The following is a 100,774-nucleotide window of genomic DNA, read 5'->3' as shown; positions in this document are numbered from 1 at the left end:
GTGTGTCCGGTTGCAGTGGCGCCGATCATGACGCGGTATCCGGTCTCCCGAGCGGGTGCCGCCGCTGTTCTCGCCTGCCACTCGGCCCGCGCCTCCTTCACCCACGCTGTCTCATGCGGCATCGACCGGCAGAAGTATCCCAACCCCGCCAGAGCCTTCCGGTGCGAGCAGGGGTCCTTCTCCAGCAGGATCGGTCTGATCCGTGCTGCGGCTGACTCGACCAGTTCCTCGGGCGGCAGTTCCTGCCGGAACCGGGCCTCGCCGTTTGCCAGAACGGTCACCGAGAACTTTGCGCCGGCCAGGGCGACCAGGACATCCCAGTCGGAAGCCATCGAGTGCGCCTCCACCCGGCGGGCGCGTACTACGAATGCCTCCAGGTGGGCGCGGTGCCGCGCCGCTCCTCCTGTCGCGTCGGGCCGTCCGCTTGTCACCGTGGTCCTCCAGCGGCTGTACCGCCGGGCCCCTCGCCGCGCGGTGATAGCCAGCATGACGCGGCAGTCCCGCCGGCAACAATGCCGTTTCCACAGCAGCCGATCACGCGAAGGTACCGCGTCAGCGGGTTCTGGGCGCGCTGCGCGGCCGGGGTGCTGGCTACTTCGGACTTATCGGCATCGCACCCCAGGGCCTACACGCACCTCAGTACGATGCCGGGGTCTGGATACAGCGACATTGCACTGGAGTGCGTGTAGCCCCGGAGATCTTGGGCTGCTCCCCCATGGGCTGCGTGGTGGCCAAGGGGGTCTGTGAGGCGGGCCAGCCGCGCGCAGAGCGCCCGTACGAGGAGGCGCGGTGCTGGGCAGCGGGCGGTGCCCCCAGCGGCGCGTACAGGTCCATCAGTTTCACGAAGGACGACTTCGGCAAGGGCGCCGCTGCCGGCGCCTGGACCAGGCGCCGGCAGCGGAGGACGCTGAAAGCGCACCGTCCACACCGCACCACCAGGAGGCCGCCATGGGCTGGGTGGACCCGCAATACGCGCACCTGCTGCGCGAGGACGGCCGCTACGGCCGCGTGATCAACATGACACTCCAACTTCCGCGAGCGCGAACGGCAGCACGAGGGCCAAGAGGACGCCGTACCCAGGTGCGGCTCGTGCCAGGAAGGGCAGAGAGGACATCGATGAGGCGGGCAAGGACGTGGTCGAAGTGTCGTAACGTCCACGTGCCCGGATTCGCCGTCCGCGGGAGCGGCTTCACGCTCTGATGCCACTTCGGCGGCATGGCGGCTGTCTGCTTCGTCGCCCCTCGCCCGACCCGCGCCGCTGCGGAGCCTCAGGGCCGCAAGGCCGGAACCGCACGGTTCGACGGCTGCGAAGGCGACCACAGCTGACGGACAAAGGTCATTTTGGCGTCGCTGTTGCGGCAGGTTCAGGTCATGTCGTGTTCTGCGGGCCTGTGGGCCGGGCGGAGGCGGCTGAATGAGGGGCAAGCCGATGTCGGCGGCAGGGGGTTGTCATGGCCGTTGGTGCAGCGGGCGGATGTGCGCTCCGGTTCACCGTGCTCGGGCCGGTCGGGGTGTGGCGAGGCGGGGAGCGGCTGGATGCCGGTTCGCCGCAGCAGCGGGCGTTGCTGGCCGTGCTGTTGCTGCGGGGCGGGCGGGTAGCCTCGGTAGCCGAACTGGTCGACGCACTATGGGGCGAAGACCCGCCGGCGACCGCGGTGGCCGCATTGCGGACGTATGCGTTCCGGATACGCAAGGCGCTGGGGCCGGATGCGGACGTCCTGGTGAGCGAATCCGGCGGCTACGCACTCCGCGTGGAAGATGAGAACACCGATCTGGGCACTGCCGAACGGCTCGCACGCGAAGCCGAACAGGCGCAGCGCTGCGGTGGGATCGGCCGCGCCCGGGAGCTGCTGCGTCAGGCTCTGGGACTGTGGTCCGGCGACCCCCTGGCCGGTGTGCCCGGTCCGTACTGCGCGATGCTGCGGACCCGTCTGGAAGAACAGCGCCTCGCTCTCCTTGAGCGCCGACTCGCCCTTGACCTGGAGAGCGGCCTTCATGCGCAGGTGGTCGCGGAATTGACCACGCTGACGGCGACGTACCCGTTGCGCGAACGGCTGCGGGAGCTGCTGATGCTGGCGCTCTACCGTGGTGGGCGCCAGGGCGAGGCGCTGGCCGTCTACGCCGATACCCGTCGGCTGCTGGCGGAGGAACTCGGGGCTGATCCCAGCCGCGATCTGTCCGAGCTGCACCAGCGCATCCTGCGGGCTGACCCGGGCCTGGCCGCGCTGCCGGACGGGCCGCGGGACGTACCGGATGCCGTGGTCAGGCCGGCGCAACTGCCTGCGGACCTGCCTGACGTCACCGGGCACAAGACCGTGGTCGAAGAACTGCGCAAGCGCCTTGTCGCAACAGACGGGCAAGGGGTGGTGGTGTCGGCGGTCTCCGGCGTCGGAGGGGTCGGCAAGACGACACTGGCCGTGCACGTCGCGCACAGCGTCCGGCCGCAGTTTCCCGACGGTCAGCTGTATGTGGATCTGCAGGGAGCCGGGTCCGGCCCAGCCATGCCCGAGGCCGTGCTCGGCGCCTTCCTGCGAGTCCTGGGCACACCCAGCGCAGCTCTGCCCCAAGGCGTGGCGGAACGCGCGGCTCTCTACCGCTCGGTGCTCGCCGGCCGACGCGTCCTGGTTCTGCTGGACAACGCCCGCGACGCCGCCCAGGTCAGGCCCTTGCTGCCGGGGACGCCGGGCTGCGCCGTCCTGATCACCAGCCGCACCCGGATGACCGGCCTGGCCGGCGCGCACCTGGTCGACCTGGACGTCATGCCCCCGCAGGACGCCCTGACCCTGTTCGCCCGCATCACCGGCGCGGAGGACGAGGCAGCCCTCGAAGTGGTGGCGGCTTGCGGGTACCTGCCCCTGGCGATCCGTGTCGCCGCCTCCCGGCTGGCTGCGCGCCGCAGCTGGACCGTCACCGACCTGGCCCGCAAACTCGCCGACGAAGGGCACCGGCTGCGCGAACTGCGGGCAGGCGACATCGCGGTCACCGCCACCTTCGAACTGGGCTACCGCCAGCTCACCGCCGCTCAAGCCCGTGCGTTCCGTCTGCTGGGCCTTCCCGACGGCCCGGACATCTCGCTCAGTGCCGCCGCTGCAGTCCTCGGTTCGAACACCACGGACAGTAGGGAACTGCTGGAAACTTTGGTGGACACCTCGCTGCTGCAGTCGCCCGCCCCGGACCGCTATCGCCTTCACGACCTTGTGCGTCTGTACGCGCGGGCCTGCGCCGAACGCGACGAGACACCCGAGCAGCAGGAAGCGGCACGATCGCGGCTGCTGGACTTCTACCTGGCCACCACCGCACACGTCTACATGCTCGTGCGGCCTGGCGACCCCATACTCGACCACATTGAACCCACCCGATGGCCCGGTCTGCAATTTCACCACTCCGAGCCCGCTCTGCAGTGGCTGTTCACCGAAGCCAAAGCTCTCCTGGCCTGCGCCGCTGCCTCAACCCACGGCCCAGCACTGCGCCGCGCCGCCGACCTCATGCTCGTCGCTAAGGACCTGGCCGAGACCGGCTCGGACGCTCAGCAGTACGCGCAGGTGAACGCCCGACTCCTGACCGCAGCCCAGCAGGTGGGTGATGCCCGGACCGCAGGCCGCCTGCACTGTCTCATGATTAACATCCACCTCTTGGTCGGCCGCTTCCAGGAATCGGAAAACGCAGCCCGGGCCGCCTGGGAACACCAACTCCACTGCTCCGACCTCATGCTTACTGCGCAGACCCTGAACGACAGGGGCATCCTCGCGAGCGTGCAAGGCCGCCACAGCGAAGCGGAAACGTGCCTTCACCAGGCGCTTGACGCCTTCCGCCGTTACGGCAACCAGAACGGCGTCGCGAGCGTGCTCGCCAACCTATCCCGCCTTTACCTGGACACCGGCCGTGTCGCCGACGCGGTGGCTTTGGCAGAGCGGGCCCTGGCCACCTACCGGACCATCGGCGCGACGCTGCGGCTGACCGTCGGCCACTACAGTCTGGCACTGGCTCTGGCACAGGCCGGCCGCACAGACGACGCGCTGGATCATCTGTCCCAGGCGCTGCCCATCTTCCAGCATTACCGGCATCGCTTCTGGGAGACGATGACCTACTGGCGGATGGCCCAAGTCCACCTCGCCGCAGGACGGCCGACCCAGGCGGTGGGCCTCGCCGAACAGGCCCTCGCTGCTTCGCGCGACACCGGCAACAACTGGGTCCGCGCCAACTCCCTCAGCGCTCTGGGACACGCACTGCAGCACATCAAACACCCCGACCGGGCTCGTGCTCGCGCCTGTTGGCAAGAGGCATTGACAATCTACGAACAGCTGGGTGCCCCCGAAGTCGCCGACGTACGGGCATGGCTCACCGGCGATCCCGGCGTTCCAGCCGGCAGTCAGCCGACCAGCTCAGCGCAACATTGACCCGGCGCACCGGACCGGCGCCGTATGCGCCTGGATGCCGTGCTCCTCATCACCCGCATCTCCGTCGGCCTGCGGACTTAACGCCTATCTAATCTAACGTCGACGTCATGCACCGCTTGCCCAGTGGCCCGCCCGGCTGCACAGGCGCCCGCCGACGGCCGTGCCACGTGGCGGGCCACCCCAAACAAGGGCAGGGCGCGCACCCAGCGCTGCACGTCGACGACAACCTGGACAGCGGAACCCATACCGGGCACCGGGGAGGTCATGACAGTTCCCCGGGGCCCGTTGTGTGTCCGTCGCCGGGTCAGCTCTCGTGGTCGTCCGGGTCGGTAAACCGGTTGACGACGTCGGCGTCGGTCATCAGGACCGCCTGCGTCTCGTGGGTGCTGTTGTGTTGGACGACGTGGCAGCGGCCCGGGCGCGGGTCCTGCTTCTTCGGGGCAGGGCCGGCCATCGGGGCCAGGCGCCGCCAGGTGTCGGCCGTGAACCGCGCCAGGATGACCGTGGCGAACAGCTCGTGGGCAGCCGCGACATCCCGCCGAGGGCGGCGGTGTGGGGCCGTCCGTCGAAGATGACGTGGACGCGGGCCGCGCGTCCTGCCCAGAGGAATTCCTCAAGCGCGGTGATGGCCGGGGACGTCTTCGGGTCGTCCTTGTGCCGGAAGGTCTCCCAGTAGCGGGCGAGCTGGCGCAGCGTGGTGTTGGCCTCGTCGATGGCGACGATCAGGCGCGGTACGTCGTCCAGGTCGCCGTTGAGGTCGAGGCGGCGTTCCAGTTCGGTGGCGAGGCGGATTAGGACGTCGTGGAGGCCGGCGATGTTGCCGCGGTGGGTCACCGTCGGCAGGGCCTTCGCATGCAGGTGGGAGATCGCTTGGGGTCGAGGACCAGGGCGTGGGCGCCCTGGTGGAGGAACTGGGCGGTCAGGGAGCGCAGCATCGTGGTGCTGCCGCCGCTGGCGGTGGCCGTTGCTTCAGGGTTTGCCCGGTCAGAGGAGCTTTCCGCCAGCCCTGTTCGATGTGCGCCTCTCCGCCTTCCTGACCGCCAGGTTGGCCAGGACGACAAGCAATGCAGCCAGCAATGCCGGGAGCCATGGGTGCTGTACCCGCAATCCGGGAGTGAAGTATTCGGTGAACAAGACGGCGAGGAATGTCGTCGCCACGGAAAGCGCGGCCTCCGTCGCCTTCTTGGTTCGCGGTGCGAGGCTGGTGAGCCGAAGCCCCAAACGCAGCGGGTAGATGAACAGCGCTGCCAGGGCGTTGCACGGCAGGAACAGCGCCACGCCCCACAACAGGGTCCCGATCCCGTCGGCTTCCACCAGGTGGAGCGACGCGGCGGCGACGGCAAGGAGACCGAGCAGCACAGCCGCGAGAACAGCAGTGACGACCCCAAGGATCAGACCGGTCATACCGAAAGCGGCCAGGGCCCTCTCCCACGGGGAGAGAGACGCCCAGGGGCTTTCATCGTCGGGCTGATGGCTGTCGTCCATCGTCCACGCCTTCCTGCGCCCAGATAGCTGTCGGCGGCATCCCGGTGGAGACGGGGTGCCGCCCACAGACTATTGCTGATCACAACGGTCGGCCCGCACGCGGGAGGCGAGGCCACATACGTCGTATGTGGTCGGTCACAGCGAATCGGCGACCTTGATCAGTTTTTACAGATCGCAACGCAACCCTTGCCGGACAGATAGTCCTGGAGAGACCCCTAGAGGCTGTCCCGTAAATCACCAGGGACGTGCAGGTTGAGCTGCTCGTTTGCTTGTCATCCGGTGAGGGTCAGGTTGTGCAGGCGGGCGATGCCGAGCATGGCGTGGTGGGCGCCGTGGCCTCTGAGGCGGCAGTCGCGCAGGATCTTCCAGCTCTTCATGTGAGCGAAGGCGTGCTCGACGCGGGCACGGACCTTGCGGTGGGAGGCGTTGTGCTCTTCCTTCCAGGCGGGCAGTTCTTCGTCCTTGCGCCGGCGGTAGTGCGGGATGGTCAAGCCGGTACCGCGGTAGCCGCCGTCTGCGATCACCATGGGGGTGGTGCCGACGGCAGCCTTCGCGCCGGAGTCCTCCCAGGCCCGGCAGTCGTTGCGGTTGTCGGGCAGCGGCTTGCCGACGGCGACGACCAGGCAGGAGTCGGCGTCGATGACGACCTGATGGTTAGTGGAGTAACGGTAGTTCTTGCTGGAGGCGGCCACGGCCCGGTCGCGGGTGGGGACCAGCGTGCCGTCCACGATGAGCACGGTGTTCTTGCGGAACCGCCGCCGGGGTTGGAGGGCGAGAGCCGGTCCGAGGTGGCCGACGATCCGGTCGGCCGCGGACTTGGAGATGCCGAAGAGCGGGGCGAGTTGGCGCAGGGTGAGGTTGGTGCGCCAGTACGCGGCCACCAGCAGCACCCGGTCCTCAAGCGGCAACGACCACGGCCGGCCCTTGCGGACCGGATCGGCGCCCTCGCGCCGCAACGCGGTGATCAGCTTGTTGAACTGCCGTGGGCTCAGCCCGGTGAACGGACCTATCCACGAGGGATCCGACGCCTTGATCACACCAGCCACGGCAAGATCGTCTCACCTCTGACCGGCAGTTACGGGACAGCCTCTAGGATCACTTGCCGGAAGTTTGGATACGCGCAATAAGGCCGACTACAAGTCCTACAGCTACGGCCGCACTGACTGCGACCAGGAAGGAGTCACCGTTCTTGTCGAGAACTTGGTCCAAGTTTATGCTGACGACGACCGCTAGCAAGACGGGCATCTTCTGCTTGTCGGTCAAGGCCGACGCGTCCTTCTTGGTCGCGTATACCCCGCCACCTGCAGCGAGAATTGCGCCCACCCCCGTCACCACTCCGGCCTGCATGTCAAGGTCCGTGGCGAGGTGGCAAAGCAGTCGTTCGGAGAGGACGATGCGATCCTCTACCAGGTAACGCCCAAGTACGCGGACGCCACCAGCACGATTCCCGTGAGAGTTACGATGAGCGCCAAAATCGAGCGGGAGGACGGATCGGTGGGTCAGTTGTTCCCCGATGTCTACATCCCCAACACCCAGGGCAACGGGCAGTTCAACCTCGGCAAGATCGTCGAGCTGCCCCACCTCACCCAGCATCATGCCGCCCCGGCGTGAGCATCTTGACCGTCCGGGTGATCGCGACGCCGTCCAGCACCCCGTGCGCCCGGGTGCCACCGGCCTCCAGGCGGCCGACGACAAACAGCTCACGGTGGCGCCGGCGCAGCGGAAGCGGAACCTGATCGCCTGCCGAGGCCGACGGCGCTGCGGCCGCGTGGCCGCTGCGGATCAGCAACGACGATGACGGCTGCGGGCTGAACGACCTCGGCGCGGCCCTCGCCGCCGGGCAGCCACACGGCATCCCTGTGGAGGAAGGGGTTGGGTTCGAGACTGCCGTGATGTTTTTTCCCGATCACCCGGACGAAGGCGTCGGCACGCTGGCCCGGGTCCGGATCCGTACTGTCGAGGCCCGGAAGGTGCGGACGTCATCTTCGGCGCGCGGAACGGCCGATGGGCCTGTGGGCCGAGGCCGGAGAGAACCTCTGCCGGATCGTGGTGCTGCTGGGCCCGGATGCCCCGCCGGCGGATGGGCCGGAGGACTGCCGGCGGTGCCCCGGCTGCTATCGGCCCGTCTACGAAAGCTCCTCCTCTCACACCCTCATCAGCCCGGTTTCCGTGTTCGGTCTGTGCAGGCCGTGCGCTTCAGGTGCCACCCTGCGCTCGCTGCGCCAGGACGACGTGCCCGTCTCCCCGCAGCAGCGCACCGTACTGGAGACCGTGGCCGCCGCCACGGCACAACAGCCGTCCAGACGCCTGCGTGCCGGTGAAGCAGCAGTGTCAGTGGCAGTGTCTAAGGTGACGGCGTGGAAACACATAGCGGGGTGGGTGGGAGGCGTAGCCGGTGTTGCCGCGCTCGTGTACGCCCACCCGGCCAACAGACACGCCGGTAAGGCCAACGACATAGCCACGGAGGCGAACGCGAAGAGCGACGAGTCGAATCGCATCGCCGGAGAGGCGAACCAACTCGCGGAGGAAGCCAACGTCTGCGCCCAGAGAAGCGATGCCCGCAGCACCGAGCGGGATGATGTCCGCTGGGAAGGCGACTGGACCGCTCCTACGCGGTACGAGTGGTCAAGAAGGGTGAGACCGCAGCGCATGACGTGGCCGCCACGGTGACCGTCGATGACGAGGAACGGACCATCCGCACGCCGGTCGTGGCCGCCGACGGCGAGGTCCTGGCCTTCGACTTCCCCGACGCGGCCCTCGTCCTTGCTGAAGAACGGCGCCGCTTCGCACAGGCGCGTCGCGAGGATGAAAGAAGCCGAGGCATAGCGGCCATGCTGCCGCGCGCTGACCCCATCAGGTCGGGGGCTTCCATGCCCACTTCATCAGCGAACGCGTCGACTGGGCGGCTCCGCACGGCACGCACGAAGTGCACGATGCCACCTTCAACATGAGCACGTACGAAGTGCACGATGTCGCCTTCACCATGAGCACACTCGGATCGCACGATTAGCACAAGGGTTCTCTGACCCTCTCGACCGCTGCTGCGGGCAACGTGTCGCTCACGCGGCTCCGGGAGTTGGGCAGGCATGGACGACGCCACCAGCACGACCGGCACCACCGTGCCCGCCCCAGCCATCGAGCAGCTGCCGACTCGCATGAAAGTGACCTGCGTTTTTCAACCCATGTTTCGAGCATCTCGTACTCGCTGCGCCACACGGCCCGACATATACGCATGTCAGGGGCCCCACCGTCAGAACACCGCGATGAGAGACCCACGGACGCTGAGCCGCGAATCGGCACCCGGCCCCGCCGGAGATTGGTCGGTGGTCCTGCCTTTCCGCGGGGTTGGTAGACCGGGCGGTCGAGAACCGCACAGCGATCACGGCGGGAGAAGCCGGAGGGGCGGTGCGGCCGGTTCGGTCCCGCGTCACAGAAGCCGGGCGACAGCCCAGGTCCGAGCGCGGTCCTGCGCGTCGAAGAGGTCGGTGTGGGTGATCATGACTTCGGTGGCCCCGGCGTCGAAGTAGCGGCGCAGACCGGCAGTGACGGTGTCCTCGTCGCCGGCGATCAGCAGGTCCGCCGCGCTCGACAGCCCCTCGGCCGCGATGACCTTCTGGTAGGACGGGATGCTGTCGTAGAAGTCGAGGGCGGCCGAGACGCGGTCGCGGGCAGCTGCGGCGTCGTCGGTGACCACCGCGGGCACCCCGGCCACGATCTGCGGGGCCGGCCGCCCGGCCGCGGCGGCGGCTTCGGTGACGGCCGGCACGATCTGTTCGGCGAGGGTACGAGGCCCGGCGAGGAACGGAATCGTTCCCTCGGCCAGCTCGCCCGCGGCCGCGAGGGCCCGCGGCCCCATCGCAGCCACCAGCACCGGGACCGCCGGGGAAGCCCCGGCCACGGCCGTCGAGCCGACCGGACGCGACGCCAGCGTCTCCCCCACGAAGGCGGCGTCGTCGCCGTCCAGCAGCGGGCGCAGCGCGGTGAGGTACTCGCGCAGGTGCTGGATCTGCGGCGGATACGGCAGGCCGAACTGCGGCTGGAGAACAGTGCGCGCGCCGAGTCCGACGCCGAGCCGGAAGCGCCCTGCGGCAGCCGCCTGCGCCGTCTTCGCCGCAGCCGCGAGCAGCAGCGGATGACGAGGATACATCGGCACGACCGAGGTACCTACGCAGACCCTGGGTTCCGCCCGGCCCACCAGCCCGGCGAGCTGGGGCGCGTCGTAATCCGCCGCCTGCCCGAACCACACGGTGCGCACCCCGGCGTCGGCCACCTCGTGCGCGAACTCCACCGCCCGGTCCACAAGGTTGGTCATGCCGGGTTCCTGCGCGAACGTGCCTCCCAGAAACACTCCGACCCTCATTCCGGCAGTGTCCATCACGAGCTCCTTCGTGTTCCGCTTCCCATGACTCGCGTCCTCTTCACCGCTGCGGCCTCCGTCGACCCGCAGCACCACGGTGATTACAGGTTCTGCAATCACCGTACAGTTTGATTGCAGTTTCTGTAGTCACTACTCTGCGTGTCATGGGACGATGGCCGGGCGGCACGCAGGAACGACTGCAGGAAGCCGCGATCGAGTTGTTCACCGAACGCGGCTACGAACGCACGACCGTCGCCGAGATCGCGACGCGAGCCGGCCTGACCGAGCGCACCTTCTACAACCACTTCGCCGACAAACGCGAGGTGCTCTTCCCCGAGCAGGACTCGTACATCGCCACGGTCCGCGAAGCGGTGGGCGCGGCACCCGCCAAGCAGTCCCCGCTCGACGCGGTCAGCGCGGCATTCATCGCCGAAAGTGACTGGTTCGACCAGCGCCGGGAGGCCGCACAGCGCCGCAGGCACCTTCTCGACGCACATACCGATCTGCGAGAACGCGAATGGGCGAAACTGGCAGCCCTTGGTGAGGCGATCACCGCCGCGCTGCGCACACGGGGCATCCCCGACCCGGCGGCCACGCTGACCGCCGCGGTCTCCGTCACCGCATACCAGCTCGCCGCAGCCCGGTGGCTGGCCGACCCGCAGTACCGCACGCTCGGGCATCACCTGCACACGAGCTTCGAGGATCTGCACCGCACCGCACGCAGCTGGTAACGCCACATCCATACCGGTTGTGACCGTCGGCGACCTCAACCGCCGGACAGCCAGTACCGGACGCTTCATTCCCCGGGGTGTTGTCGCCCAGGGGGTGCGGAGAGGTCGCCGGTGGCCAGGACGCGGTCGGCGACGGCGGTGGGCCCAGACGCCCAGAACCCCTTCGGCTGCGAACCCGCCATACTCATAGCTGCCGGTGAACCACTCACCCGCCGGTTCCTGCAACGCCCCGGCCAGAAACCGGCGAACCCGCCTGCTTCGCCGGGCGGTCACATGGATGGCGGGGAGACGAGTCCGGCCGCCGCCGCCCGCGAACTCCAGGAGGAGACCGGCGTCACGGCCCCGGCCACCGATCTGCCGCAGAGGGGCGCCTACGACGCCATCGGCCGCGATGCCCGCGGCCGATACGCCACGGTCGCCTCCACGGCCACCCTGCCCTCACCTGTTACCGACTCGCATGAAAGTAACCTGCGGTTTCGCAATCCATGTCCGGCCATCTCGCACTCACTGCGCCACACGACCCGTCATATACGCATGTCAGCGCTCGCGCGTCGTGTCGGCATGGGCGGAGGGGGCAGCCAGTCCAGCCAGGGCCAGAACGGCGAGCGAAGCTGCCAGTATGCGCGCGAGCGCGGCGCGCAGAGTTGACATCACGGTTGAGTCCTTCGGCAGGGGTGTGCTGGACAAGCGGCCGTGCCTCCAGCGGCGGCACGCATACGGGTGGTTCAGGTAAGACCTCGGCTCGACAGACGGCCTGTCGGCGGGTCCTTGCCGAGCAGAGATCACTGTGGAGACGAACGAGGACGATGAAGGGGATCGCCCCATAAAGGACCAGTCCCCCAGCGGACATCCCTGAGCCTGCCGTGCCGATCTAACGGACATCTAATGTCGGCACTAACGCCCTCCCGCCTCGGCTTCCCCGGTCGCACGGCCTGCCTCCGGCGCCCTGAAGAGAGACCGGATCCGGCGGAGAAGACCGACAATGAGGAGTGCCAACGCCGCACCCTGGCCGCATTCCTCGGTGGGCTGGGCTCAGCCACCGGACTCACCCTGACGAGATCAGGCCCACGGCCTCAGAGCGGGTCGGAGGACGCTGAAGGAGGACTGGCGGCCGCCGCGTGCCAAGGGTGGCGGCCGCCGTCGGCGCGCCGCACCAGTGAGTTGGGAAAGACGGTCATGGGGCACCTGCTGTCGTGACGATGTAGCCGGACCCATAGCCCCGTTCGGGATGCGGTGGCCGAACGCGGCGAGGATCATGCCCAAAGCGGCGTGCATGACCTGCGAGGCGGCGTTGTAGCGGCGCGCCGCGCCAGCGGCCCCGGGGTTCCGGGGCCAGGGAGAGCCCTGCGCTCTTCAGGTCGAACCGCACTCGCTCGGTGAGTTGTTCCGGGCGGAGATCTGCGTCGGTGCTCATGCCCGTACTCCCAGGCCTCCGCGATGTCGGTGAGGTAGTGGCCCTCGATCTCGCCGTCGAACGCGGCGAACACGTCGTAGCGGACGGTGGCCAGCCGTTCGATCACGATGAGGCCCTCGGGCCGGCGCACCACGGCGTACCGTCCGGGCGGGCGTCTCGCTGTCCGCACCGAACCGGTCGTACGCCGCTCCAAGCACTCTTCGTACTCATGGACGAAGGCCTCCCGCCGGGCGAGGTAGTCGGGCCCGGGCGGGACCAGCTCGCGCTGCACCGGCATCACCCCGGCAGAGAGGCCCGGCTCGTAGACGTCATCTCATTTGGTGGCTTCGGTAGGCTGTCGGCGTGGTGGGGATCGTTGAGCGGCTGGTGCCGGATGAGTTGTGGGAGCTGTTCCAGCGTGTGGTGCCGGAGGCGCCGTCGCGGCCGCAGGGCGGTGGGCGGCGCCGGCACGGTGACCGGGAGGTGCTGGCAGCGATCGTGTTCGTAGCCACGTCGGGCTGTACGTGGCAGCAGTTGCCTTCCGCCTCCTTCGGGCCGTCCGGGGCCACAGCCCACCGGCGTTTTGCGGAGTGGACGAAGGCGCGGGTATGGGCCGGGCTCCATCGCCCGGTCCCCGATGAGCTGGGCTGTCGTGGTGAGCTGGACTGGTCCCGCTGTGCGATCGACTCGGTGAACCTGCGGGCCCTGAAAAGGGGGACCTGACAGGCCCGAATCCTGTGGACCGGGGCAAGTTCGGCTCGAAGATCCATTCGCTCACCGAGCGGACCGGTCTGCCCCTGTCCGTCGGTATTTCCGCGGCCAACCTGCATGACAGCCAAGCCCTGATTCCCCTGGTCAAGGGCATACCGCCGATCCGCTCCCGCCGTGGGCCCCGGCGACGCAGGCCGGGCAAGCTCCACGGTGACAAGGGCTACGACTACGACCACCTGCGGCGATGGTTACGCCGACGAGGTATCACCCACCGCATCGCCCGGAAAGGCATCGAGACCTCAAAGCGACTCGGCCGCCACCGCTGGACCATTGAACGCACCCATGTCCTGGCTCGCCGGCTGCCGCCGCCTCCATCGACGCTATGAACGCAAAGCCGCACACTTCCTCGCCTTCACCAGCATCGCCTGCACCCTCATCTGCTACCGCAGAATCGCCAAATGAGATGACGTCTTAGCCTGGACGATTTCGTCGAGGCCCTGCACGAGGTGCCGCGAAGTCGCCGGTGTACCCGCACGGCGACCTCGCGGTGCGCACCTGAGCCCGTCGCGCGGCCCCCGACCATCCCTTCCCCGACGGCGACCGCGCCTTCACCGCCTACTGGCGGCACCTAGCCAACGAGGACCGCACCCACCCCGCCCCCTGCTCCGTCCGTCATGCCCAAGGACGCAGGAAGACGATCATGCCCACCGCCGCGCCCACCGAACCGGTCCCAGACGGACAGTGCGCCGCCACCGTACGTATCCCGTCGCCCCGAACCTGGGCTGCGCACCGGCTATGTCACAGCGCAGTGCGGTGGTCAGCTATGAACATCCATCTGTTGCGCGTTCCGGAGCAGCCGCCGCCTCTTCATCGTCTACTCCTACGGCGCCCACGTCCGGTTGCCGGTTGCCACCTGGCCTATTCCGAACGCCCGCCAGCGGGGAACCATGTGGCCGGCTGGCGTCACGCCTTGCGCCTCCTGTACTGCGCCTGCCCCAAGGCGTCGGATCAGGCGGGGCTCTGGCAGGCCACGCCCCGAGGACGGGCCGACCTGCGGGCGCCCGGTGAGCACTGTCACACCGGGCGCGTCCGCTCGGCGCACAACCATTCGATGGCCTCGCCGGTCACATACCTGTTCGTCCACGGGGCCGTACCGGGCTTGCCTCACCGTCGGCCGTCAGTCCGGCTCCCCAAGAAAGGTTTCAATGAAGCTCCACCGTGTCCTGGCGACTGCAGTTGTCACGGCCGTCATCAGCCCCCTGACCCTGCTCGCGGCCCCCGCCGCGTCTGCGACGGACCAGGTGCCGACGCCCAGTGCCACGCCCTCCGCGTCGGCCCCGGCCACCTCCTCGTCAACCGGCGCCGACGGCACCCACGGCGGTGACAGCGCTGCCGGCGACATGCGCAGCGGGGAGGCCGCCGCAAAGCGGCCGGCCGCTGAGCCGACGCCCACTGCCTCGGGGGCGGCGAAGCCGAGCACCACGCCGTCCCCCACCGAAACCGGTTCCACCTCCTGCTTTCCGATCTTCGATGCAGACCGCGGCAAGACGGGGCTGGCCGGTCTCCCGAGCAAGATCGTCGCCAATTCCGGCTGGCATGAGTTCACCTACCGCGTCACCAACGTCTCCAGGATTGCGGTGAGGGCGACCGACATCTCCCTCTCCCTGGGCACCGCCGACCCGAAACTCAGCGATATCGCCGAACTGGACGTCACGGTGCAGTGGTTCAACCCGAAGACACACGCCTGGAAGCCCATCGAAGGCGAGGGCGCCAAGTTCCAGGACAGCGACGATTTCGCCACCATCAAGCGGCTGGAGCCGGGCGAATACGCGGACGCCAAGCTGCGCATCAAGGCCGGCGGCAAGGCCAAGGCCGGCACGGGGTACTTCTTCACCATCGGGTACTCCTACGGCGAGGACGACCGGTGCGGCTTCGACAACATCAGCCAGTTCGACTTCACCGTCCTCTCCCCGCACAGCAAGCCCGGCCCGGTCGACGATGCCCAGGGCAAGCCCGTGGACGGCAAGGGCAGGTCGGAAAAGCCGGGCACCGCCGGGAACCAGACGGCGTCGCACGGCGGCCATGACGAGCTCCCGGTCAGCGGCACGCTCGCGGAAACCGGCTCCTCGGACAGGCTGCCCACCCTTGCCGCCATCGGGGGCGCCGCCGTCCTCGCCGGTGCCGGGGCCGTCGTCATCGCACGTCGCCGCAGGACCGGCTCCCAGGCGTAAGGATCCGTGCATCCTGCGTCCGCTTCCACGTGGGCTACTCCCACTGCTACAGCGGTAGCGGGCGGTGTCACTGAGGCACTGGGCTCCGCCAACGAAGGCCCCGGGCGCCGGTGCCCCGGGGCCCCACCGATGCAATGGCCTTTTGCCCTGCACCAGGAGGGTTACGGTGACGCGATGGCCTGGGCCCACCTGCACATCGACCTGGGCGTCGGCGGCCGCGTCGGCTCCTGGACAGCCGGAACCCAGCGGGGCAGCGCCGACGGCGGTCCACGGCGGACGGTGCTGGGACACGGCGCCAGGACCGGGGCGGGCTGGCCGGGGCGGCAAGGCGGGACAGACTGCCGATCCCCAGCGCCGCGATCCCGCAGGCGCTGGGGATCGGCGCCGCGCAAAAGACTGCCAAGCGCGCCGGGCGTCCCGCAGAACGCTTCACCGACAGGGAGCCGGTGGCACCCATACCCCTGCCGCGACGAAAGCCGCCCTACCCCTGTGCTGTGAGGCGCTTGTAGAGCGAGTGGGGGTGAAAGCCCCGGCACGGAAACTCTTCGCAGCCAATGTTCCGCTGGTGCGGTCGATTACCTGGCGTCCGGGTCAGAGACCCATTTCAGGATGTCGTGCCAACGGGAGTGGGGGATGTCCAAGGCTGCCGGGTCGATGACTCGCATCTGCTCGGCCAGACGCTGACCGGCTTCCCCTGCGCTCGCAAGGCTGATGTCTTCGTTCACTTCCTCGTCGTAGTTCGGACGCTCGTCCTCCAGCAGGTAAAGGAAGTGGGCGAAGGAGGCCAGGTCCTTGTTGAGCGGGTAGACCTCGTCTTCGTCCTGGGGGAGGCACAAGACGGTACCGGTGGCGACGTCGAGGGCGATGTCGTCATACGGGACCATGCCAATCAGAACCCAGTCCGCCGCGTTGCCGGGAAGGTTCCCCCAGCGGGCGTTCAGGTCGTCATAGCACGCGCCCACCTTCTTGAGCTTCAGGTCGGACCTGTCGATCAGGTCGAACCACGGGTTGGCGCGGACCGGGAGCCCCACCTCACGCAGGAAACACCGGCTGGGCTCATGCCCTAGGTCACCCAGTTCCTCCTCCGGGAGGGTGACTATCTCGTCTGCATTGAACTGGCTCTCCAGCATTGCCCTGTCGGTGGTCGTCATACGAGGCCGGCTCCTTTTCGCACATCACGGCAGCGGTGGGGCCGACCAGCCTTGCGGCCGCAACCGCGGCAAGGACGACGCCGACTACCTCTTCGCCAAGGCGCCGGCGAGTTTCCCTGCGAGGCTGTAGGCGTAGGAGGCCAGAGTATCGGCGTGCTCCCGGGCGTGGCCGGTGAGGTGGTCGCCGGTCGGGTCAGCGGCGGCGAAGAGCAGGGAGCAGGCCGGTGCTCAGGGCCTGGTGCCGGGTGTGGCGGAAGTCGGCACGCTCCCGGCCAAGGGCCTGTTCGAGCCGGCTGATCGGCGCGGCCGGTGGCGGGCAGGGTGAACAGGGCCGTTTCCAGCCGACTCCCACGCGCGGGCAGTGCGCGGCGGTTTCAGGGGAAGAGCGCCTGATAACTGATGATATGCGCGCCGCCCCGGTTGAAGCGCATGGGCGCCTGTTCGTTACGTTCGTCGCCACCGATCCGCTGTGGTGGCGCCGGGGCTGTGGTGAGGCGGTCATTCACAAGGCACTGTACGAAGGTGCCCGGACCACCGGGCTGGCCTGCGCCACCCTTCACGCGACCGGCGCCAGGCCCCGGGTCTACCTCCTGACCTGCTGCCACGGCGAAGTCGGCTCTCGTCAGGCCAGACTGACGAGAGCCGCTGCCGCCTTGTACGTCCGCCGCCCGGGCCTGACCGGCAGCTGGACCCACGTTCTGGCCCCAGGAGCGCGCAGTCGGCCGTAGACGTCTGACTGAGAGAACCGTTTCTGGGGGTCAAAAGATCGGCGGGCGGCCGACGCGTGTCAATCGTCCGACGATGCGCCAGCTCATGGGCGATCGTGTGCCGGGGTCCGTGCGCAGGCCTTCTCGGAAGCCAAAGGCCGTGCCTCGCCAGGCGTCCCGGCTCCGTACGCGCCATGCCGTCAGTGCGGCCCAGGTCACGAGGTTGGCGGGGATCAGCAGGGTGGGGAGGATGCGGCGGGCGAGCCACACCCGATTACGGGCGGTCAGCCGGTAGAACTCGGTGTGGCGAGCCGGATGGGTTCACCGATGTGGTCCGGTACCGGATCCGCGCCGCCGACGGGGCGGTGGGGGCCGATCTGTCCGGCGGGCTGGACTCTTCGGCGGCCGTTGTGCTCGCGACCGCTGCCGGGCCCGTGCACGCGGTCACGTATACCGATGGCTACACCAGCGTCGAGGACCGGACCTTCGCCGCCCGCGTCGCCGAGCACACGTCGAGCACACCGTCGCCGCCGGGTCCGACGAGCAGTTGCCGTTCTCCTTCCCGGCCGGGCAGCCCACCGGGAGCGAGCCGGTCTGGAGGCGGCGATGTATGCCATGGACGCCGCGTACCTGCGCCCGGTACGCGGTCTGCCGCTGCACCTGACGGGGCACGGCGGCGACATTGTGCTGGACGCCACCAGCGCTTGCTGGGTCCGCCTCCTGCAGGACGGTCGCCGACGCGAGGCCCACCGCCAAGCCGTGGCGTACGCCCGGCTGCGCACCACCGCGCCGGGCCCGTACTGGAAGGTGCTGGAGAACGCCGCAGCCCTCGGCCGGGCCGGCTCCCTCGAACGTGCCGCCAAGGTGCTGGAGCGCGGGCCGTTCACGCTACGGTCCGCCGCCTTTGGCTGGTCCTGGTGTCGCCTGGGTGCCGGGGCGTCCTGGCTGACCGGCTCCGGCCGCCACCAGGTCGCCCTGCAGCTGCGGCAGGACGCCGGTGACCAGCAGCCGCAGTAGGCGGACGAGTTCGACCAGTAGGCCGCCTTGCGGTCCGTCGGCGCCTCGGCCCGCGGCTGGACGCCGTACGGGGATGCGCTGGGCGTGCGAGCGGTGTATCCGTACCTGGACAACCAGGTCGTCCGCGCGGCGTTCGCCACGCCGGGCCCTCGCCCGGCGCGGACTGGTGGCCTACAAACCGCTGCTGCGGGCCGCGCTGCCGCATCTGCCGGCCTGGCTCACCGCCCGCCGCTCGAAAGGGTCGTTCACCGCCCAGCGCATCGCCGCTCTGGCCCGCCACCACGACCGGCTCGACGCCCTCATGGCCTCCAGTGCGCCCGTGACCAGCGGGCTCATCGACCCCGCTGCCGTCCGCGCAGCTCTCTGGCAGGCGGCCCGGGGCAGAGCGCCACGGCGATCGCCGACCTGCACCAGCTGCTGGTGACGTGCTGGTGGCTGACCGGCCACAGCGCCCCGCTGGAGGCGGCATGCTGACCCCGGTCGGCCAGGATGCCGAATCAAGCAGTGACCCAATACGGACGGTTGGCCAGACATTCGAGAGCTGCAACAAGGGCGGCTAACGGCCACAAGGCCAAGACCACTCCCCACAAGAGCGAACATACGAGAGCGAGGTCCGCGGGCGCAGTCGCATCGATGTGCGGGTTGGTCTTTCGCGCCATTCGCAGAAAATCTTTAGCGGAAAAACCCCACAATGCTAAAAAGGCGGCGCCGGCGACTCCGTACGCCATTAGGCCTGCCAAAATGACCATCTGGCTGTGAACCACCGGCCCCCTCGGTCTGCGTCGCTGGACGGGCTCAGTTTGGGGACGACAGCCCTCGTCATCTGCCCGAGGCTTCCTCAACCCTCACCACGTTGCCAGGCCGCCCCCGCCTGCCCTCATCCGGCCGACAGTGTTCGCCGGTCGCCAAGCGCGCCGCGGCTCAGGCCTGGAAACGCCGCTCCACACGACATCGACCATCGCAGATGGACTCGTCGGTGCCCCGTCTCTGACTACGAGGCTTTCGGCCTGTCAGGAAGCCGCTTGGGCGCGCTCTTGTTGCGACGAGTGCTCAGCACGACCTCGAGCGCAGCCCCCGCCATTGACGAAGGCCAGCAGGAAGTCACCGTGCAGGGCATCGGTCTGATGCGCACAGCGCCACCAGCAGGAGGCACCCAGCTCGACGCTCCACACACTGCTGACCAGCCCAGCCGAACACCTCATCCCGAAACAGCCATCCCCTCCCCCACCCACCCCGAACCAACCAGAAACACGGGACACCCAGCCACAACACACCATCTACCGGCCGATCACCCACTCCTCACAGCGAGGCCCTGCGCAGTGATTAGCGATACGAGACAGCTGCCAACCAGTACCACCGACGCTCACCACCACCGACACCCACCAAGAGGCCGTACGTGGGCCAGTCAGCCTTCGCACATAGGCTTGCCGAGGTGGGCTGCCGTTTCAGCGGCGTCCGCATGCGTCATGACAGTGACGACCGCTGTTAGGGCGATCATCAGACCGGCGATGACGACACACACGGTTGAAAGGCTGCTGCGCCACCGCGCGTCCGGTTCGCCTCCGCGGCGCCGCGCACCGCGGAGGAGCACGATGTGCGCGGCCACCGCCAGCACGGCGGCGGCCAGGCCGCCGTAGGCCAAGGCGAAATGGGTCCACGGCACGGCGATGTACCGGCAGGCGGCGGACTGGTGATGGACATGCTGTGTGGATACGACCAGCGTCGCGACGAAACAGGTGACGGCTGCGACGGTGAATATCGGCACGCCCAGGAACGCGGCGCGCCGACGCCTCAGCGGGTCCCGTGGTCGCTCCTGGGCACGGGGGGTGGTTTCGGCCACGGGATCAGTACCAATCTGGATGCGGACGGACGATGCGGACCTTCTGCTGGCCTTCGGCCTTTTCCGTGTTGGGCAGGCGTCCGTCGAGGCTGACGTTGCGATACGGGTCGCTGTGCTGGGTGTACTTGATCTCGCCGTCCGGCATGACGCCGGTGACGATGGCGGCGTGGCGGGTGTTCCCCTTCTCGATGTCGTCGTTGTCGCCGGCCTGCTGTCACCGACCTGCTGCAGCACATGATCGCGCAGTGCGACGATCTGCTCGCGGGCGTGCAGCTTGTCCGGGTCCTCGCCAGGCATGGGCGCGCCCTCGGGCAGGCCGTCCGTGCCGACGCGCAGGTTGTGGCGCTGTGCGAGTTCGTTGATCTCGCGCGCCGAGCTCAGCGCGGTTTCCATGCTGTCGGCCACGGCCTCGCAGAGCATCTTGCCGCCGAGCAGGATGTCGTAGGCGGACTCCAGCTGGTCGGCCAGTTGCTCGAAGTCCTTCGCAGCCTTCTGCCCCACCTCGTCGCTCCAGTGCTCCGCCAGCGGCTTGGTGCCGTTGTCCCGGATGTCCTGGGCGGCGCGCAGAGCATGCTTGGCCAGCGTCACCCATTCTTCGGCGGCCTTGCGCCACTTCTCGGGCCGGGCGTTGATGACGGCCTCTTAGTCCACCACCGGCCACTCACGCCTTTCCCAGATCGTTCAGGCCGTGCCGCAGCCGTGAAGCGGCTTCCTCGTCCCGAGCGTCGTAGCTGCCGGCGCTTTCCTGCAGCCGCTCACCCAGCTCGCCCATCTTTTTCGCCAAACCCACCATGTGCTCTTCCCACATCAGTGCGCAGGAGTTGAGGCGCTGGGCACACTCCCAGCCCCAGACGGAATTCGCCACCCCCGTGGCCTGGCTCTCCTCCAGGGAGTTGTTCAGCTTGCGGGCCACCTCCCGGGACAGCGCGCTCATATCACTGCCCGTCGCTCGCACAGCATGGCTATTGATGTTGATATTGCCCATATACACCCCCCATTTCCGGTGCTGCAGTTTCCGGATCATCGTAAGCTGCCCTTGGGACGGCCAAGTCGGCTGGTCGGGCGACTACGACGGAACGCGTCAGCAGTCGCCGACACCAGGCGGCACAGCCCCTTGCACGGGAGGCGAGTGGTGTGCCCGCCCAGGAAGCGGGAGCCTTTCGAGCTCGTTCGCCGCGGCCGTAGCGGTGACGCAGCCCGGTACCTCCTGGCCGACGCGGGCATCGGCCCGCTCCGGCTGTCGGCTCGCAACTCCTTCGAACCCGCCGTCGGATGCCGACTCGAACCGTCTCGGTGGTCCGGAAAGTCGGTATCGTCCCGATGGCGCGCATGCCCGTGGCTCGCGCGGGCACCGAGTGCCGCTGGCCAGCACACCATCACGGCATGGCCGGTACGTCATGGACTTTCCCGGACTGCCGCAGGACTACGTCAGCTCATGGACCGATACGGAGCGGGCAGTCGGAACGGTAGCTACACTTCCTCACTCCGCAGTTGTCCCGTTCAGCTGTCTTCACGGCGCCACGACCCAGCACCATTTATTGGCATGGGGAGCGCATACACCCGGCGTTACGGCCGTACGGCGCCACCGTGGCACCGGTCGCAACGGGGGCGCCGGCTTCGCGCCCGTACGCGGCGGGCCACCGCCTGACCTTCTGTTTCGTCGATGCCGGGCGCGGCAGGTACATCAGGTGTGTTGCTAGGGTCACCTGAAACTGTTCACCCTCGTCTCACCGGAGGTATCCCTGTCCGTGTCCGCCCTGCCGCCTCTGTCTGCCCCGAACGCTTCGGTGAAGCCCGCCAACCGCACACGCGGCTGCCTGGTGCTGCTGGGGCTGATCTTGGTTATCGTCGGCGTGGTAGCGGCTGCGGTTCTCCTGCCGGACGACGCCTCGGACGAGGCCGGAACATTGCAGGTGGGCGAGTGTTTCCAGAACACGGGGACCACGAAGGATCCGAAGGTCGACAAGCTCGGCTGCACGGACAGCCGCGCCAGCTACAAGGTGCTCAAGACCGTCAAGGGCGGGGTCTCCGGCACCCTTGAGTGTGCGGATGTCAAGGGCGCGACGGGCTCCCTCACACAGATCGGCACCGAGTCGTTCGTGGTCTGCTTCGCCGACAACAAGAGGTAGGCCATCCAGCCGGCTCCGCCCGCGGAAGCCTCATCGATTCGGGTTTCGCACGGTGCCTGATCCTTGGTCAGCAGCCGGTAACAGGCCGGTCGGCTCGAGCAACGGCATCGTACGTGAGCGACCAGGATGCCTTGGTGGCGGAGGACCGGTCTTTGCATCTGGGGATGCCGCCGGTCAGCGGGGCTGCCCGACGGCCCTGACCGAGACGTGCCGGTGCGCGCTCGCAAACCCCCTGAACGGTCCGCGCCGGGCGGGCCGCAAAGATTCGCCTCTCCACCAGCAGCCGGTGTTCTTCGCCCTCACACCTCAGTAAGCCTGCGGGACGGCCACAGTGGCCCGCGTCGACTGCGGGCAGTACAGCTTCCCGACGTTCACGGCTTGACCACAATGTGCTGCACGAGCCGGAGAAGGGGGTGGGCTGCGCCGTCGACAACGGCTTCCGGTACGCCATCGCGCACGGTGTGACGCTGCTGGCCCGCACGGCTGCTGACTGCCTGCCGCATCCCGGCTGGACCCGGTGCCCGCGGTGCCCTACGGCAGGGCGCGGGCCTGGTGTGCGGGCGCATCGACGCGCGCCGGGACGAGCACGGGCCGCTCGGGCGGGCCGCCTTCCGCGCCTGGTCCGCATCGCCGCGCTCTTCGGCCGCATCCGCCCCGCCCACCGGCGCCGTCACGGCTATCTCGCGCCCTACCGAATGCACGCCGGCAACAACATGGCCATCACCAGCGAACTCTACGAAGCTGTCGGCGGAATGCCACGCCGTCCCTCCCCCACCGATCGGCTCTTCTTGAATCGGGTACGCCGCCACACCACCGCCATCGTCCACGCCCGCGGCATGGCGGTGGAGAACTCCACCCGCCGACTGCGCGCCTACGGCCTGATCGGCACCGCCCGCTGGTACCTCGGCCAAGGGCCCGGACGGCACGGGGAGGACCCTCGCTGATGCTCGACGCGCTGATGCACACACTGCGGCGGTCCCCTGATCGTCCGGCCGTCCTGGGTACGACCCGCTCCAGGGCCGTACGGACCAAGGCGGTATGCGGCGACCTGGCCGATCTCGCCGAGCGGTTCGCTCGGCCCTGTACGCGCGCGGCATCGGCCGGGGCAGCACCGTCGGTGTGGCCGTCCGGCCCGGTCCCGCGGCACTGGGCGTGCTGCTGGCCGTGCACCGGCTCGGTGCACGGGGAGCGGTGCTCGACCCCGGCGCCGGGCCCGACGTCCTGCACGCCCGGCTCGCCCTGGCCCGCCCCGACCTGGTGCTCACCGATGCCGCGGCCCAGGCGGTCGCCAGCTGGGCCCGGCCGCTCGCCCGCCGGGCTCGCCTGGCGCTGCCGGACCTCGCGGAGGGCCGGTGGCCACGGTCGGCCGACGGCTGCCCGGCTGTGCCCCCGTACTGGACACCGATGTTCGCACGTCGGGTCTGCCTCCGACGCTGGACGAGGACGGCTACGCGGTCATCGTCTTCACCTCGGGCACCACTTCGCGGCCTCGTGCCGTGGTGCACACGCGGTCCTCGCTCGCCGCGGCATGGCCACCGTGACGGATCTGGTACGGCCGAGGGCGGGCCGAGCCGTTCTCGGCGGCACCTTCTTCGTCCTTGCACCGTCCCTGGCGAGCGGCGCGCCGGTGGCCCTGCCCGCCCGCTCTCCCAGGCTTCCAGCACGGCAGTTGCACCGGCTCACTCCTCAGGCCACGCACCTGACGCCGCCGCAGCTGCGCGGCGTACTGGCGGAGGGGGCCCACTTCACCGGGCGGGTGTGGACCGGTTCGGCCCCGGCCAGCGCCGACCTGCTCACCCGCCTCAAGGCCGCAGGGCCCGACGAGGCGTGGAGCGTGTACGCGCTGACCGGGCTGTTTCCCGCCGCGGCCGTCGAGCAGGCGGCCAAGGCGGCCTTCACCGGGGAGGGTGACCTGGTAGGCGAGCCTCAACCCGGCGTCGAGGCGAAGACCGACGCGGGCGGTGAGCTGCTGCTGTCCGGACCGGCCGCCCCGCACCGCTACGTCGGCCAGGCACCCGCCCCCTGGGTCGCCACCGGGGATCGGGCCCGTCTCGACAGCGGGCGGATCGTGCTGGAGGGCCGGTGCAAGGACATGGTGCTCAAGTGCGCGGAGAACATCTGTCCCGGCCTGTACGAGAATGCCGTGCACGAGCCCGGCGTCGATCTCGCCCTGCTCGTGGGCATACCGGCCGGCGACGGTGACGAGCGCCTGATGGCCGTCGTCCAGCCGGTGCGCGGCGCGGACCGGGCACGGCGTGCCGCCCTCGCGGGCCCGCTCGCGCGGATGGGCACCCCCCGGCCGGACGCGGTGCTGCTGGCCGGTATCCCGCTCTTCGGCCGCTCCCGCAAACCCGACCGTGCCGCCACGGCCCGGCTCGCCGCCACCCGCCTCCAGAAAGAAGCCGGGCGATGACCGCACAACTCACCGGGCCACTGTGGGGTGTGGTGCCGGCCTTCAACGAGGCGGCCGGGATCGGCGCCACCCTCGCCGCGCTCGCGTCGCAGAGCGACACCTGCTTCACCTTGGTCATGGTCGACAACGCGTCCACCGATGCGACGGCCGCCCGCGTCCGCGCCTTCGCCGCCACCGCGCCCTTCGCCGTCCATCTCATCCACGAGGACGAGCCGGGCACCGGGGCCGCCGTCGACACAGGCTTCCGGTACGCCATCGCGCGCGGAGCCCGATGGCTGGTGCGTACGGATACCGACTGCCTGCCCGCCCGGAACTGGATCGCGGCGACCAGGGCGGAGTTCGCCCGCGGCGCGGAGATGGTCTGCGGCCGCAGCGTCCCGCGCCGGGACGAGGTCCCCTCGCTCGCCGAGCGATACCTGCTCCCGGCAGTGGTACGGACGACCGCAGTGTACGGGCGCTACCGCACTGCCCACCGTCACCCCCGCTACCGCGCCCCTTACGTGCTGTGTCACGGTCACAACCTGGCCATGACATCCGACCTCTACCTGCGATGCGGGGGTACACCGCGCATCCCATTGGAGGGTCCGGCCGAGGATGTCGTCCTGCTGAACCGAGCGCGCGAGCGCAGCGCCCGGATCGTCCGCGCCGAGCGGATGGTGGTGCAGGCCAGCCTGCGCCGGCTGCGGGCCTGGGGCGCCCGGCGAACCCTGTTGTGGTGCTGGGACCGCCGCTACTGCCCCGCCAACCTGACAGAGGTGCACGCCAGATGACCACGGTCCACGCCGCTTCCACCGCCCCCGCCCCATCCGCTCTTCGCACAGCATGCCGTCGCGACCTGCGCGTCTACACCCGCTCCCACCGCTGCTGACCACACTGCTCGCCGCCACCCGCCGCCGGCCCGTCGTCCGGCTGGGGGGGGCGGCACCGTGCTGGTGCACGGCACCGAACCGTACCGGCAGGCCCTCACCCGCCTTCCGCTGGACCGCACCGCGCCCAGCACCACCGGGGGCGCCGCCCGCAGACTGCCCGACGGAGCCACCCTGTTCGACCAGGAAGGCGCCGGGCACCGCGCTACCCGTCGGGCGGTCGCCGCCGGGCTCGGCGCGGCCGGCGTGGAACGGTTGCGCCCGATGTGGCAGCAGGTGCTGTCCCGCCACACCGGGCCACTCGCCGCGGGTCGCACCGTCGACCTGGTGCCGCTGGCCCGCGAACTGGCCGGAGCCACCGTCGGTGCACTGCTGGGTATCGCCACGGATCCGCAGGAGCCGGCCGAGGCAGCCGCCCGCACCGCGGCAGCGGCCGTCCGCGACCACCTGCCCGGTCCCCGCCTGCCCGGCACCACACGGGCCGCAGCCGCGGCGGCCGGGCGCCTGGAGACCCTGCTCACCCCGGAGCCACCCGCCATGAGGATGCGGCGCTGCGCGCCATGCTCGCCGTCGCCGCGGTCAACGCCACCGTCACGGCCCTCCCCCGTGCCGTCGCCTGGTGCGCCCATGCCCACCTGTGGCACCAGACGGCCGACGACCGGCTCCGGCCGACCCTGGTCGGCGAACTGCTGCGGGTCACAGCCCCGTCCCCGCTGCTGCCCCGTGCGGCCGCCGCCGACGCGGACCTCGGCGGGTGTCCCGTACGCGCACCCGAAAGGCAGGGTTTGGCGGCCCTCTGCGCTCTGGCCGATTACACCCGAGCGGTCGCTATGCGCTGACGGTAGGAGCCACAGGGCGGCGACCTCACTCGGCCGGTGGTCCGATCCCTAGAAACCGGAGAGCGGTCGCATAAGCGCGCATCAACCACTGCCTTCGAGATGATGCTGGTCCGAGTACTCACTGGTTCAGTCCGGCGGCCGGTGGTTCGCGCCCTGCGGTGGCAATCAGCCCACCCGGCCCACCACACGGCGGGCACGAAGCCTCGTCGCAGCCCCACGCCGAGTACGGCACCGTGCGTACCCGGCCAGGACCATGGGCTGTCGTGCGACGATAGGCCGACCAATTGAGACTCACGAGCGGGAACAAAGCCTGATGGAGTACGTCAATCTCGATGCGCAGGTCGGCGACCTGTCAAATGTCCTCGATCCCACTCGCTACCTGGAACACCTGCCCTCGATTGCCGGCGACCTGCCACCCGGCGCCCGAGCCTTCGCCACTGATACGGGCCACTACAACTTCCGCAGCGAGCGATGCGTGAAGGACCTGGAGCTCCAGCACGTCCGGAGTGGCGGAGGCGCTGATGACGCGGTCGAGATTCGGCTCCGGCACAACTGCTGGAAACATGACGCAGACCTGGTCATCCGCTACACAGGCGTCTCCAGCTTCAAGACCACAACTCCCGAAGCCGACCACTGGACGAATCTGGGAACACTGATCCTCGACGAGATCCTGCCCCACGAGAACGGCTGCAGCCACGAGCTCGCGTTCTGGAATGGCACGCTCACCGTCATCTGCCGCGACCTGGTGGCGGACCGGATCAAGGCCGAATGCTGCACGGAGACTCCTCCCGCTCAGCGCAAAACCCTCCCAGGAGATTAAACGCCAAGCTAACCGCAGGCGTGCGGACGATGCCCAGCCACCGACACGGAACAAAGCCTGGGCTCGCCTCCCTCCCCCCTCTCCGCCCCCTCGTCCATTGCGAACACGAACTCCGCGCCGGAAGCGGGGACACGGATCGCAAGCTGGTCATCAAAAGTCAGCGGCTCATGCTCCTCCCAAACACAACCGGCCTCGCCCAGCGCCCGCACGACGTCGCTGTACGCGGGAAAACCAGAGAACCTCTCCACTCGCCCCTGTTCCCGCGCCGGCCACTCCATCGTGGGCCAGTCCGTCTGCACGATGACCGACCGGATCTCCTGACAGTGTTCCTGGCAGGTACCGAGCTCCAGGCAGCCGTACGCATACAGATACGGCCGTCCGTCAGCCCCGACGGAAGTGCCCCGATCCCATGGTTCCCCCAACTCCCGCGCCACGTCCTCAAGGTGCGCCCCAGGCCGCGCCGCTCCAATACGACCAGACTGAGCAAAGGGCACAATAATTTCCAAAATCCGCATAACCTCAGACTGCCACGCCCGCTCCCATCCGGGCCAACGGCGGTAGGCCGCGGCCAGGGCCCTACCACCGATGCGGGTCGGCGGCCGCCGACGGGGCGACGTGCTCTGTTGCAGCACGGCGTACAGCCGGTCGGCGCGCAGGCTCTTGGCCGTCCCAGGTCCTGGCGGGGGGACATCGAGGAGCACGGCCAGGTGCGCGGGCCTCAGGTGTCCGCCCAGATGTGCGCGGCGTCGGCCAGGGCGGCGCGGACCGCCGCGCGGTAGGCGGGCGGCTGCAGGCGAGTGAGGTGGCCGCCGCCCCGGCGGACCTCGCTGACGGTGGCGAATAGATCGCCGCGCAGGCCCGGCGGGCGCTGCCAGGCGGTGTCGTCGGGCGGCGGCAGGGGCCGGTAGGCGTCTTCGGTGGCGACGGCCCAGCCGGCAGCCGTCAGGTCGCAGCAGCAGCCGACCATGTTTTGATGAGATCCGAAGTGCTGGCGTTTGTCGCCGACGGCCTGCTGCCTGACTGGGACGCGAGCGAAGAAGCGATCGAGAGGCGGGTCCGGCAACTCGAAGCCATCGTGGAACCCGTCACGGACGAAGAGGCCCGGGCCCTCGTCTCCTGCTTCGGCCCGGACGACTGCTTCGGCGTCGCCGGGTCGCTACTGCACCTCATGAGACCGCCCCGAGCCCCGTCCTGACCGCCGATCCCGGTCCCGGTCCCGGTGCCAACGAATGGGTCCAGCGACTCTACGATCGCGCTGTGTGCGGAGGACTCATCCCGGGCGCTTGACCGGGTGGAAGAGGAGCACGGTTGCGGTCACGCACGTCGCCCCGCACCGGCTCGCATCCGTTGCCCGGGGCGGGCCGTTGTACCTCGGGGAGCCCGGAGCCCCGTGGCCTCGGACTTCGTGCTGCCATCGGCCCCAGAGGCCCGCCGTACGGAGCTCGACGGTTTTTGAGCGTCTCCGCGCGTGCACGCGCAAGAAGAGATGACGCGCTCGGCCAGGAGGCCCCTGGGAGTTCGTACCAGAGGCCTCCCCCGCGAGATGGTGATAGTAATCGATGATGGAACCCATGTAATCGAGGTCGGTAAACTCCGCATCGGTTCACGCAAGGTTCACATGCCGGGTTGCCGGGGCTTATGGACGGTCCCGGTGGTGGCGTCGACGACCCTGGTAGTCACACTCTGTCCGTTTTTGATGCCGAGGCGCCAATGAACACGCCACGCACCGTCCCGACGTTCGGCCAGCAGCACTGCCTCGTCATGTTCAATGGTGCTGCCCTGGTGGCCGGTTTGCTTTTCGAGGATCTTCCAGGCCCGTTCTTCGCCGACTTTGACATCGGGAAGGTCAAAGGCGTCGACGTTGCGGGAAATGAGATCACTCAAGCGTCCACTGGGCTGGATCACCACATCCAGCCGCATGGGCAGCAGAATTTCTCCTCGCCATCGACGCCAGCTGACCAGCCATCCAAGGTTCGCTTTTTCATCGATACGCCGCACCGTTATTTCGGATTCTTTGAGCCCCCATGGGGCGAACTGGCGTGCATAGGCTACTGCGACGCGCTCAGCGCCTTGGTTATCGGCGACGGGGCCTGCGGCGCTGGGCACGGGAAAGGAGTTGCCTGGCTCGACCTTTTCGGGTACGAGGTTGACCGCGAGCTGCTCCCTGCTGGGCCAGGTCAGCTCGGCAGCGCCTTGGGGGAAGTTTGCCATCACCGTCCCGACGCCGCCCTCGCCAGGCGTAAACGTCACCGATTTCGGTGTGTACCGGCCACCGAAGGCATCACGAAGTGCGCCGGTGATGGCCTTTTCCTGCTCGGTTCCAGCCGCGACATCGGTCTCTGCCTGCGTGGCCACAACAGGCGTGATGAAGCCAGCAGCCATGCCAGCCAGGACCAGCGCCCCCGCTACGCAGGCCACATAGTGCCTCCCCGTCGTGGCTGCCGGCGGGGTACGGATGAGCCGGTTAACGGCGTAGCCCGCTCCGGTACCGACCAAGGCACCCGCGGTATTGGCTACCAGGTCGCTGGTGTCACAAAGCCGGCTGACGAAGGGCACCACCGCCTGCGCGATCTCGATCAACGCGGGGAACAGAATGCTGAGAGCTGCCATGAGCGGCAGGCGGCGGGTGGCAAGCACACCGAGCAGACCGAAGGGGAGGAGCATGGCCACGTTGAGCAGCCCCTGCACCGTGGTGAAAGGCTCCAGGACATCTTTGTTGACCATGCAGGTGGCCAGGGCCTCGCCTCCATCGATCCAGAACGTCAAGGATCCGATGGACACGACGGACGCGGCCCACAAGGAGACAATTAGCGGACGGCGCGCCCGACGGCGGACGACACTGTAGGTAACGGCAGCCGCGAGGAAGCTGATGATTATCGCGGCAGCGATGAAGCCTTCGTGGCCGCGGAAGACAGCGGTGAGCATCGTGATGTTTTCTGTGGGGGACGGGCAAGGGCCCGCCTTGGCAGGCGGGCCCTCAAGCCGTCAGTGATCAGCGGAAGTCAGCACTGGGGAAGCGGCGGTGTGGAGAAGGTGTCGCCGCCCTTCGTGTTCAGCTTGCCTATGAAGGGCGAGCAGCTCTTGGCCGTGCCCCACTGCTGCGAGTAGTAGAGGGGTGCGGCGTTCATGTTCCTCCATCCTTCCCACGTGTTGCTGCCATTGCGTTCCCATCCAAGACGGGCGGCGAGGGCACCGCCACGCTCCCGGAAATACTCGACCGATACGTCTTTTCCACTTCCGGTGCTGCGAACGATCAGCACGCCGTTGCTGAGCGTTGTGCAGCGCTGACCCCCTCCCGGGTTTCCGTTACGCGGACTATCCGGGCCGCTGACATTTGCCGCAGCTGATGCAGGCGAGATTACAGCAGCAAGCGCACGAGCCACCGCTGTGGCCATGACGGCAGCACGCATCCGAGATCACATCATTACCCCCACCAATTGTTCTGTTTTGAAGTTTATGCCGCCGGGCTATTTTCCTGCGTTACGGCCGACGTGCGGAGTGAAGCTAGCACCCCCGCATGGAGCTGCTCAATCGATCACCTTGTGATCAAGCCCATGGCGACACAGAGCAGCATGTCGCAATCTCTCCTTGTCGTAACTCACTCGTTCCCGGTAAAGGATGGAAAAGGAAGTTGACGAAGACCGGATCAATGATGGCATTGATGCGACGGGCATGGCATCCGCCTGTTATGGCCTGGCCAGTTCACAGGTCAGCCAGCAGAGCGCCGCACAATTCGAGCTACGATGTCACCCCGGATTACGGTGGCCAGGTCGTCTGCGGGAGACTCAGAGGCTGGTGGCCTGGCTGCGGGAGCGTCTGTCGGGCTGGCAGCAGAACCAGGTGAAGGCGGCCGCGAAGGCGAAGTTGGCACGCTTGGAGGGTCTGCTGGAGCGGCCGGAGGCCGCGCCAGCCGGCGGAGACCGGTGGCGAGGCCTCGGTCACCGGCCCGTACGATTGGCTGATCCGACGGGGACTGGTCAGCGGCCGTCCTGCTCGGACCGGCGCCGCGACAACGGGGGCCGGCTGGGCACCGGGGCCGGGTGCGAGAACCGCGCCAACGTGATCCATCCCCGGCGTGCTCGGCGGGCGAGGATCGCGACGGGGGTCGACCGCCAGGACCACCGGGCCCCGCAGCGCACCGCCCGCGCCGACAGCCCATGGCCCGCTGCGACGTCCGGCGTCGGGGTCGGGGCCGGGGTCGGGGTGTGCCAGGTGCCTGTTGACGTGTGTGGCCACGGCCTTGTGCCCGGCCGCCGCGCCCTGGGAAATGCGCTGGTCGGGGCAGGCCGGGCGGGAGCAGGAGAGCCGCACCGCACCGGCGGAAGGACGGCCGTAGGGGGACAGGCGCACCATCCACACCCGCCCCGACACGCTCGTCGTCTGCGACCACCTGGAAGGGTGCAGCGGTGACCGGTCTCCTGAAGGACGAGGTGCGCTGACCGACGCGCCACCCGGTCGCCAGGGCGCTGAGACGAGCGGTGTATGAACGCTAAGCCGCAAGTCGGTAAAACGGTGCCTCGAACGTGTGCCGGCGGTCAGTCAGCGGTCGGTCGGAGCGGCTCCGGCGTGCGTGAGGGCGTCGCGCCGCTCGCGCAGCAGCTTCAGGGTCTGCTGAGCTACCTCAGCCATGAAGGCGGGGCACACCACCCTCTCCAGCGGAGCGCCGCGGCCCGACTCGACGCTTCGCTCGTACAGGCGCCGCCCGCCCCGGCTGCTCAGGAGAATGCCGAACTCGGCGGCATCCGGGGCACTGGCGGGTAGTGTCGCATGCCAGTCGTGGGTGCAGGAGGCTCCGACGACGTGCGGCAGCGTCTTCTCCACCGCCTTGATCAGCTCGTCCAGGACCGCCTTGCTCCGCATCATGTCGGAGACGGCGTACCAGGTCAGCGCCCGGACGACCAGCAGACGCCCGGCACGGTCCTCGCCCTCCGCGTAGGAGAGGCCCCTCGCGTGCGAGGTGATCTCCTCTTCGACGTCGGTCCATGGCTTCGGGTATCCGTGCAGCAGCGCCGCCAGCGTGTCCATGGTGTCCACGGCGTCCACGGGCAGGCGGGGCGGCACATCTTCGACCGATCCCGGGTCGATGATGTCCATGGCGATCCGTGCGAACCCAGCCACGTTGCGCGGGCAGCGCCACTGGTCCCGGGGCTGGTCCATCCGCCACTCGACCGTCTCGTCGGCGAGCTCGGGCAGCAGCTGAGCAAGGTCGGCGTCGTCCCGTTCGGCATGGCCGGAGTACGGGTGGGATTCATGATCGCAGGCCCGGTCGCGCAGTGCCGTGTCGGTGGCCTCCAAAGCGGCCATGACCTGCGGTACAACGCCCTCACCCGGGGCCCAGGCGACGTAGCGGGCCATCAGCACCAGGCCGAGCGTCCACACATACGCCGACGTACCGCCGGGTTCCGCGGCGAGCCGGGCGGCGCAGTCCAGGACCGTCCGGTCGTACCGGCTGTTGCGGAACTCCTCGCACTCCTCCTGTATCTCTTCCCAGGACCGGGAGAGCTCGTCAATGGACATGGCGCCGCTGTCTGTCATGATCTCTACGACGCGCCGCTCCCCTAGCAGGTTCCGTTACCGCCGCGCTTTCGCCACGCTTGCCGCCCACCCGCCCGCCCGGACCATCGAAACCAGAGGGCCGCTCGGGCCGCTAGGGTGCCTCGTGTGGACGCCCCCTCTCGGCTCCCCGCAGCCTTCCGTCTGATCGCGGCGGGGGGGGAGGCACCGGCGGGCATACCTACCCGGCTCTCACCGCGATCCGTACGCTGCGGGAGCGATTGACGGCGCAGGGACGCTCGCTCGATGTGCTGTGGATCGGCAGTGCCGACAGTCTGGAGGCACGCGTTGCCGGCGCGGAAGGGATCGCGTTCACCGCTGTGGCCACCGGCAAGGTGAGGCGTTCATCGAATCCGTTGAAGATGGTGTCGCCCGCGAATGAGCGGGACATGGCGCGCGTGCCGCTCGGTGTTGCTCAGGCGCGCACAGCGGTCGTAAGGTTCCAGCCGCACGTGGTGCTCGCAACGGGCGGCTACGTGGCAGTGCCGACCGGACTTGCCGTCCGGATGTGCAAGGTACCGCTGGTACTGCACGAGCAGACCGTACGGCTCGGGCTCGCCAACCGCAGGCTGGCCGGCAGTACCTCGCGGATCACAGTGTCCTCGGAGTCGAGTGTGCCGCTCCTGCCCGAGAGCGTGCGCCCGCTTGAGGTGGTCACCGGGAACCCCATGCGCCCGGAGGTGCTGGCCGGACATCCGGACAAGGCCGTGGCCGCCCTGGGGGCTCGGCTTCGACCGTGCCTTGCCCACGGTGTACGTCACCGGCGGGGCGCAGGGGTCACAGCAGATTAACGACGTGGTCGGCGGGGCTGTCACGTATGGCACGTCCAACGGCCATGACTGCCGCACGTAGGCTCGTGTGCATGCCGACCGAGGACAAACCCCGAGCTGTCAAGCACTGGCGCGACTGCACGGACGTGTACGACTTCCTTGAGCAAGTCCGCTTGCGGCCCGGCATGTGGCTGCCGGGCGGATCGCTTCACCATTTGCAGGCCATCCTCGTCGGCTACCAGGTTGCCGTCGCCGTACACTCCGTCGACGACCCTTGCGACTTCTGGCATGGCGGGGCATTCAGCCAATGGCTCGGAAAGCACCTCGATGGCAACAGCCCGCTCGGCTGGGCCTCTGACATCGAGCGCAACACTCCCACCGGCTCCACCCCGGTCCAGGAATTCTTCCGGCTCCTCGACGCGTACCGCCAGGACACAGCAGACGCGTACCGCCAGGACACAGCAACGGACGCTGCTGCAGTCGTCTCCCCGTAGAACCCTGACGCTACGGCCACATCGGCCACTCGGCGGCCATGTCGGGCTCGGCGTCGATCTGCTCGCGGCCCGGGTCCGGGGAACAGCACCAAGGGGCACGGCCCCACCTCTTGGTGGACGTGGCCGCCGCCTCATCGTGCAGCTACGTCAGGTCCGCGACGGTGTACGCGATTCTTGCATAGGCGTTCACGATGTCGACGGCGTCCGCGAGCGCCGCCGGTTCCACGCGGCAGACCGGCTTGTCGGCCGCGCCCTTCAGCAGGGCCTCGGCCTGGGCGGCCGGCAACCGACGGCATCGGCCAGGAGGTACCCGTCGGACCCGACGTGCTCCCGGAACAGGGCTCGGGTCACGTCCTCGCCAGGGGCCGCCGCGATGCTCGCCACCGCGACGTGCCGCACGACATACCGACCGTCGAAGCACGGAGCAGGCCGGGTACGGACGCCTCCGCCGTCCTGGTGTCCACGCCCAGGTGGCCACAGCCCGCTCGCCGGACGGCGACCACGTGGGCATGGGCCGGCTCCTGGACGTCGTACACGGCCCTGGCCGAAGTGAAGGCGGTCAGGCGGCCGCTTCCTGCCTGCCATCTGGGGACGGCCGGGAGCGACCGCGCCGACCGGCCGTGCGCGAGATCCGCGACGGCCGCGCCGAAGGAAGCAGACCGCGCAGCTCGGTGCGCTACGAACGGACCTCCCAGTCGATGCAGCTTCGGCCAGAGGAGTGCGCGAAGGTGGTGGGCCAGTAGGACAGGAACGCAGTGCCTGTCTCCAGCGCATCGGTCACCGCCCCGGCGAACTCAGCCAGGCTCGGGCCCCAGAGAGTGCCGTCCAGATCGCCGGAGCCAATGCCCATCTCAACCACATGTCCGTATGTGGGGCCGGGCTGATGGTCGATGAACGCCACGCCTCCGTCGTTGGGCAGCGCGAAGGGCACGCACCGGTGCAGATGGCCGGCGACCTCTTCGGCATCCTCGTCATCCGTGAGGTAGGGGGCGACGTGGTCCTCATGGACCTCCACGAGAACCTCGTGCGCCGAGGGGATCTCCGCGGTGGACAGGAGCCGGTGGCTCAGCGGCAGGATGCCTCCGGCCGGGAAGACTCCCGCCACCGGGCCGCCGTCCTGCTCCGGCTCGGCAACGCCGTTGCGCCGCTCCAGCAGCCTCCTGAGCTGAGGATGGAGGGCGAAGCCCAGCTGTTCCTCCACCGCGGCGATCTCCGTGGCAGCGGCCGGGGGCCGAAGCGCGGCGTGATCCGCAGGTGAGTGGGCAATCAGCCAGGATTCCAAGCGGTCCCACGCCTGATCGAACGAAGCAAGATCCATTGAAGTCATGCGCAGACCATAGGCGGCGGGTCTGACAGCCCGGTGGCCGAGCTGTCCCCCACCGAGCTTCGCTCACAGCCGACCCCGCCTCCTCGACGCACGGACGCAGAAGCGCGCCCTGGCCGGCCGCCCTCGCCGCGCAACGGCCTCCGGTTGTCTCGGGTGCCGAATGAGCGTGCCGGGCGAAGTACCTGCCGGAGCCCCATGCCCAGGTATCCAAGGGGCTGGCATGTTCGGTACATACAGGGAGTCGTCCGGGGGTGGCGGGCACGACTACGCCTGTCGCAGCTCGGCGGCCACCCGGGCGATGTCCGCGGCGAGCTCCGGGTTCTCCTGGCGCCATTGCCCGGTCCGTCGCTGCCATTCGGCGCGCAGTTCGGCCAGCAGTTGGCCACCGCCGAGAACACGCTCGCGGACACGGCCGGGCCCAGCAGCGGCAGCATGGCGGGCGAGAGCCGGATACGGTCCACGCCTGCCTCCCCGCCGGGCCTGGGGATGCCATCCACTCACCGGCGCTCGTCTCGCGGTCGGCGGCGGCCTGGCGCAGCGCGGCACCAGCCGGGTGCCCGGGGGCGGTGCCGGATTCGATGTCCGTACTGTCGTCCGGCAAGCGGGTCGGCGTACAGGCGGGCCCGCAGCCACCAGCGGCGCAGCAGGACCAGCGGCTCAATTTCGTCGGCCTCGCCCGTCTCGCGGTAGCACTGCGTACGGTCGGCTGGCGGCAGAACCGCGGTCACCGCGACCTGAATGCGGGGCAGCGGCGCGGGACGCAACCGTGGTATACCGGCTGTACGCTCGTCGACGCGCCGTTCCGTGTCGTGTTCCGTCTCGCCGTCGGCAGCGTGGCGCTGTCTTGGCCTTTGCCCGGTACACGGCCGTATCTGCCGTTCAAAGCGTGCAGCAAGCACGATGCCCCGTCGTCAGTCGCCGGGATGGTCGAAGATCACTGTGGTGGCCGGGTCATACGGCAGTGTGGAGAGGACATCGGCATAGCCCCGCTCCAGCGCTTGCCTTTGGCGCTCGATGTGCGGACCTGCCCGGTGCGCGCTGAGGCGCGCTACTCGTTCCTCGTATGCCTCGGTGACGCTTACGGCGTTCGCCCGCCAGTCGGCGTCGTCGGGTACGCGAGTCAGTTCCACGCAGGCCGGCTGGGTGCCTTCGGCCAGCGCGGCCGCGGCCCGGCCGTGGCCGTCGAGGAGCAGCCAGCCGTCCAGGAAAGACACCCACCACAGCAGGACGGGGGCCAGGGTGTTCTCGCGGGCGTGCTTGCGGTATGCCTTCACGCGGGCAGTGTCCGGTACTGGGAGTGGGCGCAGTGGCAGGACACCGTGCCAGCCGCCTCCGCAGAGCATTTCCAGGGTGGTGTCCGGCCAGTCCCGAACGAGGTCGCAGCTCCAGACAGCTGGTGGGAAGGCCTTCTGTTGGGACAGCCGCCAGCGCCCGTGGTGCAGTGGGCCGCACTTGGTGTCCTCCAGCCACCGCGCGTACCGGTGAGGCCAGTTGCCCCCGGCCCTCATCGCCGCGGCGCTCACCGGCGGCAGCGGGGAACGGTAACCGGACAGGCGGCGAAGGCGGAGGTCGCGACAGCAGCCGTCGCCCTCCGCCCGGGCCACGATCAGCGTCCGTTCGCCCTGCCGGAGAACCCAGTGGCGACCCGCCGGTCGCTCGAAACGCAGTGAGGGCGGCCCCTGCCAGCCGTCGGGCACAGCCAGGACGAGTCCTCCTTCCGGTAGTGCTTCTCTCGTTGTCCTGTTCATGGGGCCAGTTTCGGCAGGAGGTGCTTGCCACATCCAAGTAGTCCTCGCTCTTGCCCACCGCCGCGTCAACGTCTTCCGGGCCCTTCTGCGCGACGGACGGTGCTACGAATCCACGCCGCCCGTCGCCCTCGCTGTGTGACAGACGACATGAGGAATCAGTGAGATGCGGTGAGGACAGGCTTGACCACGCTCTTCCGCAGTGCTGCTTCGGCGGCTGCCTCGATGTCGGTGAAGCGGAACTCGGTGATGAGTTTATCCAGCGGGAGCCGGCCCTGCCGGTAGAGGTCGATCAGTTGCGGAATGGTCCGGGCCGGCACGGCGTCACCTTCGGTCACGCCCCGGATCGTGATGCCCTTCGTCATGACCGGCATGGTGTCGAACTCGGCCTTTCCGATTCCGACCAGGGCGAGCGTGCCGCGCTTGCGCAGGGCTGTGATGGCCTGGGACACCACCGTCGACTTGCCAGTCGTGTCCATGGCGCAGTGCGGCCCTCCGCCGGTGAGGTCGCGCAGGGCCGACGCCACATCGTCTTCGGTGGTGGGATCGAGAGCCGCCGCGGCGCCGAGGTCCTGGGCCAGCGCGCGCCGCGAGGCGATGGGGTCGACGGCGATGACCGGACAGTCCTCGGCGACTGCCGCCATGACGGCACTGAGGCCGACGCTGCCGGCGCCGAAGACGGCCAGCGTGGTGCCCGCTGCCGGACGCAGAACCGTACGTACTGTCTCCACGCCGGTCTGGACACTGCATCCCAGGGGGGCGGCCACGGCTGCGGGTATGTCCGCGGGGATTTTGACGGTGTTGCTCTCTGTGGTGAGGCAGTGCGAGGCAAAGGCGGACTGGCCGAAGAAGCTGCCGTAGACCGGGCTACCGTCCGTGTACGACAGGGGCGAGCTGCCGTCCGGACGGGAACCACCGGCGTTCAGGGAAGCCGAATGCTCGCAGTAGGCGGGCTCCCCTGTCGCACACTGTTCGCAGACGCTGCAGCTTCGGTAAGTCAGGCACACGGTGTCACCGGGAGCGACGCTGGTCACCGCCTCCCCCACCGCCTCGAGGACACCGGCACCCTCGTGGCCGAAGACCATGGGCAGACGCCCCGGCGGCCAGACCTGCCGCATGCTGAGGTCGGTGTGGCAGATGCCTGAAGCAGTGATCCGCACGAGGATCTCGTCCGGCCTCGGCTCCTCAAGGTCGGCCTCGTGGACGGTGAAAGGGCCGCCGGGAGTCTCCACCAGTGCTGCCTGTATGCGCATGCGTGTCTTCCTCGTGTGGTGTCCGCCGTGCCGGTATTGCCCGGACGGCTGGGAGGGCGTCTGCCCTGGAGCGTGGTGCCCGTGGGATGAGGCAGGGCGTTTCAGGGACGTTCGAGAATGAAGTAGAAGTGATGGCCGTTGTCCAGGACGTTCTTGCCGTTCATCACGCCGAGGAGGGTGTCGCCGTCGACCCGCTTGAAATGGTCGAGCACGGGTTGGCCGTCATAGACCATGGTGGCGGTCGCCTCGCCACGGAACTCCACCATCCAAAGGCTCGCCTCGCCTTTGGCCAGCTCGGCATTCGAGTACAGCGCGCCGTGCTCGTCACGGCAGATCAAAGGCTCGGCACGGCCGGTGGAATGGAAGGTCTTGCCGTACCAGCGAATCCGGCCGAGCATCTCTTCCACCCGGTGACCACTCTTGATTCTGGTGCCTTTCCAGGCTCCGAGGATGTCCTCGGGGCGCACGGTGTCCAGTGCCGCCCACACCTCATCCAGTTCGGCTGGATCGGTCACGCTGCTTCCGTCCCTCCGGATGGAGGCTATGCGGTCACAGGCCTGTTCGGCGTTCATACGGAGGGGCTCCTCGTTGTCGGTCTTGCGGTACTGATGTGCTGGGCTGCCCGGGGCCGAGGTCGCCGGCGCGTCGGCCGGGCTGGCCGCGGGTCGTCCGGCACGTCCTACGACGTTTCCGTGGGCACCGGACTGACGGATTGCAGCAGTTCTTCGGCCAGGCGCGGCGAAACAGCCGAGTACTCGCGCTGGATCTGCACCCACCAGCGCGCTTCGTCTTCGGTGTTCACCAGTGGTTTGCGCGGCAGTGGCTCCGATGAGGTGCGGTTGCGTCTGCCGTGAGCTACGGCCCGCAGAGCTGCCTTGATGTAGAGCGCCTCGGCCGCTGCCTGGGGATTCGGCCGGGCCTCGGCAGATTGCTCCGCCTCGTCCTCCTTTGCCTGCTCCCACCCCGTGCTGTCCACCGCGCTCCTCCGCCGCCTTCTCGCCGCTGGCAGCCAGTACACCAGAACGGCCGGCAGGCGCCGTTGGCCCCCTTCTGCGGCACCAGCCAGGCGCGAACGCTGCCGGATTCGACGGGTGTACTGTCACGGGCGGACCGGCGGCCGGCGGCGCCCGTCCGCACCCGGGCCGGCGGATACCGGCTGTCCTGACGGGGATCTCACGGCAGTAGTGGGTGGGCGCAGCCATTGCGGGTATCCCAAGCGGCAGCGCAGTGCGGCGAAAAGGCTGCGGTCCATGGCAGGCACCGGTAATTCACCGCCCTGAGCACGGGCCGGGGCCCGCAGGTGCGCACCCGAATGTCCCAGGGGCAGGACGCAGCAGCGGACCGGCTCGGTGTTCCACGCCTGTGACAGGTACCAGGCGCCGTCGTGGAGGCCGCATATCGCAAGCGTCCAGGCGGGCTTGTCCGGGTCGGTCCAGCCGAACCATCGCGATCCGTCGTGCACTGGTGCACGCAGCCCGAGATGGGGCCGCCCAGCGCCGACTCCTACCAGCTCGCCTGCCCCGGGCCCGGACCGAACAGCAACGAACCGGATCCGCCGATCACTGATGGCCAGCGGATGGGTGAGCGCCAAGCTCAACGCTCCCGGATTCTCCACCACCACCAACGACCCGCTGTCCACTCGGGCGCCCAGCCAGGATCCGGAAGAGTGCGACGCTCGAATTCGGCATCGATCCGGGCGACCAGTCGGCCCAGATCGATCCGGGCACCGCGCGGGAGGTGGCGCATGACCTCATCCAAGTCATCGCGGGCGTCCTCAATCTCCAAGCCCGGCTGCCAGACCTCCGACGCGTTCAGCAACCGCCCTGGCTGCCTGAACACCCGCTCGAAGCGGGACAACGCGTCAAAGACAAGGTCCGGACGACCCAGCCGCTCGTCCTCCACGCGGCGAACGGCCGCCCGGGTTCGAGCAGAGACACCGCGGATACGGTGCACCATCACATGCTTACGGGGCCGCCATCGCTCAGTACGGACGGCCTTCGGGCGCCTACGCGGCATCGCCCTTTCTGGTCAGCATCATGCGGACATTCTGCCACGAGCCGGTCCCATGGATCGGACCGAATGACTCGGTCGCGAAAGACGCAATAGAGATCACCAAGTGGGGCCTGAACATCCGGTTCAAAGGGGTCAATGAACTTCTGAACGCGACTGGAGCCGTCAGCGATCTGGTCCCGCTCCTTGCCGATTGCTCGGTGAGTATCGGGCTCTGAGCGGTACTTCTGCACGGTCGGTCCGCCCGGGGTGGTGTACCGGACGAGCCACGGCTTCGACGGCTTCTTCGTGGCCATGCTCGGTGTCTTCACTTTTGCTGGGGCGGTTGGGGCCGTACACGGCGCCGTCGTCGTAGACACCAGTACGTGACGGGCTCGGTGGTCACATCCCCGGCCCTGATGACTCAGTAGCGGCGCACAAGCGCTTCGGCGTCGTCGACCGTGGCGCGTTGGCCGTCGGCCCGTCAGATTACCCGGGTGATCCACTGGAGGTTGGTCGGCTCCGGTGGGAACTGCGGTGGCGTGATGCGGAAGTGTGCCGTGGCGCCTCCTGGAGCGACGTACTGGGCCGCTTCGGTGTAGCTGTAGCGGGAATCGGGTCCGGCCCCGATGGCCAGCGGGGCGATCAGAGCCGGTACGCCGAGGCAGTTGACGTAGTCGATGAGGACCGTGGTGCCCGTACCGCCGGGCTGGCTCCAGCTCGTCCCGCACGGCGGCGGCGCGGCAGCACGGCGCTCTTCGCCTCCCGTAAGCGAGGGCCCCGGCGATGGCCCGATGCGTGCGCCGGGGTCGGCAGTCGAGGAGGCCGGCGGGCGCAACGGAGGGGAGGCGGCAGTCGCGGCGGGGCTCCAGCAGTGCGCCACCGTTTGCAGGGTGGTGTTCTCCGGCGGGAAGTAGGAGGGGTCGATCACCCACGAGGTCGCCCAGCCCGGCGCGATCGTGCGGCACACGCGTCCGAACGTATAGCGGGAGTCGGGCGAGCCGGCGGCTCCCGTGGCGTACGGGGCCATGGTCTGCGGGCTGCTGGAGCAGTTGACGTACTGCATGAAGACCGTGGTGTACGGCCCGCCGGGCTGCTGCCAGTGCACGCCGCAGTCCGGTGCGGCGCCGTCGGCGACGGTGGTGCCCTTGGCCGGGGTGCGCGCACCGGACGGCGCCGGGGCCCGGCCCGGTGCGCATTCGGTGTGCGGGGCGTCGCGCAGCAGCGCGCACGCCATCAGCCATGCCTGGCCGGGGTTGGTGTAGCGGTTCTCCAGTCCCTGCCGCAGGTCGACCCATTGCAGGCGGGTGTCGGTGATCGCGGCCCGTACCGCCTGGTCGAAGTTCCGGCCGGTCTTGCCCCGGTACGTGCTCGGCCCGGAGGTCTGCCCGGTCCTGGGGTCGATCTTCCCGCCGTCCTTGTTCAGACCCGTGTCCTCCCCGTTGAGCGGTGCGCCGTGGCGTACGTGTCCCTGGCAGCGGTTCGGGTGGTCGGGGTCCAGGTAGTAGCAGCCGGTGGTCAGGTCACGGGGCACGGAGGCGGGGGACGGCTCGGGAGCGAGGAAGTTGAACAGCTGGGCGGGCCGGGGCATGTTCAGGCCGGGCGGGTTGGCGGTCCCGAGAGGGAGATCCGGCGCGGGGGCGTCGGCCCAGTTGGAGTGGGAGGAGAAGTCCTGCACCGCGTGCAGCAGACGGCCCCAGTTGTACAGAACAGTGCGCTTGGCCCGGTCGAACTCCGGTCCGGTCTTGAGCCGGTTGTGGACATCGAGCAGGTCGGCGGCGGAGTCGATCGCGCTGGTGAACCCCTGCCGGGCGTGCCGTACGCAGGACAGCAGCGCGCTGGTCGCCTGGTCACGGGTCAGCGGGTAGGCGCGGCCGCCGTTGTAGGACGGATCGAGGTAGTCCGCGTTGTCGCAGTGGGCCTCGGGGCCGTCCGCGCCGCCCGGCTTGACGACGTTGTCCGGCCAGCCGACCGCGCCGCAGAAGTCGGGGTTGTCCACGGGGCCGCCACCGCCCGCGAGGACGGTCAGCGATCGGGAGTCGAAGCAGTAGTCACGGCCCGTACCGCTTTGCGGGCAGCCCAGCGCGGCACGGTGATGCCGGAGTGTTCGCGTCCGGGCCACGATCCGAACGTCTCGGCGACAGGGGCCGCGGACATCAGGGTCAGGACGGCCCCGGCGAACACGCCGAGCACCGTGGCCAGGCTGGTTCCGCGAGCGAGTGCACGGAAAGGCCGTCTCCTGCCAGCCGTGCGCATCATTCCTCCAGCAGTGGGCCATGTCGTCCGGGACGTCGTACGCGGAACTGCACCGCGCGGGCGGCCGCGTGCCGGGGGCGGGGCCGGACAGGCGGCTCGGCCGTGTGATGGCGTGGCGGTGGCGGGTTAAGTGTGGCGCGGACACGCTAAAGAGCCGTGGTCCGGGCACCAGCGTTTCGGAGCGGCCGGCGTGCGGCGCACGTAGATTTCGGCCAGCCGGCGCCGTCGCCCCGGCGCACCTCCCCCTTGCGGCGTGCCTCCCCCTTGCGGCGTGCCTCCCGGCCGTCGTTTTGCCGTTGCCCCGGGGGACGGACAGGACCATCTCCCGGGCGCGGGTTTCCCGGGGGATGGCACGGACAGTCAGCGGAACAGGCGGAAGAACCCGCGCACCTGCTCGACCAGCGACTCCGGCCGCTCCAGCGCGGCGAAGTGGCCGCCGTGCGGCAGTTCCTCGAACCAGCGCAAGTCGGTGAACCGCAGCTCGGCCTCCCGCCTCGACGGGCGGGTGATGTCGCGCGGGTAGACCGACAGCCCGGATGGCGCGGTCACCTTGTCCCGGAAGTGGGCGAAGCTCTCCCAGTACAGGCGCGCCGACGATGTGGCCGACGCGGTGAACCAATAGACCGAGATTTCGTCGAGTATTGTCTGCCGCGACAATGCGTCCTCGGGATGGCCGTCGTTGTCCGTCCACGCCCAGAACTTCTCGGCGATCCAGGCGGCCTGCCCCGCCGGGGAGTCGGTGAGGCCGTAGCCGAGCGTCTGCGGCCGGGTAGCCTGGATCGCCGAGTACCCCCGGCCGGTACGCTGCATCTCCTTCTCGGCCTCCAGATTCGCCAGCTCCGCGGGCGTCGGGTCGTCGAACGTGCCCGCCGCCACGGATCCCAGGTTCAGGTGGACGCCGACGACCCGCTCGGGCGCCACCTCGCCCAGCGCCCCGGACACCGCCGAACCCCAGTCGCCGCCCTGCGCGCCGTACCGTTCGTAACCCAGCGAGACCATCAAGGTGTCCCAGGCGCGCGCGGTGCGAGTGATGCCCCACCCGGTCGTCGACGGCTTGTCGCTCCAGCCGTACCCGGGCAACGACGGCGCGACCACGTGGAACGCGTCCGCCGGGTCACCGCCGTGCGCGCGGGGGTCGGTCAGCGGGCCGAGGACCTCCAGGAATTCGAGCACCGAACCCGGCCACCCGTGCGTGAGCACGAGCGGGAACGCATCCGGCTCCGGCGAGCGGACGTGCAGGAAGTGGAGACCCAGCCCGTCGATGGTGTCGCGGTACTGCGGGAAGACGTTCAGCCGCTCGGCGAACCCGAAGTCGTAGTCCTCGGCCCAGCTGCGGCACAGCTCCTGCGCGTACGCCAGCGGCAGCCCCTGTGACCAGTCGTCCACCGGCTCGCGCTCGGGCCACCGGGTCCGTCGCAATCGTTCACGCAGGTCCTCGATCTCGGCTTCGGTGATGCTCACTTCGAATGGCTCGGCGGCCATGGCAAGGCTCCTTGCTGGTCGAGGCGTTGTCGTATCAGATGCAGGTGGGCTGTCAGCGCGGGCTCCCACGCGTGGCACCGGGTTCAGGGCGGCGGTCGGCGGTAGGGCGCCGGGTCAGGCTGAGGACGAGTCCGGACAGGGGAAGCGCCGCGAGCACGGCGAGGGCCATCGGCGCCGGCACGACGCCGGACAGACCTGCGACAGCGGCCGGACCGATCCCGCCGCCCAGGACGTTCATGAAGTTGACCAGGCCCTGTGCGGTGTGGCGGTCGTCCGCGGCGACCAGGTCCGGCGCGAGGCTCACCAGTACGGCTTGGGCGCCGGCGAACCCGCACACGGTCAGGGCCGTGCCGAGGACGATCGGGACCGGCGCGGTGGCGACCGCGACCACGAGCACGCCGATGACGGTGAGTGCCGCAAGCCCGGCCGACACCTGCCAGCCGGTGAACCGGTCGGTGAAGGTGCCGACCAGCCGCCCGGCCGGCACCGAGCAGGCGGCAGCCGGGACCAGGAGCACGCCGGCTTCCAGGGGGCCACCGCCCGTGGCCTGCTCGATCAGGGACGGGGCGCGGAACAGCACCCCGTAGTAGCCGGCGAAGACGGTCCCGCCGATGAGCCCGGCCGCCAGGAAGCCGCGGGATGCGATCACCCGCCGCGGCACGAACCCGTCGGGCGTGCTGCGCACGCGCCACCACAGTCCCACGGCGGCGAGCGCCCCGGCGGCGGCCACGACGAGCGTGACCGGGGCGGGCAGGCCGACCGAGTGTGCCTGCAACAACGTGATCAAGGAGCCGGCGAGTACCGACAGTACGGCCGCGCCGACGATGTCGAATCGCTCGGTCAAGCCGTTTCGCTCGCCGCCACCGCTCCGCGTCAGCGCGCGCCTGCTCGGCAGTGCGGCCAGCAGAAGGGGCAGCGCGAGGACCGGGATCGCGAGCACGGCACGCCACCCGAGCCATGCGGTCACCACCCCGCCGATCAGTGTCCCGCACCCCGACGCCGTCGCGCTGGCCGCCGCGATGATTCCCAGGACGCGGATCCGTTGGCGCCGGGGAAGGGCGGTGGCCGCGGCAAAGACGGCGATCACCGTCGCGCCCGCCCCAGCGCCGCCGATCAGTCGGCCGACGATCACGACGGACAGTGCCGGCCCGGCTCCGGCGAGCGCGGAGCCCGCGGCGAGCGCCATGACCCCGGCGACCAGGACCTGGAAGGGGCTCCAGCGGACCAGCAGCCGACCCGCGACCGGCATCGCGAGCGCGGAGGTCAGCGACCACGCGGCGAGAATCCATGCGGTGGCCCCGAACGGCACCGCGAGTGCGCGGCCGACGGCCGGTAAGGCCACCGACGGTGCTCCCAGTGCCACGTACATCGGCAGCACCAGCATTCCCAAAGTCAGCCCCAGCCGACGCCCGTCCGGGGCGTCCGTTCGCCCCGGTGCCGGAGTACCTCCAGGCGGGCTCGTCTGCGGTGTCGTTCCCTGCCGGGTATGTTGTGACATGCGAAAGCTCCTTTGCGTGTAACGCTACGGAGCAGTGAGGAGACACGTCAAATGCGGGATGCGTATTACAGTCCACTGGTGGTCCAGACGGCCGTCGACCTGGCCAACACCTTGAGGCCGGTCAAGGGAGAGGACGCGCTGGAGACCGTGGAGCAGCTCCGGGACTTCCTTGACGACCACCCCGCGGCCGAGCCTCCGCGTTCGGCCGCGAACCGAAGTACCGGTCCGCGGCATCTCACCCGCGCCGACCTGGCGGAAGTCCGCGCGTTGCGCGAGACGGTGCGTGAGGCGCTCGAACGGGCGAACACGGACGCGGTCGAAGCCGCGGCGCTGATCAACGAGGGTCTGCGCCGCAGCCGCGCCACCCCGGTACTGCGCCACGAGGACAGCCGCTGGTGGACCGAGGTGACGTCCGATACCGACCGCTGCGCGGCGCACCTTGCCGCGACCACGCTCAGCGCACTGGCTTCCGTGATCGCCACGCTCGGTCCCGCTCGTCTCGGCGTATGTGCCGGGCCGACCTGCCGGGCCACCTTCGTGGACCTCTCGCGCAACGGCTCGAAGCAGTACTGCACCCGAACCTGCGCACACCGGGCCAGCGTCGCGGCCTACCGGAGCCGACGCAGCCCGCATTGAGCGCCGACGCCCGCCCCTGCCGGGCCGACTCCGGGTTTCCTCCGAGCCCGCCCATTGACGAACTCGTTCGAGCCTCCGAAGGCGTTCCTCGCGATGCACCCTGCATCGCAGCGAAAGCCGCGATGCAGGCCTGAGACCGCAAGATCTCCGTTCCTTACGTGACCAACGACTCCGAGGCCGCGGCCAAGTTCGCCGCCGAGCACTCCCTGGCCGTGACCGCGCACCTGTTCCAGGCCGGGATTCCCAAGGCCGCCGACGTACGCGTCACCGTGGTCGGCGAGCGGGTCTTCGCCCAGCAGGTGACCGCCCCCGACGGGGCGCTGGACTGGCGCCGCAGCGGCTGGGACACGCTGGGGCACGCGCCCGTGCAAGTGCCCGGCACCGTGACCTTGTTCAGGTTCACGCGGTCCCCCGCGCCAACCCCTCCAGCGGCCCGTAGCCGCCGGTGGTGATGCCGGGCATCTCCGCGCGCCGGAACCGCTGGTCGGCCAGGTCCTTGAAGCGCGGGGAGAAGTTGTAGCCGAGCAGGGAGAACAGGCCGAAGACCATATCGACTCTTAATGAGTTAAGTCAAGCCGCCTGAGCCTCGCCAGCCGCCTTCTCGCGGGGGTTGTACTCCCTCTCATAGAGCCGACCGTCCCTGAGCATGGCCCACAGGATGGAGACGCGTTGACGGGCAACAGCGATGACGGCCTTCTTGTGGCGGCCTCGGTCGTGCGTGTAGCCCTGGTACTTGCGCAGGTACATCTCCTGCTCCCACGTCCCCGCGGTCAGGCACGCGGACTGGCTGGACATGAAGAAGGCCCGTTGAAGGGGTCGGCTGTACTGGGTAGGGCGCTGGCGGTTCCCCGTGTTCGAACCGGAGTCCCTGGAGACGGGTGCCATTCCTGATGCGACAGCGAGCCGCCCAGCACTCGGGAACCTGGAAATATCACCGATCGCTGCGAGAAGCTCAGCCGCAAGGAGCTCACCGAAGCCCGGCATGGAAAGGACGATAGGAGCCTGGGGATGCTGAGAGAGAATCTCCCTGATCTTGGCTTCCAGTTCCTTCAGGCGGAAGTTCATCTGCGTGACCTTCTGGGCGAGTTCGGCTACCAGCTCGGCCGCCAGGTCCTCTCCATTGATAGCTGAGTCCTGTGCCTTAGCGGCCGTCACTGCCTTCTCTGCGATGGCTGCCGCTTTTCTCACACCGCGCTTGGCGAGCCAGGTTGTGAGCCTGCTCTCGCCCATCCGCCGAATGGCCCCAGGTGTCTGGTACCCGGAAAGCAAGACCAGCGGGCCGTCTGATCGGGCGAAGTCGAAGGACCGCTCCAGTTCTGGGAAGATGCTGGTGAGCATGGCCCTCATGCGGTTGATGGTTCTGGTGCGTTCGACTGAGAGGCCATTGCGGTGGGAGAGGATCAGGGAGAGTTCCTTGGTGACCCTCGGAGGCGCTGGCACGGGAACTGTCTGCCGCCGGAGACAGCGGGCGAACTCGGCGATGACGTAGGAGTCCTTCAAGTCGGACTTGCCCTGGCCGCTGAAGCTCTTCTTGAACGCTGCGAACTTTGACCCGGTGACGTACCGGGTCCTCTGCCCATGGTTGGCCAGGGTCTCCAGCAGCAATGCTGCTGGCCCGTCGACGAGGTCAAGTGCCCACGTTACGTGGTCGGCTGCGTCCATAACCTCACCGAATACGCCCAGGATGTCGGTTTCGGAGTTGATCACCTTGCGGTTCCACAGTGGGTCGCCATCGGCATTGACCACGGTGATCCAGTGATGCCCTTTCCCTACGTCGATCCCGGCCCATACCTGTGGCGGCCGTTGCGTCATCTCGCCTCTCCAGATCGAACACGAACAGGAAGTGCCAGGTCACCCCTGAAACAAGTCCGTACGAGCGATCGAGGCCGCAGCTCTTAATCAGTTATGGCGGGTGACCAGAAGACTGGCCGACGGAGTCGACATGAGCCCCATGACGGGCAGGAGTACGAGAGTCGCACCCAGCCTTCGTGGCTACCGGTGCAACGACTATCAGACAGTCGGGACACCCGTCAGCAAGTCCGTACGAGCGATCGAGTCGCCACTCTTAATCAGCAGTTACGGGGCGTCCGGAAGGCCGGCCGACGGAGTCGTGAAGAGCCCTTTGATGGGCAGGCTGCTACGAGTCGCATCCAGCCTTCCTGACTGGACGCGCAGCTTACAGCTCGACCGGGTGCCCACCTGCACGCCCGTACTGTAGCGATCCTGATCGCAGCTCTTAATTAGCAGCGAGGGCGAGTAGCGGCACCGGTTTCCCGGGGCTGCCACTCGTGCCCGATCGAGCCTGCTTGAAGGGTACGGGAGTACGAGGCGTTGCCGGTGGCCACCATCTCCGGCTTCACTCCGGCGTCCAGGTTCAGCAGCGTGTCAAGGATGTGCGGGGAGTCGCGCGGGGTGCCCGGCACGTCCATCTGCCCGATGCCCGCGACCTGGTCGTTCACGGCGTTGAGCCAGGTAGGAAGCTTGCAGAAGTCATCGGATGGTGAGTCAGCGGGTGGTGAGTCCGCCGTCGACGGCGAGGATGGTGCCGGTGGTCCACTGGGCGGAGGCCAGGTAGGCGGCCGCGGTGGCGATGTCTTGGGCAGTGCCCAGGCGTCCCAGGGGGTAGGAGTGCTCGATCTGCTCGTCGTGTGCGGTGCGTTCTTCTGCGGTCATGGGGGCGAGGTAGGAGCGTTCGTACTTGGGCGTGCGGACGGCGCCGGGCGCGATGGCGTTGACACGGACTCCTTGGGGGCCGAGTTCACTGGCCAGCGCCCGGGTGAGGGAGTTGAGCGCTCCGCGGGTGGCGGAGTAGGCGGCCGCATGACGGCCGGCGACCATTTTGCGGGCCCAGTAGCTGCTGATGTTGATGATGCTTCCCCGAGCGTTCACGAGGGCGGGCAGGAGTTGCTGGCTGAGCAGCAGCGGCACCTGGACGTTGAGGTGCCACATGGTGTTCATCTCGTCGACCGTGGTGTCGGCAAGGGAGGCGAAGTGTGCGGTGCCGACGTTGTTGACGAGGGTGTCGACCCGGTCGGTCAGGTTTGCGATGTGCGCGGCGATTTGGGCGGGGGCATCGGGCGCGGAGAGATCCGCGGGGACGGTGTGCACGACGGTGCCGTGCCGGCCGAGTGCCTCGGCGGCGGTCTTGAGCTTGTCGCGGTTGCGGGCGATGAGAATCAGGTCCGCTCCGTCACGGGCGAGGGCTTCGGCGATGGCCAGGCCCAGGCCCTCGCTGCCGCCGGTGACGACGGCGAAACGGCTGGTGGTGCGGTGCTCGGGCATGTCAGATTGCCTTTGTGTGGTCGGTGGAAGCGCTCAGGGGCGCGAATCGGCGCAGCTCTTTGCGTTGGTCGCTGCGGGCGTTCTCGATGCCGGCGAGGGCGGCGCTGCCGAAGGGGAAGGCACAGCGGGGGCTCGGCATGTCGGCGAGGGCGATAAGGGCCTGGGCCGTACGGGCGGGTCGCCGCCCTGCCTTGCCGCGGCGTCGGCGGAGCGCGCCAGTGCTTCGTGCACGGGAGGTAATCGGGGAGGGCGGGGCTGCCGGGCAGCCGGCTCGCCCAGTTGGCGCGGAAGCCGGTGCGGGCTGCTCCGGGCTCCACGATCGTCGTCCGGATGCTCAGCGGGGTGAGTTCGGCGGCCAGTGAGACGCTCAGACCTTCGAGGGCGTGCCTGCCGGCCGTGCAGGCGCTCATCCCCGGGGTACCGATCTGCCCTGCCGGCGAGCTAATCTGCAGCACACGGCCCGCTTTTGCCGCGCGCAGGTGGGGCAGAGCGGCGCGCAGGACGTTGGCGGCGGCGCAGAAGTTCCTGCGAACTGGGCGCGCAGTTCCGTGTCGTCCAGTTCCTCGAAGGGGCCCGCCAGCGCGGTTGACGACGACGTCGGGGCGGCCGAACCCGGTGATCGCGTCATCCAGTACCGGACGCGGCGTACTGGCGTCGGCGATGTCCACGCTCACGGTGCGCAGACACCCGGGAAGGCGGCGGTCAGCGGTAGCAGCGGCTCGTCGTCGCGCGTGACCGCGATCACCCGCTCACCTGAACTCAGACCCTCACTGACCAGGGCCTGACCCAACCCGCCGGACGCGCCCAACCCGCCGGACGCGCCGGACGCGCCGGTGACCAGCCATACACGGGACCCCATGCTGCGCACCTCTCGCACGAGCCAAACAAACGGACCAATCTTGTCCGTTTCCGTGAGAGTAGAGGAGGCGGACAGAAGCTGTCCACTTATGGATACGATGGGGTGATGAACACGGAGCGGTCTGCGACGACCCAGGGGACGACGCCCGTGCGCGCCGACGCCCAGCGCAATGCCGCGCGGGTTCTCGCGGCCGCGCGTCGCGCCGTCGCCTCTGCCGGGCTGGACGTGAGCTACCACGAGATCGCTCGGGAGGCCGGCGTCGGTGTGGGCACCGTCTACCGGCGCTACCCCGAACGCGACCAGCTCATGGCGGCGGTGCTGAGCGACATCCTCACCGAACTGATCGACACCGCACACCAGGCTCTGGACTGCGATGACGCCTGGGAGGGCTTCTCGTTGCTGTTCACCGGCCTGGCCCTGCGCACCGCTCAGAACGCGGGACTGTCCGGCTCCCTGGACCAGCACGGCGGGCCCGCTGTCGCCCAGCAGCGCCACGAGCTCCTCGACCTCACCCGGAAGGTCATCGAACGCGCTCAGGACCAGGGACGTCTACGCCGGGACCTGGCCTGGCAGGAAGTGCTGCGGCTGACCGGCGCCCCAGCGGTACAGGGATGCGTGCTGGGACTCGACCCTGATCCCGCGCACGGCCACCACTTGGTGCTGACCGTTCTTCTCGACGGTCTGCAAACCGGCTGACACCGGCGACGTGCCGAAGCTCCCAGGAGCGGATGACATCATCCGGGAGCGGACGACACCGCCGGGACGATGCCGTGCACCCACTCGGCGCGTTCCATGAATTCGACTCTCCCGACACCGGGTATACCGGCCCTTTGTCAGTGACCCGGTGAGCCAGCCCCGGACGGTCCCCTTCGAACCGGTGCACGCCAAGGGCTGGATGGTCTCCAAGGCGTCAAGGAGGGGGGCCTGGCCCCAGCCGACTTCGCTCACACGATCCGCCGGTGCATGCCGCACGTTCCCCAGGCGAGTGACGGTCCCGCACGAACGCGGCGCAGGGCCGAGGTGTCACCCTGGACACACTGGCGTCGGTGATCGTGCGAGGCCGGGCTCTGCCACCGGTCCCCCGGAGCCCCGAGGGGACGACGGCCGACTCGCTCGGCTCGCTGGTCTACACCTCGGGAAGTACGGGCACCCCCAAGGGCGCCATGTACACCGAGCGTCTTGTCCGGCAGTTCTGGGTCGACTTCGTGCCCGGCCAAGGGGTGCGGCCGTCCATCGTGCTCAACTACCTGCCGCTGAGCCACATGATGGGGCGGGGGGTGCTGTTCGGCAGGCTCGCCAAGGGAGGCCTCGCCTGCTTCGCGGCATCGGGCGACCTGTCGACGCTCTTCGAGGACATCCCCCTGTTCCGCCCCACCGAGTTCGTCATGGTGCCCCGCATCTGCGACATGCTCTTCCAGCGCTACCGGAGCGAGTTGGCCCGCCGGAACGATGCCGGGACGGCAGGAGATGCGGCCGAGCACGCGGAGCGCGTACAGGAGGAACTGCGGGAGACGGTGCTGGGCGGCCGACTCCTGTGGGCCGTCAGCGCCTCGGCCCCGCTGAGCGCGGAGACGACGGCATGCGTCGAGAAGTGCCTGCACGTCAGGCTGCTCAACGGTTACGGGTCGACGGAAGCCGGCATCGTCTCGCTCGATGGCCGGGTGGTGAGCCTGCCGGTGACCGACCACAAACTGGCGGACGTGCCCGAGCTGGGATACTTCCAAAGCGACTCATCGCACCCCAGGGGCGAACTGCTGGTCACGTCCGACCGGCTCTTTTCCGGCTACCGTCTCCTCATCTGGCCGCCGCCGGCCAGCACCCGCCGCGATGGGCCCGCACCGAAGCCGGCGGGGCGTCGGCGGTGTCGACGGTGTCGACCGCAGGGGCAGGAGCCGCAGCCGCCATCGCGAGAACAGCTCCCGCGGTCTCAGGCGGCGAGCGAGCCGGCCGGTCGGGGTGCGGCAGCCAGGCGCCGGGACCGCACGGCCAGGATGATCACGACTGCCGGGATCAGGAGATCGTTGACAAGGACTCCGCCCGACCACAACCCAACCGACGGTGGCTGACCCTGCAACCGGTCCTCAGGGGTGTAAGTCGGGTCCGTAGCGCCTCGCCGACGTGTCCCGCCAGAAGCGCTCCGCCCGAATCCGTAGGCCGGTTCCCTGTGACTCAGGGCCGACCGGCCCAACCGGTGAAGACTTCCAGTACCTGTCGTGACACCGGGACGCGGCCGACGCTGAACCCACACCGCACCGAACAGTTTTGAGGAGCCAGTGATGAAGGCAGCAGTCGTCCGGTCCTTCGGCGAGCCGCTGGTGATCGAGGAGCGCCCGGACCCGCAGCCCGGCCCCGGCCAGGTCCGCATCCGGGTGGAGGCGTCCGGACTGTGCCACACCGATATCCACGCTGCGCACGGCGACTGGCCGGTCAAGCCGACCCCGCCGTTCGTCCCCGGCCACGAGGGCGTCGGCACTGTCGAGGCGCTCGGTGACGGAGTGACCCACCTGGAGATCGGGCAACGGGTGGCCGTGCCCTGGCTGGGCTGGGCCTGCGGGCGCTGCGAGCACTGCCTCTCCGGCTGGGAGACCCTGTGCGAACAGCAGCAGAACACCGGCTACAGCGTGGACGGCGGTTACGCCGAGAAGATGCTCGCACCGGCCGGCTTCGCCGCTGTGGTCCCCGACGGCATCGACCCGCGTGACGCCGCGCCACTGACGTGTGCCGGCGTCACCACGTACAAGGCGCTGAAGGTCGCCGGTGTCCGTCCGGCCCAGCTGGTGGCCATCTCCGGCGTCGGCGGACTCGGCCACCTGGCCGTGCAGTACGCGAAAATCGCCGGGGCCACCGTCGCCGCGATCGACATCACCGACGACAAACTCGAACTCGCCCGGGAACTCGGTGCGGACATCCTCATCAACGCCCGCAAGGAGGACCCGGCCGAGGTGCTCAAGCGGCACGGCGGCGCGCACGCCGCGATCGCACTGGCCGTGAACGAGCAGGCGTTCGCCTCCGTCTACGGCGGACTGCGGCGCGGCGGCAAGCTGGTCATGGTCGCCCTGCCCGCCGGGGGCACCATCAGCGTGCCGATCTTCGACACCGTCCTCAACGGCACGTCCGTCATCGGCTCCATCGTCGGCACCCGCCAGGACCTGGCCGAGGTCTTCCGGCTCCACGCCGCAGGACGCACCAAGGTGATCTATGAGACCCGGCCGCTGGAGACCGTCAACGAGTCCATCGCCGAAGTCCTGAACGGGCAGATCAAGGCACGTATCGTCTTCGAGATGTGAGCCACCGCGATCCGGTCCGCCGCGCCTCGTGCGCCGATCGGGGCACGGCGGACGGCCCGGCCCCGGCAACGCCCCCGGGCATCGGGAGCCGGAAGGACATACGGACATACGGAAGACCGCTCGCGGTCGGCCGGGGACGTGAAGCGCTCGCGCATCTCCTCGGTATGCCGGTCGGCGCCTTGCGGCTCGACGCAGCGGGCGATACAGCTCCTGTCCACGGGCGTGCAGGCTCTCCTCGTATGCGTGCGAGCTCTCTCCGTAGGTGTGCAAGCTCTCCTCGTAGGCGATGGAGCCGGGATGGCGGGTGGGACGCGGGCCGTGCCGGCGTGCTCACGACAGCGCAGGCGGCCGATGGGCGTCCTGGACGGCGTCAGGGCCCCGGGGCATGACCCGCCCGGGGCCCGGCAGGCGTGGCTTGCCGCCGTCAGCTGCCCAGTTCCTTGCGGTCACCGCCGCCGCTGATGGCGATCTTGCGCGGCTTGGCCTGCTCGGTGACCGGGACGCGTAGCTTCAGCACGCCCGCCTCATAGGAGGCTTCGATCTTCTGGGTGTCGAGGGTCTCGCCGAGGAACAGCTGCCGGCTGAACATCCCCACGGGCCGCTCGGTGATCACCGTCTCGGTGTTCTCGCCGTACGCCGGCTTGCGTTCGGCCTTCACGGTCAGGACGTTCCGCTCGACATCGAGATCGATGGACTCCGGGTCCACACCCGGCAGGTCCAGCTCCACGAAGAAGCCGTCTCCCTCACGCCAGGCGTCCAGCGGCATGCCGGCCGGATGCGCGGCCGTGCCCCGGACACGCTCGACGAGCCGGTCGAGCTCACGGAAGGGATCCGTACGCATCAGCATGTCCCATCCCTCCTTCGACAGCGTCTTTCCCGCATAGTTCGGTCTTCTTCTTACATACCAGCCGGAGGAATGCCGACAAGGTCCGACTTAACTTCGAAGGCTCAGACAACAACAATCAACACAAGTGATGTAACGGCATCCCGGCGGAGATTCGGAAACACCTTCAACGCCTCTCAAAAAACCCAGTCAGTCTCGTCCAGCGAACGGCGCGAGGTGCGAGGTGTCCACTGCTGCCGTTCTGGGCCCCTCAGCCCGTACGGGCATCGGCGAATGCGCCGATGCGCCATGCGCCGACGGGGACGATGAGCAGGGTCGATACGTTCAGGTGGCCCGCGCGCCATTGGCCATGGCGCGCGGGCCACCAGGGCAAACCGGGACTGTCAGAGCCAGACATTCGGCTCCCAGTAACTGGCGGGCTTGTTCCAGAGGATGCGTCGGATAGCAGCGATCATGTCATTCACCTCCCCTCATCTCATCAACGCGAGCCGGGCGGGGGCCTTGAGGGCGCGGCGCAGGGTGAAGGGGCGGGGCAGGACAGAGCCGGACACCAGGGGCCGGGCATCGCCGCCGTTGACGGTCAGGCGGGCGTCCTGTGACAGGGCGGTGACCGCCTCGGTGATCAGGCTGTGCGCGACGGCCGCGCCGGCGCAGGTGAAAGGGCCGGCGCTGAAGGGGAGGTAGGGGCCTTGCCCGCCTGGTTCGTTCCAGCGTTCGGGGCGGAACGTCTCGGGTCGGTCCCAACGGTGCGAGTCGTGGTGCAGGAGATAGGGACTGACCGACAGGATCGTGCCTGCTGAGAACGGGAGGCCGCCGAATTCGAGGGGGTGGGGGACGCGTCGGCCGACCATCCAGACGAACGGGCGGTGGCGAGCGGCCTCGCGCACCAGCCATTCGGCGGGCCACGGCCATGGCGGGCCGGGTGGGTGGTGGAGACAGGCCAGCAGCAGCGACCACGCCACCGCATAGCCGATGTTGCCTACGATCGACTGGAACAGCAGCACGTAAAGGCCTGCCACGGTCCGATCAGTGAGCCTCTCGGGGCAGGCTCCGATCACGGCGTCCAGCAGGTCCTGCGGCTCGCCCGCTGCGGGACTGTGCATCCGGCGGCTGCGGACATGTCCGGTGATCGAGGCCAGAAGTCTGGGGCGCAGCAGTTCCGCCCGTGCCCGTTGTCGCTTGTACGGCTGGCGGGCGGTCAGCCCGGCCGACACGGCCTGTGCCATCTGCCGCCGTAGTGCCGGTGGGACACCGGGGTGCAGCAGCACGTCCGCCGTACACCGGTACACCAGCAGCGGCCCGGCTTCGGGCCACTGGCTGACCGGGCCGAGCCCGGCTGCGGCCTCGGCCACTCGCTGACGGCAGGTGGGCAGGTGCGCCCGCATCAGGTCCCGGACGGCGCGGCCGAGGGCGATCTGGGCGGTTCGCGAAGGCAGCATGTCCCCGAAGAAGGTGGACATGCCGCTGTGGAAGGCCGGGTCGCGCAACACCGTGAGCGCCAGATCGGTGTCCCTCACGCACCAGGCGCCCCACGGGAGCCGGAACACCTCCACCGGGCTCCGGCGTGCGCAGTCTTCGATGTATTGAAGCGGATCACGCCGGAATCGGCGCATTTCTCTCACGCTCACCGCACGCCCTCCCCCCAGGGCCGTCATCCGGGCACACAATCCGCCGCCCGTGCCGGGTGTTTGCCCAGCGACAACCGTCCCCAATGCCGCAAGGGCGTCACTCCACTCGTAAAGGTGAACACACCGGACACTCGGCCCCACCACCCGCCGACGCGACCGCTCGAACTCCCGTCGCCGACGTGACCTGCACCGCCCGTCCGGAGAACCGCCAGCCCGGAGAGCGGCTCTCTGCCCTGCGACGGCCAGGAGCATGGCTCCCGGAGCGGTCCAGTTGGCGAGTTCAGTACCGGAGCAGTGGGTCTGTCGAGCTGCTTGCGTGACGGGCCTGGTCCTCACGGCCGGGTGAGGAATTCAGATTGAATGCCGCCGGTTCGGCCCTTGTCGCGGGCTGACGGCACCCAGCGGACCAGGTGCCGCCCGCCTCAGCACCGCCTCAGCACCCAACGTCTGCGGCCTCCCGCATCCGCTGGTCCGCCGGCCTTATCGTCCGAATCGGCGAACCGAGCCCTTCAGGCCGGTATGCAGATTCTGGCGAAGTACTCCGGCTCCCGCCGGACACCGGTAGTGACGCGTGCACCTCCTGAAGGCCATCCATGCCCCAGCTCCCATTCTCTGATGCTCGACGCTGACGGTCCCACTCGGCGTTACGGCAGAGAGCTCTGCGCGGGTCTTCCAGTCGGCATTCCTCCGCCCGGCTCCATGCCTGGCCCACTCGTTGGGGGCCACGCCCCGCATACCGCACACCCGGGCGGAAGCGAGGACGAACTGCCGGCTGGGCCGACCGGTCACCCCGCTGACGAAGCGGCTGACCGTGGAATGGGACAGCACGCCGTTGCTCATGCGTTCCAGCTCCATATAGGGGTGGGAGCCTTCCTTGCAGTACAGGTCCAGAAACGTTGTGCGCAGCCCGGCGAAGTTGGACACATAGACGATGTTCCGCACCGACTCCGCGGCCCGATCGTCGTCCACCAGGCTCTGCCGGAGGCCCATGGCAACCAGCCGGCACAGGAACCAGGCCGCCCGCTCGCCCTCGCACCGCCGTCCGGCGCGGACCGTACCCCGCACCTACCACCTCGGGCGCACCGACCGTGGCCGGCGGGCCACAACCATCAACCAGGCGCAAATCGCGAGCACTCGCGAGCGCGTACTGCCCCCGACTACTCCACCACCCTCGACGCCGCCGCCCGATGCCACCACCCGATCCGCCACCGCTCTGCCACCGATCAATGCCACGACCCGATCCGCTCCCGAACACACGGGCAACCATTCCCGTAACGCCTGTTGTGTAAATTCGCGCGACTCGATACGGTGCCGCCATCCTCAGCACTCTGGACGGGAGACCAAGATCGACATGTACGACGTTGCAGCGAGCGTGGCCGGCTCCACCGGCGTGGCGTATTCGGCGTTCAGCGGCTGGGCCGAGCGGCCCACCGACTTCGCGCCGATGCTGGAAGGGGAGCTCACGTGCGACATCGCCGTGGTCGGGGGCGGCTACGCCGGCATGGCGGCGGCGCTCCGGCTGGCCGACCGCGGCGCCGATGTCGTCCTGCTGGAGTCCGGCTTCTGCGGATGGGGCGGCAGCTCGCGCAACGCCGGTTACCTGTCGAACGCGCTGGCAGGCGACCCGCAGCTCCTGAACACGCTGTACCCTCGCCGACTGCCGGGGCTCGTCCGCTACGCGGACAGGGCGGCCCGTTTCACCGAAGAGCTGATCGCACGGCTCGCCATCGCCTGCGACTACGAGCCGACGGGCAACGTCATCGCCGCCGTCTCCCCCGGACAGCTGCGGCGCACCAAACGGAACGCCGAGATCCTGCGAGGCGCGGGGGCGGACGTCGAGTTCGTCGAGGGCCGCGGCTTCGGCCTGCCGAAGACGTTTCTCGGCGGCGTCTTCGAGCGTGCCGGCGGACTGCTGAACCCCGGGAAGTTCGCGCTCGGCCTGCGCGAGGCGCTTCTTGCATCGGACGTACGCGTGTACGAGCGGACCGCCGTGCGCGCGGTCGACCCCCACGCTTCGGGAGCCGTCGTCAGCACGACCAGCGGCCGCGTCCACGCCGAGCGCGTCCTGCTCGCCACCAACGCCTACTCCCGGGACCTCGCGATCGCCCCGAGGCGAATGGTCACGCCGGTCTGGACCAGCTTGGTCGAAACCGAACCGGTCGACGCCGAACGGCTGGCCGCGACCGGCTGGACGAGGCACGTCGGCATCATCACCCCGCACACGATCCTGGAGAACTACCGGCCCACACCACGCGGCACGATCATGTTCGGAACCCGTCGGCTGCGCACAGCGCCGGGAGCACTGGGCGCCCGGGAGCCGGACGACGCGGTCGTATCGGACCTCGTCCGCGGCTTCCACGAGCGGTTCCCGTCACTCCGCGACGTCGCGCCGCAACGGGCGTGGGGCGGGTGGATCGCGATGACACCGTCGCTGCTGCCGGTCGCCGGGGAGGCGACGCGGAACGTCTTCTACGCCATCGGCTGCAACGGCCACGGCCTCGCCCAGTCCCCGTATCTCGGAACCCTGCTCGCCGACCGCCTCGCCGGCGACCGGATGCACGAAGACCTCGCCTCCGTGTGGCGTGCGCGGCCACGGTTCGCCCCGTCCGTCCTCAGCACGCCGACGCTGCACGCCGCTTGGACGATCGACCGCATCTCGGACCGTTTTCACCGCCGCAGGGTCTGAAGGTGGCCCGTCGCGGGCGCACATTGTCACGCCATACGCTGTACGCCGTACCGTTACCGCTGGAATGCTAGCCGCCGCCTAGAGGCTGTCCCGTAACTGCCGGTCAGAGGTGAGACGATCTTGCCGTGGCTGGTGTGATCAAGGCGTCGGATCCCTCGTGGATAGGTCCGTTCACCGGGCTGAGCCCACGGCAGTTCAACAAGCTGATCACCGCGTTGCGGCGCGAGGGCGCCGATCCGGTCCGCAAGGGCCGGCCGTGGTCGTTGCCGCTTGAGGACCGGGTGCTGCTGGTGGCCGCGTACTGGCGCACCAACCTCACCCTGCGCCAACTCGCCCCGCTCTTCGGCATCTCCAAGTCCGCGGCCGACCGGATCGTCGGCCACCTCGGACCGGCTCTCGCCCTCCAACCCCGGCGGCGGTTCCGCAAGAACACCGTGCTCATCGTGGACGGCACGCTGGTCCCCACCCGCGACCGGGCCGTGGCCGCCTCCAGCAAGAACTACCGTTACTCCACTACTGAGGTTGTCCGGGTGTTGTCGTTAAAGGCAGTCCTGTTGCGGCGAGGCAGCTGTCGATGACGTCGCTGCGGTGCTGGAGCTGGCGCAGGCCGCGGCGGAGGGCCTGCATGAGGTCGTCGGGATCGGTGAAGGCGGCATTGGCCTGGCATCTGCGACGCAGAAGGGACCAGATGCCTTCGACGGGGTTGAGGTCGGGAGCGTAGGGCGGCAGGTAGTGAACGGTGATCCAGTCTCGGCTGTCGATGAAAGCCCGCAGTCGGGCGTCCTTGTGCACGTTCAGGTTGTCCCAGACGACGGCGATCGGGCCGCCCAGCTGCTGGTGGGCTGCGATGAGCAGGTCACGGTAATCGCTCCAGGTGAAGCTGCGGCGCCTGGCCTCCTTGACGTTGCCGTGCCGCTTGGGCCTATAGATCAGGCGGGAGCGTCGGCCGGGGCGGTAGCAGGCCAAAGCGGCGATCGAAAAGCGGCGCTGGGAACGTCCCCGGACCCGGATGAGCGGCGTGTGGCCGCGCTGGGCCCAGGTGCGGCGGATGGGCGGCGTCACCGAGAAGCCGGCCTCATCCTCGAAGCACAGCCAGGCCCCGAGCGCCGCCGCACCGCTTCCACCGTGGGCCACGTGTCCTTCACCCAGCCGGCCACCGCCTCCTCATCGCGCTCCAGCGCCCGCCGGGCCGGCACCTGATGGGACCAGCCGTGCCGCCGCAGCATCTTCGCGATACCCGAGAGGGTGAAGCTCTTGTGGAACCGGCGTCCGATGAGCGTGCGGATCCGTGCCAGGGTCCAGGTCTGGTCCGGCCAGCCATGCGCCACCGGCCCCTTGGCCAGTTCCTGCTCCAGCACCGAGAACAAGGCTTCGCTCAGTGCTGGCCGGGCTGCCGGCCCTTGCGAGCGCAAGCCCTGCCGCCCCGTGTCCTGCCAGATCCGGCGCCACCGCTGTACCGAGCGGACGCTGACCCGCAGCCGCTTCGCGATCACATCACTGGCCTGCCCGGCGGCGAACATCGCGGCCGCATCCATCCGGATGCGCTCGCGAAACGCCCGCCGCTCAGCCGTCAGGCCACCGCCTTGCGGATACCTCATGACTTCGGCCTACTGCGACGATCACCAGAAGTCAGCCCTTACGACAACACCCGGACAACCTCAGTAACCATCAGGTCGTCATCGACGCCGACTCCTGCCTGGTCGTCGCCGTCGGCAAGCCGCTGCCCGGCAACCGCAACGACTGCCGGGCCTGGGAGGACTCCGGCGCGAAGGCTGCCGTCGGCACCACCCCCATGGTGATCGCAGACGGCGGCTACCGCGGTACCGGCTTGACCATCCCGCACTACCGCCGGCGCAAGGACGAAGAACTGCCCGCCTGGAAGGAAGAGCACAACGCCTCCCACCGCAAGGTCCGTGCCCGCGTCGAGCACGCCTTCGCTCACATGAAGAGCTGGAAGATCCTGCGCGACTGCCGCCTCAGAGGCCACGGCGCCCACCACGCCATGCTCGGCATCGCCCGCCTGCACAACCTGACCCTCACCGGATGACAAGCAAACGAGCAGCTCAACCTGCACGTCCCTGGTGATTTACGGGACAGCCTCTAGTGCGGATACGAGGCTTGCGACCGTGACGGTGTTGAAGACGAAGGCGATGACCGTATTCGCCGCCACGGTCCGGCGCATGTCCCGTGACGTCACGTTGACATCGGTGGTGCCGAACGTCGTCATCGCCGCCAAGGCGAAATAGACGTAGTCGGCCCAGGCCGGAGTCCCTTCTCCGGGAAAGTCGAGCGCTCGCTCGTCCTCCACGAGATTGTCGGCCTGGAAGGTGACCGCGAAGGCCACGACCACGCAGATCCAGGCGACGACCACGAGAGCGAAAGCCATCAGCGTACGAGGAAGGGCGGAGAATGTGGTGGCGAGGCGGCCGGGAAGCCACACCACCGCCACCACCAGCGCGGCGGCCGCGATGAAGAGCGACGCCCCTGGTCCGGGCGCGGTCCCGAGGACGTAACGCTGCATGAACGTGCCACGGGCTTCGCGGTGTGCCCACGAGCGGACCCGCTCCGGAGCGACGCGCAGGAAAGCGGTCAAGGTGATCGCGAGGTAAGGGACCAGATAGGCGAACAGTACGAACACGCCGACGTCCATTGCCGAAATCCGCACGACGCTGTCCATGGGAAGGACCACTGCCGTGCACACCGCAATGACCAGGCTCACCGCCGATCGGCGCCCTTCGGATAGCCAGCGATGCACGGACGAGCCTCTCCGGACGGTCAGAGAACGACGGGAACGGCGCTGAAGGGCATTGATGGGCGCATGGGCACTCATGGCACTCATGGGCGCTCAGCGGCGCTGAAGGGGCAGGACCTGGTTGATGTTAAAGGTTCCGAGTACCCGGAGCCCTGAGTGGCGGCGTTAAGGGCGTGTCCCGGCCGCGGTTGAGGCGTGTCCCGGCCGCGGTTGATGCGTATCTCGGTCGTGGTCGAAGAGGAAGGAAATCTCCGTCAGGGCTTTCCTTCCGAGCGCAGAATCGCGCCGTACTCCGGACGTGCTCACGTTCGACTGGTGACGATGCCTGTGCGGTCGCCGCTCCCGGCCACCGCGACCGCGCGAATTTCGACCAGCAGTTCGGGGAGCGCCAGCTGGGACACCCCGACCGCGGTCCACGACGGATATCGGTCGGTGAGGTACTCGTCCTTGACCCGGCTGAAGACCGGCATATCGCCTCGAAGGTCGGTGTGGTACGTGGTCAGCTCGACGATGTCGCGCAGGCCCGCTCCCGCGGCTTCGAGGACGGTCCGTACGCCCTCGAAGGCGAGCCGGGCCTGGGCGTCCATACCAACGGCGGGGGACATGGTGGTGGGGTCGACACCGACCTGGCCCGACACCCAGATCATGTCGCCGACGCGGGTCGCCTGCGAGAAGTGCAACCTCTCGTACAGCGCTCCGGTCGCGGGCGGGTTGATCAATTGACGCTTCATATCGCATCCCTCCTGGCCGTGCCTGGTCAGAGGAGCTGTCAAACGAGCTTTCAAGGGAGCTTTCAGAGGAGCTGACAGAGAAAGAGACGCTGTCAAAGGAGTTGCCGGAAGACCGACGAGCGGAACGGATCTCCCGGGTTCAGCTTCGCCATCTCCTCGACGAAGAGAATGCCGTTGCGGGCGAAGTGCCTGTTCTCCTGAGGGAGGGGCCGGAACGTGGCGTCGTCGCCGAAGAAGCGCAGGACCAGCGTGTGGCGGTCCGGGCACGCGGCGTCGACGCGCGCGCCGCCGTGCAGCGAGCGGGGGTGGAGCGCGACGGCATCACCGGGTTCGGTCGCCCAGGAGAGCACGTCGTAGGCGCCGGGGTCGCGCGCGAGTTCGGCGTCGATGTCCGGCAGGCGCGGCAGCGCGCCGCCGCCGTGCAGGGGTTCGGTCGGGTCGTCGGGGTTGGCGAAGGTGGTCCCGTCGTACTGGGGGCCGCGGTGGGAGCCGCGGATGATCTCCAGCGAGTTCGCCGCGGGGAGCGCCTGGAAGCTGATCCACGCGTTGCCCCAGTGCTCACCGGCCCACGGCAGGTACGCGGTGTCCTGGTGCCAGGCCGTGCGGCCCCCTCGGCCACCGGCCTTGAGGAATATCTCCTCGGCGAAGTACCACACGTGTTCCGAGCCCCACAGGTCGGCGAACAGCCGGCCGAACGGCAGCGACGACACCAGCGCGTCCAGCCGGAGCTTGGCGAGCGGGTTGGCGTTGTCGACGTGCGATTGCTGCTCGGTTCCGTCGAACATCCGCGACGCGTTGGGCCCGGGGTGAGCGACGGCCCAGTCGAACGCCTCGCGGCAGCGCGCCAACTGCGCCTCGTCGAGGCAGCCTTCGAGAAGGACGGCGCCGTCGTTGCGGAAGGCTTCCCGTACTGACTCCTGCATGAGCGTTCCTCCCGTATGTCAGGTGGTGGAAGGACCGTAGCGAGCCCCGAGCATTTACACAACAGTCGTTACGATAATTGTGTGGCAGAATCGGGGGATGCCCGAGAACGCAACCCGACGACCGCTCAGCGATGGCGCAGCCGGAGCGCCCGCGCGGCGTGGCCGCCCGGCGGGTGACCGCGAAGCCAAGCGGGCCGAGCTGTTGAAGGCGGCGGCCTCGGTGATCGCGCGGGAGGGCTACGCCAACACCTCACTGCGCAAGGTGGCCCAGCGCGCGGGCTGCACGACCGGAGCGGTGACGTACTACTTCGCCAACAAGGAGGAGCTGGTCACCGCGCTGGCCGAAAGCCGGTTCGACAGTTTCGACGCGATGCTCGCGCCCGGCAGGCCCCGGCCCGACATCCGGGCGATCCTGGAACGGTGGCTGTCCCGGACCACCGACGACCCCGAGTTCTGGCCCGTGATGTCCCAGCTGCTGGCCCACGCACGGTACGAACCGGCCTTCGCCGCCGCCATCGAGCGGCGCTACGCCCGTCACCGCGACGCGCTCGCCGCGCTCCTCACGACCGGGCAAGCGCAGGGGACCGTTCGCGACGACATCCCCGCCGACCTGCTCGCCGACCAGCTCGCCGCCATCGGCGACGGCTGGATGATGATGTTCCCCATCGAGCCCACGAGGTTCACGGCATCCCGGGTCCAGACCCTCCTCGACGCCGCCATCACGTTGATCTCCCCGCCCCCGGGCGCGCGCCACACGTCCGGCGCCTGAGCCACGAGTCCGCCGCCCGGTGGCCGACCCACGAGCCCGCCGCCCGTGTAGCCCTCCATGGAGCGGCCGAACGCCTCGCCCGTACAGGTCCGGCCACCGAACCTGTCGCGTGCTTCGCCAACCACCAACCGTCCGGGGTACAGCAGTTGGCGGCACCGCACCCAGTCGCACGAATATACGCGACAGGCGTTTCGAAAGCTTCCGCTCCGGTCTGGATTCGTCCGTGAGGCGAGCGCCAAGGCCTGCCCCAGACCGGCAGCACTGGACCATACGGAAATCACCGGACCATACGGAAATGCAGTCGAACGCGTACGAGGAAAACGATTCACCGCAGGGATCAAGACCTTTGGCGTGGATTCCTCGTCCGTGCCGGGTAACAGGTGATGAGAATAAGTACATTCGACAATCACGGGAGGTCCTCCCCATGGCCGGTCCTTATCGCCTGGCACCGCAGGAAGTGCAGGCCCACATCCCCACCTGGGCCTTCGGCAGGCAGACCAAGGTGATCGTCGACTGCAAGGCCGACGGAAACTTCGAGATGACAGCCGGTGGGTCCGCGACCGAGGTCAACGCCCTCAGGGTGGGGCGAAATGAGTTCGAGCGCTCCTTCGGCGGCGTAGAACTGGCAGTCAAAAACCTGACGCTCGAAGACATCACCGTAACGACGGAATAGGCATACCATGCCCTGGACGTTCGACAAGAGTCGCATGGAAGTCGTCGGGCAGCTCACCAATTCCGAGCAGGAAAAGTTCGACATCTTCCAGAACGCGATCCAGAACGACGGACTTCACCCCGCCCAGGCAGCCGCGAGAGCCGGAGACACGAACTACAAGAGGTTGCAGGGCGATCAGTTCCAGATCCGCCTGAGCCAGGGCTCACGCGCCACCTTCCTGGTTCTCGACGACGGAGGAGGCAACGGAAGGGTCCAGATGCTTCAACTCGCCGGGCATACGTGATCAGGTCACCGATACGAGACGGCCGGCTGTAGCAGTGTCCGTACGAGGCCCGCGCACCCCGCCCGCGCCCGCTCCCCGTCCCGGACGACGGCGCCGACGGTCCGCGCCGGCCTTGGGCGGGCGCCCCAACCAGCCAGGAAGTCTCAACTCGCCGGGATGTATCAACCCTACGGACGGTCCAACCCGCCGGAACGTTCCAACCCGCCAGGACGTTCTAACCCGCCGGGACGTTTCGACCCGCCGGTCGTTCCAACCCACCGGGCATTCCAACCCACCGGGACGTTTCAACCGGCCGATACTTCCCGGGGCTTCTCGGCGGCATCAAGTGCCGGCGCCAGCGCGGCGAGTGCGGAGCGCGGCAGATCGGGGGCTGACCTCCGCGCCGCACTCCCCCGCTGGCCGCGTGGGGGCACCGTACAAGCGGAGCAGCCCCGGGGTGGCCGGAACGAGCCTCCCTGATGCCGGCCGCGAAGACGCACACGCCGGTCAGTGACGCGGTTCGGAGATCTCCGTGACGAGTTGGGACAGAGGCAGACGCCCGGTGGGGATCGCGGACGTGCCGGCAGGTGGCGGGGCGGGATGCCCGATGGACAGCGCGGTACGTACGCGCCACGGGGGCGTCAGTCCGCAGATGCGGCTTGCCCGGTCGGCGTTGGCCGCGGGGAAGAACGAGGCCGGGCAGCTGCCGAGGCCCTGGAGGTGGGCAGCGAGCATCATGTTCTGCGCGGCGCGGCCCGCGTCGAACTGGGCGTCCTCTCCCCCTGCGTCCTCTTCGACGCCCAGCGCGATCACCACGGGTGCTGTGGCGAGGTGCCCGGCGTAGGCGCCCAGACTCGCGAGCTGCTGACGGACGGCGCGGCTGCGGACCACCACGAACCGCCAGGGCTGACGGTTGCGGGCCGAGCCGGTCCAGCGCCCGGCCTCCAGCACCTGGCGCAGCTCCTCGTCAGCGACCGGCGTATCGGTGAACCACCGCTTCGCCCTCATGGACGTCAGCATCGGCAGCATCGAGACGGCGGGGGAAGGTGGTACGTCCATCACAGGTCCTCGGTACGTGCGGCTGAGTGCATGGGCGTCACGGCCGGGCCCTCCCAAGGCCGGCCGCAGCGACCACGGCTGTTCACGATCTTCTCAGAGCCATCCTTCCTCCGGGATCGGGCAGCACCACGACTGAGGCCCCCTCCCCGCGGCTCCCCGCTCGGAACCTCGCCCGCGGCACTCCCCGCTCGGAGATTCCCGTCGGTTCGCCCCGCTCGGAACCTCCCGTCGGTTCGCCCCTACCCGTCACCCTGAGACGACCGCGCGGAGCAGGCTGAGGGTGCGTACGTACATGCTCACGCACCCCTTGAAGACCGAACAGGATGAGCAGCTCGACCACGCCACCGTCGGTGCTCCCCGGCCAGTGCGGCGGGGAGGCGTCGAACTCGGCCGCCTCGCCCGGGGGACAGTGTCAGGTCCCACTCTCTGCACACCCCCTTCACCCTGGACCGCGCCACCGTCCTGCGCTCGGCGGCGCACGCACTGCGCCCGGGCGGACGGCTGCTGGTCGTCGACCATGGCTCGACCGCGCCGTGGTCGTGGGTCCAGGATCCCGACCTTCGGTACCCGGGTCCGCGGGAGGTCGCCGAAGGCATCGGTCTGGACTCGGCGGTATGGCCGGTCGAGCGGGCCGAGCTCCCCGCCGGATCGCGACCGGGCCGGGCGGGCTCACCGCCGAGGTCACCGATCACGTCCTTCTTATCCACCGTACGACCTGAGTGCGTTGGCCGGTCCCGGAGGTGACCCGCCGCCGCCCGGTCAATGCCTCGTCCTGCCTGGGTGTTGCACTGGGCCGCACCGGGGCGCAGTAGAGGAAAGCCGTCGGCCGGGGCACCGGCCGACGGCTTGAAGAGCGTGGGAGGGGTACGGCCCCGGCCCGAGACCGCGTTGATTACTTGAACAGGCGGTCACCGCTGTTGGCCATGCGGTGGGTGGCGCCGTGGCGGTTCACCCAGTCACGGATGGCGTTGATCGCGTTGGCGCACTGCCAGCCGTTGTCGTACTCGCGCTCTCCGGTGGAGTTGGCGTAACCCGCGATGATGCCGTCCACGCGCGCGTCGCCCAGGAGCTTGTCGACGTACCACGGGTCGTTGTAGGTGGTCGTCCAGGACAGCGTGGCCGCGAGCTGGCCGGCGGCACGGTCCGCGGCGCCCTTCTTCAGTTCCGCACACGTGGCGCGATCGGCTTCCGTGCAGTTGCCGAACCCGTTGGAGATCTTGTTGTCGCCGTAGTCCATCACCCGGCGGCCGTTCGGGAAGCCGGCACCGAACCGGTTGTAGGCGCTGCGCACCTGGTCGCGGGACCCGGTGGTCGTGATGCCCTCCAGTTTTCCGAGCTTGTTGGCCAGGCTCTGCCAGCCCCTGCCGCCGACGTCCGGGGTGTTGCCGCCGTGGTACTCGTAGAACCCGTAGAGCACCTGGATCCCGGCAGCTGTCAGCCGCTGCGCCTTGTCGTGCAGCCCGGCGACGCTGCACGTACGGTTCTGCGCTTCTCCGCAGTAGTTCGGGTCCTTGATGTCCAGCCAGACCAGCGCCAGCCGGCGCCCTGCGTTGACGTGGGAGAGGATGCGGTCGATCATGCTGTCGAAGCTGGGGCCCCGCCGGTTCTCACCGGCCGAGGAACAGTCGTGATACGCGCGCCATTCGTTCGGGTTCCACCAGGCGCAGACGTCGATCTCGATGCCGTTGGCGCCGTGGTTGAGTGCGGCGTCCACGCCGTCCAGGGTGTCGACCCGGTGCGCGATGGCGTAGATCGCGTGACGCTGGTCGGCCGCTGCCGCCGGGGTCGTACCGAGCGCGGTGACCCCGATGATCGCGCACAGGGCCGCCATCAGCGCCAGTACCCTCCGCGGGCCGGTGACACGTCGAAGGTGAGTGGTCAAGGAAGGTACTCCTTCATGTCGGTGTCCTTGGGCGGACAGCCGATCTCACCAACTGCGCGGGTACATGTAACAGAAGCAAATGGGCCAACTGACGGTACGAAGAGCTACCCGCGGTGCTCTTGTGGCAGGACGTGAGACAGCTGACCGTACCTTTTGGACGTCAGGCGCGGCTGCTTTGCGGCTGGTGTCCGGGGCTTGCGGCTGGTGTCCGGGACTGGGGCCCGTCGCGGACCGTGCGCGGGAGGTGGGCAGGCGGGCTGCGGCCAGTCCGTCCATGAGCAGCAGGCTGCCGAGGACGGCGGTGGGGGTGAGGTGCTCGTGCAGGACCAAGAAGCCGAGGCAGGACGCCGCGAGGGGTTCGGCAGGGCTGAGGGCGCCCACGGTAGCCGCGCTGGTGGAGGGGATGCCGGCGGAGAACAGTCAGTATGCCAGGGCGGTGGGGACCAGACTCAGCCAGGCGATCAGTGCCGACGCGGCGGGCTGCCCAAGTGCGGCGATGTCGGTGACCATCCAGGGCATCAGCGGAACGGCGCCCAGGAGGAGGGAGAGGGCGGACACGGTCGGCAGGTGTACGTCCGGGTGCTCGGTGGTCATGCGTTTCGCATACACGGGTCATCGAACCGGCCGCGCCTGGGACCGGTTCTGGTCATGGTCGTGGCCGTCGGCATGGTCGTGGCCGTGAACATGGTCACGGCCGTGGTGGTGACCATGCCCACGGTCACGAGCGGAAGAGGCGTGTGTGCCGTCATTGGTGAACGGGCCCGGGCCGCGGTCGGGGTCGGGGTCGGGGTCGGGGTCGGGGTCGGGCGGATCCATCGCCTCGCGCTCACGCTCACATGCGTGCCCGGGCCGCGTCCGTGCCCATGCCCGCGTCCGCGCCCGTGCCCGCGCTCACGGGATGAGATCGGCTTCCGTCCTGGCTTCCCGGCCCCGCTCCGCACCTCGCCGGTGACGGCCCCGCTCAGCGGTCCCCTCCCGCCGCCGCCGGGTTCGGCTTCTCGGTGCTCTCCGTCTCCCGCACCTTCTCCACGACCGTGTCCTCCGGCCCTACGACCCGTCCGTCCGCCGCCCGGATCTGCAAGCGGCGCAGCGGGCTGCCGGTCCGGCGGTCCAGCAGGCGGGAGTGGTCCTCGTCGGGGGTGAAGCACTCGTCCTCGCCCCACTGGCGCAGGGCGACGATCACCGGGAACAAGGCACGGCCCTTGTCGGTGAGGACGTATTCGCGGTGGGCCCCGCCGTCCGGCGCGGGTACGCCGCGCAACACCCCGGCCTGCTCCAGCGCGCGCAGCCGCGCCGCCAGGATGTTCTTGGCGATGCCGAGGCTGCGCCGGAACTCGCCGAAGCGGCGGCTGCCGTCGAAGGCGTCCCGCACGATCAGCAGCGACCACCAGTCGCCGATGGCGTTCACCGACCGGGCGACGGGGCAGGGGTCGGCGTCGAAACGAGTGCGGGCGACCATGTGCAACTCCTCATCTCTTCCCATTCCGTCATTCCCCGGCCTTCTCCAGGGATCAACTCCCCGAATCCGTAGGGCTTCAGGATTCCGAGGCTGGTTGCAACATGCTACCGCGCACGACTACTGTCTCGCCGGTAGCAAGTTGAAACCGTTCGTGAGCGAAAGGTGTGTCGATATGGCGGTCCAGCACTCCGGTGCGGTGGGTGGGTGCAGCGGCACCGGCGGGCGCGAGGCGCATGCCGCGTCGTTACGGCCGGACGCATCGCCGCCCGCCCGGCTCGTGCCCCTGCTCGCCCTGGCTTGCGGCAGCTCCGTCGCCACCGTCTATTTCGCCCAGCCCCTGCTGGTGACCCTCGGGGAGCGCTTCGCGCTCGGCTCCGGGCTGCTCGGCGCGATCGTCACCGTGACGCAACTCGGCTACGCGGTGGGCCTGCTGACGCTCGTACCGCTCGGCGACCTGCTCGACCATCGACGGCTGGTCACCGGTCAGCTCGGGCTGCTCGCACTCGCGCTGCTGGCCGCCGGGCTGGCGCCGGGCGTGGCGGCGCTGCTCGGCGCGCTCGCCGTGGTCGGGCTGCTCGCCGTAGTCGCCCAGACGATGGTCGCGGCGGCTGCCGCCCTGACCCCACCCGCCCGGCGCGGCCGCGCCGTCGGAACGGTCACCGGCGGCATCGTCACCGGAATCCTGCTGGCCCGCGCCGCCGCCGGCGCCCTCGCCGACCTCGCCGGCTGGCGTGCGGTCTACTTGGCGGCCGCGGGCATCATCGCCGTCTTCGCCTTGCTGCTCCATCGCGTTCTTCCCCAGGTACGTCCTGGTCATCCCCGGGTACGTTCTGGTCTTCCCCAGGTGCGTTCTGGTCTTCCTCAGGTACGTCCTGGTCATCCCCGGATACGTCCCGGTCTTCGCTGGCTGCGTCCCGGTCGGCTACGTCGTGGCCTGGCCCCTGGCGCGCCGTCCGCCGGGGTGCGCGAGACGTCGTACGGGCGGCTGGTGGCTTCGACCGTCACCCTGTTCGCCCGCCACCCGCTGCTGCGGATCCGGGGCGCGCTCGCCCTGCTGGTGTTCGCGGCCTTCAGCACGCTGTGGAGCGGCATGGCGCAGCCCCTGAGCGATCCGCCGTGGTCGCTGTCGCACACCGCGATCGGCGCGTTCGGGCTCGCGGGGGCGGCGGGGGCCGTCGCCGCCGGAGTGGCCGGACGCTGGAACGACCGAGGGTTCGCCCAGCGTACGACCGGTGTCGGCCTCGCCCTGCTGGCGTTGTCCTGGCTCCCGATCGCCCTGACCCGGCAATCGCTGTGGGCGCTGGCGATCGGCGCCGTCCTGCTGGACTTCGCCGTGCAGGCCGTCCACGTCACCAACCAGACCTTGATCCACGCCGTCCGACCCGACGCGGGCAGCAGGATCATCGGCGGCTACATGGTCTTCTACTCGGCGGGCAGCAGCCTCGGCGCCCTCGGCTCCTCCCTCGCCTACGCGACGGCGGGCTGGCCGGCCGTAACGGCCCTCGGAGCCTTGTTCAGCCTCGCCGCCCTGATCCTGTGGGCGACGACCCGTCGTACGGGGATGTCCGGCGTCGGCTCGGCGGGCACAGGTGCGGGTGCGAGTGCAGACGCGGGTGCGAGTACGGGTACGAGGGCGGACAGGTAGGGAGGATGAGCGTTCGGGACCGCGAATGCGGGTTCCGTCGTCCTGGCTCCCGTCTTCCTGCCGTCCCGTCGTGCCGACGACTTGCCGACTTCCTGGCGACCTACCGACCTGCCGACCCAGCAACTTGCCGACTTGCCGTTTCGCCGACTCGCCGTCCATTCAGCGGGCCCAGGACTCCATTAGTCTCGGCCCATGGTGTTCGATTCGGCTCATTTCGATCTCCAGCCCTATGCCGGGTTCGACATGGACGCATACGTCCGGCGGACGCATTGCAGTTGGGAGGACGCCGGCTGGCAGTCGTTGCTCGTCCAACGGTTCCACCACGTCCCGGTGGTGGAGCGCATGGAGTTGCCGGCTGCGGCGGATCTGCACCTGGTTCTGCCCGTGGGAGGCCGGGCCGAGATGGAGACGCGGGCCGGGGGCCGGTGGCACCGCCACATCTGGGCGCCGGGCCGGCTCGAACTGGGGGTTCCGGACCAGGCCGCCCTCCGCCGCTATCGCGGGGAGGGGCCGTTGCGCAGCCTTCAGGTCCACATCCCGCGCGGCACGGTCGAACGGACCGCGGCGCAATTGGGAGGCCGCGCCGTGGACTACGAAGCCATGTCGGCCTCGGTGGCCGCCGGGGACCCTCTCCTGGTGGAGGCGGTCCGTGCCGTCGGCTCGGCGGAGGAGACCGGAGACCTGTACGCCGAGGCCTCGGCCGCCTTCCTGGCCGTACACCTGATCACCCGGCATTCCCGGGCCCTGGGCCGGAAGGTACCCGGGCCACGGGAGGACGGGCGGGAGGACGCGCGCGTCCGCGCGGCGATCACGCTGATGCGTGACCGGCTGGCCGAACCGCTCACGCTGGCCGACATCGCGGACGAGGTGCATCTGAGCGTCTTCCACCTCGTGCGCGTATTCCGCCGGGCCACAGGACAAACACCCCACCGGTTCCTCACCCACCTGCGCATCGAAGAGGCGAAACGCCTGCTGAAGGAAACCGACTTCACGGTCGCCCGGATCGCGCCGCTCTGCGGATTCGCCGACCCCGGCACCCTGTCGACGGCGTTCCTGCGCCACACGGGCACCCGCCCCTCCACGTACCGCAATTCCTGACCGCTTCGCGGCAATCTCAGGCATGGGACAGGGCGTTTCCCGTACCTAGGGTTTCGACCATGCCTGAAAACGTGACCACAACGCCCGAGAACAAGCAGAACAAGCAGAGCGAGCGCAGCAAGCACAGCGAGCACGGCAAACACAGCAAGCACGGCGAGCTGAACGATCGGTACGAGCACAGCGAGCAGGACGAACGCATAGCCCCCTACCCCATCCACATCCCCGACCGCGAGTTGTCGCTCCTGCGTTCTCGTCTCGACGACATCCGGCTCCCCGAGCGCGAAACGGTGCCGGACGCGACGCAGGGCATCGAACTCGACCGGCTGGGGGCCTTGCTGGACACCTGGCGCCGGCACGACTGGCGGGCCACCGAAGCCCGCTGGAACGCGCTGCCCCACTACCGCGCCCGCCTGGACGGCCTGGACATCGCGTTCTGGCACGTGCGCTCGCCCGAGCCCACGGCGCTCCCCTTGGTGCTGACCCACGGCTGGCCGGGCTCCGTACTCGAATTCCAGGACGTCCTCGGGCCGCTCACCGATCCCGTCGCCCATGGCGGTTCGGCCACCGACGCCTTCCACGTGGTCGTACCGGCACTGCCGGGATTCGGGTTCAGCGAGCGTCCGCGCGAGCGCGGCTGGCAGCCCGCCCGTACGGCACGGGCCTGGGCCGAGTTGATGACCGCGCTCGGTTACGAGCAGTTCGGCGCGCACGGCGGGGACTGGGGCGCGTACGTCAGTACGGAACTGGCGCGCCAGGTGCCCGAACGCGTCGCCGGTCTGCACCTGACGATGCCGCTCGCCTCTCCCCTGCCCGCAGACCGGGCCACGACGGACCCGGCGGAACAACGCATGCTGGAACGGCGCGACACCCATCTCGCGGACGGCTACGGCTTCGGAATGATCATGGCGACGCGCCCGCAGACGCTCGGCTACTCGCTGCTCGACTCCCCCGCCGGCTTGGCGGCGTGGCTCGGCGAGAAGTTCATCGCCTACGCGGACACCCGGCCGGAGGCCGGCGGCGGGGTGAGCATGACGCAGCAGGTGGAGAACATCGCCCTGTACTGGCTGACCGGGACCGGCGCCTCCAGCGCCCGCTGGTACTGGGAGACCATGCGGTGGGTGCCCCGCAGCGCCGAAGAGGAGAACGCGCAGCCGGTGACGGTGCCCACCGCCTGTTCGCTGTTCCCGGCCGAGCCGTGGCCGACGGCCCGGCGCTGGGCCGAGCGCCGCTACCTCGACCTCCGCTCGTGGCACGAGATGGACCGCGGCGGCCACTTCCCCGGCTTGGAACAGCCGGATCTGCTGGTCACCGAGCTCCGGGCCGCCTTCCAGCACGCACGTCCTCGCGCGGGCGGCCGCACGCGGTGACGGCTCTTCTTTCCGGTGCCGTACGCGGAAGGAGCGGTGCGGCACGACGTTCCGCATAGCCTCCGGGCGTGGGCCTCGTACATGGCCTCGTACGTGGCCTCGTACGTGGTCTCATACGGGCAGCAGAAAGCGGCGGTGTGGTGGGTCAGCGGGCCCAGGGCTACTTCAGGGGCAGGGGGGGTGATCTCGTCGGGCGGGACGGGACGGGACGGGACGGGGCGGGGCGGACGGCACCACCCACCCCGTCGCCTTCGTCAATCCCATCGGCTGACCGACGCCGACCGCGCTGCCGGACTCGGAGCGAGAGTGCGAGACCGAGGTGCTGAGCGGAAGTGCTACGCGGCGTCGGCTCCGTCGAGGAGGCGCAGCAGTACGGCGGCCTCCTCGCGCAGCCGCGCCGCCCTGGCGGCGTGCGCGGGTGACGTCAACTGTGCCGCCACCGCGAGTCGTTCATCGGCCTCCGACCGGACGATGTCCATGGCATGGCCCTCACTGAGTTCGCGCCGCGCCACTTCCGTGGCGCCGGCCCCGACCGGCAATTGCTCAAGGGCCAAGCCGCGCTGCTCGGATGCTTCCGCAGGTACCGCTTCGGCGTTGTCCAGCGCGGCAAGAGTCGAACGCAGGGCACTCACCGCGGTTTTGTCACGGGCGCTCATGGCTTCCCGCAGGGCTTGACGCATTCGAGGACGCAAAGACATACCGGTGACCTTATGGATCCACTTCCGTCACCACAACGGAATTGTTCCCGGCACCAGACCTCACGGCCTGACCTGGGCCGGTGAACCCATCCGGCCGCCGCACCGGCTTCAGCCACGCATCATCGACATCAACAGCCCGTGGGTTTCCTCGTCGGCGGCGGCCACAAGCCCACGGCCCGCCCCACCGACCGGGGCACCGTCGATTCCGGTGACCACGCAGCCGGCAGCCCGGCACACGGCGATACCGGCCGCGAAATGCACGCTCGCGGACAGGTCGCCGCCGTCGGTGACATACGCGGCGCGCTTTCCGGCCGCGACCCAGGCCAGCGCCAGCGACGTGGAAACGACGCGCGGCCGGAAACGTGCCATGAACTCGGGGTGGGCCAGCAGATCCACGGCCCGGAATTCCGGCGCGCTCGGGAACGGCGGATCCAGATTGACGTCCACCAGCCGGGTGGCGGGCGTGGGCGTCAGAAGCGTGTCGTCGGTCCCGTCCTGCCGTACTCGGGCGGTCTTCCCATCGGTGAAGAAGACCTCGCCGCCGAACGGGTCGGCCACCGCAGCCGCCCCGTCGCGCAGCGCCACATTGACGGCCACCAGCATATTGCCGACAGCGTAGTTCAGCGTGCCGCACAGGGGATCCACCAACCACTGACGCACAGCGTCGGCGGCACCCTGCTGTCCGCCTTCCTCTCCGAGCACCGCGTCATCGGGCCGTGCGGCACGGATGACGCGGAGGATCGCCTTCTCGGCCTCCACATCGGCGACGGTGGCGAAATCCCCGGCGCCCTTGTCGATTCGGCTGAGCCGTTGGCCGTACATGGCGCGGACCACGTCCGCGCCGGCCCGCGCTCCGGCTATCGCGACGGCGGCATCGTCGGAACTCGCGTAACAGTTGACCATGCCGTGCAGACTATCGAGGCGCGGCTGCCGCACCGCTATCCTTCGTCCTTGACTTCCAGCGCCTGTCTCGCCTGGCCGATGAACGTGATGTAGGCATCCCGGAATTCCAGGTAAGCGGCGTCGTATTCGTGCCTCCGCTCGGGATTCTCCGCACCGATGAGTGCCTTGAGCAGCGGCTGTACGCGTCGCGCCATCTGTCGTACCCGCTCCGCCGCGGCGGAGACCTCGGCCGGGCCGTCGAGCCGGACCTCGTGGGTTGCCTTGTTCATGTTCCCGATGGCCGGGCCGATGCGTTCGTACATCTCCGCCAGGATGCGGTCCTTGCTGCCACGGTCGCGCGCCGCGTCGACATCGTCGATCTGCCAGGTGATCTCGGAGAAGGCGTGAGCGCAGCGCATCATCTCCCGGTAGGTGGACCGGCGTCGGTCCCGCTGTTCACGTAGGGCTTCCGCCATCGTGGTCGTCCGGGCCTGGGTCAGCGCCGCGCGCGAGGTTGCCCGTGCGGTGATGTAGCTGGCTCCGAGAGCGGTCAACGCGGTGAGGACGCCGATCCACAGTCCACTGTTCGCCATGATCGAGAAGTCTGCCAGTCGGAGTCATAGAAGTCGTAGGAGTCGTAGGAGTTGTCGAGTTCCGTGGAGGTTGTCCAGGTCCGTGGAGGTCGTTGAGCTCGGTGGCCATCGTTGCGCTCCGCGGCCGTCGTCGACATCGTTGAAGCCTTCGGACGCGGCCGAATCGCCAATCACCGCTCCATTCCCGCCTCATCCACCACCGCACGAGACACCCACCCAGGCGGCGATTATGCTCGGCCGACCGCTGTCCGGTGAGCCTCGCGCGGCCAGTGCGGTGGCAGAGGTGACGTCTCTCCGGGTGCCGCGCGTAATTGGGGGGGGCGCGTATGAACAGCCGCACTGCCCGATCCGGCGCACGCTCCAGCCACACCCGCCTCAAGTTCCGCCTCCGCCTCGGTTCCCGTCTTCGTCTCGGTTCCCGCCTCCGCCTGAGTTTCCGTCTTCGCCTCCGCCTCGGTTCCCGTCTCCGTCACCGCTCCCGTTCACGCCCCCGCGCGTACGCCGCGCTGGCGACATCCCTCGCCCTGGGCATTACCGCCCTGGCGGGCCCGGCCCGGGCCGCAGGAGGCGGCCATCGCCCGCCGGTTCGGCACCAGTTGACGCAGGAGGCGCTGAACCGGCTGGTGACAGAGGCCGGGCTGCCCGGCGTGGGCGCTCTCGCACGGGATCAGGGTGGCGCGTGGAGCGGTACGGCCGGGGTCGCCGACCTCGGCTCCGGTCGCAAACGCGTGGCCGCCGACCACTTCCGGGCCGCCAGTGTCACCAAGACGTTCCTCGCCACCGTCATGCTGCAACTGGAGTCCGAAGGCGCGCTCAGCCTTGATGACAGTGTGGAGCGGTGGCTGCCGGGCGTCATTCGCGGCAACGGCAACGACGGCCGCCGGATTTCCGTACGCCAAGTGCTCCAGCAGGCCAGCGGGCTGTTCAACTTCACCGAGGATCCCGGGCTGAGGCAGCTCTATGCCGGTGCGGGTTTCCTCAAGCACCGTTTTGACACGTTCACCCCGGAGGATGTGCTGAGGGCCGCGCTGCGGCACCGGCCGCTTTTCGAACCGGGCAGCAACTGGGCTTACTCCAACACCAATTACCTCGTTGCCGGAATGCTCGTCAAGAAGGTGACCGGGCACTCCTACCGTGATGAGATCGAGCGCCGTATCCTGCGCCCGCTGCGGCTGCGCGAGACGTTCTTCCCCGGCACCGATCCCACCCTGCCCGCCCCGCATCCCGTCGCGTATTCGAAGCTCCACGTGCAGGCGCCGCATGCCGCGGTCCACGACGCGACGGAATACAACACCACCATGTGGGCCGGCTCCGCCGACCTGGTGTCCACCATCGGGGACCTTCAGCGCTTCCTGACCGCGCTGCTGAACGGGGACCTGCTGCTCCCGGCGCAGCTGCGTGCCGTGCTGCAGTCGGTACGCCTGCCGGAAGGAGCCCTCTTCAACCGGTACGGGCTCGGCCTCATGGGCCGCGACCTGTCCTGTGGGATCACGGTCTGGGGACATGACGGAAGCCTGCACGGCTCTCTTACACATGTTTCCGGCACCGTGGGCGGCCGGCATCTCCTCTCCTTCAACATCAACGGCGACTGGCTGACTCAGCAGACGGCGCAGAATTACCAGGACGTCGTGGAGGCGGAGTTCTGCGGCAGGAAACCCGGTACGCATTCCCCGCGGAAATACACCGGGCGGCCCGCCTTCGACGTGGCGCGGCCGCATTGATCGGATATGGCCGGCCGGCGTCGCCGGAAGAGCAGGCGCATTCTGATGCGGCCGCCGAAGACCAGACCACGTCCGTACGTCGGGAACACGTCCGTACGTCGGGAACACGTCCGTACGTCGGGACCACGGCCGTACATCCAGGCCAGGTCCGTACATCCAGACCACATCCGTACGTCCAGACCACGTCCGTAAGTCCAGCCCGCGGCGTGCGCCCGTACACCCGCCGCCTCTACGCGGGAGGCGCGGCGTCGAGAAGCACCACTCCGTACTGCCCCAGAATGTCGACGTGCTCCGCGTCGCTGCGCGCGTCGGCGGGGCCGATCGAGTGGAAGTAACCCTCAACGGCGCCGGGGTTGTTGATGACGAGGACCTCGGCGGTCGGCGTGATGGCCTGGAACGTGTGGGGAACCAGCCTGGGCCCGTAGACGTAGGCGCCCGGCTCGGCGTCACGCACATCGCACTCGGCGAGCGAGGCCGAGCCGGTCCAGAAGCGGACGCGGCCGGACAGGATCACCCAGCTCTCGTCCTCCCGGCTGTGGCTGTGCAGGGGCGGCGCGTCCCCGCGCCCCACGGTGAGGCGCATGACGGTGACCGCTCCATACGTCTCGGCGCTGGTCACGACCTGCTCGATCACGCTCTTGTAGTAGCGGAAATCCGGCCCGTCACCCGGGTTCCGCACGAGGGCAACACTCATGTGAGGTCCTTACGACGCGCGGCTGTCAGGTCCTTCCGAGGCGCGGCCCCGAGTCGGCGGCCGGTCTCACCGGAGACGCAATCATTGATCATTCAATCATCGCACGGAGGCGAGAGCCCACGCCATACGCCGAAAGCGGTTGGTCTGTCCTCAAGCCCCCTCCGCCGTTCTTCCTTCCTGGGCCCAGGCGCCCTGAAGAGCAGCCTCCACGCCGTCCCCCAGCACGTGATGCACGGTCATGCCGGGGAGGGCGGGAAGTTCCGCCCAGTGGGTGACGGGCTCGGCGCAGGGACGGCCACGCCCGTAGGGCAGGCGAACGACACGGTCGGAATCGACGAAGCAGTCACGGTGCTCCGCACCATCCTCGCCGATGTGGCGCGTGGTGAAGTACATGGGCATGACCAGCCAGAACTCCTCCCCCGCTGCCGCTGCCGAACCGGATTCCGCGTCGCTGTCCGGCGGGTAGCGCCCCGTGATCGCCGCCGCCACCGGCATCCCGTCCCTCGGCAACCTCTCGCGCGCGTCCACCCATTCCACCGCTGCGCGCATACCCGCTCCTCCCGGCTCCGGTGATCCGTTGGGCACGCCATTGTCGCGGATGCCGTGCGGGGTCGGCGTGCGCGGTCGGCGTGCGCCCGGACAGGGGGAGGGATACGGCCACCCTCGCCGCTTTCGGCTCGGCCGACCGCTCCCGGACGTGACCTGCCGACCGACGCGACGCCTGCCGGTCAACGCGACGCCCAGCGGCCTACGCGACGCCCGACATCCACCGGCCTACGTGACGCGCGCCCGAAGCCCGCCATCCACCGGCCTACGCGACGCCCTCCCGAACCTCACCATCCACCGGAAGCTCGACGGGGTACTCCGCACCGAAGTCGGCGGAGACGGAAACGGCCTGCCACGCTTCCGCCTCGGCGATCTGCCGCCGTGAGTAGTCGAGCGCCATACGGGCCGCGGTCTCACCCAGGAGCAGGTGGGTGGGGAGGCGGTCGCGTTTGACCACGCGTACGAGGATTCCGGCGGCGCGGTCCGGGTCGCCGGCGGTGCGGCTGACGCGGACCCGGTCGTTGAAGGCGCCGACGGTCGCCTCGTACTCCGGCGGGATGTCCTGGATTTCCATGGACGCGCCGGCCCAGTCGGTGGCGAACCCACTGGGCTCGACGACCAGGTAACGGATGCCGAACGGCGCGGTCTCGGTGGCCAGTACGCGGGTGAGGCCGTCGATGGCGAACTTCGCCGCCTGGTAGGAGCCCAGGCCGGCGCTGCCGCCCACCCGGCCGCCGACGGAGGAGAACTGGACGACGATGCCGCCGCCCTGCGCTTTCAACAAGGGCAGCGCCGCCTTGGAGACGTTGTATACGCCCCAGAAGTTCGTTTCGAACTGGCGGCGGAAGTCGCCCTCCGGAGCCGTCTCGACCGGGGCGACGTTCGCGTAGCCCGCGTTGTTGACGATCACATCGATGCGGCCGAAGCGGTCGCGGGCGGCGTCGAGTGCGGCCGCGGCCGCCGCGGCGTCGGTCACGTCGAGGGCGACCGGAAGGACCGTGTCGCCGAACCGCTCGACCAGATCGGCGAGCTGTTCCGGCCTGCGAGCGGTGGCGACGACCTGGTCGCCCGCCTCCAGGGCGGCGACCGCGAGGGAGCGGCCGAAGCCGCGGGACGAACCGGTGATGAACCACGTCTGGGTTGTCATGCCGATAGCAAAACACGGTTGCCTTAATAGCGCAACCTCGTTGCGTTAATAGCGCAACCCGGTCGCGCTAAGGTGTCCGTATGGTCAGCCGCAGTCAGTCCACGCGAGCCCGGAGCCCCGAGGCCAAGCGCGCCCGCGAGGCCTCGATCCTCGCCGCGGCGACCCGTCTGGCCACGGCGAACGGCATCCGGTCGGTGACCTTGACCGACATCGCCGCCGAGGTCGGCATGCACAAATCCGCGATGCTGCGCTACTTCGAGACCCGGGAAGAGATCTTTCTGCGTCTGGCCGCCGCTGGGTGGGTGGAGTGGTCGCAGGCGGTACGCGAGCGGCTCGCCGACGCGGCGTCCGGCATGGACGGCGAGGGCCCCGCGAGCACCACACAGCCCGCGAGCGGCGCGGGCCGCGAGCCGCGCCCGCACGCGGTCGCCGCCCTGCTGGCCGAGTCACTGGTGGCGCGGCCCCTGTTCTGCGACCTGCTCGCCCACACGCCGATGAATCTGGAGCGCAACGTCTCGCTGGAGAGCGTACGGTCCTTCAAGCTGACCGCGATCGCCGAAGTCGCGGCCGTGGGCGAGGCGCTGCACCGGGTGGCGAAGCTGAGCCCGGCCCAGGCCGGCAATGTCGTCGCCACGGCTACGTCGATGGCCGGAGCACTGTGGCAAATGGCCGCCCCGGGCACCGAACTCCGACGCCTCTACGAGTCGGACCCGGACCTCGCCCACGCCGTCGTCGACGTCGCCCCTCGGCTCACCGACATTCTCGGCGGCCTGCTCCGGGGATACGGCGCCGACGGCGAGGCCGAGTAGGCGGTGGGGCAGCTGAGTGGGCAAATGCAGGCGAGCAGGCAGGTGCAGCCGAGTAGGCAGGTGCAGCCGAGTAGGCAACGGCATGCTCACATGGCACGCAGCTCCCGGTCGGCGAACGTGATCAGCCGTTCAAAGCCGTCATCGGTGTCGGCGCTCCACTGAACACCGTTCCCTGCCTGCAATGCCGCGGTCTCAGCGGTACGGGTTCCAGGTCCGACGTACGGGTTCTAGAGCCGGCGGTACGGATTCCAGGACCGGCGGTACGGATTCCAGGGCCTCAGCCGTACGGATTCCAGCGGCCGAAGCGGGCCATCAGCTTCCGCGCCGCGTCCTCGTTCAGCCCCAGTGCAGCGGCGGCCTTCTCGGGGCTCGTGTCCCGCCTGGCGTCGTGGGCGGGCCAGTAACCGGCCTGTACCGCCGTCACCTCCAGCAGGCGGGCTGCCCGCAGAGCCGCCAGCGGCGAGGTTTTTCCCAGCTTCTCGACCTCCTCCCCCAGTTGGGACAGCAAAGCGGTGAACGGCTCCGGCAGCGGAACGGCGGACCTTTCCACCTCCTCGGTGTGCTCATCCCAGTCCTGCATGCAGGTGTTTGCCGCGCCCGCGCCCGCCTCGGCCAGCTTCTGTTCGCCGATATCGCCCCAGTCCAGCTCATGCTTTTCGCCCGTCCAGCCGCAGGAACACACCGCGCGGAGAGCAGCTGCCCGCGGTACGTACGCGAAGCAGCCGTCATAGACGCTCCACTGCGAAACGCTCGGCCCGCCGGCACCGGACCCGGAATCGAAGAAAACCGGCCCCGGCACAGTCCCGTCGGCCAGGAGCACACCGACCGCACCTTCGTGCGAGGTGCCGAACTCTTCCGTCGTCCACGTCTCCCGCTCACCCATTCGCATCCATCCACCCCTTTCGACCACGCCCGAATGCGCCCGTGAACAGGGGCGCCGAAGACGACGATGCCGCAGTTCCGGAGAAGCGGACCACCGGATTCACCAAAGCGATGGGAAGTATCGCCGACCCGGAAAGCCGTCCGCCGTTCCCTTGGAACTCCTGTCGGAATACCGCCGGACGGCAGTGACAGCGACGATGGCGCGACGGCCGTCGAGCAGCAGTTCGCCTTGCCGGATGCGCTCAGTCGTCGGGGGCGATTTTGCGGTGGTTGCCTGACCGGCCGATGTCGAGGTCCAAGAAGGCGGTCAGTGGCGTACCGCCGTTCCAGAAGCCGAGCAGGTTGACGTCGATGAGCACCAGGCGGTGTTTGGCTGCGAAGGCGCGTGCTTGTCGGGTGAAGACGCAGGAGGCGACGAAGACGGGGATGTCGGCACCGTGTTCGTCGCGGGCGGTGCCGTTGAAGGTCTGTAAGTCGCGGCTGCCGACCGAGCGGTGCTTGGCGTAACGCTTGCACTGGATGACGAGCTTTCTGCCGTCGGGTAAGCGGCCGAGGACATCCGCGCCCAGGTCACCGGCGCCGCCGACCCGCCGCACCTGCGTACAGCCGTCCCTGCGGCACAGCTCCGCCACACACTCCTCGAACTGCCGGCCGTTCATCTTCCACACCGCCGCCAGCGACCGGCGCGCCTGCCGGCGTTCCTCCTCCTCTCGGCGCGCCCGCTCGGCACGTGCCTCACGCCGCCCCGCACGCACCAGACCCACGACAACCACCGCCGCCACCGCCACAGCCACAGCCACAGCCACAGCCACAGCCAACAGCACCAGCGTCACCGTCCCGGCCCCTTCCTGAAGCCCGCGCTGCCGCTTCTCTCCCCTTCGCACGGCGGAATATCCATCCAGCGGAACATCCCTCCGACGGAATGCCTCTCCCCAGGCCGCTGTCCCTATGCCGCCCGACGTTGATGAACCGGCGATGCGGCATGATCACCCGGACGCACAACCCATCGCGGAAGAGACACGCACACGAGGAGGCGGCCATGGTGAATTGCTTGCTGGCACACGCTTTTGTCGACGACGACGGGGAGTTCGGGAATCCCGTGCTCGTGGTGATCGAACCCACCGGCGGCGGACTCCCCCAGGACCGGCGGCAGGAGCTGGCCGACCGGCTCGGCATCCCCGCGGTCGCCTTCGTCCGCTCCCCGCCCGCACGGCATACTTCGATCGCCATCCACGGCTCGTACGGGTTGCCGATCCGGTTCGGCGGCCACCCCGTACTCGGCACCCTCGAAGCCCTCCACCAACTGGGGCACACGGTCGAGGAAATCGTCCCGGAGGCCGGGCCGGTGACCTGCCGGCGCGACGCGGAAGGAATCTGCTGGCTGACCGCGCCCGCCGCCTGGTCCAAGCCGTGGCGCCATCTGCGGATGGCGTCCGCCGCGGAGATCGACGCGCTGACCGAGCTGCCGGACGGGGAGGATTTCACTCAGGTCTGGGCCTGGACGGACGAGGACGCCGGTGAGGTCCGCGCACGGCTGTGGGCCCCGCGGATCGGCAAGGGCGAGGACGAGGCCTGCGGCAGCGCGTCGATGCTGCTCACCCTCCAGCACGGGCGCCCGCTGCGCGTCCTGCACGGCCGGGGCTCGGTCATACGTACCTCGCCCGCCGGTGACGGTCTGGTCGAACTCGGCGGCCGGTGCGCGGTGCGCACGCCCGCCGAGGAGGTGACCGCCGCGGTGGAACAGGCCTACGGCCGGGACTGAGGCGCCGCCGCCAGGTGCGCCCCACGAGGTCGCAGAGCAGATCGCCGTGGAGGCCGCATCGTCTCCTAAGAGACCCCTTCAGGGCCACGAGCGCCCGTCGACCGGCTCCAGCTCGAAGGCCGGCGGCGGTCAGCGATCAGCGATCAGCGATGGCCGGTCGCCGGTCATCGGTCGCCGGTCATCGGTCGCTGGCCATCGGCCATCGGCCATCAATCGTCGACCGGCGGTCGACCCGGCAGTCGTCGTCCACCGGCAGCCGTCGTCCACCGGCACTCGTCGACCACCGGTGGTCGACCGCGGGTCGTCAACCGTCGGCCGTCAAGCACCGATCGTCAACCCACGGTCGACGGGCGAAGCCCGGTCAGTCCGTCCCCGACTCCATCGCGGCCCGGTCCAGCAGCTCATCGTCGCCCGAGACCTGCCCCCGGGAGGCGATGGCCTCGGCGCCGCCCTCCGGCATGCTGCCGATCAGGCCGGTCGCCGCGGCCTGGGCGGCGCCGATGGCGGGGCTCGTGGCGCCGATCAGGCCGAGGCCGGCATACTGCTCCAGCTTGGCGCGCGAGTCGGCGATGTCGAGGTTGCGCATGGTGAGCTGGCCGATCCGGTCCACCGGGCCGAACGCCGAGTCCTCGGTGCGCTCCATGGACAGCTTGTCGGGGTGGTAGCTGAAGGCCGGGCCGGTGGTGTCGAGGATCGAGTAGTCCTCGCCGCGCCGCAGGCGCAGCGTCACCTCGCCGGTCACGGCCGCGCCCACCCAGCGCTGCAGCGACTCGCGCACCATCAGCGCCTGCGGGTCGAGCCAGCGGCCCTCGTACATCAGCCGTCCGAGGCGCCGTCCCTCGTTGTGGTACTGGGCGAGGGTGTCCTCGTTGTGGATCGCGTTGACCAGGCGCTCGTACGCCGCGTGGAGCAGGGCCATGCCGGGCGCCTCGTAGATGCCCCGGCTCTTGGCCTCGATGATCCGGTTCTCGATCTGATCCGACATGCCCATGCCGTGCCGGCCGCCGACGGCGTTCGCCTCCATGACCAGGTCGACGGCGGTGGCGAACTCCTTGCCGTTGATCGTCACCGGGCGGCCCTGTTCGAAGCCGATCGTCACGTCCTCGGCCGGGATCTCGACCGAGGGGTCCCAGAACCGTACGCCCATGATCGGCTCCACGGTCTCCACGCCGGTGTCCAGGTGCTCCAGCGTCTTGGCCTCGTGGGTGGCGCCCCAGATGTTGGCGTCGGTGGAGTACGCCTTCTCCGCACTGTCGCGGTACGGCAGGTCGTGGGCGAGCAGCCACTCCGACATCTCCTTGCGGCCGCCCAGCTCGGTCACGAAGTCCGCGTCCAGCCAGGGCTTGTAGATCCGCAGGTTCGGGTTGGCGAGCAGCCCGTACCGGTAGAACCGCTCGATGTCGTTGCCCTTGAAGGTCGAGCCGTCGCCCCAGATCTGTACGTCGTCCTCCAGCATCGCCCGGACGAGGAGCGTGCCGGTGACGGCACGGCCGAGCGGCGTGGTGTTGAAATACGCGCGTCCGCCCGAGCGGATGTGGAACGCGCCGCAGGCGAGCGCGGCCAGGCCCTCCTCGACCAGCGCGGCACGGCAGTCGACCAGGCGCGCGACCTCGGCACCGTAGGTTTTCGCACGGCCGGGCACGGAGGCGATGTCGGGCTCGTCGTACTGGCCGATGTCGGCGGTGTAGGTGCACGGCACGGCGCCCTTGGCGCGCATCCACGCGACCGCGACGGAGGTGTCGAGACCACCGGAGAAGGCGATGCCGACGCGCTCGCCGGCGGGGAGGGAGGTGAGGACCTTGGACATAGGAAGAGTATGCGTCATTACGCATGCTCATGCAACGAGGGGCGAGGGCGGTCCCGGGTCCCGGTCAGACCGAGCGCCCGATCCGGCACGGCGGCCCCATAGCCGACCGACCGGATGAGCGAGGGCAGTGGATGGGCGGGTGGGAGCGGATGAGCCGGTGGCATCGCGGCCTGCCGGGAACGGCGGATAGGCCGGCAGGGACAGGCGCTCAGTCCTGATGCACCTCATTGCGTCCGGGGCCCCCGGACAGCTTGTCGGTGCCCGGGCCGCCCCACAGGACGTCGTCACCGCTGTTGCCCCAGAGCGTGTCGTTGCCTGCCTCGCCGTACAGGCGGTCGTCGCCCCTGCCGCCGTAGAGGACGTCGGCGCCGCCCTTGCCGTGCAGGACGTCGTTGCCGTCGTCGCCGTGCAGGTTGTTCTCCTCGTCCGTACCGGTCAGGGAGTCGTTCCCGGCACCGCCGTAGCAGTCCTGCCCGCAGTGGGTGAGGGTGTCGTTCCCCGGCCCCCCGTACGAGCCGAAGCCGAACGGCCCGCCGCCGCCGTCGATGCGGTCGTCACCGTCGTCGCCGTGCAGCATGGCCCCCGGGGAACCCTTGAGCACGTCGTTGCCCTTGCCACCGTGCACCCGGGCCCATGCGCCGCTGTCCGGTTCGAGCGTCACGGTGTCGTCCTGGTCACCGAGGTCGATGGCGTAGGTGTCGGAGTCGTCGGAGTTCTCCGGGATCTTGACCGCGCAGCGTACGGCGGTGCGGTCCCCCTGCGTGGGGTACGTGCACTCGTCCGCGGTGGCCGCGCTCACGTCGATGGCGATGTCGTACCGGTCGTGGAAGGTCAAAACGTAGTACGACTCGAACTCGCCGCGGTGCTCGATCTCTTCGTCGACCATCAGGTTGTTCTGCTGGCCGGGGGCGGCCTTGTACGAGAGCTCGCTGCCGTTCTCGTGGATGACGGTGGCCGTAGTGGCCCGTTCGGCTGCATGGGCGGTCGGCGCCGTAAGGACGCTTGAGCCGAGTACGAGGGTGAGAGCGAGGGCGAGGGGGGCGGTAGCAGCGACGGTGCTGTAAGTGCGCATACGGAAGTGGCCCTTCGGGACGTCGTGTGCCGTAGTGCTCGCGGTCACTTGGTTGGACGAGGGGGCCGAGAGGGGCGTTGTGCCGTCGAGCGTGAACATCGGTGGGCTGGGTGGTGGCTGGGGTGTGGCCGGGTCGCGGCCGTTCTTGTGCGACGCATCACGGGCCGCGTCCAGGGCCTGGCGGACGCACGAGGCAGGGTCGCTGAGCGGGCGGGCCACTGAATGGGCGAGTCGCTGAATGGGCGAGTCGCCGATCGGGCGGTTGCAGATGACTGGAGCCGCCGAGTTTTCGTAGGCCGGGGCGCCGACTCAGGGCACGGGGGGCGAGCGCTTGCCTCGAACTGGTCGGCGAAAACGGCCGTCGGTGGCCGGGCCGAGGGGGATGCCGGCCAGCTCGATCGCGGACCAGACCGCTGCGCTGGCCGGGGTGCACAGCGCAGGGTCGGTCGTGGCCAGTGCGAGCCGGTCAGCGGTACGGGTGGCCCCTGAGCGCGCCGGCGTGGAGCAACGCGGGCCTCACCAGCAGCAGCCGAGGCCCGCGAGCGCGCTGCGGCTCCCTCATCAGGTCAAGCCCTCGATCATTGGCCTAGACCTTCTAAAGTTGCCGCGAAAAAAGCCCATACGGCCGGGATTGCGGCCTGCGCCATGGAGCGAAATGATCTTGATGTGGTGTCATCTGCGGGACCAAACGGGCGCACTCCCCAAAACGGGAGATGCGCTCGCCATCACGTCCAGATACGGGGTTTCCGCACATGAAGTTCTCTGCCACCAGAGGCGGGCTGTTCACCCGCGGCGCCATGCTCGTCGCCTCCGTCACCGCCGGCGCCGTCCTGGCCACCGCCACCGGCGCCCAGGCCGCTCAGACCACTCCGCACCAGCCCACCGACCGCATCGCGGCCGTGCAGCTCGCCGACCAGGACGGCTTCACCGCCGGCGAGCTGGAGCAGGGCAAGACCCTGGCCGACGGCATAGCCGAACTGGGCATCAGCGAGAGCCAGTTCGCCAAGGCACTGGACATCGCGCTCACCCGCACCATCGACACCCACGGCCTGCGCGAGCGGCTCGCGGCGCTGCCTGCCTCCCCCACCGCCCGGCAGACCGCCGAGGCCGCCTACCCCGGCGACGCCGAGGCCCAGGCCGCCATGCTGCCCGTCCTGGCCAACGAGAAGGTCCGCTACACCACCCTGCAGAACCTGGGCGCCCAGAGCGGCGAGAAGGCCCCCGCGGTCGCCTTCGGCTGGTGGGACAAGACCAAGTTCATCGTCGGCTGCGCCGCGGCGGTCGCGGGCGTGCTGATCTCCTTCGTCCCCGCCGGCTCGGGCGTCCGGGTGGCCCGTGCGGTCAAGCTGTTCAAGAGCTACGGCGCCAAGAAGACAGCCGAGATCCTCTGGCGCTTCATGAAGGGCAAGCACGTAGGTTCGAAGGAGCGGGAGGCCGTGAAGGCGTTCATCGGCATCAGCGCCATCCAGAAGGCCTGCACCTGACCTCGCCGGAGGTGGACTCGTGACCCTGGAACACGTCTCCGTCGCCGTTGTGGTGGCGGAACTCGTCATCATGCTGCTCGCCCGCTTCGGCACCGAACGGCGGCACTGGCGCCACTACAAGAGGGACGAGGCGGCGCCACACCGGCGTGACAACGTCAGGCTCGGTCCCGGCCTGGTGTATTCCGTCGCCGCACTGGCCCTGGTCGCCATCGCCGTGTTCAGTGGCATCGATTTCGAGTGGAGCATCGGCACGCTGAGCATGCTGGGCGTTCTCGGCATCCTGGTTCCGGGCTACGCCGCCAACTCGGTCATGCTGCTCAGCACCCGGGGCCACAGGAAACCGCTCAAGGGCTGGCAGGAGATGCTGGCGTACATCCTGGCCGCCCTCGGCGGCGCCGCCGCGGTCGCCTTCATCTGACCACCGCGCCACCGGTGCCGGGCATACCGTCAAGGTGTGCCCGGCATCGTTCTTCGGGCGTACTGTACTCCCGGCTGGGAAAGCAGCCGACGGGCGGCATATCGGCTATGGAGCAGGAGCGAAGGCCGCCTTCGTCACCGAGCGGTCGGCGACGAGCTTGCACAGCGCAGCACGCGCCGCCGGGTCCGGCGGCGCGGCACTTCGAGCAGTCCATGAGCTTCGTCGGCCTGGTCGCCGCCTGCAATGAGTTCATCGTCAAGGCCGGGCGACGGCTGCCCGAGCTGCGGCACATCCCGGTACGTCCTGTCACCCAGGGTCAGTGGCCGTCGGTGCGACGGCGTGAGCCGACTTGCTGGAGTGCTCTGACGGGGGTGAGTGTCAGTGCGAAGGACAGGCCCATGAGCACCATTGCTGCCACGGGCACGTACTGGATACCGCCTGTGCTGATCACCGCGCCGCCGACGGCGCCGGCCAGGCCGGTGCCCAAGTAGAGACCGGAGATGTTCAGCGCCATGGCGGTCATGCCGGAGGCCGGACCGGCCGCCGCCAGGACGCTGCCTTGAACAGGTGGGGTCAGTCCCCAGGCGAACAGGGACCAGAAGGCGATGACGGCGGTGAGTGCCAGAGGGCTGTCGAGGCCGCTGAGAAGCAGCAGCGCGGCGAGGAGCAGGGCGAGGGCATGGCCTCCGACCACCAGTCGCAGACTCCGGTGTGGGCCCCACGCATCGGCTACCCGTCCTGCCAGCAGTGCTCCGGCCAGACCCGCGAGGCCGACCACGAAGAGCAGGAACGCCAGCAGTCCGGAGGAGTCGGGGGCGACCTGCGCGGCGTAGGAGCTGAGGTAGGTGTAGAACATCAGCCCGCCGCCGGCGGCCAGGAAGGTGACGCCGACGACGCGCAGCACACCAGCGTTGCGCAAGGGTGCCAGACGCTCGCGGAGGGGGGCCGGCTCACCGCCCGGTGTGGTCGGCGCGGTCACGAGGAGACTGACTGCGGCGAGTGCGCCCACAGCGGCGATCAGCCAGAACGTGGCTCGCCAGCCCACGGCTTCGCCCAGCCAGGAGCCCACCGGAACGCCGGTGAACAGCGCGGCCGTCATGCCCGCCGTCACGACGCCCAGATACCGCCCCTGCTCGCCCTGTGGTGCCCCGGCGGCGGCCGTGGCGAAGGAGGCGGACGACACCACCGCCGCACCCAGCGCGGCCACGACCCTGGCGGCCATCAGCCACCAGTAGCCGGGCGCGACGGCGGCGGCCACGTTCGCCAGCATGAAGACCGCGAGCGCGGACACCAGGACCGTACGGCGCGGAAACCGCTCACACAGCACCGCCAGGGTCGGCGCCCCGACCGCGTACACCACCGCGAACACGGTCACCAACTGCCCGGCCGCCGCGACGCTCACCTGAAGGTCCCCGGCAACAGCCGGCAACACCCCCGCGATGATGAACTCATCCGTCGCCGTGGCCAGCAGAGCGAGGAACACAACAAACAGCCAGCGCGGCAGCGCGGCCTTCTTCTCGGCAACAGCACTCATGCGTCCGCACGCTAAGTACTGACACCAGTGTCACCTTGAAGCCGCCGCGTCCGCCTCGGCCCGGCGGAGCACCTCCGCCAGCTCCTCCCCGGGGTGCCCGGCCCGCAGCACCGCGATGCGCTCCACCAGTTCCGCCCGGTACCGGGCCAGCTCCGCAGCCTTCGCCTCCACCGCCGCAAGCCGGTCCTCATACATCGCGAGCACCTCGTCCGGGCTGTCCTGGCAGGCCAGGAAGTCTTCGGTCTTCATCTCCAGGCACGGAAGAACCTGACGGATGTCCTCCACCGTCAACCCAGCCCTGAGCGACTCCCGCACGTTCAGCACCCGGCGCACGTCTCCTTCGTCGTACACCCGCCATCCTCTGCCCGTCCGCCGCGCTTCGAGCAACCCCTGCTGCTCGAAGTAGCGAATCGACCGCCGACTCGCTCCGGTGAGCTGCGCCAATTCCCCGATCTGCATTCCCGCTCCCTCAGACATGGGCGTCACCACACCCACCTTCCCATTAGAGAAGCGAACGGTAGCTTCCCCAGCAGCCGGCAGGCGCTCCCAGCTGTCAGGGATTAGGGCGTGAGCGGCTCACGCGAGGGAGCCGGGGAAGCGGATCGGGGTGCGGTTCAGGGCGAGTACGGTGTCTTCGCCCTTGGTGGTCGGGGGCGTTGTGCCAGTACCGGGGTATTCGTCTTGGGATGCGAATTTTCGGCATAAGGAATCCGGCAAGGACGCGACAAGAAACCTCGCGGCCGCTTTTCCCTCGATCGCCCCTTCATAAGCTCGGAGTCCGATCGACGCGATCGCACCGTTCCTCACTGCGGCGTCGGCTGCTTGGGGACGGGAAACGGCAAGGAACAGCAAGGGGGGTCATGTCCAAGGACGAGTCGTTGGTGGATGCGGCGGCTCTTGGGAAGCTCGCGAAGAGCTTCGAGAGCTATGGGTCGGATCTGGAGAGTTACCTCAAGGAATTCCAGACGAAGACCGGCTCCGAGGCCATTCATGACGGTTTCGGCGTCCTCACCGAATCCGAGGAGGTCACCTCGGCCTACATCGAGCTGTCCACGGACCTGACGGAGACGCTGCACGAGCTGCGGCGCCATCTCGACCAGGTCAGCCAGGGGGTGCACCTGGTCCAGCAGAACACCACGGCGACGGACGAGTCCCTGTCGCACGGCTTCGGTCAGGGACGTCACGCATGAGCGGTGAGGAGTCCGTGGCGGAGCAGGTCTACGAGGCCGGCCTGGAGATCATCAATCCCGGGGGTGATCCGGACGTCCTGCGTTCCGCTGCCCAGGGCTGGCGGAATCTGCAGGAGAACCTCCGGACGATGTTCCAGGACTTGGACCGCGAGGTGCGGCGGGCCCGCGATTCCGGCTGGTGTGGCCCGGCGGCCGATGCCTTCACGGAACACTGGGAGAGCCTCGATGCGGCGATGAAGAAGAGTCTGCCGCAGTTGTCGGAGGCGGCGGAAAGCCTCGACGAGGCCGCGGACGCGGTCGAGGACGTCAACCGCGAGATTCACGAGATCTACCTGGAGATCGGCATCTCCGTCGGCATCTCGGTCGGCATGTCGTTCCTGACCATGGGTTTCTCGGCGGCCGCGGGGGCTGCCCGGGCAGCCCAGCTCGCCGCCCGCGCTGCCCGGCTCGCCAGGACACTCGGCACCGTCTTGCGGAAGGTCGGCCAGGCGTTCACAACCATCTCCCGGCTGGCGAAAGAACACCGTTTCCTGAAAAACGTGCTGGTCAACTGGACCAGCAACACCGGCGGCACCGTCATCACCAATGCCCTCACCGGGCAGAAGACCGATCTGGGCGACGCGGTCTGGCAGGGCGGGCTGTCCGCCGTGGCCGGAACGGGTCCGGGGATGCTCACCACGGCCGGCGGCAAAGCTCTGGGAAAGGCTGCCGGGGACCTTTCGAATCCCCTTGCCCGAGGGTTCGGCCGGCACGCTGGGCTGCTCGGGGATGCGGCGGGTGGCGCAGCAGGCAGCATGACCGGCGGGCTCACCGTCGACGGGGTGAAGAACCTCGACAACGATCCGTCGAACGACGTCAGTGGGCGCGACATGCTCTGGAACGCGGGGGTCAACGGGGTCGGCGGCGCCGCGGGAGGCGCTGCCGTGCACGGCGCGAACACGCAGCTGCCACCTGGGCGAGAAGGCCCGCACTTCGCGGTCGAAGGTCCAGCCCAAGGCATCGTCTACGGCGGCGCCGGAGCCGTCGCCAAGCCCTTGCACGACGCACTCTGGCCCGAAAGGCCCAGCGAGGAGCGAAGCGAAGCCGGCGGTACATCACAAGGGCCGAAAAAGGGGTCGGTGAAGGACGTTTTCGGGTGAGGGAGCGAGATGTCGGAACCGCTGTGGCGGCGGCGCTGGCCTGGGCCGGTGCCGCGGCGTTCCTGATCTGTCTGCTGGTACGGAAGATCGCACCGTATCCGCGCTGGGACCTGCTGGCCTGCCTGGCGTGCTCGGCGGTGGCGTTCCTGGCGTGGTGGCTGCGGGCGACCGGACGGTGGCGTTCCCGGCTGGGAGGAGTCGCACCGCCGGCGTTCGGGCTGAAGATGGGACGCCGGTGGTGGCCGCCGCTGCGCAGCGTGTGCGTCTTCTTCGCGGCCTGGGGCTTGTTCGGCCCTTTTTTCCTGCTCGGCATTTCGGCAGGAGAGAACACCCCGCAATTGACCGCCATCACCGAGCACGATTACCGATACACGCCGGTTACGATCACAAAAATTCATCACAAGTACCGGAATCAGTCGAAGTCCGGCACGACGTACACCTACGCGGTAACCGTCGAGGCGCCCGGCCCCGGTGGGCATGGCAGAACTCTGCGCTTGACAGGTGAAGCCCAGTCATCGTCCGGCAACTGGTCAACCGGGACCCGGTTGAGTGGTCTATACGCTCCGGATGCCCCATCCCTGGGAATCATCCTGACTCCCCGTCGCCATCTCGACTCCCTTTTAGGGGGCCCCGCCTCGCCGGGTGAGATGGCTCTTCTGGCTGCCTTCAGCGCCATCCCTCTCATCTTGTTCCTCCTGCTCGTCAGGTCCGGCGCCAAGGAGTGGGGTGAGCCCCTGACCCCCGAGTCCGCGTTCGGCGACAGCCCGGCGCGCAGACTACGGGTGCGTATCGCGGGCGGGACTGCCGGGCCATGTGCCGCATCGCCCACTTCCCCAAAGGCCTCCCGCGGCGGGCAGAAGGAGCGCTCCGAGGCCAAGCCCCGGCTGACCCCGGCCCTGCGTCTCTCCTCGTCGGAAGGCAGCCGTGACCTGTTCATCGACCGGTGCCTGGACCCACAAGCCCTCGCGGACGCCCTCGAATACCGGGCCGGGTGGCTCTACTGGGCACCGACTGCGGAGGAACCGCCGAACCGGTGCGTCGCGGCCCTGCTCGTCCTCGACGACGACCGGTACGTCTGCGGGCTGACGCCTCCGGGAAGCGATGCCGGCCTTCCTCAGGGCGAGCCGGCCGAGCTGCTGCCCGGCGCGGACACCCGTCCGTTGCGCGCGGTGGGACCGTATGCGCTGTGGCAGCCGGCCGTGCACGGGCCGGGCATGTACGGATTCGGCCTCGGCTTCCTCTCCGTATGTCTGATCGTCGCGGGCGTCGGTCACGACGGCGGGCCGCTGCTCGGCATGTGCTTCGCCACCGCGGTGGCAGGGCCGCCGGCAGGCCTTGTGACCATCCTGTGCCGGCGCACGGTCTTCCTGCGGCGCCTGGCGCGGCAGGCATGACGGAGGCAGGCATGACCGAGGCAGACATGACCGAGGCAGGCATGACGGAGACAGACATGACGGAGACAGACATGACGGAGACAGACATGACGGAGACAGGCATGGCGGAGACAGGCGCCGTGGGTGCTCGACTCGTGGGTGTCGCCGGTCGGTTGCTGGGCCAGCTGGTCCTGTTTCCCCGGCCGAGGTTGGGCGCTCGCCTCCGGTCGGGATCGGAAACTCATCAGAGGTGTGTCAAAGGGGTCGGGAAAACCTTGTGGCCCGGGGCGGCACGGCCTTCGATGGGGAACGTGAACAGCGCCTGGCTTCTGCTCGACCGTCCGCCTCATCAGGCGGGTCCGCGTCGTGCCCCGCGCTGCCCGGAGAGATCCGCCTTCCGCTGATCCTTTTCCCGCATTCCTACGGGGCACCGTGGCCTGACCCGGTGCCCCTTTTCCGTCCGCCCGCACGCCACCGCGCCCCTTGGGGCCGGCTCGGCGTACCCACGCATTTCCCGACCGGAAGGGACCATGTCCGTCTTCGACCTTTCCTCCCGTACCGTCCTGGTGACCGGCGCCACCTCCGGCATCGGCTTCGAGACCGCCCGGCAGCTCGCCGAACGCGGCGCCACCGTCCTCCTCCACGGCCGCACCCTCGACGACGCACAGGCCGCCGCCGACAGGCTGGCCGCCACCGACGGCGTCGACGTGGACCAGCTGCGCCTGTTTGGCGCGGACTTCGCGCGCCTGGAAGAGGTCGAGGACCTGGCGCGGCGGGTCGTGGCCGAGCACCCGCGCCTGGACGTCCTGGTCAACAACGCCGCCACCGCCGCCCCCGAACGGCACACCCTCACCGGCGACGGCAACGAGATCACCTTCCAGGTCAACTTCCTCGCCCACTACCTGCTGACCTGCCTCCTGGAGCCCGCGCTCACCACCGACCCCGGCGGGCGGGTCGTCAACGTGTCGTCGTCGCTGCACCGCACCGCCTCGATCCAGTGGAGCGACCCCCACCGGGCCCGCCGCTACTCCCGGCTCGCCGCCTACGCCCAGTCGCAGCTCGCCCTGACCGTCTTCGCCGCCGATCCCCGGGTGACCGCGGTCTCCGTCCACCCCGGTGTCTGCGCCACCGGTCTGCTGCCCCTCTACGCCCTCGACGGCTCCCCGGCGGCCGACGGCGCCGCCCACGTCGTACGGCTCTGCGACCCGGCGGTCGAAATCGTCAACGGCGCGTACTACGACCGCGACCGGCGCGTCGACCCCGCCCCCGCCGCCACCGAGGACCGTACCGTCCGGCGCCTGAGCAAGCTCGCGGGCCAGCTCGTCGGCCACGGCGGCTGAACCGCCGGGCGCGGCGGTGCCCAGCCCCCGCACCGTCGCGCCCGGCCCGCAGCACGGATGTCACAAGGAGTCATCGTGCACGCGACCTGCGTGACGACCACGAGGCTCTTGCCCCACCGCACCTGAAGGCCGCTTCCCTGAACGGGACTTGTCCGACTCCCCGTGGTCCCGCATGAACCCTCAACGCCGCGCGTGACGGATCTTCAACCGCCCGAACCCCATCGTCCCGAAGATCCGGATCTTCGGCCCGCCGGGGTGGGGACTCCGCGGAGCCTTGTACCGCAGATCCTTCCACCCGGTGTTCAGATCCTCGATGTCCACGGTCGCGTCCCGGGGCACCGTGATCTTGGCTCCCCCGGTGCCGAGTTGCAGCTCGATGTCGACGGCCGGATGCTCGATGATCGCCCTGGACAGGTCCAGATGCACCCTTCCGTACGCGGAGCCGACCTTGAGACTCCGGGGAACCCGCCATGCACCGCGTCGTTGGATCCGTCCGCCGGCCGCGGCGATGGTTGCCGTGGGGGCCGAATTCTCCTCCGGCAGCGCGGCCAGAGCCGACGCGACCTCGCCATGGGTCTTGGCGGTGAGCACTTGGTCGAGACGCTGCTCCATCTCCTCATGCGAGATGCGCTCCTCGGCGTACGCCTCTTGAAGACGCTGTAGCGCCGCCTCGCGGTCGTCTTGGCTGAGCAGTGCTGACGGGTCCTTCTGCGGAAAGGTCACCGCTCAACTCTAAGCGGTTCGGGCGGAGTTCCTTGCCGATGTCCGGAGCCGGTCTCGCTGTTGGGACATGTCCTGGTAGTCGTTCTCCCTGCCCGTTGGAAGCGAGGGCGACAGAACACGTCACGGTGTGAGGTGGTGCGGGAAGGCGGCGCAGAGGGAGTGGGAGGGAGAGAGGAAGAAGGAAAGGGGGCTCAGGTCAGAAGCGAGCGGGTTCCGGGCCCTTGTTCCGCCAGACGGTGCCTCGGCGCTCATGGGCGAAGAGCTCCTCGACGGCGTGGGCTATACGGGGCCCCACCTCCCGCTCCAGCAGGTACAGGCCCAGGTCGAGTCCGGAGGTGACGCCCGCGCCGGTGACGAGGTCGCCGTCGTCGACGACACGGGCACTCACCGCGTGGACGCCGGCGGCATCGAGCATGTTCATGCCCAAGTGGTGGGTGGTGGCGTAGCGTCCCTTAAGACAGCGTTTCCTTTGGTGCTGGCGAGTCGTTGAGCGGTTCATGGTGGGCTTGGTGGAACGGCTGGTTCCCGATGAGTTGTGGGAGTTGTTCCGGCGGGTGGTGCCGCCCACGGAGGTCAGGCGTCCGCAGGGCGGTGGCCGGCGGCGGTCCGGGGACCGTGAGGTGCTGGCCGCGGTCATCTTCGTGGCGACCTCGGGCTGCACCTGGCGGCAGCTGCCGCCGGTCTTCGGTCCGGCCTGGCCGACCGTCTACCGGCGCTTCGCCCACTGGAGCCGGGGCCGTGTCTGGGCCAGGCTCCACCGGGTGCTCCTCGACGAGCTGGGCGCCCGCGGTGAGCTGGACTGGTCGCGGTGTGCGATCGACTCCGTCAGCCTCAGGGCGGCAAAAGGGGGCCGTTGACCGGACCGAATCCGACCGACCGCGGCAAGAGCGGATCGAAAATCCACCTGATCACCGACCGCAACGGGCTGCCGCTGTCGCTGGGCATCTCCGCCGCCAACACGCACGACAGCCTGGGCCTGCAGCCGCTGGTGCGTGGCATTCCGCCCATCCGTTCCCGCCGCGGGCCTCGCCGCCGACGGCCGGCCAAGCTGCACGCCGACAAGGGCTACGACTACCCTCACCTGCGAAGATGGCTTCGTGAGCGGGGCATCCGTCACCGCATCGCCCGTAAGGGTGCCGAGTCTTCACAGCGGCTGGGCCGTCACCGTTGGGTGGTTGAGAGAACCGTGTCCTGGCTGGCCGGCTGCCGCCGCCTGCACCGCCGTTACGAGCGCAAGGCCGAGCACTTCCTCGCCTTCGTCGGCATCGCCGCAGCACTCATCAGCTATCGCAAGCTCACCAACTGAAACAACGTCTAAGCAGACCGGCCATGGCCAGGACGAGTGAGCCCCCGCAGACGGTGCCGACCGTCACGTCGGGATTCGCCATCGCGGTCCGCAGCAGTGCGGGCAGCTCGGTGGTCAGAGTGCGGCCCAGCAGTACGGGGATGGTGTCCTCCTGCTGCCCCTGCCCGGCCCCCGCCTCCTGTTCGGGAACTTCGCCGACCTCATCGGGATCTCCCATACGGCCCGCCGCGCCGGGGATCACGACCAGGCCGGGGCGCCCGGGGTCGAGGGCGGCCGTGGCGCGGAGCGCCAGCCCGGCGATGCCGCTGACCACCTCACGCGGCCCCTCGGCGGAGACCAGCTCCACGCTCACCGCGCCCGAGGAGGCGGCGCCGCCGGCGCTCAACACCTCGTACGGGGCGATGACATCGAGCGGATCGAAGCCGTCGAACAAGACGAACTGAGCATGCATGGAAGGGTCCTTCCCATGAGAGAAGTCCGGTCTGTGCCGGGTACGCGCCGAACGTAACCGCCTGCCGACGGCGTCTCCCAGTGGCTGAAGTGACACTTCTCAACGGGTTCTCGCCAAGGCCGTAGTGACGACGCGGCCGCTGTCCGTAGGGGATGCCCTTCCACTATCTGGATCATATTTCTCATGATGTGAGCTGCTCGCTACGCTTCCGGTGCGTTGGTTTCCGGCGGAGAGGCGAAGAAGATGGTCGAGGCTGTGGCGCTTCCGACGCCCTGGCAGGTCAGGTTCCAGGCGGGCGGCAACGAGGGGCGCGCCGACACGATCAAGGGCGGTGTCGGCGGTTCGGCGGGGATGCGGCCGCACGAACTGCTGGAAGCGTCGCTGGCCACGTGCATGACCATCTCGGCACGGATGGCACTGGCTGATCTCGGCGTCACCGACGCCCAGGTCAGCGTACGAGTGCACCTGGAGCGCGAGGCTTCGACCACGCGGTTCCGGTATGAGCTCAGTCTGGACCCGGCGATGGAGGTCCACCGGCCCGCGGTCGTGGAACGCATCGAGTGCTCTCCGGTGCGCTCCACGCTGAGCAAGCCTCTGCTCTTCGAACCTGCCTGAGCGGAGGATTGCGCCCGCGGAGTTGCGCAGAGGCGTCTTCGGTCTCGCGTTCTCGCGTCTCGCGTTCCTCAGGTATCACTTCGCCCGTCGGCGACGGCACGCCGGCCGGTTCTCGGCCCGGCTCCTTCCCTTCTTCTCCCGCTTCTCCTGCCTCCCCCTCTGCCCCGCCTCCCGCCGAAAGAGTGAGCGCACGTGCCGATCGTGCCCATCGGCCAGTTGTTCCGGAACGGCATGTGAATGGCGTCCGGAGGGGCAGATGCGAGTACCTGATCGGGTGGTGGAACCCGTGCTGGTGGTGGGCGCGGTGGCTGCGCGCACCGGGCGGCTGGCGGGGCTGGGAGATCCGCTGGCATTTGTGGTGTCCTTTCTTCGACCGAGGCTCACCCGCATCGTGAACGGAGGACGCGCCTACCAAGTGCGCCTGGTGAGCCGTGACAGCCGGTCCACGGCTGAGGGTGCTCGGCAGGCCGTACGTGAGCTGGTCGCGGACGAGGGTGCGCACATCGTGGTGACGCTGGCCGGAACGCAGGTGTTGCCGGCTGTCGCCGACGCCTGCGAGGAGGCGGGCGTGCCGTGCGTATCGAGCACCTTCCCCTGGCAGGTCTACTACTACGGGCGCGGCGCTGACGACGCCGCGCCCTTCCGCTTCACGTATCACTTCTGCTGGGGACTCGACACCATCGCCGAAACGTTCGCGGACCTCTGGGAACTGGCCGGCGGCCGGGGGCGCACGGTGGGCTGCCTGTGGAACGACGGACCGCAAGGGTCCTGGTCACGCGATGTACGGCGGGGCTTCGCGCCCGTCGCCCGGGCTCGCGGCCACCACCTGGTGGACCCGCTCCCGTACACCGAGCCCGCGACCGACCTGACCGGCCATGTCACGGCGTTCGCCGAGGCCGGTGCCGACATCGTCACGAGCGCGGCCACCGGCCGTGACCTGGCCCTTTTCCGTGCCACTGCCGACGAGCACGGCGTCGCGCCCCGGCTCATCACCTGCTCACGCTGGCTCGCCTACCCTCCCTCCGTCACCGCCGGCGGCCGACAGCCCGCGCAGGCGCACGTGGCGACGCTGGTCTACTGGACTCCGGCCCACCCCCACCGCTCCTCCCTGGACGGCATGACCGCGGCCGAGCTCGCCGATGCGTACGAGCAGAGCACCGGCAGGCAGTGGCTCCAGCCTCTGGGGCTGGCCTACGCCTTGTACGAAGTCGCCGCGTACGCCCTGCGCACCGCCGACGACCCCGACGACCCGGCTGCGGTCGCCGAAGCGGTCGGCCGCGCCTGCCTGGAGACCGTCGCGGGGCGCCTGGACTGGCGGACGGGGCCGGTGCCGAACGTCGCGACCGTGCCGCTCGCCGGCGGGCAGTGGCAGCCCGGCCGCCGCCGCGGCCACGACTATGAACTGGCGGTCGTGAGCAATGCGCGGGTTGACGGCTTGGCGGTTGATGCCGATCTGCTGGTGGGCCGGGGGCCGGGCCGGTGGTCGAGAAGCCATCGACCATGATGTTGCTTCGCGACGGCGGGGAGGAGTGTCCGTACCTCGATCTGCCGATGCGATCATGGCATGGATGTACGCAGACGAAGATGCCGCCGGAGGTGCGAGCGCGGGCGAGCACGCGGGCGGGAACGGCAGTGCGAGCCAGGGCGGGAGTACGGGCCAGGGCGGGAGTACGGACGCAGGCGAAAGCGCGGGGGAAGGCACCGCCTCAGGTTGGCCGGACATTCCGGGCGATACCGCGTTCACCATCAAGGTCCCCGAGGCCGATCCGCTGGTCCGGGCCGGGTTTCCGGCCCATGTGACCGTGCTGTACCCATTCGTCCACGAGAGTCGCATCGACGCCGCCACCGATCGCGAATTGACCGGCCTCTTCGCCGGGCACGACGCTTTCACGCTCACCTTCGACGCCTTCCGCCGCTATCCCGGCGTGCTCTGTCTCGACCCGTGGCCGCACGACCCCGTGACCGCGCTGACCAAGGACCTCACTCGGCGATGGCCGGAGGCGGTGCCTTATCGGGGGATATTCGGTGCGGGACTCGCCCCGCACCTGACGGTCGCGAACAGCGAAGGCCCTGCCACGCAGGACGCCGCATACGACGCGCTACAGGCCGAACTGGAGCCCCGACTGCCGCTCAGCCGCCGGGTCCGGGCGGTGCACCTCATCGTCTGGGACGGAGCTCGTTGGCGGGACCGGGCCGCGTACCGGCTCAGGGACCGCCGCCGACCGCCTCAGGGACCACCGCTGACTGACTCAGGGGGCGCCGCTGACTGCGCACGCCCCCGCTCTTGCCCCCGCCGTTGACGCCTTGGTCCAGACCTTTTATCGTGCGACTGCCATACGGCACCCGGCGCCACACCCGCCACCCTGGCGCGCGGCCGGGGATGCGCACTTCGGTTCTCACACCCTGTACCACTCACACTCACAGGGGTGCTCATGAAAGACCGGCGCAGATTCCGCAGCAGAGCCGCGGCCCTGCTCACCACGTTGATCCTGGCCGTGGCCGCCATGCTGACCGGCCCGGCAGCCCCCGCCCAGGCGGCGGGCACGCTCACCGCGGCCTTCACCGCACAGGAGAACGGCTCCTGGTGGAAAGGCACTTATGTCGTCCGCAACGGCGGTTCCGCCGCCGTCACCGGCTGGACCCTGGAATTCGACCTGCCGGCCGGCGTCACCATCAGCGGGCACTACAACGGCGACGCCACCGTCAACGGACGCCACGTAACGGTCAAGAACGCGCACTACAACGCGACCGTTCCGGCCGGCGGCAGTACCGATCCGTTCAGTTACTGGTTCATCGCCAGTGGGCCCGTCGGTACGCCTGCCACCTGCACCGTCAACGGGGACAAGTGCGACGGCTCCCCGGACGTGCCACCGTCCGCACCGGGCACGCCCGAGGTCACCGCCACCACCGCGCGCAGCGTCTCGCTGAGCTGGCCGGCCGCGTCCCAGGGCGATTACCCGGTCACCTCGTACGAGGTGCTCAGCGAGGGCCGTACGGTCGCCACCTCGGCCGGCACCAGCGCGACCGTCACCGGTCTGACGCCGGCCACCCGCTACACGTTCACCGTCCGGGCCAAGGACCGGCGCGGCAACACCGGGCCGCCGAGTGCGCCGGTGACCACGAGCACCGTGGATCCGGCGAGCGATCCCGTGCCGCCGTCCGCGCCCGGCGGCCTGCGCAGCACCGCGACCACTTCCTCCAGCGTCTCCCTGGCCTGGGACAAGGCCACCGACAACGTCGGCGTGGTGGCGTACGACGTGTACCGGGGCGCCGAACTGGCCACCACGGTTCC

At 69.2% G+C, this 100,774-nt stretch carries 91 protein-coding genes and 15 pseudogenes (1 of these 106 only partly in view); 51 read left to right on the top strand and 55 right to left on the bottom strand.

All coding sequences use genetic code 11. The features are described from left to right. Positions 1-332 (bottom strand): annotated as a pseudogene (locus CP973_RS20995) (hypothetical protein); the annotation flags it as partial. A gap of 1,119 nt (positions 333-1,451) precedes the next feature. Between CP973_RS20995 and CP973_RS20990 the strand changes: the two are divergent. Further along, positions 1,452-4,397 carry an AfsR/SARP family transcriptional regulator gene (locus CP973_RS20990; RefSeq protein WP_150242899.1) on the top strand — a complete coding sequence of 982 codons (2,946 nt, stop codon included), beginning with the start codon at positions 1,452-1,454 and terminating at the stop codon, positions 4,395-4,397. A 360-nt stretch (positions 4,398-4,757) separates the two neighbouring features. Here CP973_RS20990 and CP973_RS20985 read toward each other — a convergent pair whose 3' ends face one another. The 4 genes from CP973_RS20985 to CP973_RS40080 all read right to left on the bottom strand — a co-directional run bounded on the left by CP973_RS20985 (position 4,758) and on the right by CP973_RS40080 (position 7,145). Then, complete coding sequence (locus CP973_RS20985) at positions 4,758-5,231, bottom strand: hypothetical protein (protein ID WP_150242897.1); 474 nt, start codon at positions 5,229-5,231, stop codon at positions 4,758-4,760. Positions 5,232-5,381: 150 nt separating this feature from the next. Beyond that, entirely contained in the window at positions 5,382-5,882 is a 501-nt protein-coding gene (locus tag CP973_RS20980; protein ID WP_244409665.1) for a hypothetical protein, read from the bottom strand. 272 nt (positions 5,883-6,154) lie between these two features. Beyond that, a complete protein-coding gene (locus tag CP973_RS20975; RefSeq protein WP_150242895.1) occupies positions 6,155-6,928 on the bottom strand; it encodes a transposase in 774 nt (257 codons plus the stop codon). 49 nt (positions 6,929-6,977) lie between these two features. Continuing rightward, on the bottom strand, positions 6,978-7,145 hold the full coding sequence (locus CP973_RS40080; RefSeq protein WP_167538402.1) for a hypothetical protein: 168 nt from the start codon (positions 7,143-7,145) through the stop codon (positions 6,978-6,980). A 198-nt stretch (positions 7,146-7,343) separates the two neighbouring features. Here CP973_RS40080 and CP973_RS40075 point away from each other — a divergent pair, with 198 nt between their 5' ends. Both CP973_RS40075 and CP973_RS20965 read left to right on the top strand, forming a co-directional pair. Continuing rightward, positions 7,344-7,493, top strand: a complete 150-nt coding sequence (locus tag CP973_RS40075) for a hypothetical protein (RefSeq protein WP_167538401.1) — start codon at positions 7,344-7,346, stop codon at positions 7,491-7,493. 1,010 nt (positions 7,494-8,503) lie between these two features. Next, positions 8,504-8,833 carry a hypothetical protein gene (locus tag CP973_RS20965; protein WP_150242893.1) on the top strand — a complete coding sequence of 110 codons (330 nt, stop codon included), beginning with the start codon at positions 8,504-8,506 and terminating at the stop codon, positions 8,831-8,833. 476 nt (positions 8,834-9,309) lie between these two features. On the opposite strand, the gene CP973_RS20960 is transcribed toward CP973_RS20965, so the two are convergent. Further along, positions 9,310-10,242, bottom strand: a complete 933-nt coding sequence (locus CP973_RS20960; RefSeq protein WP_208853266.1) for a TIGR03564 family F420-dependent LLM class oxidoreductase — start codon at positions 10,240-10,242, stop codon at positions 9,310-9,312. 161 nt (positions 10,243-10,403) lie between these two features. Here CP973_RS20960 and CP973_RS20955 point away from each other — a divergent pair, with 161 nt between their 5' ends. From CP973_RS20955 to CP973_RS20940, 4 genes and pseudogenes are all read left to right on the top strand, one after another. Next, positions 10,404-10,970, top strand: a complete 567-nt coding sequence (locus CP973_RS20955) for a TetR/AcrR family transcriptional regulator (protein WP_150242891.1) — start codon at positions 10,404-10,406, stop codon at positions 10,968-10,970. A 111-nt stretch (positions 10,971-11,081) separates the two neighbouring features. Next, a complete protein-coding gene (locus tag CP973_RS20950) occupies positions 11,082-11,618 on the top strand; it encodes an NUDIX domain-containing protein (protein ID WP_341874833.1) in 537 nt (178 codons plus the stop codon). A gap of 1,108 nt (positions 11,619-12,726) precedes the next feature. After that, a pseudogene (locus tag CP973_RS20945) lies at positions 12,727-13,536 on the top strand (IS5 family transposase). A 743-nt stretch (positions 13,537-14,279) separates the two neighbouring features. Further along, positions 14,280-15,305 (top strand): LAETG motif-containing sortase-dependent surface protein, encoded by a 1,026-nt coding sequence (locus CP973_RS20940; RefSeq protein ID WP_167538400.1) that lies wholly within the window; start codon positions 14,280-14,282, stop codon positions 15,303-15,305. Between the two features lie 575 nt (positions 15,306-15,880). On the opposite strand, the gene CP973_RS20935 is transcribed toward CP973_RS20940, so the two are convergent. Then, positions 15,881-16,456, bottom strand: coding sequence for an SUKH-4 family immunity protein (locus CP973_RS20935; RefSeq protein ID WP_150242887.1), 576 nt, complete (start codon positions 16,454-16,456; stop codon positions 15,881-15,883). Between the two features lie 410 nt (positions 16,457-16,866). Here CP973_RS20935 and CP973_RS40965 point away from each other — a divergent pair. From CP973_RS40965 to CP973_RS20920, 4 genes and pseudogenes are all read left to right on the top strand, one after another. Then, a pseudogene (locus CP973_RS40965) lies at positions 16,867-17,043 on the top strand (GNAT family N-acetyltransferase); the annotation flags it as partial. A gap of 314 nt (positions 17,044-17,357) precedes the next feature. Next, a pseudogene (locus CP973_RS41800) lies at positions 17,358-17,621 on the top strand (asparagine synthase-related protein); the annotation flags it as partial. A 148-nt stretch (positions 17,622-17,769) separates the two neighbouring features. Further along, positions 17,770-18,180 (top strand): hypothetical protein, encoded by a 411-nt coding sequence (locus CP973_RS40955; RefSeq protein WP_244409659.1) that lies wholly within the window; start codon positions 17,770-17,772, stop codon positions 18,178-18,180. Between the two features lie 166 nt (positions 18,181-18,346). Continuing rightward, positions 18,347-18,604: a hypothetical protein gene (locus tag CP973_RS20920; protein ID WP_150242885.1), complete on the top strand. Its 258-nt coding sequence runs from the start codon at positions 18,347-18,349 to the stop codon at positions 18,602-18,604. A 981-nt stretch (positions 18,605-19,585) separates the two neighbouring features. Here the strand turns inward: CP973_RS20920 and CP973_RS20910 are convergent. Continuing rightward, positions 19,586-20,608, bottom strand: a complete 1,023-nt coding sequence (locus CP973_RS20910; RefSeq protein WP_150242881.1) for a hypothetical protein — start codon at positions 20,606-20,608, stop codon at positions 19,586-19,588. Positions 20,609-20,681: 73 nt separating this feature from the next. Next, the gene (locus tag CP973_RS20905) at positions 20,682-21,044 is read right to left on the bottom strand and encodes a type VII secretion target (RefSeq protein WP_150242879.1); all 363 of its coding nucleotides are present in this window, start codon (positions 21,042-21,044) and stop codon (positions 20,682-20,684) included. A gap of 724 nt (positions 21,045-21,768) precedes the next feature. Here CP973_RS20905 and CP973_RS20900 point away from each other — a divergent pair. From CP973_RS20900 to CP973_RS20875, 8 genes and pseudogenes are all read left to right on the top strand, one after another. Beyond that, positions 21,769-22,149, top strand: coding sequence for an LppU/SCO3897 family protein (locus CP973_RS20900; RefSeq protein WP_150242877.1), 381 nt, complete (start codon positions 21,769-21,771; stop codon positions 22,147-22,149). Between the two features lie 389 nt (positions 22,150-22,538). Further along, positions 22,539-23,093 (top strand): glycosyltransferase family 2 protein, encoded by a 555-nt coding sequence (locus CP973_RS20895; protein ID WP_244409657.1) that lies wholly within the window; start codon positions 22,539-22,541, stop codon positions 23,091-23,093. A gap of 94 nt (positions 23,094-23,187) precedes the next feature. After that, positions 23,188-23,370, top strand: a pseudogene (locus CP973_RS41620) (hypothetical protein); the annotation flags it as partial. Positions 23,371-23,501: 131 nt separating this feature from the next. Then, entirely contained in the window at positions 23,502-23,690 is a 189-nt protein-coding gene (locus tag CP973_RS40950) for a hypothetical protein (RefSeq protein ID WP_244409655.1), read from the top strand. Then, complete coding sequence (locus CP973_RS40945; RefSeq protein ID WP_244409653.1) at positions 23,678-24,562, top strand: class I adenylate-forming enzyme family protein; 885 nt, start codon at positions 23,678-23,680, stop codon at positions 24,560-24,562. Before CP973_RS40950 ends, CP973_RS40945 begins: the two co-directional genes overlap by 13 nt. Beyond that, complete coding sequence (locus CP973_RS20885; protein WP_150242875.1) at positions 24,559-25,332, top strand: glycosyltransferase family A protein; 774 nt, start codon at positions 24,559-24,561, stop codon at positions 25,330-25,332. Before CP973_RS40945 ends, CP973_RS20885 begins: the two co-directional genes overlap by 4 nt. 656 nt (positions 25,333-25,988) lie before the next feature. Next, the gene (locus tag CP973_RS20880; RefSeq protein WP_150242874.1) at positions 25,989-26,267 is read left to right on the top strand and encodes a hypothetical protein; all 279 of its coding nucleotides are present in this window, start codon (positions 25,989-25,991) and stop codon (positions 26,265-26,267) included. Between the two features lie 313 nt (positions 26,268-26,580). Continuing rightward, a complete protein-coding gene (locus CP973_RS20875) occupies positions 26,581-27,087 on the top strand; it encodes a hypothetical protein (RefSeq protein ID WP_150242872.1) in 507 nt (168 codons plus the stop codon). Between the two features lie 718 nt (positions 27,088-27,805). On the opposite strand, the gene CP973_RS20870 is transcribed toward CP973_RS20875, so the two are convergent. Then, entirely contained in the window at positions 27,806-28,054 is a 249-nt protein-coding gene (locus tag CP973_RS20870) for a hypothetical protein (protein ID WP_150242870.1), read from the bottom strand. Positions 28,055-28,060: 6 nt separating this feature from the next. Between CP973_RS20870 and CP973_RS20865 the strand changes: the two genes are divergently transcribed. Continuing rightward, complete coding sequence (locus tag CP973_RS20865; RefSeq protein ID WP_244409650.1) at positions 28,061-28,282, top strand: hypothetical protein; 222 nt, start codon at positions 28,061-28,063, stop codon at positions 28,280-28,282. A 419-nt stretch (positions 28,283-28,701) separates the two neighbouring features. Here the strand turns inward: CP973_RS20865 and CP973_RS20860 are convergent, their stop codons facing one another. From CP973_RS20860 to CP973_RS20855, 3 genes are all read right to left on the bottom strand, one after another. Beyond that, positions 28,702-30,012 carry a VanZ family protein gene (locus tag CP973_RS20860; RefSeq protein ID WP_150242868.1) on the bottom strand — a complete coding sequence of 437 codons (1,311 nt, stop codon included), beginning with the start codon at positions 30,010-30,012 and terminating at the stop codon, positions 28,702-28,704. A 77-nt stretch (positions 30,013-30,089) separates the two neighbouring features. After that, on the bottom strand, positions 30,090-30,215 hold the full coding sequence (locus CP973_RS41425; protein ID WP_280119010.1) for a hypothetical protein: 126 nt from the start codon (positions 30,213-30,215) through the stop codon (positions 30,090-30,092). Positions 30,216-31,626: 1,411 nt separating this feature from the next. Further along, a complete protein-coding gene (locus CP973_RS20855; protein WP_150242866.1) occupies positions 31,627-32,604 on the bottom strand; it encodes a hypothetical protein in 978 nt (325 codons plus the stop codon). A 144-nt stretch (positions 32,605-32,748) separates the two neighbouring features. Here CP973_RS20855 and CP973_RS20850 point away from each other — a divergent pair. Both CP973_RS20850 and CP973_RS20845 read left to right on the top strand, forming a co-directional pair. Next, positions 32,749-33,459: pseudogene (locus tag CP973_RS20850) on the top strand (UDP-N-acetylglucosamine--N-acetylmuramyl-(pentapeptide) pyrophosphoryl-undecaprenol N-acetylglucosamine transferase); the annotation flags it as partial. Between the two features lie 43 nt (positions 33,460-33,502). Beyond that, a complete protein-coding gene (locus tag CP973_RS20845) occupies positions 33,503-33,904 on the top strand; it encodes a hypothetical protein (protein ID WP_208853220.1) in 402 nt (133 codons plus the stop codon). 142 nt (positions 33,905-34,046) lie between these two features. On the opposite strand, the gene CP973_RS40070 is transcribed toward CP973_RS20845, so the two are convergent. The 10 genes from CP973_RS40070 to CP973_RS20800 form a co-directional block, all read right to left on the bottom strand. Then, positions 34,047-34,190 (bottom strand): hypothetical protein, encoded by a 144-nt coding sequence (locus tag CP973_RS40070; RefSeq protein WP_167538398.1) that lies wholly within the window; start codon positions 34,188-34,190, stop codon positions 34,047-34,049. Positions 34,191-34,580: 390 nt separating this feature from the next. After that, positions 34,581-35,231 carry an SMI1/KNR4 family protein gene (locus CP973_RS20840; RefSeq protein WP_150242864.1) on the bottom strand — a complete coding sequence of 217 codons (651 nt, stop codon included), beginning with the start codon at positions 35,229-35,231 and terminating at the stop codon, positions 34,581-34,583. Positions 35,232-36,142: 911 nt separating this feature from the next. Next, complete coding sequence (locus CP973_RS40940) at positions 36,143-36,505, bottom strand: hypothetical protein (RefSeq protein ID WP_244409648.1); 363 nt, start codon at positions 36,503-36,505, stop codon at positions 36,143-36,145. A gap of 629 nt (positions 36,506-37,134) precedes the next feature. Then, positions 37,135-38,229 carry an NAD(P)-dependent alcohol dehydrogenase gene (locus CP973_RS20830; RefSeq protein WP_150242860.1) on the bottom strand — a complete coding sequence of 365 codons (1,095 nt, stop codon included), beginning with the start codon at positions 38,227-38,229 and terminating at the stop codon, positions 37,135-37,137. Between the two features lie 101 nt (positions 38,230-38,330). Further along, complete coding sequence (locus tag CP973_RS20825) at positions 38,331-38,801, bottom strand: DUF4334 domain-containing protein (protein WP_150242858.1); 471 nt, start codon at positions 38,799-38,801, stop codon at positions 38,331-38,333. Between the two features lie 107 nt (positions 38,802-38,908). After that, complete coding sequence (locus CP973_RS20820) at positions 38,909-39,205, bottom strand: DUF6545 domain-containing protein (protein ID WP_150242856.1); 297 nt, start codon at positions 39,203-39,205, stop codon at positions 38,909-38,911. A 617-nt stretch (positions 39,206-39,822) separates the two neighbouring features. Next, entirely contained in the window at positions 39,823-40,131 is a 309-nt protein-coding gene (locus tag CP973_RS20815) for a hypothetical protein (protein ID WP_244409646.1), read from the bottom strand. 571 nt (positions 40,132-40,702) lie between these two features. Beyond that, positions 40,703-42,340: a hypothetical protein gene (locus CP973_RS40065; protein WP_167538397.1), complete on the bottom strand. Its 1,638-nt coding sequence runs from the start codon at positions 42,338-42,340 to the stop codon at positions 40,703-40,705. Positions 42,341-42,834: 494 nt separating this feature from the next. Beyond that, complete coding sequence (locus tag CP973_RS20805; RefSeq protein WP_150242854.1) at positions 42,835-43,956, bottom strand: epoxide hydrolase family protein; 1,122 nt, start codon at positions 43,954-43,956, stop codon at positions 42,835-42,837. 52 nt (positions 43,957-44,008) lie between these two features. Continuing rightward, entirely contained in the window at positions 44,009-45,340 is a 1,332-nt protein-coding gene (locus CP973_RS20800) for an MFS transporter (RefSeq protein WP_244409644.1), read from the bottom strand. A 192-nt stretch (positions 45,341-45,532) separates the two neighbouring features. Here CP973_RS20800 and CP973_RS20795 point away from each other — a divergent pair, with 192 nt between their 5' ends. Then, on the top strand, positions 45,533-46,090 hold the full coding sequence (locus tag CP973_RS20795; RefSeq protein WP_244409642.1) for a CGNR zinc finger domain-containing protein: 558 nt from the start codon (positions 45,533-45,535) through the stop codon (positions 46,088-46,090). 385 nt (positions 46,091-46,475) lie between these two features. Here the strand turns inward: CP973_RS20795 and CP973_RS20785 are convergent. From CP973_RS20785 to CP973_RS20760, 6 genes and pseudogenes are all read right to left on the bottom strand, one after another. Continuing rightward, positions 46,476-46,657, bottom strand: a pseudogene (locus CP973_RS20785) (Tn3 family transposase); the annotation flags it as partial. Positions 46,658-46,660: 3 nt separating this feature from the next. Then, a complete protein-coding gene (locus CP973_RS20780; RefSeq protein ID WP_150242846.1) occupies positions 46,661-47,902 on the bottom strand; it encodes an IS110 family RNA-guided transposase in 1,242 nt (413 codons plus the stop codon). Positions 47,903-48,408: 506 nt separating this feature from the next. Beyond that, positions 48,409-48,564 (bottom strand): annotated as a pseudogene (locus CP973_RS20775) (Tn3 family transposase); the annotation flags it as partial. A gap of 31 nt (positions 48,565-48,595) precedes the next feature. Next, positions 48,596-49,372: an SDR family NAD(P)-dependent oxidoreductase gene (locus CP973_RS20770; RefSeq protein WP_150242844.1), complete on the bottom strand. Its 777-nt coding sequence runs from the start codon at positions 49,370-49,372 to the stop codon at positions 48,596-48,598. Next, positions 49,267-50,040 (bottom strand): SDR family NAD(P)-dependent oxidoreductase, encoded by a 774-nt coding sequence (locus CP973_RS41795; protein WP_425282005.1) that lies wholly within the window; start codon positions 50,038-50,040, stop codon positions 49,267-49,269. Before CP973_RS41795 ends, CP973_RS20770 begins: the two co-directional genes overlap by 106 nt. A 2-nt stretch (positions 50,041-50,042) precedes the next feature. After that, positions 50,043-50,231 (bottom strand): hypothetical protein, encoded by a 189-nt coding sequence (locus CP973_RS20760; protein WP_150242842.1) that lies wholly within the window; start codon positions 50,229-50,231, stop codon positions 50,043-50,045. Positions 50,232-50,336: 105 nt separating this feature from the next. Between CP973_RS20760 and CP973_RS20755 the strand changes: the two genes are divergently transcribed. The 3 genes from CP973_RS20755 to adhP all read left to right on the top strand — a co-directional run bounded on the left by CP973_RS20755 (position 50,337) and on the right by adhP (position 53,518). Beyond that, positions 50,337-50,927, top strand: coding sequence for a TetR/AcrR family transcriptional regulator (locus CP973_RS20755; protein WP_150242840.1), 591 nt, complete (start codon positions 50,337-50,339; stop codon positions 50,925-50,927). A gap of 350 nt (positions 50,928-51,277) precedes the next feature. Further along, on the top strand, positions 51,278-52,297 hold the full coding sequence (locus tag CP973_RS20750; RefSeq protein WP_244409639.1) for an AMP-binding protein: 1,020 nt from the start codon (positions 51,278-51,280) through the stop codon (positions 52,295-52,297). Positions 52,298-52,507: 210 nt separating this feature from the next. After that, the gene (gene adhP / locus CP973_RS20745; protein ID WP_150242838.1) at positions 52,508-53,518 is read left to right on the top strand and encodes an alcohol dehydrogenase AdhP; all 1,011 of its coding nucleotides are present in this window, start codon (positions 52,508-52,510) and stop codon (positions 53,516-53,518) included. A gap of 424 nt (positions 53,519-53,942) precedes the next feature. Here the strand turns inward: adhP and CP973_RS20740 are convergent, their stop codons facing one another. Next, complete coding sequence (locus CP973_RS20740; protein ID WP_150242836.1) at positions 53,943-54,365, bottom strand: Hsp20/alpha crystallin family protein; 423 nt, start codon at positions 54,363-54,365, stop codon at positions 53,943-53,945. Positions 54,366-54,832: 467 nt separating this feature from the next. After that, a complete protein-coding gene (locus CP973_RS20735) occupies positions 54,833-55,879 on the bottom strand; it encodes a cytochrome P450 (protein WP_244409636.1) in 1,047 nt (348 codons plus the stop codon). A gap of 1,462 nt (positions 55,880-57,341) precedes the next feature. Between CP973_RS20735 and CP973_RS20730 the strand changes: the two genes are divergently transcribed. Both CP973_RS20730 and CP973_RS20725 read left to right on the top strand, forming a co-directional pair. Beyond that, positions 57,342-58,676: an NAD(P)/FAD-dependent oxidoreductase gene (locus CP973_RS20730; protein ID WP_150242833.1), complete on the top strand. Its 1,335-nt coding sequence runs from the start codon at positions 57,342-57,344 to the stop codon at positions 58,674-58,676. Between the two features lie 125 nt (positions 58,677-58,801). Further along, positions 58,802-59,203 (top strand): annotated as a pseudogene (locus CP973_RS20725) (transposase family protein); the annotation flags it as partial. Here CP973_RS20725 and CP973_RS41790 read toward each other — a convergent pair. Beyond that, a protein-coding gene (locus CP973_RS41790) for an IS630 family transposase (protein WP_425281980.1) occupies positions 59,190-60,274 on the bottom strand; the annotation gives its coding sequence in 2 pieces (ribosomal slippage) (positions 59,190-59,828 and positions 59,831-60,274; 1,083 coding nt in all). The pseudogene CP973_RS20725 and the gene CP973_RS41790 sit on opposite strands and share 14 nt — an antisense overlap. 62 nt (positions 60,275-60,336) lie before the next feature. On the opposite strand from CP973_RS41790, the pseudogene CP973_RS20710 reads away from it, so the two are divergent. Beyond that, positions 60,337-60,723: pseudogene (locus CP973_RS20710) on the top strand (transposase); the annotation flags it as partial. 39 nt (positions 60,724-60,762) lie between these two features. Here CP973_RS20710 and CP973_RS20705 read toward each other — a convergent pair. From CP973_RS20705 to CP973_RS20695, 3 genes are all read right to left on the bottom strand, one after another. Continuing rightward, entirely contained in the window at positions 60,763-61,353 is a 591-nt protein-coding gene (locus CP973_RS20705) for a DUF1345 domain-containing protein (RefSeq protein WP_244409635.1), read from the bottom strand. A gap of 377 nt (positions 61,354-61,730) precedes the next feature. Beyond that, a complete protein-coding gene (locus CP973_RS20700) occupies positions 61,731-62,159 on the bottom strand; it encodes a RidA family protein (protein ID WP_150242829.1) in 429 nt (142 codons plus the stop codon). A gap of 92 nt (positions 62,160-62,251) precedes the next feature. Further along, a complete protein-coding gene (locus CP973_RS20695; protein ID WP_150242827.1) occupies positions 62,252-63,082 on the bottom strand; it encodes a phytanoyl-CoA dioxygenase family protein in 831 nt (276 codons plus the stop codon). A gap of 97 nt (positions 63,083-63,179) precedes the next feature. Between CP973_RS20695 and CP973_RS20690 the strand changes: the two genes are divergently transcribed. The 3 genes from CP973_RS20690 to CP973_RS20680 all read left to right on the top strand — a co-directional run bounded on the left by CP973_RS20690 (position 63,180) and on the right by CP973_RS20680 (position 64,807). After that, positions 63,180-63,851: a TetR/AcrR family transcriptional regulator gene (locus CP973_RS20690; protein WP_150242825.1), complete on the top strand. Its 672-nt coding sequence runs from the start codon at positions 63,180-63,182 to the stop codon at positions 63,849-63,851. 424 nt (positions 63,852-64,275) lie between these two features. Beyond that, positions 64,276-64,524, top strand: coding sequence for a hypothetical protein (locus CP973_RS20685; protein ID WP_150242823.1), 249 nt, complete (start codon positions 64,276-64,278; stop codon positions 64,522-64,524). 7 nt (positions 64,525-64,531) lie between these two features. After that, positions 64,532-64,807, top strand: a complete 276-nt coding sequence (locus tag CP973_RS20680) for a hypothetical protein (protein WP_150242821.1) — start codon at positions 64,532-64,534, stop codon at positions 64,805-64,807. A gap of 486 nt (positions 64,808-65,293) precedes the next feature. Here the strand turns inward: CP973_RS20680 and CP973_RS20675 are convergent, their stop codons facing one another. Continuing rightward, on the bottom strand, positions 65,294-65,845 hold the full coding sequence (locus CP973_RS20675) for a nitroreductase family protein (protein ID WP_244409634.1): 552 nt from the start codon (positions 65,843-65,845) through the stop codon (positions 65,294-65,296). A gap of 277 nt (positions 65,846-66,122) precedes the next feature. Next, positions 66,123-66,270, bottom strand: a pseudogene (locus tag CP973_RS41785) (XRE family transcriptional regulator); the annotation flags it as partial. Here CP973_RS41785 and CP973_RS40930 point away from each other — a divergent pair. Then, a pseudogene (locus tag CP973_RS40930) lies at positions 66,257-66,564 on the top strand (SAM-dependent methyltransferase); the annotation flags it as partial. The pseudogenes CP973_RS41785 and CP973_RS40930 sit on opposite strands and share 14 nt — an antisense overlap. Before the next feature lie 173 nt (positions 66,565-66,737). Here CP973_RS40930 and CP973_RS20660 read toward each other — a convergent pair. From CP973_RS20660 to CP973_RS20650, 3 genes are all read right to left on the bottom strand, one after another. Further along, on the bottom strand, positions 66,738-67,727 hold the full coding sequence (locus CP973_RS20660) for a PI-PLC domain-containing protein (RefSeq protein WP_244409633.1): 990 nt from the start codon (positions 67,725-67,727) through the stop codon (positions 66,738-66,740). Positions 67,728-68,147: 420 nt separating this feature from the next. Then, the gene (locus CP973_RS40060) at positions 68,148-68,321 is read right to left on the bottom strand and encodes a hypothetical protein (protein ID WP_167538394.1); all 174 of its coding nucleotides are present in this window, start codon (positions 68,319-68,321) and stop codon (positions 68,148-68,150) included. Between the two features lie 367 nt (positions 68,322-68,688). Further along, complete coding sequence (locus tag CP973_RS20650) at positions 68,689-69,186, bottom strand: winged helix-turn-helix transcriptional regulator (RefSeq protein WP_150242817.1); 498 nt, start codon at positions 69,184-69,186, stop codon at positions 68,689-68,691. Positions 69,187-69,358: 172 nt separating this feature from the next. Between CP973_RS20650 and CP973_RS20645 the strand changes: the two genes are divergently transcribed. The 3 genes from CP973_RS20645 (at position 69,359) to CP973_RS20635 (ending at position 73,296) form a co-directional block, all read left to right on the top strand. Beyond that, the gene (locus CP973_RS20645) at positions 69,359-70,831 is read left to right on the top strand and encodes an MFS transporter (protein ID WP_244409632.1); all 1,473 of its coding nucleotides are present in this window, start codon (positions 69,359-69,361) and stop codon (positions 70,829-70,831) included. Positions 70,832-71,023: 192 nt separating this feature from the next. Next, positions 71,024-71,929, top strand: coding sequence for a helix-turn-helix domain-containing protein (locus tag CP973_RS20640; protein WP_150242815.1), 906 nt, complete (start codon positions 71,024-71,026; stop codon positions 71,927-71,929). 59 nt (positions 71,930-71,988) lie between these two features. Continuing rightward, the gene (locus CP973_RS20635) at positions 71,989-73,296 is read left to right on the top strand and encodes an epoxide hydrolase family protein (protein WP_244409631.1); all 1,308 of its coding nucleotides are present in this window, start codon (positions 71,989-71,991) and stop codon (positions 73,294-73,296) included. Positions 73,297-73,631: 335 nt separating this feature from the next. Here CP973_RS20635 and CP973_RS20630 read toward each other — a convergent pair whose 3' ends face one another. From CP973_RS20630 to CP973_RS20620, 3 genes are all read right to left on the bottom strand, one after another. Then, positions 73,632-73,952 carry a hypothetical protein gene (locus CP973_RS20630; RefSeq protein WP_150243826.1) on the bottom strand — a complete coding sequence of 107 codons (321 nt, stop codon included), beginning with the start codon at positions 73,950-73,952 and terminating at the stop codon, positions 73,632-73,634. Between the two features lie 150 nt (positions 73,953-74,102). Next, positions 74,103-74,897, bottom strand: a complete 795-nt coding sequence (locus tag CP973_RS20625; RefSeq protein WP_150242813.1) for an inositol monophosphatase family protein — start codon at positions 74,895-74,897, stop codon at positions 74,103-74,105. Positions 74,898-74,932: 35 nt separating this feature from the next. Then, positions 74,933-75,469, bottom strand: coding sequence for a hypothetical protein (locus tag CP973_RS20620; protein ID WP_150242811.1), 537 nt, complete (start codon positions 75,467-75,469; stop codon positions 74,933-74,935). A 596-nt stretch (positions 75,470-76,065) separates the two neighbouring features. Between CP973_RS20620 and CP973_RS20615 the strand changes: the two genes are divergently transcribed. After that, positions 76,066-77,190: a serine hydrolase domain-containing protein gene (locus CP973_RS20615; protein ID WP_244409630.1), complete on the top strand. Its 1,125-nt coding sequence runs from the start codon at positions 76,066-76,068 to the stop codon at positions 77,188-77,190. Between the two features lie 229 nt (positions 77,191-77,419). On the opposite strand, the gene CP973_RS20610 is transcribed toward CP973_RS20615, so the two are convergent. From CP973_RS20610 to CP973_RS20600, 3 genes are all read right to left on the bottom strand, one after another. Further along, on the bottom strand, positions 77,420-77,884 hold the full coding sequence (locus CP973_RS20610; protein WP_150242809.1) for a cupin domain-containing protein: 465 nt from the start codon (positions 77,882-77,884) through the stop codon (positions 77,420-77,422). Between the two features lie 150 nt (positions 77,885-78,034). Continuing rightward, positions 78,035-78,433, bottom strand: coding sequence for an AQJ64_40280 family protein (locus CP973_RS20605; RefSeq protein ID WP_150242807.1), 399 nt, complete (start codon positions 78,431-78,433; stop codon positions 78,035-78,037). 262 nt (positions 78,434-78,695) lie between these two features. Further along, entirely contained in the window at positions 78,696-79,577 is an 882-nt protein-coding gene (locus tag CP973_RS20600; protein ID WP_150242805.1) for an SDR family NAD(P)-dependent oxidoreductase, read from the bottom strand. 80 nt (positions 79,578-79,657) lie between these two features. Here CP973_RS20600 and CP973_RS20595 point away from each other — a divergent pair, with 80 nt between their 5' ends. Beyond that, positions 79,658-80,386: a TetR/AcrR family transcriptional regulator gene (locus CP973_RS20595; protein ID WP_150242804.1), complete on the top strand. Its 729-nt coding sequence runs from the start codon at positions 79,658-79,660 to the stop codon at positions 80,384-80,386. A 277-nt stretch (positions 80,387-80,663) separates the two neighbouring features. Here CP973_RS20595 and CP973_RS20585 read toward each other — a convergent pair whose 3' ends face one another. Both CP973_RS20585 and CP973_RS20580 read right to left on the bottom strand, forming a co-directional pair. Then, a complete protein-coding gene (locus CP973_RS20585; protein WP_150242802.1) occupies positions 80,664-81,269 on the bottom strand; it encodes a hypothetical protein in 606 nt (201 codons plus the stop codon). A 241-nt stretch (positions 81,270-81,510) separates the two neighbouring features. After that, entirely contained in the window at positions 81,511-82,101 is a 591-nt protein-coding gene (locus CP973_RS20580) for a restriction endonuclease (protein ID WP_244409629.1), read from the bottom strand. Between the two features lie 206 nt (positions 82,102-82,307). Between CP973_RS20580 and CP973_RS20575 the strand changes: the two genes are divergently transcribed. Continuing rightward, a complete protein-coding gene (locus tag CP973_RS20575; protein ID WP_150242800.1) occupies positions 82,308-83,030 on the top strand; it encodes a PhzF family phenazine biosynthesis protein in 723 nt (240 codons plus the stop codon). 361 nt (positions 83,031-83,391) lie between these two features. On the opposite strand, the gene argG is transcribed toward CP973_RS20575, so the two are convergent. Both argG and CP973_RS20565 read right to left on the bottom strand, forming a co-directional pair. Then, positions 83,392-84,837 carry an argininosuccinate synthase gene (gene argG / locus CP973_RS20570; protein ID WP_150242797.1) on the bottom strand — a complete coding sequence of 482 codons (1,446 nt, stop codon included), beginning with the start codon at positions 84,835-84,837 and terminating at the stop codon, positions 83,392-83,394. A 208-nt stretch (positions 84,838-85,045) separates the two neighbouring features. Continuing rightward, a complete protein-coding gene (locus CP973_RS20565) occupies positions 85,046-85,909 on the bottom strand; it encodes a calcium-binding protein (protein ID WP_150242795.1) in 864 nt (287 codons plus the stop codon). A 752-nt stretch (positions 85,910-86,661) separates the two neighbouring features. Between CP973_RS20565 and CP973_RS20560 the strand changes: the two genes are divergently transcribed. The 3 genes and pseudogenes from CP973_RS20560 to CP973_RS41775 form a co-directional block, all read left to right on the top strand. Then, positions 86,662-87,393, top strand: coding sequence for a hypothetical protein (locus CP973_RS20560; protein WP_150242793.1), 732 nt, complete (start codon positions 86,662-86,664; stop codon positions 87,391-87,393). Between the two features lie 19 nt (positions 87,394-87,412). Then, positions 87,413-87,811 carry a hypothetical protein gene (locus CP973_RS20555; RefSeq protein WP_150242791.1) on the top strand — a complete coding sequence of 133 codons (399 nt, stop codon included), beginning with the start codon at positions 87,413-87,415 and terminating at the stop codon, positions 87,809-87,811. Positions 87,812-87,918: 107 nt separating this feature from the next. Beyond that, positions 87,919-88,089 (top strand): annotated as a pseudogene (locus tag CP973_RS41775) (hypothetical protein); the annotation flags it as partial. A 38-nt stretch (positions 88,090-88,127) separates the two neighbouring features. On the opposite strand, the gene CP973_RS20550 reads toward CP973_RS41775, so the two are convergent. Next, positions 88,128-89,345 carry an MFS transporter gene (locus CP973_RS20550; protein WP_150242789.1) on the bottom strand — a complete coding sequence of 406 codons (1,218 nt, stop codon included), beginning with the start codon at positions 89,343-89,345 and terminating at the stop codon, positions 88,128-88,130. Between the two features lie 30 nt (positions 89,346-89,375). After that, positions 89,376-89,804: a MerR family transcriptional regulator gene (locus CP973_RS20545; RefSeq protein ID WP_150242787.1), complete on the bottom strand. Its 429-nt coding sequence runs from the start codon at positions 89,802-89,804 to the stop codon at positions 89,376-89,378. A 401-nt stretch (positions 89,805-90,205) separates the two neighbouring features. Between CP973_RS20545 and CP973_RS20540 the strand changes: the two genes are divergently transcribed. The 4 genes from CP973_RS20540 (at position 90,206) to CP973_RS20525 (ending at position 94,387) form a co-directional block, all read left to right on the top strand. After that, a complete protein-coding gene (locus CP973_RS20540; RefSeq protein ID WP_150242785.1) occupies positions 90,206-90,535 on the top strand; it encodes a hypothetical protein in 330 nt (109 codons plus the stop codon). Continuing rightward, a complete protein-coding gene (locus tag CP973_RS20535; protein WP_150242783.1) occupies positions 90,532-91,674 on the top strand; it encodes a WXG100 family type VII secretion target in 1,143 nt (380 codons plus the stop codon). The genes CP973_RS20540 and CP973_RS20535 overlap by 4 nt, the downstream gene beginning before the upstream one ends. A gap of 23 nt (positions 91,675-91,697) precedes the next feature. Further along, the gene (locus CP973_RS20530) at positions 91,698-93,068 is read left to right on the top strand and encodes a hypothetical protein (protein ID WP_150242781.1); all 1,371 of its coding nucleotides are present in this window, start codon (positions 91,698-91,700) and stop codon (positions 93,066-93,068) included. Between the two features lie 509 nt (positions 93,069-93,577). After that, positions 93,578-94,387 carry an SDR family NAD(P)-dependent oxidoreductase gene (locus CP973_RS20525; RefSeq protein WP_150242779.1) on the top strand — a complete coding sequence of 270 codons (810 nt, stop codon included), beginning with the start codon at positions 93,578-93,580 and terminating at the stop codon, positions 94,385-94,387. Between the two features lie 180 nt (positions 94,388-94,567). On the opposite strand, the gene CP973_RS20520 is transcribed toward CP973_RS20525, so the two are convergent. Next, positions 94,568-95,110 carry a DUF1707 SHOCT-like domain-containing protein gene (locus CP973_RS20520; protein WP_150242777.1) on the bottom strand — a complete coding sequence of 181 codons (543 nt, stop codon included), beginning with the start codon at positions 95,108-95,110 and terminating at the stop codon, positions 94,568-94,570. A 196-nt stretch (positions 95,111-95,306) separates the two neighbouring features. After that, positions 95,307-95,567 (bottom strand): annotated as a pseudogene (locus CP973_RS20515) (DJ-1/PfpI family protein); the annotation flags it as partial. Between the two features lie 40 nt (positions 95,568-95,607). On the opposite strand from CP973_RS20515, the gene CP973_RS20510 reads away from it, so the two are divergent. Further along, positions 95,608-96,416, top strand: a protein-coding gene (locus tag CP973_RS20510; RefSeq protein ID WP_150240803.1) for an IS5 family transposase whose coding sequence is annotated in 2 segments (ribosomal slippage) — positions 95,608-95,962 and positions 95,962-96,416 — 810 coding nt in all. Because the reading frame shifts where the segments join, the coding sequence is not laid out codon by codon here. A 10-nt stretch (positions 96,417-96,426) separates the two neighbouring features. Here the strand turns inward: CP973_RS20510 and CP973_RS20505 are convergent. Further along, positions 96,427-96,867: pseudogene (locus tag CP973_RS20505) on the bottom strand (type 1 glutamine amidotransferase family protein); the annotation flags it as partial. Between the two features lie 243 nt (positions 96,868-97,110). Here CP973_RS20505 and CP973_RS20500 point away from each other — a divergent pair. The 4 genes from CP973_RS20500 to CP973_RS20485 all read left to right on the top strand — a co-directional run. After that, complete coding sequence (locus CP973_RS20500) at positions 97,111-97,482, top strand: OsmC family protein (RefSeq protein WP_150242775.1); 372 nt, start codon at positions 97,111-97,113, stop codon at positions 97,480-97,482. Between the two features lie 256 nt (positions 97,483-97,738). Continuing rightward, the gene (locus CP973_RS20495; RefSeq protein WP_150242773.1) at positions 97,739-98,986 is read left to right on the top strand and encodes an ABC transporter substrate-binding protein; all 1,248 of its coding nucleotides are present in this window, start codon (positions 97,739-97,741) and stop codon (positions 98,984-98,986) included. 25 nt (positions 98,987-99,011) lie between these two features. Beyond that, entirely contained in the window at positions 99,012-99,782 is a 771-nt protein-coding gene (locus tag CP973_RS40920; RefSeq protein WP_244409628.1) for a 2'-5' RNA ligase family protein, read from the top strand. Between the two features lie 132 nt (positions 99,783-99,914). Beyond that, on the top strand, positions 99,915-100,774 hold the 5' end (the start) of the coding sequence (locus CP973_RS20485; RefSeq protein WP_150243820.1) for a glycosyl hydrolase family 18 protein. 1,429 nt of this gene lie beyond the right edge of the window; 860 of the gene's 2,289 nt are visible here — the first part of the coding sequence; its start codon is at positions 99,915-99,917; the stop codon falls past the right edge of the window.

The sequence above is a fragment of the Streptomyces albofaciens JCM 4342 genome (genome assembly GCF_008634025.1).
GTDB classification, from domain to species: Bacteria; Actinomycetota; Actinomycetes; order Streptomycetales; family Streptomycetaceae; genus Streptomyces; species Streptomyces albofaciens.
This window is presented reverse-complemented; position numbering and strand designations above follow the sequence as displayed.

Coding starts and splice junctions, on each gene's coding strand:
- CP973_RS20990 (WP_150242899.1), top strand. CDS start 1,452: ATGGCCGTTGGTGCAGCGGGCGGATGTGCGCTCCGGTTCACCGTGCTC.
- CP973_RS20980 (WP_244409665.1), bottom strand. CDS start 5,882: ATGGACGACAGCCATCAGCCCGACGATGAAAGCCCCTGGGCGTCTCTC.
- CP973_RS40075 (WP_167538401.1), top strand. CDS start 7,344: ATGAGCGCCAAAATCGAGCGGGAGGACGGATCGGTGGGTCAGTTGTTC.
- CP973_RS20960 (WP_208853266.1), bottom strand. CDS start 10,242: ATGAGGGTCGGAGTGTTTCTGGGAGGCACGTTCGCGCAGGAACCCGGC.
- CP973_RS20955 (WP_150242891.1), top strand. CDS start 10,404: ATGGGACGATGGCCGGGCGGCACGCAGGAACGACTGCAGGAAGCCGCG.
- CP973_RS20940 (WP_167538400.1), top strand. CDS start 14,280: ATGAAGCTCCACCGTGTCCTGGCGACTGCAGTTGTCACGGCCGTCATC.
- CP973_RS20935 (WP_150242887.1), bottom strand. CDS start 16,456: ATGACGACCACCGACAGGGCAATGCTGGAGAGCCAGTTCAATGCAGAC.
- CP973_RS40955 (WP_244409659.1), top strand. CDS start 17,770: ATGTATGCCATGGACGCCGCGTACCTGCGCCCGGTACGCGGTCTGCCG.
- CP973_RS20905 (WP_150242879.1), bottom strand. CDS start 21,044: ATGATCCGGAAACTGCAGCACCGGAAATGGGGGGTGTATATGGGCAAT.
- CP973_RS40945 (WP_244409653.1), top strand. CDS start 23,678: ATGGCCACCGTGACGGATCTGGTACGGCCGAGGGCGGGCCGAGCCGTT.
- CP973_RS20885 (WP_150242875.1), top strand. CDS start 24,559: ATGACCGCACAACTCACCGGGCCACTGTGGGGTGTGGTGCCGGCCTTC.
- CP973_RS20880 (WP_150242874.1), top strand. CDS start 25,989: ATGCTCGCCGTCGCCGCGGTCAACGCCACCGTCACGGCCCTCCCCCGT.
- CP973_RS20875 (WP_150242872.1), top strand. CDS start 26,581: ATGGAGTACGTCAATCTCGATGCGCAGGTCGGCGACCTGTCAAATGTC.
- CP973_RS20870 (WP_150242870.1), bottom strand. CDS start 28,054: ATGGTCGGCTGCTGCTGCGACCTGACGGCTGCCGGCTGGGCCGTCGCC.
- CP973_RS20865 (WP_244409650.1), top strand. CDS start 28,061: ATGAGATCCGAAGTGCTGGCGTTTGTCGCCGACGGCCTGCTGCCTGAC.
- CP973_RS20860 (WP_150242868.1), bottom strand. CDS start 30,012: ATGCTCACCGCTGTCTTCCGCGGCCACGAAGGCTTCATCGCTGCCGCG.
- CP973_RS41425 (WP_280119010.1), bottom strand. CDS start 30,215: ATGAACGCCGCACCCCTCTACTACTCGCAGCAGTGGGGCACGGCCAAG.
- CP973_RS20855 (WP_150242866.1), bottom strand. CDS start 32,604: ATGTCCATTGACGAGCTCTCCCGGTCCTGGGAAGAGATACAGGAGGAG.
- CP973_RS20845 (WP_208853220.1), top strand. CDS start 33,503: ATGCCGACCGAGGACAAACCCCGAGCTGTCAAGCACTGGCGCGACTGC.
- CP973_RS20840 (WP_150242864.1), bottom strand. CDS start 35,231: ATGACTTCAATGGATCTTGCTTCGTTCGATCAGGCGTGGGACCGCTTG.
- CP973_RS20830 (WP_150242860.1), bottom strand. CDS start 38,229: ATGCGCATACAGGCAGCACTGGTGGAGACTCCCGGCGGCCCTTTCACC.
- CP973_RS20825 (WP_150242858.1), bottom strand. CDS start 38,801: ATGAACGCCGAACAGGCCTGTGACCGCATAGCCTCCATCCGGAGGGAC.
- CP973_RS20805 (WP_150242854.1), bottom strand. CDS start 43,956: ATGGCCGCCGAGCCATTCGAAGTGAGCATCACCGAAGCCGAGATCGAG.
- CP973_RS20800 (WP_244409644.1), bottom strand. CDS start 45,340: ATGCTGGTGCTGCCGATGTACGTGGCACTGGGAGCACCGTCGGTGGCC.
- CP973_RS20780 (WP_150242846.1), bottom strand. CDS start 47,902: ATGACGCAACGGCCGCCACAGGTATGGGCCGGGATCGACGTAGGGAAA.
- CP973_RS20770 (WP_150242844.1), bottom strand. CDS start 49,372: ATGCCCGAGCACCGCACCACCAGCCGTTTCGCCGTCGTCACCGGCGGC.
- CP973_RS20760 (WP_150242842.1), bottom strand. CDS start 50,231: ATGGGGTCCCGTGTATGGCTGGTCACCGGCGCGTCCGGCGCGTCCGGC.
- CP973_RS20755 (WP_150242840.1), top strand. CDS start 50,337: ATGAACACGGAGCGGTCTGCGACGACCCAGGGGACGACGCCCGTGCGC.
- adhP (WP_150242838.1), top strand. CDS start 52,508: ATGAAGGCAGCAGTCGTCCGGTCCTTCGGCGAGCCGCTGGTGATCGAG.
- CP973_RS20740 (WP_150242836.1), bottom strand. CDS start 54,365: ATGCTGATGCGTACGGATCCCTTCCGTGAGCTCGACCGGCTCGTCGAG.
- CP973_RS20730 (WP_150242833.1), top strand. CDS start 57,342: ATGTACGACGTTGCAGCGAGCGTGGCCGGCTCCACCGGCGTGGCGTAT.
- CP973_RS20705 (WP_244409635.1), bottom strand. CDS start 61,353: ATGGACAGCGTCGTGCGGATTTCGGCAATGGACGTCGGCGTGTTCGTA.
- CP973_RS20700 (WP_150242829.1), bottom strand. CDS start 62,159: ATGAAGCGTCAATTGATCAACCCGCCCGCGACCGGAGCGCTGTACGAG.
- CP973_RS20695 (WP_150242827.1), bottom strand. CDS start 63,082: ATGCAGGAGTCAGTACGGGAAGCCTTCCGCAACGACGGCGCCGTCCTT.
- CP973_RS20690 (WP_150242825.1), top strand. CDS start 63,180: ATGCCCGAGAACGCAACCCGACGACCGCTCAGCGATGGCGCAGCCGGA.
- CP973_RS20685 (WP_150242823.1), top strand. CDS start 64,276: ATGGCCGGTCCTTATCGCCTGGCACCGCAGGAAGTGCAGGCCCACATC.
- CP973_RS20680 (WP_150242821.1), top strand. CDS start 64,532: ATGCCCTGGACGTTCGACAAGAGTCGCATGGAAGTCGTCGGGCAGCTC.
- CP973_RS20675 (WP_244409634.1), bottom strand. CDS start 65,845: ATGGACGTACCACCTTCCCCCGCCGTCTCGATGCTGCCGATGCTGACG.
- CP973_RS40060 (WP_167538394.1), bottom strand. CDS start 68,321: ATGACCACCGAGCACCCGGACGTACACCTGCCGACCGTGTCCGCCCTC.
- CP973_RS20650 (WP_150242817.1), bottom strand. CDS start 69,186: ATGGTCGCCCGCACTCGTTTCGACGCCGACCCCTGCCCCGTCGCCCGG.
- CP973_RS20645 (WP_244409632.1), top strand. CDS start 69,359: ATGGCGGTCCAGCACTCCGGTGCGGTGGGTGGGTGCAGCGGCACCGGC.
- CP973_RS20640 (WP_150242815.1), top strand. CDS start 71,024: ATGGTGTTCGATTCGGCTCATTTCGATCTCCAGCCCTATGCCGGGTTC.
- CP973_RS20635 (WP_244409631.1), top strand. CDS start 71,989: ATGCCTGAAAACGTGACCACAACGCCCGAGAACAAGCAGAACAAGCAG.
- CP973_RS20630 (WP_150243826.1), bottom strand. CDS start 73,952: ATGAGCGCCCGTGACAAAACCGCGGTGAGTGCCCTGCGTTCGACTCTT.
- CP973_RS20625 (WP_150242813.1), bottom strand. CDS start 74,897: ATGGTCAACTGTTACGCGAGTTCCGACGATGCCGCCGTCGCGATAGCC.
- CP973_RS20620 (WP_150242811.1), bottom strand. CDS start 75,469: ATGGCGAACAGTGGACTGTGGATCGGCGTCCTCACCGCGTTGACCGCT.
- CP973_RS20610 (WP_150242809.1), bottom strand. CDS start 77,884: ATGAGTGTTGCCCTCGTGCGGAACCCGGGTGACGGGCCGGATTTCCGC.
- CP973_RS20605 (WP_150242807.1), bottom strand. CDS start 78,433: ATGCGCGCAGCGGTGGAATGGGTGGACGCGCGCGAGAGGTTGCCGAGG.
- CP973_RS20600 (WP_150242805.1), bottom strand. CDS start 79,577: ATGACAACCCAGACGTGGTTCATCACCGGTTCGTCCCGCGGCTTCGGC.
- CP973_RS20595 (WP_150242804.1), top strand. CDS start 79,658: ATGGTCAGCCGCAGTCAGTCCACGCGAGCCCGGAGCCCCGAGGCCAAG.
- CP973_RS20585 (WP_150242802.1), bottom strand. CDS start 81,269: ATGGGTGAGCGGGAGACGTGGACGACGGAAGAGTTCGGCACCTCGCAC.
- CP973_RS20575 (WP_150242800.1), top strand. CDS start 82,308: ATGGTGAATTGCTTGCTGGCACACGCTTTTGTCGACGACGACGGGGAG.
- argG (WP_150242797.1), bottom strand. CDS start 84,837: ATGTCCAAGGTCCTCACCTCCCTCCCCGCCGGCGAGCGCGTCGGCATC.
- CP973_RS20565 (WP_150242795.1), bottom strand. CDS start 85,909: ATGCGCACTTACAGCACCGTCGCTGCTACCGCCCCCCTCGCCCTCGCT.
- CP973_RS20560 (WP_150242793.1), top strand. CDS start 86,662: ATGAAGTTCTCTGCCACCAGAGGCGGGCTGTTCACCCGCGGCGCCATG.
- CP973_RS20550 (WP_150242789.1), bottom strand. CDS start 89,345: ATGAGTGCTGTTGCCGAGAAGAAGGCCGCGCTGCCGCGCTGGCTGTTT.
- CP973_RS20545 (WP_150242787.1), bottom strand. CDS start 89,804: ATGCAGATCGGGGAATTGGCGCAGCTCACCGGAGCGAGTCGGCGGTCG.
- CP973_RS20540 (WP_150242785.1), top strand. CDS start 90,206: ATGTCCAAGGACGAGTCGTTGGTGGATGCGGCGGCTCTTGGGAAGCTC.
- CP973_RS20535 (WP_150242783.1), top strand. CDS start 90,532: ATGAGCGGTGAGGAGTCCGTGGCGGAGCAGGTCTACGAGGCCGGCCTG.
- CP973_RS20525 (WP_150242779.1), top strand. CDS start 93,578: ATGTCCGTCTTCGACCTTTCCTCCCGTACCGTCCTGGTGACCGGCGCC.
- CP973_RS20500 (WP_150242775.1), top strand. CDS start 97,111: ATGGTCGAGGCTGTGGCGCTTCCGACGCCCTGGCAGGTCAGGTTCCAG.
- CP973_RS20495 (WP_150242773.1), top strand. CDS start 97,739: ATGCGAGTACCTGATCGGGTGGTGGAACCCGTGCTGGTGGTGGGCGCG.